This is a genomic window from Scandinavium sp. M-37, from assembly GCF_043558715.1.
Classification (GTDB): Bacteria; Pseudomonadota; Gammaproteobacteria; order Enterobacterales; family Enterobacteriaceae; genus Scandinavium; species Scandinavium vulneris_A.
On sequence record NZ_JBIGIN010000008.1, the window covers coordinates 1 to 113,438 of the forward strand.

Consider the following 113,438-nt stretch of genomic DNA (forward strand, 5'->3'; position numbering starts at 1 on the left):
CAGCACCGTCACGCCACGCACGGAAGGACAGCACGTCTTTACCGCTCAGGAAGTGAAGGACGGTAAGCTGGGTGCGGAGAGCAACAGCTGGGTGGTGAATGTGGATATTCCTAATCAAGCACCGGCTAAGGCGACGGTTGATTATATTGAAGATAATTACCAGTACAGCCAAAATATATATTCAAATGGTAATCATTTAGGGTACAAAGCCATTAATGACTCAACGCCAACATTACATGGCAGCGGTGTGGCTGGTCAGATTATTTATTTTAAGCAGTATGATGATTACAACACAGTCGGTTCAGTGAAAGTTAACAGTGGCGGCCACTGGACCTTTACTGCACATGTATCAGATCCTGATGGTCCTTATGGTGGTAGCGCTTCTGTCTACTGGGACTTATACAGCAAAAATAGTTCGGGCCAGTTACAACTCGTTGGGCAAAGTGATGTTGTTAGCTACTTCCAAGCGAGCGATTATACTTCTTCAGGGCCAGTTGTTGACAATGCTTCAGGCGTCCATGCAAGCCTCTCGTATATTACAGGCTATGGCATCTCCATTCAGGATGCCAGATCAGAACACATGCTTGAAACATTATCCCCGGTTGAAACGCATAAAAATGAGCCTGCTCAGGTCGAGCTACCTCAATCTAACTTAATTGAAACGCATGACAACTCACTACAAACCCTCACATTAAACGACATCCTCAGCGAAGCGCATGACAACCTGTTTATTCAGGATGGTCATAAGCAACTGGCGGTAACCGGTGATGCCGGTGATGTGGTAGAACTGAAGGTTGAAGACCTGGCGCATAACACCTGGCAGGATGCTGGTCAGGTCACGGCGGGCGGTGTTCAGTATGAGGTTTACCAGCATGCGGGCAGTAACGTTGAGCTTCTGGTGCAACAGGGTGTGGAGCTTCATCAGGTTTCATAATCTGTAGAATTATTCCAATCCTTAACTCATCCCCGGCTACGGCCGGGGATTTTTGTATAAGTGAATCTACATGGCTTAATAGACGCCACAGAGTCAACTTGAAATTGAATGTCGTAGTAACGTCAGCGCCTCGCTCATACCAGCCCCCAACCCTCCCCTACAACCTCCGGAAACACACTTGTTCACCTACCCCCATCGCAGTATTCTCGCCCGGCACCTGCAAAATCAGGTGCCTGGATTAGCCTCCTGATCTAAACTTGTTGGCGACACATGGCGCTTCGCGCCTTTTTTGTTTGTGTCGTGCGCACGGCTGCACTCCAATGGTGGGCCGGGCGAGGGCGTCGAAAGACGCGCCGGTTCCCAACAAGGCCGGTAAGGCTAACCTCTCCTGGTCCGCCACCCGCGAGATTAGCCTCTCCGCTGGCGGTATTTATTTACCACTTGTTGGAGTACTACCTATGACGACTATCCTTTCCCCTGACTGCGATTTACTGACACTCCCTTTTAGCGCCTCATCAGATTTTCTCGATCTGGCCGAATGCTGTGACCGTTTTGCTGAAACCCTGGTTGAATGTGGCAGTGACGAAAGCGTTTATAAGCTGGCGCTGTTAGGTCGCCTCGGCGCCTGTCTGGCCTTGCTGGCCCCGACGCTGAACGACCCTATTCCGCCGCATCTGGTTGATCGTCTGACCGTCGATAAATTCCCTGAGCCAGAATCCTATTTCGACCCGGACCACACTGCGCTGTGCGAGTATTGCCAGGCACTGACGCAGCTGCTGTGCCAGCAAACCTTGCCCCCTGAAATGGAGGTCACGCTCCGCGGCTTATTGTGTGAGCTGGTGTGGATGTTCGCGGCAGATATGAAAGCGCCGCGTTGGGAGCGTCAGTCAGCAGACCACTGATTGAATAACGTCGTGGTTGTGCCAGCGCATCGGGTTGGCACAACCCTGTTCGTTTTTATCTGCCTGACCGACGTCTGAAATTCTGCTAACATCCGTGCATCATTCACCTTGCACAGTGGCAGCGACTATGAAATTTGTTTCATTTAATATCAACGGCCTGCGCGCCCGCCCACATCAACTGGAAGCCATCGTCGAAAAGCATCAGCCGGACGTGATTGGCTTACAGGAAACCAAAGTTCACGACGATATGTTCCCGCTAGAGGATGTCGCGAAGCTCGGTTACAACGTGTTTTACCACGGGCAGAAAGGCCACTACGGCGTGGCGCTGCTCACCAAAGAGACGCCGATTGCCGTGCGTCGTGGCTTCCCGGGCGATGATGAAGAGGCCCAGCGCCGTATCATCATGGCGGAGATCCCGTCTCCCTTCGGCAATTTGACGGTAATCAACGGTTACTTCCCGCAGGGTGAAAGCCGCGACCATCCAACCAAATTCCCGGCCAAAGAAGCGTTCTACCAGAACCTGCAAAACTACCTCACCAGCGAACTGAAAAAAGAAAATCCGGTGCTGGTGATGGGTGATGTGAATATCAGCCCGACGGATCTGGATATCGGCATTGGCGAAGACAGCCGCAAGCGCTGGCTGCGCACCGGCAAATGTTCGTTCCTGCCGGAAGAGCGCGAGTGGATGGATCGCCTGATGGGCTGGGGTCTGGTGGATACCTTCCGCCACGCCAACCCGGAAACCCAGGATCGCTTCTCGTGGTTTGACTACCGCTCGAAAGGCTTTGATGACAACCGTGGCCTGCGCATTGACCTGCTGCTCGCCAGCCAGGGCCTGGCGCCGTACTGCATCGAAACCGGGATCGACTACGACATCCGCAGCATGGAAAAACCGTCCGATCACGCCCCGGTCTGGGCGACGTTTAAGGGCTGAGTCAGCTAAATAGTGATTACCCGTAAAATTGAACACACCTAAAATAGTGCTGCTGGCGTTGCTGGCAGCCTGTATGGTCGCGGGGTTCGCGTTCCTCCCCCGCGACCTGCTCACCCTGAGCACGTTGCAACACGCCCATGCTGCCGCCGTTGACGGCTATGTCCGGCATCCTCTGCTCGCCAGCCTGATCTATTTTCTGGTGTACGTCCTGATTACCGCGCTTTCCATTCCCGGTGCCACCCTGTTAACGCTGCTTGGGGCCGCGGTGCTGCCCTTCTGGCTGGCGGCGCTTCTGGTGTCGTTTGCCTCAACTTTCGGCGCTCTGTTGGCGATGCTGGTCAGCCGTTATCTGCTGGCCGATTGGGTCAGCCAGCGCTTTGCCCGCCAGATGGCGACCGTGAACGCCGGTATCGCCCGCGAAGGTGCGTTCTATCTGTTCGCCCTGCGCCTGACGCCGCTGCTGCCGTTTTTTGTGGTGAATCTGCTGGCAGGCATTACGCGCATCGGCATCTGGCGCTACTGGTGGGTGAGCCAGCTCGGGATGCTGCCCGCCACCCTGATTTACCTCAATGCCGGGCGGCAGCTGAGTCAGCTACACTCCCTACAGGATATTCTCTCTCCGGGCATGCTGCTGGCACTCACCCTGATCGGCGTCCTGCCGCTGGTGTCACGCAGGCTGTTCGGCCGCTTTCTTCACCGTTAAAGGAGTACGTATGCGCCGTGTGCGTTATGGCATCTTATTGGCTGGATTACTGGCGAGCGCCCCGCTGCTGGCGAACACCTCGTGGCAGCAAACCGAAAGCGAGGCTCGCGGGCAAACCGTGTGGTTCAACGCCTGGGGCGGCGATCCGGCGGTGAATCGCTATCTCGACTGGGTCAGCGGGGAGGTTAAACGCGACTACGACGTCACCCTCAAAATTGTCCATCTGGCTGATGCTGCCGATGCGGTGAAACGTATTCAGACCGAAGCCCGCGCCGGACGCCGCCAGGGCGGTTCGGTCGATTTACTGTGGGTCAACGGCGAGAACTTCCGCACCCTGAAGGAAGCGGGCCTGCTGCAAACCGGTTGGGCGCAGGCCCTGCCGAACTGGCGTTATGTCGACCTGCAAAAGCCGGTTCTGGAGGATTTTTCGATTCCGACCGATGGGGCGGAATCCCCGTGGGGCAGCGCGCAGTTAACCTTTATCGCCCGCCGGGAACAGACCCCGCAGCCTCCCGCCTCGCCAGCGGAACTGCTGGCATTTGCCACCGCCCATCCGGGGACGGTGACCTATCCGCGCCCGCCGGATTTCACCGCCACCGCCTTTCTGGAACAGCTGTTGCTGAACCTGACCCCGCAACCCGAAGCCTTAAAGCAGCCGCCGGATGCGCAGACCTTTGCCACCGTCACCGCGCCGCTGTGGGCGTATCTCGACCAACTGCACCCGCAGCTGTGGCGTAAAGGCAGCGATTTCCCGGCCTCTCCGGCACGGATGGACGCGATGCTGGCGAATGGCACCCTGCGCCTGTCGCTGACGTTCAACCCGATGCACGCCAGCCAGAAAGTCGCCAGCGGTGAATTGCCGACAGACAGCTACAGCTTTGGCTTCCGCGCGGGCATGCTCGGCAACGTCCATTTTGTGACTATCCCGGCCAACGCCCGTTCGCTGGCCGGTGCGCAGGTGGTGGCGAATTTCCTGCTGTCACCTGCCGCGCAGCGGCGCAAGGCTGACCCGGCGGTCTGGGGCGATCCGACGGTGCTCGACAAGACAAAATTACCTGAACCGTGGCCTGCCGCGTCCCTGCCACAAACCACCCCGCCGGTGCTGGCGGAACCGCACGCGGCCTGGGTTAATGCCCTGGAGCAGGAATGGCTGCGCCGTTACGGTACGCACTGACTGGCCTGCTGTGGGCGGCAATGGGGCTGATTTATCTCCCGCTGCTGCCCGCCGCCGTTCAGTTGCTGACCCCCGCGCTGACGGTTGCAAACTGGCAGGCGTTATTCGCCGACCCGCAGCTGCCGCAGGCCGCGCTGGCGACGCTGGTGTCCACGCTGCTGGCGGTATCAGGCGCGCTGGGGATCACCTGTGCGGTGGTCGCTGCCCTGTGGCCTTCGGTGGCCTGGCAACGGCTGGCCGGGCGTCTGCCGTTGCTGCTGGCCGTGCCGCATGTCGCCTTTGCCACCGCGGGGCTGCTGCTGTTTGCCGAAGGCGGCTGGCTGTTTCATCAGTTCCCACAATTGACGCCGTTTATCGACCGCTATGGGATAGGCCTCGGCCTGACGCTGGCGGTGAAAGAGAGCGTGTTTCTGCTGTGGGCGGTCTACGCCCTGCTCGGTGAGAAGCGGCTGGCAGAACAAAGCCTGACCTTACGCAGCCTGGGCTACGGGCGCTGGCAGTGCCTGGCGTGGATTGTCCTGCCCCGACTGCTGCCGCAGCTGCGGATTGTGCTGCTGGCCACCGCCGCCTGGACGCTCTCGGCGGTTGATGTGGGGCTGATCCTCGGCCCGGGCAATCCGCCGACGCTGGCGGTGCTGGCCTGGCAGTGGCTGTCGCAGGGCGATGCCTTGCAGCAGGCGATGGGCTCACTGGCGTGCCTTCTCCTGCTGGTCATGCTCGCGGGGCTGATGCTGGGGGCCGACCTTATCTGGCGCGGTTTTCGCGCAGGGGTGCCGAACGTGGACGGCGTCCGACGCCCGGCTCCCGTGGCATTCCCGGGTAACGTGCTGGCCTGGCTGCTGCCGCTCAGCGGTGTAGTCTGCGTCGGAACGCTATTCCTGCTGGCAGACAGCAGCCTGGCGAACCCCGACAGCATCAACAATAGTCTGTGGCTGGCGCTTGGGTCATCGTTGTTGAGCGTCGCGCTGGGCCTGCTGTGGCTCGAGTTCGGCCCGCTGCGCTTCGGGGCGTGGATTTGGCTGCCGCTGGTGCTGCCCGCCCTGCCGCTCGCCGCCGGGCAATATCAGCTGGCGCTGCTAAGCTGGCAGGACGGGGAGTGGCTCACGGTATTGTGGGGCCATCTGCTGTGGGTGGTGCCGTGGACGCTGTTTATTCTGCGCCCCGCCTGGCGACGGCTTGACCCGCGTTTACTGACCGTTGCCCGCACGTTGGGCTGGGGGCGCGGGCGCTGTTTCTGGCAGCTGAAATGCCCCCTGCTGTTGCGCCCGATCCTGGCCGCGCTGGCGGTTGGGTTTTCGGTCAGCATCGCGCAATATTTGCCGACGCTGTGGCTCGGCAGTGGCCGCATCACCACCCTGACTACCGACGCGGTGGCGCTCAGCAGCGGGGGCAGTACGCCGATGCTTGCCACCCAGGCGCTGTGGCAACTGCTGCTGCCCGGCACTTTTTTCCTGCTGGTCGTCCTGCTGCTCAGGGCGCTCGGCCATTTTCGACAAGGACTCCGTTAATGCTCAACGTGAATGCGCTGACGCTCAAACTGCGAGGTCGGACGCTGCTCAACGGCGTGGATTTTCAGGCTGAGAACGGCGAGATCCTGACGCTGATGGGTGCCTCCGGCAGCGGGAAGTCGACGCTGCTGGCCTGGATGGCGGGCGCGCTGGACCAGACCTTTCAGGCCAGCGGCCAGCTGTGGCTGAACGAACGGCGCTGCGACACCCTGCCGACCGAACGGCGGCTAATCGGCATTCTGTTCCAGGACGCGCTGCTGTTTGACCACTTTAGCGTTGGGCAAAATCTGCTGCTGGCCCTGCCCCGGGCGGTGCCGCGCGCTCGACGTCGCCCGGAGGTTGAAGCCGCGCTGGCAGAGGCCGGGCTGAGTGGATTTTATGCGCGTGACCCGGCGACGCTCTCCGGCGGCCAACGGGCCCGGGTGGCGCTGTTACGCTCCCTGCTGGCACACCCGGACGCGCTGTTGCTCGACGAACCGTTCAGCGGGCTGGATGCCACCCTGCGCGACAGTTTCCGTAGCTGGGTGTTTGCCGAAGTGCAGCGGCGCAATATTCCGGTGATTCTGGTCACTCACGACGTGGCCGATATTCCGCCCGGTGGCCGCTGTCTGCGGCTTGAAAGCTGGAGCTAAGCTGCGCCAGCGCAAGGATTTTCCTAAATCGGGAGTTCAAAATGTCGCTTCAATTTTCCTCTGACGGGCAATTCGATGAAACGTGTTTCTCAACTGACCGCGCTGGCCCTGCTGATCGGGCTTTCCTCCTCGGCTACCTTCGCCGCTGATATGCTTTCTCCTCTGACCTTTACCCAACTGCAACAGCAGAAAGGGGTCGCGATTGATACGCGTCTGAGCGCGTTTTACAACGGCTGGCCGCAGGTGCTGAACGGCAGCCAAGGCCATGAACCGGCGGCGCTAAACCTTTCCGCCACCTGGCTTGCGGCGATGAACGACGCGCAGCTTGCCGACTGGATCAAACAGCATCAGCTCCAGCCCTCCACGCCGGTCGCCTTATACGGCGTCCAGAGCGATAACCAGGCGGTAGCGGAGCGCCTGAAAAAAGCCGGACTCACCCAAATCAGCCTGCTCGGCGATGCGCTCCAGCAGCCGGATCGCCTGCAAAAACTGCCGCACTTCGAACAGCTGGTGTATCCGCAGTGGCTGCACGATCTGCAGCAGGGTAAAGCCGTTACCGCCCCGCCAAAAGGCGACTGGAAAGTGATTGAAGCCGCCTGGGGCGCGCCGAAGTTCTATCTGCTGAGCCATATTCCGGGCGCGGGTTATATCGACACTAACGACGTCGAAAGCGAGCCACTGTGGAATAAAGTCTCCGACGACAAGCTGAAAGCATTACTGGCAAAACAGGGGATCCGCCACGACACCACCGTGATTTTATATGGCCGTGACGTGTACGCCGCCGCCCGCGTGGCGCAAATTCTGCTGTATGCCGGGGTGAAAGACGTGCGCCTGTTAGACGGCGGCTGGAAAACCTGGTCCGACGCCGGTTTGCCGGTCGAGCGCGGCACGCCGGGCAAGGTCACCCCTGCGCCAGATTTTGGGGCGACGATCCCGGGTCAGCCACAGCTGATGCTGAGCACCGACCAGGCGCGTAGCCTGTTGCAGCGGAAAGATGCCTCGCTGGTGAGCATTCGTTCGTGGCCGGAGTTTATCGGCACCACCAGCGGCTACAGCTACATTAAGCCAAAAGGCGATATCGCCGGGGCGCGTTGGGGCCATGCGGGCAGCGATTCCACCCATATGGAAGATTTCCACAATCCGGACGGAACCATGCGCAGCGCCGATGATATCGCTGCGATGTGGGCTGAGTGGCACATCCTGCCATCGCAGCAGGTGTCGTTCTACTGCGGCACCGGCTGGCGCGCCTCCGAAACCTTTATGTACGCCCGGGCTATGGGCTGGCAGAACATTTCGGTGTACGACGGCGGCTGGTATGAATGGAGCCAGGACGCGAAGAACCCGGTAAGCCACGGCAGCCGTGGCCCGGACGCCTCGCTTTAAGGCCGATCTGGCCCGGCGGCATCTTTGTTTGCCGGGCCAGAGAATTGACTCAGCGTCAGATACCCACTCCACACCCGCGTAAAGGTCGTCAGCCAGCACAGGCTGCCGAACAGCCACGCCATCCATGCAAAATAGTGCGGCAACAGACAGCTCAACACGAACAGCGCCAGGGTTTCGCTGCCTTCGGTCAGGCCGCCGAGATAATAAAACGATTTATGCGCATAGCCGGGGTTATCAATCTGATGCTTCGCGGCCAGGGCGGCAAATGCCAGAAAACTGCTGCCGGTGCCGATAAACGCGAACAGCAGCCAGCCGCCCGCCAGCGCGTTAGCCTGGGGATCGGCCAGAATGAACCCGAACGGCACCAGCGCGTAAAACAGGAAATCGAGCGCGATATCCAGAAAGCCCCCGGCATCGGTCAGGCCACGCCGCCGGGCCAGCGCCCCATCTAACCCGTCGAGCAGCCGGTTGAGCACAATCGCCACCAGCGCCGGAATATACCAGCCCAGCGCCAGAAACGGCAGCGCCAGCACGCCAATCGCAAACCCCACCAGGGTAATGCCATCCGGCGAAATGCCCGGCCGGTCGAGCGTTTCGGCGAGGCGATTAAGCCCCGGTTTCAGGCGGGGATGCAGATGACGGTCAAGCATGAGGTTTCCCCTGGGTGTCGCACAGCCCTTGCGAAGGGATATCCAGCGCGGCGTTGAAACGCGCCGAAAGATTCTGAAACGCCACCAGGGCGGTCATTTCACAGATAGCGTCGTCAGCATAAAAGCGTTTGAGCGTTGCCTTTTGATCCTCGCTAATCACCGGCGGCGTGGCGGTCATCCCGTCGGCATACGCCAGCGCGGCACGCTCTGCGTCGCTGAACAGCGTCGAATCTTGCCAGTTCGCCACCGCCTGCACTTTCTCCAGCGCATTGCAGCGCTGCGCCAGCCGCAGGGTGTTAGCATCAATACAGAATGCGCAGTGGCACTGCTGCGAAACGCGGGTCATCAACAGGGCGCGCAGTTCCGGAGACAGGCGCGCCTGCTTGCGCTCCAGCCAGCCGACAAACAGCGCCACCAGCCAGAACAGGCGCGGCATCCGCCCCCACCAGCGCGTCGGATGCAGCACATCGCCGTAATGTTTCTTCTGCATCATCACGATGGGGGTCAGTGACGACGGGATGTGGTCCAGCGGCGGCACCCACGGTTGATGTTTTTTCACCCGGAAACTCCTGTAAACCCTGAATATTTCAGATAGTATGACACGCTCTGGAAAGGAACCTTGACCTCTATGCTCAAAACAATTGATGTGGTGGCGGCGATTATTGAAAAAGACGGGCTGATTTTACTGGCCCAGCGCCCGTTACAGGCTGACCAGCCCGGGCTGTGGGAATTTCCCGGCGGCAAAGTGGAACCCGGTGAAACGCAGCCCGAGGCGCTGAGGCGTGAACTGCGCGAGGAGTTGGGTATCGACGCCCTGCCCGCAGCGTATGTGGCGAGCCATCAGCGGGAAGTTTCCGGGCGTCTGATTCATCTCCACGCCTGGCATGTGCCGGAGTATCACGGCGAGCTGACCGCGCATGAGCACAGCCAGCTGGTGTGGGTCACACCGGAAGCCGCGTTCAGCTGGGATCTGGCCCCCGCCGATATTCCGCTGCTGGAAGCTTTTATGACCTTACGCGCCGCCAGACCAGCGGATTCGTGCTGATGGTTTTCTCATCGCGCTGGCACTGCAACAGAATGCCGTCCGCTTTGACCACTGCCCCTTCGCTGTAATTCTGGTCCTGATAAATGCAGCACTGGGAACAGGGCTGCGCTCGCTGGCCGCCGCTGCTGAACACTTCCGGTGGCACATTGACCTCGACGTCCGGCCCAAAACGCTGCGCCGCCTGCCCACCAAACGCAGCCAGAAGTAATAACCCTGTCATCAATACTCGTTTCATCGTCATTCCTTTTTTAAAAACGCTTCTGATAACTATATCGACACTGACGCCGTTTTCTTAAATTTTCATGGTCATCGCTTTTGGTTATGACAGACCGCTGATGATAAGTTTTCCCTCACGACGACGATTTTTTCTTGCCTGCCACGGCATCAGCGGAGATAGTCGACAGAAAGCGAACCGCAAAAAATAAACACACCAACATCATACCGTTATAACTATTAGAGGAACTTATCGTAATGGAATCTCTGGAAACGTTTCTGACCCGCGTACAGCAGCGCGATCCTAATCAACCGGAATTTGCGCAGGCGGTGCGCGAGGTGATGTCCACCCTGTGGCCCTTCCTCGATGAAAACCCACGCTATCGCCAGATGGCGCTGCTCGAGCGGCTGGTTGAACCCGAGCGCGTGATTCAGTTCCGCGTCACCTGGGTCGATGACCGTAATCAGGTACAGGTTAATCGCGCGTGGCGGGTGCAGTTCAACTCGGCAATTGGACCGTTCAAAGGTGGTATGCGTTTTCATCCGTCGGTGAATCTGTCGATCCTTAAGTTCCTCGGCTTTGAACAAACTTTCAAAAATGCCCTCACCACCCTGCCAATGGGCGGCGGCAAAGGCGGCAGTGATTTCAATCCGAAAGGCAAAAGCGAAGGCGAAGTGATGCGTTTCTGCCAGGCACTGATGAGCGAGCTATACCGCCATCTTGGGGCGGATACCGACGTGCCCGCCGGTGATATCGGCGTTGGCGGGCGTGAAGTCGGCTTTATGGCCGGGATGATGAAAAAGCTCTCCAATAACACCGCCTGCGTGTTTACCGGCAAAGGGCTGTCGTTCGGTGGGAGCCTGATCCGCCCTGAAGCCACCGGCTACGGACTGATTTACTTCACCGACGCGATGCTCAAGCGCCACGGTCTGGGCTTCGAAGGGATGCGCGTGGCGGTCTCTGGCTCCGGCAACGTGGCGCAGTATGCGATTGAGAAAGCGATGGCGCTGGGTGCACGGGTGGTTACCGCCTCGGATTCCAGCGGCACCGTGGTGGATGAAGCCGGGTTTACGCCTGAGAAATTAGCCCGGCTGGAGGCGATTAAAGCCAGCCGTGACGGTCGGGTCGCCGATTACGCCCGCGAATTTGGCCTGCAATACCTCGAAGGCCAGCAGCCGTGGGCGGTGCCGGTGGATATCGCCCTGCCGTGCGCGACGCAAAACGAACTGGACGTCGAGGCAGCGCGAACGCTGATCGCCAACGGCGTGAAGGCCGTTGCCGAAGGGGCCAATATGCCGACCACCATCGCCGCCACCGATCTGTTCCTTGAGGCGGGCGTGCTGTTTGCACCAGGCAAGGCCGCAAATGCGGGCGGCGTGGCCACCTCCGGGCTGGAAATGGCGCAAAACGCGGCGCGTATGGGCTGGAAAGCGGAGAAAGTCGATGCCCGTCTGCACCACATCATGCTCGATATTCATCAGGCGTGCGTGGAGTACGGCGGGGAAGATAAACACACCCATTACGTGCGCGGGGCGAATATCGCCGGGTTCGTCAAAGTCGCCGACGCGATGCTGGCGCAGGGTGTGATTTAAGGTTTTTGGTTTTTGATTGCCCGACGGCGCTGGCGCCATCGGGCTAAATCATGACGCTTCGGTTTTCTTTTTCCGCGCCTTGCTGAAGGTTTTCTTCTTCTGTTGTTCGCCACCCGGCGCAACCAGCCCCCGGAACTGCTTCACCGGGGTGCTTCTCGCCTGCTGGATGAGATCGAACAGCGTGCCGACCAGCGGCTGCATGAAGTCCTGATAACGGCACTGTTTCTCGCTGATTTGCGTCAGCACGGATTCCCAGTGCGCGGTCATATCCGGTCGCCCGGCCATTTCCGGCAGGGAGTGGATCAGCGCCCGTCCCGCTTCGGACGAATGAATATAACGCCCTTTCTTGGTCAGGAACCCGCGTTTGAACAGCAGTTCGATGATCCCCGCGCGCGTAGCTTCGGTGCCTAACCCGTCCGTCGCACGGAGGATTTTCTTCAGATCTTTGTCCTGCACAAAACGCGCGATACCGGTCATTGCCGACAGCAGCGTGGCATCGGTGAAATGACGCGGCGGCTGGGTCTGACGTTCAACCACTTCGCCTTTTTCGCACAGCAGTTCATCATCTTTCGCCACCACCGGCAGCGGCGTGCCGTCGTTCTCTTCGTCGCGCTCTTTGTTGCCAAACAGCGTGCGCCAGCCTGCTTCCGCGAGGAACCGCGCTTTGGCGACAAACTTGCCGTTGGCGATATCCAAATCAATCTGACATTTGCGGAACACCGCATCCGGGCAGAACTGCATCAGATACTGACGGGCAACCAGCTCGTACACTTTGGCTTCGTTGTCGGTCATGTTGACCGAGGAACTGCGCGCGGTCGGGATGATGGCGTGGTGCGCATCGACCTTTTTGTCATCCCAGCAGCGGTTACGAATTTCCGGGTCAACCACCGGCTGTGGCAACAGCCCAGAGGCATGGACGCTAATGGCGTTCAGCACCGCATGACGACCGGCAAAATGCTCTTCCGGCAGATAGCGGCTGTCGGAACGCGGATAGGTGATCAGTTTGTGGGTTTCGTACAGTTTCTGGCAGATATCGAGCACGTTCTGCGCGCTGAACCCGAAGCGTTTGGCGGCTTCAATCTGTAACGCGGAAAGCGAAAACGGCAGCGGAGCCGGTTCGGAATCCCGTTTATCGTTATAGGCCGTGACCACCGCCGGTTGTCCGGCAATCCGCCCCACGACGTGATCGGCCAGCGGACGGTGCAACAACCGCCCTTCTTCGTCCTGATAGGGTTCGCAGGCCTCGCTCGGCTGCCAGGTTGCGGTAAAACGTTCATTCGCAGGGGTGACGATATGCGCCTTCACGTCGAAGAAATCTTTGGCGACGAAGTTTTCAATTTCTTCATCACGACGCACCACCAGCCCGAGCACCGGGGTTTGCACCCGGCCAACGGAGAGCACGCCCTGATAGCCCGCGTTTCGCCCCAGCAAGGTGTAGGCGCGGGTCATGTTGATGCCGTACAGCCAGTCGGCGCGGGCACGGGCCAACGCCGACACGCACAACGGGATAAACTCATTGTTAGAGCGCAGGCGAGAAATCGCCCGCTCGACCGCCGATGGATTCAGATCGTTAATCAGACAGCGCTGAACCTCCCGGCGTTTTTCTGCGGGCATTTCGAGGTAATCCAGCACCTCATCCACCAGCAGCTGACCTTCCCTGTCCGGGTCACCGGCGTGGATCACTTCGGTGGCCTCTTTCAACAGGCGCTTGATCGCGTTTAACTGTTTGGTCACCGAGGGGCGCGGCTGCAGCTTCCATTTTTCCGGCACAATCGGCAAATCCATCAGGTTCCAGCGCGCATAGCGGCTGTCGTAGACATCCGGCTGCGCCTGTTCCAGTAAATGGCCGATACACCAGGTCACCACCTGACCGTTACCACATTCAATATAGCCATCGCCGCGACGGTGCGGCTTGGGCAGCACATCGGCGATGGCACGTGCCAGGCTCGGTTTTTCCGCGATAAACAAGCGCATCCGGTTAGCGAATCTCAATCATCGGACGCCCGCCCCGGGCGGTAACCAGTTCACCAATCGCAGTCAGGGTGATGCCATACTCCGCCGCCGTGGCTTTGGTTTCGTTTTCCGCTTCCGGCAACACCGCCAGCAGCAGACCGCCAGAGGTTTGCGGGTCGCACAGCAGGTTGCGCCACGCTTCCGGCATTTCGCCCATCAGATGACCATAGCTGGCAAAGTTACGGCTCGTGCCGCCTGGCACTGCGCCCTGGGCAATGTACTCTTCCACGCCCGGCAGTTTTGGCACGTCGGCAAAACGGATTTGCGCCTGCACGCCCGCGCCCTGGCACATTTCGCTCAGATGTCCGAGCAGGCCAAAACCGGTCACGTCGGTCATGGCTTTGATGCCGTCGATATTGGCAAACGCCGCGCCCGCGATATTCATCTGACACATCACTTCCGTCGCCAGCCCCTGATGTTCTGGCTTAAGCAGCGATTTTTTCTCCGCGGTGGTCAGCACGCCAATGCCCAGCGGCTTGGTGAGATACAGCTTGCAGCCCGCCTGGGCGGTGCTGTTTTTCTTTACGCGCTCGGTCGGCACTACGCCGGTGACCGCCAGACCAAAGATCGGTTCCGGGGCATCAATTGAATGCCCACCCGCCAGCGCAATGCCCGCCTGTTGGCAAGCAAACCGCCCGCCCTCAATCACTTCCCGGGCAATTTCCGGTGCGAGGGTGTTGATCGGCCAGCCGAGAATAGCGATCGCCATGATCGGCTTCCCGCCCATCGCGAAGATGTCGCTGATGGCGTTGGTCGCCGCGATGCGCCCGAAATCAAATGGGTTATCAACGATCGGCATGAAGAAATCGGTGGTGCTGATGACCGACGTGCCGTTACCCAAATCGTAAACGGCCGCATCATCGCGGGTTTCGTTGCCGACAAGCAGGTTCGGGTCGACAAACTTCGCCTGCTCGCTGTGGAGAATGGTCTCCAGCACTTTGGGGGAAATTTTACAACCGCAACCGGCTCCGTGGCTGTATTGCGTCAAACGAATGGCTTGCTCGCTCATGGACATCTCCTGTCATTGCAATCCTGCTATGTTAGCGCCCATTGTTGACTGTGGTAAGTCAGACAGTCTGATTTCGCGCACTGTTGCTCACTATCCGCGCAATTAGGGGGGTGGGCGCGCATCCGATGTGAAATTTAATTCATTCACGAAACTAATGTATCTGCCGTTTTGCGAGCTAACGCAACTTTTTCAGCGTCGATTTATGACAGAAATGTGACAGCCAGACCTTTGGACGATTCACATAAAAAAGGAACCACAATGAAAAAGAGTATTCTCGCGTTTTGCGTTGCCAGCCTGTTTTCCGTTAATGCCTTTGCACTGGTGCCCACAGGGAATGATGCCACCACTAAACCTGACCTCTATTTCCTGAAAAATGCCCAGGCCATCGACAGCCTGGCCCTGTTGCCGCCCCCACCGGAAGTGGGCAGCATTGCTTTCCTGAACGATCAGGCGATGTATGAACAGGGTCGTCTGCTGCGCAGCACCGAGCGCGGCAAGCAGGCGGCGGAAGATGCCAACCTGAGCAGCGGCGGCGTGGCGAACGCCTTCTCCGGCGCGTTTGGTTCACCGATCACCGCCAAAGACAGCCCGGAACTGCACAAGCTGCTGACCAACATGATTGAGGATGCCGGGGATCTGGCGACCCGTTCGGCGAAGCAGAAATACATGCGCGTGCGTCCGTTCGCCTTCTATGGCGTGCCGACCTGTAATACCAAAGAGCAGGATGAACTGGCGAAAAACGGGTCTTATCCGTCGGGCCATACGTCTATCGGCTGGGCAACCGCGCTGGTGCTGGCGGAAGTGAACCCGGCGCGTCAGAACGAGATCCTTAAACGCGGCTATGACCTGGGCCAAAGCCGGGTTATTTGTGGTTATCACTGGCAGAGCGATGTCGATGCGGCGCGTATTGTCGGCTCGGCGGTGGTCGCCACGCTGCATACTAACCCGGCCTTCCAGCAGCAGTTGCAGAAAGCCAAAGACGAGTTTGCTAAAACGCAGAAGTAAAACAGAGACTGCCCGGCATGCCGGGCAGTTTGGGTGACTTAAAAACGCACCACGAACGGCGTGGTGTCCGGCACCGAGACCGTCGTCGAGGCTTTCAGCTGCGGCGTACCCAGATAGAGGAAGCCGACGATTTTATCCTGCTCGCGGCACTGTAAGCCGTCGCGCACCACCGGGCTATCGGTCAACGCTCCGCTGCGCCAGATGCCGTTAAAGCCCTGCGCCACCGCTGCCATCTGCATCGCCATCACCGCACAACCGGCGGACATTTCCTGCTCCCACACCGGCACTTTGTGCCCGGTCTGACATTTCGCCACCACCGCGATAATCAGCGGCGCGCGGAATGGCGCATTACGCGCTTTATCAATCGCTTTTTCATCCTGCCCGGCAGCAATGGCCCCTTTTTCCAGCAGTTGGCTGAAACGATCGCGTCCTTCGCCTTCAATCACGAAGAACTGCCACGGCTGCAAGGTGCCATGATCGGGCGCACGCAGGCCCGCACGCAGAATGTTTTCCAGCTGTTCGCCTTCCGGCGCCGGATCGGCCAGACGGGAAGCGCTGCGACGATTAACGAGTAGTTCGAGTGCATCCATTGAGAGATCTCCTGACATAGGGTTTTCATAAAATTAACATGAGAGCAGATTTTGTTACAGCAGCGGAGGCGATTCCTGCTGACAACCGGCGACGGTGTCTTTAGGATAGCCACACGTCGCGCCTTTGCGGGCGGACCTCTATTCATTCAGGCAGGGAGAAAACATGCGAACCCTTTGGCGATTCATTGCCGGATTCTTTAAATGGACGTGGCGCTTACTGAACTTCATCCGTGAGCTGGTGTTGAACGTGTTCTTTATTCTGTTGGTGCTGGTGTGCGTGGGCATCTGGATGCAGCTGAGTAGCAGCAGCACGGAAAGCTCGGGCCGCGGCGCATTGCTGATGGACCTGACCGGGGTGGTGGTTGATAAGCCCTCGACCAGCAGTAAAGTGGGCGCCATTGGCCGCCAGTTGTTAGGCGCCAGCTCCGATCGTTTGCAGGAAAACTCGCTGTTCGATGTGGTGCAAACCATTCGCCAGGCGAAAGATGACCGGAATATCACCGGGATCGTCCTTGATTTGAAAAACTTTGCCGGGGCCGATCAGCCGTCGATGCAGTACATCGGGAAAGCGCTGCGCGAATTCCGCGACAGCGGCAAGCCGGTTTACGCCATTGGCGACGGTTACACCCAGGGTCAGTACTATCTGGCCAGCTTCGCCAACAAGATTTACCTCTCCCCGCAGGGCGAAGTGGATCTGCATGGCTTTGCCACCAACGGGCTGTACTACAAATCCCTGCTCGATAAGCTGAAAGTGACGACCCACGTGTTCCGCGTCGGCACCTATAAGTCTGCCGTGGAGCCGTTCATCCGGGACGATATGTCTCCGGCCGCACGTGAAGCCGACAGCCGCTGGATTGGCGAACTGTGGCAGAACTATTTGAACACCGTGGCCGCCAACCGCCAGACCACCCCGGAACAGATTTTCCCGGGCGCGCAAGGAGTGCTCGACGGCCTGCGTAAAGTCGATGGCGATACCGCGAAGTATGCCCTGGATAACAAACTGGTCGACGTGCTGGCCTCCAGTACCGAAATTGAAAAAGCGCTGACCAAGCAGTTTGGCTGGAGCAAAGCGGATAACGATTATCGCGCCGTGAGCTACTACGATTACTCGCGCAAAACGCCTTCTGATAAAGGGGCCAGCGTGGCGGTTATCTTTGCCGACGGGGCGATCATTGACGGACCGGAAACGCCGGGCAACGTTGGCGGCGATACCACCGCGTCACAGATCCGCGATGCGCGTCTTGATCCGAAAGTGAAAGCTATCGTGCTGCGTGTCAACAGCCCGGGCGGCAGCGTCAGCGCCTCTGAGGTGATCCGCTCTGAACTGGCGGCGGCACGTGCGGCCGGGAAACCGGTCGTGGTGTCGATGGGCGGCATGGCGGCCTCCGGCGGGTACTGGATTTCCACCCCGGCGGATTACATCGTGGCGAACGCCAGCACCCTCACCGGCTCGATTGGTATCTTTGGGGTTATCAATACCGTGCAGGACAGCCTGGGCTCTATCGGGGTGCATACCGATGGCGTCGCGACCTCTCCGCTGGCGGATATTTCAATGACCAAAGCCCTGCCGCAGGAAGTGCAGGAAATGATGCAACTGAGCATTGAGAACGGCTATAAGCGCTTTATCACCCTGGTGGCGCAGTCACGTCACAGCACGCCGGAACAGGTGGATAAAATTGCGCAGGGCCACGTGTGGACCGGCCAGGACGCGAAAGCCAACGGGCTGGTCGATAGCCTCGGTGATTTTGATGATGCCGTCGCCAAAGCCGCCGAACTGGCGAAGCTCAAGCAGTGGCACATTGACTATTACCAGGAAGAGCCAACGCTGTTCAACTCGGTGGTCGACAGCCTGACCGGTTCGGTTCGGGCGGCGCTGCCGGAAGCGTTGCAGGCCTATCTGCCAGCCCCGCTGGTTACCGCGGCAACGGCGATGAAGGCCGAAGGCGATAAGCTCGCAGCCTTCAATGACCCGCAGAACCGTTATGCGTTCTGCCTGACCTGCGCTAACATACGCTAATTCACATCCCCTCCACCGGAGGGGATTTTTTCATTCTGAATCCGTTACTTATCATGCAAAAGAAATCAATCTACGTCGCCTACACCGGCGGGACCATTGGGATGCAGCGCTCTGAACAGGGTTACATTCCGGTGTCCGGCCATCTGCAACGTCAGCTGGCGCTGATGCCTGAATTCCATCGCCCGGAAATGCCAGATTTCACCATCCATGAATATGCCCCGCTGATGGATTCTTCCGATATGACGCCGGAAGACTGGCAGCATATCGCCGAAGATATCCAGGCGCATTACGATGAGTACGATGGCTTTGTTATCCTGCACGGCACGGATACCATGGCGTTCACCGCCTCAGCGCTGTCGTTCATGCTGGAAAATCTCGGCAAACCGGTCATTGTGACAGGGTCACAAATCCCGCTGGCGGAGTTACGTTCCGACGGACAAATCAATCTGCTGAATTCGTTGTACGTGGCGGCGAACTACCCGATTAACGAAGTGACGCTGTTCTTCAACAATCGCCTGTATCGCGGGAATCGCACCACTAAAGCCCATGCCGACGGTTTTGACGCGTTCGCCTCGCCGAACCTGCAACCCCTGCTGGAAGCCGGGATCCATATTCGTCGGTTAGGTACGCCCCCTGCGCCGCACGGCATGGGCGAGCTTATCGTCCACCGCATTACTCCGCAGCCGATTGGCGTGGTCACCATTTACCCGGGCATTTCCGCCGACGTGGTGCGTAACTTCCTGCGTCAGCCGGTCAAAGCGCTGATCCTGCGCTCGTATGGCGTGGGTAACGCCCCACAAAACGGTGATTTCCTCAAGGAACTGGCAGAAGCCAGCCACCGCGGCATCGTGGTGGTCAACCTGACGCAGTGCATGTCCGGCAAGGTGAATATGGGCGGCTATGCCACCGGCAATGCCCTCGCCCATGCAGGCGTGGTGAGCGGGTTTGATATGACCGTGGAAGCGACGCTGACCAAGCTACACTATCTGTTAACGCAGGGGCTGGATGTCGATGCGGTGCGAACCGCGATGCAGCAGAACCTGCGCGGTGAACTGACGCCTGACGAGTAAGGAACCATGATGAACCGACGCGCGCTGTTACTGGTCGATTTGCAGAACGATTTTTGTGCCGGAGGTGCCCTGGCGGTGCCGGAAGGCGACAGCACGGTGGATGTGGCAAATGCGATGATCCACTGGTGCCTGGTACGCGGGGACGCCATTGTGGCGAGCCAGGACTGGCATCCGGCCAATCACGGCAGCTTTGCCAGCCAGCATGACGTTGAGCCGTATACGCAAGGTATGCTCGACGGCCTGCCGCAGACCTTTTGGCCCGATCACTGCGTGCAGAATAGCGAAGGGGCGGCGCTGCACCCGATGCTGAACACGCAGTTTGTCGATGTGGTGTTTCCGAAAGGGGAAGCCGTCAATATCGACAGCTACAGCGCCTTTTACGATAACGGGCATCGGCAGAAAACCGGTCTCGACGCGTGGCTGAAAGGTGAAAAAGTCACCGAGCTTGTCGTGCTCGGCTTAGCCACCGATTACTGCGTGAAGTTTACGGTGCTCGATGCGTTGGCGTTGGGTTACGAAGTGAACGTGATTACCGACGGCTGTCGCGGGGTTAATCTCACGCCACAGGACAGCGTTCAGGCGTTTATGGAGATGGCCTCCGCCGGGGCAACGCTCTACACCCTCGCTGACTGGCAGGAAACCCAAGCCTGACACCCTGCCCGGCATCCCGCCGGGCAATTCCTCTCAAATACAATAATTTGAAGCTTTCTCGCAGTTTTAGCGAAGCGGCAATGCTACTCTTTTCTGGCTGTTTTTTCGCCACGCCGTTGTGTGGCGTGCGTATTTTTTATCAGTCAAAGAGGAAACTGTATGAAGCTTATGCCTGTTCTGGCAGCCTTACCCCTGCTCTGCGCGCCCTACGTTTTTGCGGCGGATATGATGTCCGTTGGCTATTTCAACGGCGGTGGCGATGTGACTGCGGGCCCTGGCGGAGATATCGACACGCTGGATGTGCGCCAGATTACCCACCTGAACTACTCGTTCGGCCTGATTTACAACGATGAAGCGGGCGAAACCAACGAGGCGTTGAAAGACGCCACTAAACTGCACCAGATTTGGCTCTCGCCGAAGGTGATTGCCGACCTGCATAAAATCCCTGAACTGCGTAAACAAAATCCACAGCTGAAAGTTCTGCTGTCGGTCGGCGGTTGGGGGGCACGAGGATTCTCCGGGGCGGCTGACAGCCAGGAGAGCCGCGCGGTATTTATCCGCTCCGTGAATGACATCGTCAACACCTACGGTCTGGATGGCATCGACCTCGACTGGGAATTTCCGGTCAACGGTGCCTGGGGTCTGGTCGATAAGCAGCCGCAGGATAAAGACAACTTCACCGCGCTACTGAAAGAACTGCGGGAAGCCCTGCCGAAAGAGAAATTAGTCACCGTCGCGCTGGGCGCGAATGCGGAAAGTCCGAAAAGCTGGGTCGATGTGAAGGCCATTGCGCCGTATCTGAACTACATCAACCTGATGACCTACGATATGGCCTACGGCACGCAGTACTTCAACTCCAACCTGTATGACTCCAGCCACTGGCCAACGGTGGCTGCCGCCGACAAGTACAGCGTGGATTTTGTGGTCAACAACTATCTCGCCGCGGGACTGAAACCTGAGCAGATGAATCTGGGGATTGGCTTCTACGGCCGCGTGCCAAAACGCAGCGTTGAGCCGGGTATCGACTGGTCAAAACCCGATGCGGCGAAAAACCCGGTGACCCAGCCCTACTTTGGTGCGCCGGAAGTCGAGTTGTTCAAATCGCTCGGCTATGACCTGACCAAAGATACCTACGTGAAGTACAACGATATTGTCGCCAGACTGATTAACGATCCGCAGAAACGCTTTACCGAGCACTGGGACGACGAGGCGAAGGTGCCGTGGCTGTCGGTGAAATCAGCACAAGGCAAACCGCTGTTTGCGCTGTCGTATGAAAATCCACGATCCGTTGACCTGAAGGCGCAGTACATCAAAGAGAAAGGTCTGGGCGGGGCGATGTTCTGGGAGTATGGCGCCGACTCGCATAACCAGCTGGCGAAGCAGCTTGCGACATCACTGGGGATTAAACACTAACCCGATACCAACCGGGCTGACGCAATCAGCCCGGTTGGGCCGGTAAGCCCGGTAAGCGAAGCGCCACCGGGCAACAAACCACTCACTGCATTTTCAGCGTCGCAATCGGCTTCGGCGCGAGGCCAAAATCCTCTTTCAGCTGCTGTTTACTTTTCATCACCATCTGCCCTTGGGTGTCGATGGTCATGTGCTGCGCGTCGGTGTTGTAACGCGCCTGCCACAGCATCACCAGTTGCAGACTGTTCTCTTTTTGCTCCGGGGTTAACGCCACGCCATCCGGCCATTTTCCCAGCTCTACGGCGGTGGCCAGACGCTGATAAACGTCCTCGGTCATACCGTCGATAATTTGCTCAATTTCCACGTTCAGGCCCGCTCCTCAGGAATAATTTGCTGAATCGTTTCTTCAACCCTTAGTTTGGTCGCCATTTTGCTCATCGGTGAAGCTCAGTGACGCCGAGTTCACACAATAACGCTCTCCGGTCGGCTGCGGACCATCCGGGAACACATGGCCGAGATGTGCGTCACAGTTCCCGCAACGAATTTCGGTGCGCTGCATCCCGTGAGAGTAATCATTCAGGTATTTGATCGCGGCGTCGTTCACCGGCTCATAAAAGCTCGGCCAGCCGCAGCCAGAATCATACTTGCTTTCGGCGGTAAACAGCGGCGCATCGCACACCAGGCAATGGTAGATGCCGTCACGCTTGTTGTGCAGCAGGCGGCCGGTGAACGGCGGTTCAGTACCGTGATTCTGGGTCACGTAAAATTGCATTTCGCTCAAAGAGCCTTTCAGCTCTTCCGGGGAAGGTTTATTGGCCATATGCTCACTTCTCGCTGTAAAAGGGACCACTTCTGCGACGATTCTAACAAAACATTAACAATGAAGTGCGAACTTTTGTTCTAAACTTATTCGTTGCGAAAGGGCAGCCAGGTAATTGTGACCCACATCACATTATTATCTCTTATGGCCTTTAAAATTCCCGCCGCAGGCCGCATATGGAAATGAGCCCAATGGATGAGTGAGGCAGTCAGTCGCGCAAAGGTTGTGCATAGGATTGATTTGTCGCAATGATTGACACGATTCCGCTTGACGCTGCGTAAGGTTTTTGTAATTTTACAGGCAACCTTTTATTCACTAACAAATAGCTGGTGGAATATATGACTATCAAAGTAGGTATCAACGGTTTTGGCCGTATCGGTCGCATTGTTTTCCGTGCTGCTCAGGAACGTTCTGACATCGAGATCGTTGCAATCAACGATCTGTTAGACGCTGACTACATGGCATACATGCTGAAGTATGACTCCACTCACGGTCGTTTTAACGGCACCGTAGAAGTGAAAGACGGTCATCTGATCGTTAACGGTAAAAAAATCCGTGTTACCGCTGAGCGTGACCCGGCTAACCTGAAGTGGAACGAAGCAGGCGTTGACGTTGTTGCTGAAGCAACTGGTCTGTTCCTGACCGACGAAACCGCGCGTAAGCACATCACCGCTGGCGCGAAGAAAGTTGTTCTGACTGGCCCATCTAAAGATGACACCCCAATGTTTGTTAAAGGCGCTAACTTTGACAAATACCAGGGTCAGGACATCGTTTCTAACGCATCTTGCACCACCAACTGCCTGGCACCGCTGGCAAAAGTTATCAACGACAACTTCGGCATCATCGAAGGTCTGATGACGACTGTTCACGCGACCACCGCAACTCAGAAAACCGTTGATGGCCCGTCTCACAAAGACTGGCGCGGCGGCCGCGGCGCAGCACAGAACATCATCCCATCCTCTACCGGTGCTGCTAAAGCAGTAGGTAAAGTACTGCCAGAACTGAATGGCAAACTGACTGGTATGGCGTTCCGCGTTCCGACTCCAAACGTATCCGTTGTTGACCTGACCGTTCGTCTGGAAAAAGCAGCGTCTTACGAAGAAATCAAGAAAGCAATCAAAGCGGCTTCTGAAGGCGCAATGAAAGGCGTTCTGGGTTACACCGAAGACGACGTTGTTTCTACCGACTTCAACGGCGAAGTTTGCACTTCCGTGTTCGATGCTAAAGCTGGTATCGCACTGAACGACAACTTCGTGAAACTGGTTTCCTGGTACGACAACGAAACTGGCTACTCCAACAAAGTTCTGGACCTGATTGCTCACATCTCCAAATAAGTTGAGATGAGAATCTGATTCAAAACGGATCTAAAAAGGCGACCTCGGTCGCCTTTTTTATTGCTTTACGTTTACGGCTAACCTTTAGGATTGCACCATGATTAACAAAATTTTTGCTCTCCCGGTAGTTGAACAACTTACCCCTGTACTTTCTCGCCGCCAGCTTGATGACCTGGAACTGGTTGTGGTCGATCACCCACAGGCCAAAGCCTCTTTTGCTCTTCAGGGCGCACATTTGCTCTCCTGGAAACCGGCCGGAGAAGCCGAGGTCCTGTGGCTGAGCAACAACACTCCGTTCAAAAACGGCGTCGCGCTGCGCGGCGGCGTGCCGATTTGCTGGCCTTGGTTTGGCCCGGCGGCACAGCAGGGTCTTCCTGCTCACGGCTTCGCGCGTAATCTGCCGTGGACGCTGAAAGCACATAACGAAGACGACAACGGCGTGGTGCTGACGTTTGAACTGCAAAGCAATGAAGCAACGCTGAAACTGTGGCCGCATGACTTCACGCTGTACGCCCGTTTCAAAGTGGGCAAAACCTGCGAGATTGAGCTGGAAGCCCATGGCGACTTTGAAACCACTTCCGCCCTGCACAGCTACTTCAACGTGGGCGACATTAGCGCGGTGAAAGTGAGTGGCTTTGGCGATCGTTACATCGATAAAGTCAAAAATGCGGAAGAAGGTGTGTTGTCCGATGGCGTACAGACTTTCCCTGACCGTACTGACCGCGTGTACCTGAATGCAGAAGCCTGCAGCGTGATCCACGACGGTGCACTGGGTCGTAACATCGACGTGGTACACGGCCATCACAGCAACGTGGTGGGCTGGAATCCAGGCCCGGCGCTGTCCGTCAGCATGGGCGACATGCCGGATGACGGTTATAAGACCTTCGTTTGCGTGGAAACCGCGTGCGTGACCCAACCGCAGAAAGCGTCGGAAGAAAAACCTTCCCGTCTGTCTCAGTCGATTCGCGTCGCGAAACGCTAATCGCTGCCGACACCAACACGCTGCACCAACACAATGCAAAACAGGGCGTTTCCGCCCTGTTTTATTGCATCTTAGGCACTGAAAAAGTGCGCTATCAGAAGCTGTAGGTTATCCCGGTGGACAACAGCCCGGTCCAGTTTTTATCGACCATCGGGCTGTCGGTCACTTCGTCCGACAGGCGGGTATAACGCCCTACCCCATACACGCTCCAGTCTGCATTCAGCTTATAGTTCACAGAAAGCTCGACATACGGGTTCCAGCCGTCGTTAGGATCGTAGCTGCGCAGGCCACTTTTCTTCGACTCGTTTTTGGAAACACCATAGTAGTAATCGTTCTGGTTCTCGCTGTTCCACTGTAAACCGATCCCCGGGGTGACGGTCAGGTTACCGGCGTTATAACGGTACAGCCACGCCATATCCCAGGCGATGCCGTTGCTCTTATCAAGCGTGTCACCAGCAAGCGTGGTGCGCAGGAAGCCGTATTGGGTGAAGTGCATATAGGACAGGCCGGCCATCATCGTCGACTGGCGACGATCGAGCTTACGCAGTTGATTGTTGTCGCTGTCACCTGGCTTAAAGTACAGCGGCGACCAGTAGGCGGTGATGGAGAGCTTATCGGCAGTATCGTTCCACAGGTAGTACCCTGCGCCGATGCCATGGAACCAGAAGTTATCACTTTCAAAATCAATGGCCGGGAACGGGTACACATCACTGCTGTACTGTTTGTACGGATGTCCAACCACCCCCACGCCTGCGCCGAGCGTCAATTTACTGTCGGCAGCCTGCACAACGGTCGATGCTGTTGCGAAGAGCAGACCCGTTGTTAATAGTTTGATTAATTTCACGTTGCATATCCCTTTCAAATTACAAGCGGCTGAAGTTTACCCGCCCGGTCCGCTGGCCTCAAATTATTTACTTCTGCTTACGATATTTAACCGCTCAAATTGCCAACGTCAGATGACACGTCGCTTGCAGTCCGATGACAGTCCGGTGAATCCCTTGAATTATCTTCCACTTTAAGTCGCGGTATTTTTTGATGAGTTATTGATATGTCATTGAAATTGACTTTTGCCAACATGCAAGTTTTCCAAATGCCATCTACGCTTAAATTCAGAAGGTGTAATCGCGGGGCACGTTATGTTTTCAGACCCGTCAACCTGGCATAAGGGTTGCTGGAGATTGGACAAGCGCGGTTCAGTTTACCTCTTCCGGGAGCCTCTATTACTCATACGAACGGCTCTTATCCTGTGCTAAAAAACGAAAGGACGGCATGCCATGAATATATTCGATCACTATCGCCAGCGTTATGAAGCTGCCAAGGACGAAGAGTTCACACTGCAGGAATTTCTTGCAACCTGTAAGCAAGATCGCAGTGCCTATGCCAATGCGGCAGAGCGTCTGTTAATGGCCATCGGTGAACCCGTAATGGTGGACACTGCCCATGAGCCACGGCTGTCCCGTCTATTTTCGAATCGGGTGGTTGCACGCTACCCGGCGTTTGAGGAGTTTTATGGCATGGAGGATGCTATCGAACAGATAGTGTCGTACCTGAAACATGCCGCTCAGGGACTGGAAGAGAAGAAACAGATCCTCTATTTACTCGGCCCGGTGGGTGGCGGTAAATCATCGCTGGCAGAACGTCTGAAGGCGTTGATGCAACGCGTGCCGATTTATGTGCTGAGCGCCAACGGCGAGCGCAGTCCGGTCAACGACCACCCGCTGTGCCTGTTTAATCCGCAGGAAGATGCGCAGATTTTGGAAAAAGAGTACGGCATCCCGAACCGCTACCTTGGCACCATTATGTCGCCGTGGGCGGCAAAACGGCTGAATGAGTTTGGCGGTGATATCACCAAGTTCCGCGTCGTGAAAGTGTGGCCGTCGATTCTGGCGCAGATTGCGATTGCGAAAACGGAACCGGGCGATGAGAACAACCAGGATATCTCGGCGCTGGTCGGTAAAGTGGATATTCGTAAACTGGAAAACCACGCGCAGAACGATCCGGATGCGTACGGTTACTCCGGGGCGCTGTGCCGCGCCAACCAGGGTCTGATGGAATTCGTCGAGATGTTTAAAGCACCGATCAAAGTGCTGCATCCGCTGCTGACCGCAACCCAGGAAGGCAACTACAACGGTACCGAAGGGATCTCCGCCCTGCCGTTCAACGGGATTATTCTCGCGCACTCCAACGAATCGGAGTGGGTGACCTTCCGTAATAACAAGAACAATGAGGCGTTCCTTGACCGTGTGTACATCGTCAAAGTGCCTTATTGCCTGCGGATCTCCGAAGAGATCAAGATTTACGAAAAACTGCTTAACCACAGTGAGTTGACCCATGCGCCATGCGCCCCGGGTACTCTCGAAACGCTGGCGCGATTCTCTATTCTGTCGCGTCTGAAAGAGCCGGAAAACTCGAGCATCTACTCGAAAATGCGCGTGTATGACGGGGAAAGCCTGAAAGACACTGACCCGAAAGCGAAATCCTATCAGGAGTATCGCGACTATTCCGGCGTGGACGAAGGGATGAACGGTCTGTCGACGCGCTTTGCGTTTAAAATTCTCTCGCGGGTGTTCAACTTTGACCACGTAGAGGTGGCGGCCAACCCGGTCCATCTGTTCTACGTCCTGGAGCAGCAGATTGAACGTGAGCAGTTCCCACAGGAGCAGTCGGAACGCTATCTCGAGTTCCTCAAAGGCTACCTTATCCCGAAATACGCTGAGTTTATCGGCAAAGAGATCCAGACTGCGTATCTTGAATCCTATTCTGAATATGGGCAGAACATTTTCGACCGTTATGTCACCTATGCAGACTTCTGGATCCAGGACCAGGAATACCGCGACCCGGATACCGGTCAGCTGTTCGACCGCGAATCGCTGAATGCGGAACTGGAAAAAATTGAGAAGCCAGCCGGGATAAGCAACCCGAAAGACTTCCGTAACGAAATCGTCAACTTTGTGCTGCGCGCCAGAGCAAACTACAGCGGACGGAACCCGAACTGGACCAGCTACGAAAAACTGCGCACGGTTATTGAGAAGAAAATGTTCTCGAATACCGAGGAGCTGTTGCCGGTGATTTCGTTTAATGCCAAGACTTCAACTGACGAGCAGAAAAAACACGATGATTTTGTCGATCGTATGATGGAGAAAGGCTATACCCGCAAACAGGTTCGCCTGCTGTGCGAATGGTATCTGCGCGTACGTAAATCGTCGTAATGTAGAAAGTCGCCCGGCGGCGCCTCGCCTGCCGGGCCTACGTAGCAGAAGGTTGGCAAATGCAGTACGGGAGGGAATATGACCTGGTTCATAGACCGACGCCTGAACGGTAAGAATAAAAGTGCGGTGAACCGCCAGCGCTTTTTGCGCCGCTATAAGGCGCAGATAAAACAGTCGATCTCCGAGGCGATTAACAAACGTTCGGTGACCGATATCGACAGCGGCGAGTCGGTTTCTATTCCGACAGACGATATTAGCGAACCGATGTTCCATCAGGGACGCGGCGGCCTGCGCCATCGTGTACATCCAGGCAACGATCACTTCGTGCAAAACGACCGTATTGAACGCCCTCAGGGTGGAGGCGGCGGCGGAGGGAGCGGTCAGGGACAGGCGAGTCCGGACGGCGAAGGCCAGGACGAATTCGTGTTTCAGATCTCAAAAGATGAATACCTGGATCTGCTGTTCGAAGATTTGGCCCTGCCGAATCTGAAGAAAAATCAGCACCGCCAACTGACGGAGTACAAAACACATCGCGCCGGATACACCGCCAACGGCGTGCCGGCCAACATTAGCGTGGTGCGCTCCTTGCAGAACTCACTGGCGCGGCGTACGGCGATGACCGCCGGGAAACGTCGCGAACTGCGGGAACTGGAAGCCAGTCTCGACACCGTCGCCAAAAGCGAGCCGGTGCAGCTGCTGGAAGAGGAACGTCTGCGTAAGGAGATTGCCGAACTGCGGGCCAAAATCGAGCGCGTACCGTTTATCGACACCTTTGACCTGCGTTACAAGAACTACGAGAAACGCCCGGAACCCTCCAGCCAGGCAGTGATGTTCTGTCTGATGGACGTCTCCGGTTCGATGGATCAGGCAACCAAGGACATGGCGAAGCGTTTTTACATCCTGCTGTATCTGTTCCTCAGCCGGACCTATAAAAACGTCGATGTGGTGTATATCCGCCATCACACCCAGGCGAAAGAAGTGGACGAGCATGAGTTCTTTTATTCGCAGGAGACCGGCGGCACCATCGTCTCCAGCGCCCTGAAGCTGATGGATGAAGTGGTGAAAGAACGTTACGACCCGGCGCAGTGGAATATCTACGCCGCGCAGGCGTCGGATGGTGACAACTGGGCCGATGACTCACCGCTGTGTCATGAAATTCTGGCGAAGAAAATTCTGCCGGTGGTGCGGTACTACAGCTATATCGAAATCACCCGCCGGGCGCATCAAACCCTGTGGCGTGAATACGAGCACCTGCAGGCGATGTTTGAGAATTTTGCCATGCAGCATATCCGCGATCAGGAAGATATTTACCCGGTCTTCCGGGAACTGTTCCACAAACAAGGCACCACCACCAGCTAAGCCCCTCAGCCAGATAGCATTTATCTGGCTGATTTTCTTCTGCCTCCCCTATTTCTGCCACGCTTGCCCCACCGCATCTGAGCGATTATCCTGACCGTTCGGTTCTTTTGATGGAGTCACTATGTCTGACATAACGTCGTCTGAAATAGCATCCCGCGACGTTCACCAGCATTTGCTGGCCGTGCTGAATACTCAGCAGGCTCGTTTTCGGGTGATGGAACATGAAGCCATTGGTAAGTGCGAAGCGGTGTCTGAGGTGCGCGGTACGGCGCTCGGACAAGGCGCTAAGGCGCTGGTGTGCAAAGTGAAAGGTAACGGTGTCAAACAGCACGTACTGGCGATCCTGGCCGCCGATCAGCAGGCAGATTTATCCCGCCTGGCGTTGCATCTCGGCGGCCTGAAAGCCTCGCTGGCAAGCCCGGCAGAAGTGGATACCCTCACCGCCTGCGTGTTTGGCGCGATCCCGCCGTTCAGCTTTCACCCGGCCCTGAAGCTGGTCGCCGATCCGCTGCTGTTTGAGCGTTTTGATGAAATCGCCTTTAACGCGGGATTGCTGGAAAAATCGATTGTGATGGATACTCAGGATTACCTGCGGATTGCCCAACCCGAACTGGTTGATTTTCGACGCGCGCAAGACGCTGAATAACGACAGGCGCTAGTGGTGTCTTTCCAGAAACAGGACGGACGCCACCAGAATCACCCCCATCGATAAAAATGAGAGCAGGATAGTCAGCGTTTCGATAAACAGTTGATCGTGCATTATTACCCTCCCATTCTGATTTTCTCTTTTTACGCCCCCTTAATGACACTGGCATGACAGCGTGTTTTTTCTCCTGCGCAATAATTAAAGCGCAATTTGTTACCGGTATCACGAAAAGGACTTTCCATAAGTCTGATGCCAAATCTCGTAATTGTTAACTTTGCTCTGCTGGTTAACCATCAATGTCAGAACATCCTCAAATAAACCTTACACTGGCAAGGTGAATACAATGACTGACAAGGTAACCCGCAAAGAAAAAATCAGTTATGGGTTGGGCGATATGGCCAGCCATATAGGGCTGGATAACGTCATTATCTTTCTGACTTTTTATTATACCGATGTGGTCGGGCTGCCTGCTGCCTTCGTCGGCACCATGTTCCTGTTGGCGCGAACCGCTGATGCCATTATCGACCCGGCGATGGGTTATCTTGCCGACAGGACGAATTCGCGCTGGGGAAAATTCCGGCCATGGATGCTTTGGCTCGCTCTGCCCTTCGGCGCCAGCTGTCTGCTCACCTACGCAGTGCCGGAATCGCTGGATTTACACGGTAAAATGATTTTCGCCACCCTGAGCTACACCTTTATGATGCTGATGTATACGGCGATTAATATTCCCTACTGCTCAATGGGAGCGGTTATTACCCCGGATAACAACACGCGTATTTCTCTGCAATCGTATCGCTTTTTTCTGGCGACACTCGGCGGGGCGTTATCCACATTCTTTATGACGCCTTTGGCAGAATATTTAGGCGGCGCAGATAAATTACTTGGCTATCGCTGGGCGATGGGAATTATGGCCTCGGTGGCAGTGGTTATGTTCTGGGTGTGTTTCGCGAACACCCGTGAACGGATTAATGCTCCGGCGACCCATAATAATTACCTCGCTGAATTACGTGATTTATTACGCAACGATCAGTGGCGCGTTGTGGCCGTACTGGTATTAACCAACATTGGTTTTGGGGTTATTCGCCTCGGGGCGATGATGTATTTCGTCACCTATTATCTGGGCAGCGCCAGCTATTTTATGTGGATGCTCGGGGCGCATATTCTGGGTAAAGCCGCGGGTAGCGCACTGGCGAAACGACTCACTCATAATTACAGCAAAGTGCAAATGTTTGGCTACTGCGCCGTGCTGGCCGGGGTAATGAGCATTGCGCTGTTCTTCGCGCCGAAATCGGTGTTCATCCTGGTGCCGCTTACGTTTGTGATTTCAACCCTGTACCAGGCCACGACCACTCTGATGTGGGTGATGATGGCGGACGTCGCCGACTACGCCGAATGGAAGCAAGGCAAACGCATGGACGGCGTTATCTTCTCGACCTTCCTCGCGGTGCTCAAATTGGGGATGGCGATCAGCGGGGCGATCGTCGGCTGGACCCTGGGCTTGAGCGGCTATGTGCCGAACGCCGCCGCCCAAACCTCTACCGCAATGTACTGCATTATCGCCCTGTTTACCGTCGTTCCCGGTCTGTTGTCGCTGGGCGCTTTCGCCACCCTGCGCTGGTACAAACTCGACGACAGCACCATGAAATCTATCAATCTCGCCAGACACAGTATTTCGTAAAAGGACAGTTAAACCATGAGTGAACTCATTTCGCATTCCAGCAGCATTGAGTGGCGCTTCGAACGCCAAATCCTGCGCATTGAGCCGTGGGGTAAAAACAGCCTGCGCGTCAGAGCCACCTGCGCCCCCGAATTCAGCGAAAGCCTTCATGCGCTGCTTCCCGCTGAATCTTGCACTGTAGCGGTAACGGCCAGCGCCGAAAGCCTGACCCTGCGCAATGGCAATATTACCGCCGTGCTCAATCTGAAAGGACAGCTGGCCTTTTATAATCAGCGCGGTGAACTGCTGCTGGAAGAAATGTGGCGGCAGCGGTCAACCGTCGGCATTGGCGCCAGTGAAAAAAGTCAGGATAAATATGTCAGTGCCTTAAAACTCGACGGTCGCGAATTTAAGCCGCTGACGGGGGGCAAATATCAGCTCACCGTGCGCTTTGAATCGCGGCCTGGGGAGCGACTTTATGGCATGGGGCAGTACCAACAGCCGTGGCTGGATCTAAAAGGCTGTACGCTGGAACTGGCCCAGCGTAACTCCCAGGCCAGCGTGCCATTCATGCAGTCGAGCCTCGGCTACGGCCTGCTGTGGAATAATCCGGCGATTGGTGAAGTGAACTTTGCCAAAAACCAAACCGAGTGGCGGGCACGCGTCACCGGAGAGATGGACTACTGGATAACCGCCGCCGACAGCATTGTCGACATCACTCGCCAGTATGCCCACGCGACGGGAACTCCGCCGCCCGCCCCCGCATTTATCAGCGGGTTATGGCAGTGTAAATTACGTTATCGCACCCAGCAGGAAGTGCTGGACGTCGCCCGCGAATACCGTCGCCGCCAACTGCCGCTTTCCGTGATGGTGATTGATTTCTTCCATTGGCCGAATCAGGGCACGTGGTGTTTCGACCCGATTGACTGGCCCAACCCCCAAGCGATGGTCGACGAACTCAGCGCGATGGGGATTGAACTGATGGTGTCAGTCTGGCCGACGGTTGAAGCGCGTAGCCCTTTATATCCGCAGATGAAAGCCAAAGGCTGGCTGGTCAGCAGCGAGCGCGGCGTGCAGGTGAATCTCGATTTTATGGGCAACACCACCTTCTTCGATGCCACACACCCGCAGGCGCGCCAGTTTGTCTGGGAGACGGTGAAGAAAAATTACTATGATTTGGGGATCAAGCTGTTCTGGCTCGATGAAGCAGAGCCTGAGTATCGGGCCTATGATTTTGATAACTATCGCTACCACGCCGGGCCGGTGCTGGAAGTGGGCAACCGTTATCCACGCGACTTTGCTCAAGGGTTTTACGATGGCCTGCAGGCCAACGGCGAACGCGATATCGTTAACCTGGTTCGCTGCTCCTGGGCGGGAAGCCAGCGCTATGGCGTGCTGGCCTGGTCCGGGGACGTACACTCCTCATTCCATGCTTTCCGCAATCAGGTTGCCGCCGGGCTGAACATGGGTCTGGCCGGTATTCCGTGGTGGACCACCGATATTGGCGGCTTCCAGGGCGGAAACGTCAACGATCCCGCCTTCCATGAACTGCTGATCCGCTGGTTCCAGTGGGCGGTATTCTGTCCGGTCCTGCGGATGCATGGCTATCGTGAGCCGCAGATCCAACCGCCTGAACGCTATCGCGACGGCATTCCGCAGTGCAATAGCGGCTCGCCCAATGAGCTGTGGAGCTACGGTGAGGCTAATTTCGACATCATGCAGCACTGGCTTACCGTGCGCGAAAAGCTGCGGCCATACATTGATGCGCTGTATGACAACGCGCATCAGCACGGGGATCCGCTGATGCGTCCGCTGTTCTGGCATTATCCGCAACAGCAGCAGAGCTGGGAGACGGAAGATCAGTATCTGTTTGGCGAGGATTTACTGGTCGCCCCGGTCATGCATGCCGGGCAACGCCAGCGTGAGGTCTGGTTACCCGCAGGCACCCAGTGGGTCGCCTTTAACGGGGAGCGTTATCAGGGTGGGGAATGCATCACCGTGGACGCGCCGCTGGAAACCATTCCGGTCTTCATCCGCGCAGGCAGCGCGTTGGTCACCCTCCTGGTGAACTGATCTTAGCCTTCTTACAACAAGACTTTTTTTTACAAAAGCCTGTTTACTCACGTATTTATGCGTAAAGTAAGCAGGCTTACTTTTTTTTTGGCAAGGATTCCTGCATGTTTGACTCTACCCTGATGATTCTCCTCGGGCTGGCGGCGCTGGGTTTTATCAGCCATAACACCACCGTCGCGGTCTCTATTCTGGTGCTGATTATCGTGCGCGTCACCCCGCTCAGTACCTTCTTTCCCTGGATTGAAAAACAGGGTCTCAGCATTGGTATTATCGTGCTGACCATTGGCGTGATGGCCCCGATCGCCAGCGGCACCCTGCCCGCCTCGACGCTGCTGCATTCGTTCTTCAACTGGAAATCTCTGGTCGCTATCGCGGTGGGGGTGTTTGTCTCATGGCTCGGTGGCCGGGGCGTGCAGCTGATGGGCACTCAGCCACAGCTGGTTGGAGGCCTGCTAGTCGGAACGGTTCTTGGCGTGGCGCTGTTCCGCGGCGTGCCGGTGGGGCCGCTGATCGCCGCCGGGATCGTGTCACTGTTTATTGGCAAGGGCTAGTCAGACAGTCCGTTCAGGTAACGCCCCGGGGTTTGGCCTAATCCTTTGCGAAACATGGTGATGAAGGCGGTAGTGGAATCATAGCCCAACGCATGGGCGGTCTGCTGGACGGTCTGCCCACGGATAAGCCCCTGCAGGGCCAGGATCAGCTGAAGCTGATGCCGCCAGCGGCGAAAGCTGAGTCCGGTCTCTTTCACCACCAGCCGGGCCAGATTGCGCTCGCTCATCGCGAAGTGGCTGGCCCACTGGCCTAACGTTTGCCAGACCGCCGGTTCGGCGGCCATCGTCTCCACCATCGTGCGAATTTTCGGATGCGTTGACACTGGCAATTGCAGCTGTTCCTGTGGCTGCTGCGGTAGCTCGTCGAATAATACCTGAATCAGCCGCTGCATCGCCGGGGTCTGTTTCTCGCCCTGATTACGCGCGGCCATCGTCAGAATGAGCTCCCGCACCAGCGGCGAAATCTTCAGCGTGCAGCAGTGGTCCGGCATCGCCGCCACGCCAGGTTCGATAAACAGAAAACAGAGTCTGGCCCCCGGGGTGGCACGGTTGCTGTGCGGGAGTTGACCGGGGATCCACACCGCATACTGCGGCGGTACCATCCACATCGCGTTTTCGACTTCGCAGGTTATCGCCCCGTGCAGGGCCAGGATCAGCTGGCCTTTACGGTGCTGATGCACGGGAATGAACTGTTCATCTTCGACTACCTGAATGCGGAACGCTTCCGCGGCGTCATGCTGGCTGTCGGGCTCATACCCTTCCAGCCCTAATCCTGACAGCATTGCTTTGTCCGATTTGAGCGATTATTTGTCATTTTAGCTTGATTTAAACGCGGAGGAAAACCGCTATTGTAGGCGCTTCTGAGAATGACCGAGAACACCATGAGTACAGTTGCTATGACCTCCCGTCGACAGAACCTGCTGTTGATTGCCGGGATATTACTGATCGCCACCTCACTGCGGGTGATTTTTACCGGTGCCGCCCCACTGCTGGACAGTATTCGCGCCGACTTTGGCCTGTCCACCGCTCAGACTGGAATGCTGACCACCCTGCCGCTGCTGGCGTTTGGCTTCATATCCCCAATGGCGGCTGGCATCGCGCGCCGTTTTGGCATGGAACGCAGTCTGCTGGCCGCGCTGCTGTTGATGTGTATCGGGATTGGCATCCGTTCCCTGCCCTCCCCGGCGATGTTGTTCGTCGGAACCGCGATTATTGGCAGCGGCATTGCGCTGTGTAACGTCCTGCTTCCGGGGCTTATCAAGCGTGATTTTTCCGGCCATGTGGCGCGCATGACCGGGGCGTATTCCCTGACCATGGGCGTTGCCGCCGCGCTGGGTTCCGCCTTAGTGGTACCGATAGCGATGAGCGGTGCGGGCTGGCATGGGGCGCTGTTAGCGCTGATGGTGTTCCCGCTGCTCGGTCTGATCGTCTGGCTGCCGCAGCTGCGCAACCCTACGTCTGGCACCATCACCGGGCCACGCAGTCTGCACAACAAGGGCATCTGGCGTTCAGCGCTGGCCTGGCAGGTGACGCTGTTCCTGGGCATCAACTCTCTGGTGTATTACGTGATCATCGGCTGGCTGCCCGCCATTCTGATTAGCCACGGCTACAGCGAAGCGCAGGCGGGTTCATTGCACGGCTTATTACAGCTGGCGACCGCCGTGCCGGGGCTGCTCATTCCCCTGGTGCTGCATAAGCTGAAAGACCAGCGCGGAATTGCCGTCGGGGTGGCCCTGATGTGTGCCGTCAGCGCCGCGGGCTTCTGGCTGTTGCCGCAACAGGCCACCTTGTGGACGCTCGTTTTCGGCTTTGGTTGCGGGGCGACGATGATTTTGGGACTGACGTTTATCGGCCTGCGCGCAGGTTCAGCGCATCAGGCCGCGGCCCTGTCCGGGATGGCGCAATCCGTGGGTTATCTGCTGGCCGCGTGTGGGCCACCGCTGATGGGTAAAATTCATGACGCCAGCGGCGACTGGCATATTCCGTTGATTGCGGTGGCTATTCTTTCGCTGATGATGGCGGTGTTCGGCGGACTTGCCGGACGTGACCGGGAGATCGGTGAGTAACTGAATAATGCCCGGTGGCGCTGCGCTTACCGGGCCTACACTTGCGTTGTAAGCCCGCATACGGGCTTTTTTTAGTTGGCCGCCGCGCGTAAAAACGCATGAACCAACGGCGCCGGGCGACCCTCCAGGGCATTACGTTCGTGCTGGAACAGCGTGCCGACAAAGAAGGGATGAGTGATGAGTTCCACCGCCCGAATCTCACCTTCCTCATCCCAGCCGGTCACGCGCAGGGCGCCTGACTCAAGTTCTGCCGCAAACTCCGGTGAAATACCGTAGTTGCAGTGATACCCCTCTTCAATGCTCAACCGACCGTAGGCTTTGGCGATCAGCGTATTGGCCCGCAGCTCAATGGCGTCAGTTTTTTCCACCAGCGAGCAGGTCAGCGGCGCAATCACCATCCGGCCTTCGGTGTCGGTTTCGGCGTGCGCGGCATCACTCCAGCCCAGCACGTTGCGGGCATATTCAATAATCGCATGCTGGAAACCACCGCAGGTGCCGAGGAACGGCAGGCTGTTTTCACGCGCGTAGCGGATGGCGATCAACGCCCCTTCTGCATTTTTGTACGGGCTGGCCGGAACCAGCCAGATGGCGTCATAACCCACCAGGTCGTCGGCACTGCGGATATCCGTGGTCGCAATCCAGTCGTAGTCGGCGGTGAGTTCCTGAACAGCCGCAGCATCGTCAATCGCCAGCGGGATCGCCTGATGGGCAATCACGTCGGGATTAAAGTCGCCAACGAGGGCAATTCGCAGTGTCGTTTTGTTCGAAGGGTGTTCCATGAGGGGATTCCTTATGCGGTGCAGTTTACGGGCTACATAAGGAACACCAGACTACCGGGATTTTGCGTGCAGAACAATCCCCTGAATGAGCAAGTGATGCGGGTTTACTCAATCACCTTTTCAAGCTCATCGGCGGGCAGCATGTCCGGATTCAGCGGCATCAGATGTTCCGGGCGTACGAACGCAAATCCGGCCTGACCGTCTACCGACTGAATATTCCCGGTCACCAGCCACAGCGGGCGCTGTGCTTCACGCGGTAACTCTGTCACCACGCCGTTCACGGGATTGAGAATACGTTCACCGGGCTGACACAGCGCAAAAAGTGAAACCGATTTGCCGATGTTGGCACGACCTGCGGGGGTACGGGCCGCGATGATCATCGCCAGAGTGCCCGGTTTAAGCTGAAACATGCTGCTCTCACACTATCCAATTTTAAGATTTATCTTAACTCTAATTGTATCCTGGAGAGCAGCGCGCTGTCACGACTGAGAATGATCGCGACGGTACAGCGTCCACTCGTCAATCACTTCGCCATTCGGCAATTTGCAGTCGGTACGCACACCCTGTGGGCTCTGCACGGGTACTTCCGTCCCGCCCTTCTGCTGACAGTAGACCGCCGCAGGATTGGCCATCCCCATATTCGGTGGCGGCGGTGCATCGTTTTGTTTGGCCGCGGTGCAACCTACCAGTACCAGTGGGAGTAATAATCCGGCATATTTCATTGATATCGCATCCTTTAATTGGGCTGAATTGCCTTATTCTTCACTATTTCTTCATTTTAAATGCACTTTTGCAACTTAAATTAGGAGTGTTCTCGAACTAACCCGAGAACACATCATTCCATAATCAATGAGTTTTGCCCCGCCTCCCCCGGCGGGGCTTTTTTTGCTACAAAATCCGTCTTTTCTCGCCCATTCGATGTATAAAATTTGATGTATTCATGTTTTACTATTGTTAGATAGTCGATATTTTCAGCATAGCGTGCAGCCGTAGCCGTTATTGCACGGGAGCTTCCAGGTCATGTCAGATATTATTCTTGCCCGCGTCTCACAAACCCTCGCCACCGAACAAACGCTCGAAAGTTTGGTGCGCCAGCTGCTCGAAATGCTGGAACTGGTCACGCATATGGAATCGACGTATCTGACTAAAATCGACAATGCCACCCGCCTGCAGCATATTGTTTATGCCCGTAACAGCAGCCAAATGCAGATCCCCGAAGGGTTTTCCGTGCCGTGGGATGACACGCTGTGCAAACGCGCCGTCGAAGAGCAACACTATTTCAGCAATGACGTGGCCACCCGCTGGCAGGAGTGCCAGGCCGCTCAGTCTCTCGGCATCAATACCTTCTTCACCACCCCGGTTCACCTTGCCGATGGTTCACTGTATGGCACGCTTTGCGCTGCCAGCCGCGATACGCACAGCTATAGCCTCAACAGCGAACACGTATTGCATCTGTTCGCGAGCCTGATTGCGCGTTATATCGAGAAAGAGTCTTTAGTGATGCAGCTGCGCGAAGCTAATGCGGCCCTGGTCGCGCATTCCTATACCGATGCGCTGACGGGCCTCGCCAATCGCCGGGCAGTGTATGAACTTCTGGATGCGCTGTTTGAACGCGTACGCCGCAATCAAACCCGGGTGCTGGTGGCGTTTATCGATCTCGACGATTTTAAAGAGATTAACGATATTCATGGGCATCAGGCGGGAGATGATTTCTTGATTCAGGTCGGCCATCGGCTGACGTCAGTGATGAGCGATGCCGATATCGTCGGTCGTCTCGGCGGAGATGAGTTCCTGGTCGCCTGTGAAATTAGCTCCAGCGGGCAGAAACTGCCTTTTATTGAGCTGCTGCGCCGTCAAATTGGCGGCCACTATCAGCTTTGCAACCACAGTATTCACTATCCGGGTGCCAGCATTGGCGCCATCGACGTCTGCCCACAGGAGATGGACGCTGAAAGCGCTATTCAGGCCGCAGACGCCGCGATGTATATCGATAAGAAAGCCCGTCAGCGCGCCGGGGTTGCGACCTGACGACCCAACGCTTTACTTATCGCGTTCTGGCTCCAGCAATATAAATCCTAGTGGGATTGAACACAGCAACGTGAAGACGGTGCTGTAAACCAATACCATCGCGCCCTGCATGATAAACATCGACGTTGACCACGCGTCATACGGTAAATCGTACTCCTGCACTACCCCACCAAACGTCGCCTGCCCGACCAGCGTCAAGGCAATCGCAAAGATGACCATCACCGCCAGAATAAAGCGTTTACCGTTTTTCGTTTTAAATCGTTCCAGCTGCATTACAGACTTCTCTGATGGGATTTCCGGCGCATTTTTAACATTAAAATAACCTGACGGATATCTGTTTTTATGGCGATTTTGTATCTGTTCTTTTCTTGCACAAAAATTCAGCCTGACTGCCTTTTTGTGGCGCTCTTTGCGGATTTCGCGACGAATAACAGGCATAAAAAAACCGCCCAGAGGGGCGGTTATTTGGAGAAGCAGATTTACAGATACTTTTTCGCTGCTTTGAGAATATCTTCTGCAGCACGTTCTCTGTCTGCGGCAACCTGACGTCGCCTTTCCAAAAATAGATTTTACTGTTAACGACGGTGCTATTACTTTCTGATTTCAGCAGAAACAGAGGCAGGTCGATGCCAGGTAAATACATTATCGAACGTCGTCATTGCCGATTTGCAAAATATACATTTTGCGCCAAACGGATTTTTCTCAGTCACATCGAACGATGAAGTCCGATATTGTGAACCGTGGCAACATGGGCAACGGAAGTGGATTGAATCAGTAATAATCAAGCCCTCAGCGTGGTACCACGTTGACAGCGGAAGGACCTTTAGGACCTGCTTCAACGGAGAATTCAACTTCTTGATTTTCATACAGAGTACGGAAATCATTGCTCTGGATAGCAGAGAAATGTACGAAGACATCTTTGCTACCGTCTTTAGGGGTGATAAAGCCGAAACCTTTTTCAGCGTTAAACCACTTTACTAAACCAGTCATTTGATTAGACATATCATTTTACCTTTTATTTTTATTTCGCCCGCAGGCCATTTTGGTCTGAATAAACTGTTAATGCTAAGAAACGATGCTGGAAGCTTAGAAAACTGAAGAAGAGACATCAAGGAGAGAAAATGATGAGAACGACTTAAGAGAACTGTTTCAGATAACGTGTATGTTCAAACCGATGAGCCATTAACGCATGATTAACTTTTCAACGCAAGGGGTATCTCAGAAAGATTTGTCAGCGCACGGAAAAATCCGCAATGTTAAAAATAAAAAAATGAATGAGGGCTTTTCCGGGGCTATTGAGGTATTGTTTTGCGCCAACATAAAAGGAATACACATGGCTGAACGTAAAAATCGTCAACTTCGCCCTTCCCAACCCGCAGAGTGTTCTTGCCCTAAATGTGCAAAACAATCCATGCACAGTCCATCCAGAATCAAAAAAAATAGCCCTTTGCTTTGCCCCTATTGCGGGACGCTCTTTTCCGCATCGCAGCTTTCTGCCAGGTAACATCAACGCCAGCGGCCTGAACCTCGAGTTCAATGCATCCGCGAGCGAAACAAAAACGGGAACCCTTACGGTTCCCGTTTTTGTTGTGTCCTGCCCGCTATCATTACAGCGATTTATCGACGGTGGTATCCGAGCCTTTGGTCAGGATCCGAACCTTATCACCTGGGTTAAAGACGATACTACCGTTGTAATTCTGCACCACATCAATGGTTGCGCCGGAATCCGTTTTGATCAGTAAATCAACTTTCTGCGGTGCCTGCTGAGTACTCTGATGATAGCGAGAAGCCCCAGCCCCAACGGCAGCGCCCGCAACGGTCATCGCCGTTTTGCCTTTCCCGTTACCGAACTGGTGGCCAATCACGCCGCCTAACGCCCCTGCCGCCACGGTGCGCAGAGGATGATATTGCCCGTTGGCCTCGGTCATTACCTGGCTCCTCTGAACCACGCCATACTCAACTAAGGTCTTGGTGCCTGCAAAACTGGACTGGCTGGCAAGAAACAGAAAACTGATTGCGATGAATGCACTTTTTTTCATGAGATTATCTTATAGTCATTAGGAAAGTACTCAAGATTCTGCCATCCCCTGTTTATTTCCTCTAAGACATTAATGCTACCGGACGTTGGCAAACGCCTTATCAGAACATGCCTGCGCTGAACATGTGCAGGCCCCGCTTGACACTGAGTATTCATACAGTATAAAACTGCACGCCTAATCCGTACAAAGGAAGCAGTCATGTTCGTCGAACTCATCTATGACAAACGCAATGTGGAAGGTTTACCCGCAGCAAGAGAGAAAATCCTCAATGAACTCACCCGCCGTGTTCATCACATTTTCCCGGAAGCAGAAGTGCGGGTTAAGCCGATGATGACCCTGCCCGCGATCAACACCGACGCCACTAAGCACGAAAAAGAGCAGATCAGTCGTGCCGTGCAGGAAATGTTCGAGGAAGCCGACATGTGGATGGTCGACGAATAACATCGCTTTATTCAGTTCACCATCAGCCTCAGACATAAGTTTTCCGGATACGGGGCAAAGTAATTCTGCGTTTGCAGATAACGGTCCGGATATTCAGCCAGATAATGTTTTAGCAACGTCAGCGGGGCCAGGATCGGCAGTTGCCCTTCACGGTAGCCGAGGATTACATCGCGTAGTTCGCCGCGCTGACGCGTATTCAGCTGCTCACGGAAATAGCCCTGAATGTGCATCAGCACGTTGGTGTGGTTTTTGCGGGAGGCGGGCTTCTTCAGGATAGTCATCAGTTTCTCGCGATAGACCACGAAGAATGCGTCCAGGTCTTGCCATTCGTGTAGCGAAGCGACGAAGGGGCCAATCTCACGGTAGCCCGGCTGATGATGCGCCAGCAATTGAAGCTTGTAGCGGCTATGAAAATCCAGTAGCGCATGGCGGTTGAGGCCGTTGGCGCGCAGGGTATTGAGTTCATGCAGGGCAAACACCCGCTCGACAAAGTTTTCCCGCAGCACGGGATCGTGCAAGCGACCATCTTCTTCCACCGGGAGCCACGGATATGTCTCCAGTAAGGCCCGGGTAAAGACCCCCACTCCTTCTTTGCGGCCGCGATTGCCTTTTTCATCGTACAAGCGCACGCGTTCCATTCCGCAGCTCGGGGATTTGGCGCAGACGATAAAGCCCGACAGGTCGCCCAATCGTGGCAGATAATCGGCGGTGAATTCCGTCATTTTCTCCGTCACATCGTCGTGCGGGGCATGGCTAAAGCGCATACGGATATCCCCGGCCGTCGTTTGCACCAGCCGCAGCGCCGGACGGGGAACAGGCAGGCCCATCGCCATCTCCGGACAAATGGGCTTAAAGGTCACCCATTGCGCCAGACTATCCATCACAAAGCCCATTCGTTTATGGCCGCCGTCAAATCGCACGGCCGAGCCGGTTAAACATCCGCTGATCCCAATGACGGGTTGAGTGTTCATGGCGTTATCCTCTCTCTACTGCGCTTTGCGGGTGAAGAACAACGTGACGGTTGCAACGGTCACTCCGAATTTCTTCATCTCGGTTTTATTAAAAAGATGGGTGCCGTCTTGCAGATACATCCAGTCATCGAAGTGCAACAGCCAGGTGCTGCCTTTCGCTGTCACATTCATGCTGTATCGCCAGTTAAAGGCATTACCCGCCGCCCGCCCGGTGGCGACACCATCGATGTCGCCTGCGGTGCCTTCGTAGCTGTCGGCCCCGACGCGGCGGATGTGCCACACCCGTTGCTGTTTCTCGCCATCGTCATAGACAAAATGTTCATTGAGCGTCAGGGTGTCGCCTTTAACATCGCCGGTAATCTCGACGTGGAAACGACGCAGCTGTTTTCCGCTGCGGTCCTGCACCATGCCCCACGCCTCGGTGTTGCCCTGGAAATAACGGAAGATGTCCAGCGGCGGCTGTTGAGCCTGGTATTCATTGACGTCCGTACTGCAGCCTGCCAGAAGCATCATCAGCCCCAGGGCCAGTATCAGAATACGTTTCATTTGCCACCTCCGATCAGCTGCTGACGCAGTTCAGGATATTGGGTGCGGGGATCGAGCCAAATCGCCAGGAAGCGTTGGCTGAAGGCTTCCGACTGGCGCGCCCCCAAGGGAGTGAAGGCTTTTTGCGCCGCCGACGCGCGATACCAAAACTGACCTTGCTGGCCGGTAAGGACAAAGGCCAACTGCGCCCCCGGCGTCACGTCGGGCCAGAGGGATTGCAGCATACTCAGCCAGGCGTCACTCTGCGGTTCCTGCTTAAGAATGCCCAGCGCCTGCCACTGCTCGCGGGTGGCATCGACCAGTTCCTCCCGGTCGATATCACGCTGGTAAGTAATGATCAGCGCCTGGTTCTGCGCCGGGCCGTCGTATCGCCCGTCGGGCGTACGCAGCTGGGATGTATAGACGGTAAATGGCCCCCACGTCAGCGTCGCATCGCCCACTTTGCGCCAACTTAACCAGTCGGCAGCATGACTGTACTGAGGGATGACTGCCAGCCACAGCAGCATCAGTAACGCGCTTCTCATGGTCGTTTCCCCATCAAAATGTGGAAAAATAGCATCAGTACCAGCCAGCCCGGCACCATCCAACTGACGACAATAAAAGTCGGTTGTAGAAAAGCGATCGCACCCAGACGTTCACCCAACACATATGCCACCGGCCCACCGCAGGTTGCCAGCAGCGCGAGGATCCACCCGGGAAGGGTTGAGGTGCTGCTAAGCGCGGTCCAGACGGTGGCAAACATCAGCCACAGCGCCACCATCCACAACGGCAACAAGGGCCCGCCGGTAAAATCGATAAGCTTTGTCAGTGCCCAGAAGGCATCCAGCGCACAGCCCGCGACTGCCAACAGCAGGGCATAAACTCGGTGTGCAGGCGACAGCATGAGGTACGCCAGGATCGCAAGACCGAGCCACAGAAACAGCCCACGCTCGCGAAACAGCACCACCAGCGCCCAATAAAAATCAAACGCCACCGCCATCAAAAAAACCTGCACATACTGTTTCATACGCGCTCCGCCGTAAGCTGCACCACGCTTATGGTCCGGGCATTAAACCCGGCTTCACAATAGCCAAAGTAGTAGAGCCACATGCGACGGAAGCGGTCATCAAAGCCCAGTTGTTCAATCTCTTGCCAGGCCTGAACAAAACGTTGCCGCCAGTGTGCCAGGGTGCGGGCATAATCGGGCCCCATATCAAACAGATTACGTACCACAAAATCGGTATGGCGGGTCATCAGCTCGCTCATCGCGGTGATACTCGGTAAAAAACCACCGGGGAAGATATAGCGCTGGATAAAATCGACGCTTTTGCTGTAGTCCCGATAACGCTGGTCCTGAATGGTAATCGCCTGAATCGCCATTCTGCCCCCCGGACGTAGCCGGGCCTGGCAGGTGCGGAAGAACGTTGGCAGGTAGCGTTGCCCCACCGCTTCTATCATCTCGACCGACACCAGTTTGTCGAATTCTCCAGTCAGATCGCGATAGTCGCACAGCAGCACCTGCACCTTATCCTGTAACCCCGCGCGGGCAATCCGGGCTGTGGCCCAGGTGTACTGCTCCTGCGACAGCGTAGTGGTGGTGACGCGACAGCCATAGTGCCGGGCGGCATATTCCGCCATCGCGCCCCATCCGGTGCCGATCTCCAGCAAATGATCGTCCGCCGTCAGCGCCAACTGCTCGCACAAACGTGCCATTTTTGCCTGCTGCGCCTGGTTTAGCGCCTGTTCGTCGGCGGTAAACAGCGCGCTGGAGTACAGCAGGTCTTCATCAAGGAAGTGCGAGTAAAACGCGTTCCCGAGGTCATAATGCGCAGCGATGTTTTGCCGCGCCTGGTCACGAGAGTTACGCCGGGTCCAGTGCCGCAGCCGCTCGACGGGTTTGCCCAGTAGGCGGAAGCCGCTTTCCAGTCGCCCCAGCACCCGGCCATTCAACGCCAGGATCTGCAACAGCGCTGTAAGTTGATGGGTATCCCACTCCCCGTCTATCCAGGCGTCTGCCGCAGCAAGACTCCCGCCGGTTAGCACTCGCCAGTAAACGCCCGGCGTCAGGATCTGCACGTCGGCACGCAGGCTTGCGGACGCATCGCCAAAATGCGTTGCCTGGGTTCCTTCATAAACGGTGAGCGAGCCGTGCCGAATCCCACTCAGCAGGCGAAACAGCAGCCAGCGTGCGACACGGACGTTGCGCGGGATATCGCGCTCAAGCGCAAAGACGGGATCGGTCATGAGCGTTCACTCCTGCTAACGGGGTGGTTATGGATCGGCACGCGTTTGAGCCACAGCCGCAGCGCCTGCCAGTAGATAGCAAACAGGGTTTTCAACGTCATCAGTGGCAGACGGCGCAACAGCGACGACAGATTTTTTCGCGTCAGGGGCTCGCGGTTCAGCAACAGCGTGGCATCAAACACTTTCGCCGCCTGATGGTTTTCGATATGCATATGCAGCGTTTTGCCAGGGGCGTTGAATCGCCAGTGATACACCATGTCCATCGGGTTAAAAGGCGAAACGTGAAACGCTTTTTCCATCGGCCTCGGGGCCTGGCCATCGATGGCATAGTAATGGCGTTCGTTCCACGGGGTGTTGCGTACCTCGGCCAGCACCCAGCGCAGGGTATTGGTCCGGTCATAGCAGTAATAAAAGTTGACCGGGTTAAAGTGAAAGCCGAAATACCGCAGCTGGGTCAAGAGCATCACCTGCCCCAGCGGACGCTCGCCGGTCAGCGATTGCAGCCGGTCGAGGACGTTTGCTTTCAGCGGCGTGCCCAGCGGATAATCCGCATCGTGGAAGGCAGCAGCGGCGAGGCGGTTGCGGCGAATGCCCACGGACGACAGCACCTCCAGCTCATCCAGGTCGAGCCAGGCCATAAACAGGTTGTAGCGAAACTGATGGGGTGTCGGCTGGAGGCGGCGATGGCGTAACACGCCCTGATACAGGCAGCTGTTCATCTTATTTGCCCTCTCCGGCGGCAATCCCGTGCACCACATCCAGTGCGCTGCGCACCCCATCCTCATGAAAACCGTTGTACCAGTAGGCGCCGCAAAACCAGCTCCGCTGATGGCCGTTTATTTCTTGCCGACGGGCCTGCGCGCGCCAGCTTTTGGGGTTAAAGAGCGGATGTTGATACACGAAGCGCTTCCAGACGTAGCGCGCGTCGACCGGGGTATCCGGGTTCAACGTGACGCAGAACAACGGGCTCCCCTCGGGTAGCCCTTGCAAAATATTCATGTTGTAGGTGACGCAGGCGCTGGCCTGATCCTGGTCGCTCAGACGATAGTTCCAGCTGGCCCAGGCGCGCTGGCGCACCGGCAGCCAGCGTGGGTCGCTGTGTAAGACCACCTCGTTACGCTGCCAGCCAATATCCCCGAGCACTTCCGTTTCGGCCTGCGTAGGGTCGGCCAGCATGGCTAATGCCTGCGCGGAGTGGCAGGCAAATATAACCTGGTCGAAGGTATGGCTTGCGTTTTCAAGTTCTATTTTTACCCCGCCGTCGAAGCGAATCACCTGCTGCACCGGGGCGTTGAGATGCAGGCTCAGACGATCGCCCAGCTTCGCCAGCATCGCGCGGATATATTCCCGCGAACCACCGGGCACGACGTACCACTGCGGACGTTGGGTGATATCCAGCAGTCCGTGATGCTCAAAGAAGCGCAAAAACAGCGGCAGCGGAAAACGGCGCATCTCCTGGAGCGACGATGACCAGATAGCGGCCCCCATCGGCAGAATATAATGGCGTGCGAAAAAGGGGCTAAAGCGGTGCTGCTCGAGGAAGGTTTGCAGCGTGTCGTTGGCATCGACGTCGTTCAGGGCCTGTTTTGCCAGGCGGTTGAAGCGCACGACCTCTTTCAGTAGCCCCCAGAATGACGGATTCACCAGATTGCGACGCTGCGCGAACAGCGACGTCAGGGTATGACCGTTGTACTCCAGGCCACTTTGCGGATTATGCACGGAGAAGCTCATCTGCGTTTTTTGCCCGCTAATGCCCAGTTCGCTCAGCAATCCCATAAAACGCGGATAGGTGCGGTCGTTGTAAACGATAAACCCGGTATCTATGGCATAGGTGCCCAGAGGGGTGGTGACATCTACGGTAGCGGTATGTCCACCTGCGGTGGGTTCGGCTTCGAACAACGTCACCTGATGATGCCCTGCCAGCCGCCAGGCGCAGGTCAGCCCGGCGATGCCGCTGCCGATAATGGCGATTTTCATGAGCGCACCATCCTGCGCAGTAACGCGCGTTGTAAAAACGCCGGAAGGCCTGCCATCAGACGCAGGATAAGGCTGAATCCTGTCGGGAAGGCGATGTGGTTCTTTCCTTTCGCCAGACCACGCCGGATAGCGGTCACGGCCTGCTCAACGCTCACCTGACCCGGCATCGCAAAATCATTTTTACGGGTCAGCGGGGTATCGACAAAGCCCGGCGACACCACCGTGACGGCAATCCCTTTCGGTTCCCAGTCCAGACGTAGAGTTTCGGCAAACCAGGTCAGGGCGGCTTTGGAGGCGCCATACGCTTCCGCTCGCGGAAAGTGCAGCCAATGCGCCATTGAACTGACCAGCACCACGCGATTACCCGAGACCAGCTGCGGCCCAAGCACCGCCAGGCAGTTTACCGGTCCGAGGAAATTAGTGGTCATCACCCGCTCCACCAGCGCGGCATCGACCACGCCGTTATCAAGATATTCGCAGGTGCCGGCACAGAGGATAACCAGGCCAGGTGAACAGTCTGCCAGCGCCTGGCGACAGGCGTCCCTGTCTGTCATATCGAACAGGCGAATCGAGATATTGGGACTGTATTGATGCAGGGCTTCAAGCCGGGCCGGGTCTCGCCCACAGGCGATGACGTGGTAGCCGTCATCAGCCCAGGATTTGGCGAGCCCGGCCCCAATGCCGGAGCTTGCGCCGGTGATGAGGACAGTCATCATGAGCGCACTCTCCTTTTGACACTGCGAACCGCCCACCCCAACAGCGGCAGGTGTTCGTAAATCATCTCGCCCGCATCGTAGTAATCGCGCTGGAGGACGACCCGGTCGTTACCGACTTCCACCATTGAGCATCCTGGCAGGGTCAGCGTTTCACCGCCGGCAATACGTGGATGCGACCAGTTCATCGTCCAGGTCAGGGCAAAACGATGACCGTCGCAAACCGGCGCATCAATCACAAAGCGGCAGTGCTCAACGTTGGCCAACAGATGGGTGAAGTATCGCTGGATGGCAAACAATCCGCGATGCTCGCCAAACGGATCGATAAGCGCGGCCTGAGCGTCGTAAAGCTCCGCCAGCGCCGAGGGCGGTTGGTTATCCAGCTCGGCGTAATAATCAATAAATCGATTGATAACGGATGGCATTGCACTCATGACTCTCACCCTAAACCTGAACAACGTGATGTAATCGTATAATTAAACTTATACAATAACGATAATTTGTCCAAGTTTTGAATGTGCTATTTTTAATAGCTCAATATTTTCAGTGAGATGGCAACGACTCTAGAGGGAGATAATCTCGAGGGAAGCGACCTGCGGCTGCCAAAGGTCAATCTGCCTTTGGCGCGCAGCCGTCAGTTTGCCGGTACTGACCAGCAGCCATTTGCGTTGCGGGAAGATTTCCGGCGCCAGGCTGGCGGGCGGGATCGGCAGCACATCGATGCGATGCCCCTGGCCGGTGCGTTTGAGCGCTTCGAGCCAGATCTCACAGGGGTCTGTCAGATGCCAGCCGGTAATCAGGTAATTATCGCCAGGCGCTTTTTTGTCACCTTCAAGGCAAAACGAGGTGTAGGAGATGATGATCCCGTCGAGGATTTCGCGCAGGGTCATCATCGCCGGAATGGTGGCCGAAACCTGGCTGCGCAGCGGACGTAGCACTTCGGTGACCAGTTCCGGGCGCGGATATTCACGGCCTGAGTCGTAAATCAGCTGGCGCAGGGATTCTATTTTTCCTTCTTTCAGCCGTTGCAGCATGCTCTCCTGCAAGGTGAGCCAGTTGTTCGTTCGACCCGCCTCTGGACGTGCCAGCAGCGGTTTCACCTGGCTGACGGGAACCCCTTTCCTCACCCAGTCGAGGATTTTGAGCGCCTGTTGGACATCGTCATCGCTGTACAGGCGATGGCCGCCATCGGTGCGCAGCGGTTTCAGCAGACCGTAACGTCGCTGCCAGGCACGGAGCGTGGTCGCGTTAATCCCGCAAAGCCGGGCAAATTCACCGATGGAGTAAGACATGTCAGACACCTGATAACAAAGAATACTCTCAATATACTACGAATAATGGCGGTCTGAATGAAGAGCGGAATGTTTGCACTACACTTTATTTCCAACTGCCCAGATGAAAGGAGTTCTCATGAAGCTATGGCCTGTTGTGACCGGTGTCGCTATTGCACTAACCCTGGTTGCCTGTAAATCCCCTACCCCTCCTAAAGGCGTTCAGCCAATAACCGACTTTGACGCCAGCCGCTATCTTGGCAAATGGTACGAAGTTGCACGTCTGGAAAACCGCTTCGAGCGTGGGCTTGAACAGGTGACCGCCACCTACGGTAAGCGCAGCGATGGCAGCATTAGCGTGCTCAATCGCGGTTACGACCCGGAGAAAAAAGCGTGGAAGGAGAGCGAAGGCAAAGCTTTGTTTACCGGCGCGCCGACCACCGCCGCACTGAAGGTCTCGTTCTTTGGCCCCTTCTACGGGGGTTATAACGTTTTCAAGCTCGACGATAATTATCAGTACGCGCTGGTGAGTGGCCCTAATCGCGATTATCTGTGGCTCCTGTCCCGGACACCGACTCTGCCGGATGCAGTAAAACAGGATTACCTGGACACCGCACGCCGCCTGGGCTTCCAGGTCGATAAGCTTGTGTGGGTGAAGCAATAACCTGACGGTCAGGTTAGGCGATTTTTGTGTTCATAAAATAAACCTCGCCCTTAATTTATTAAGGGGGTAATCTCGCAAAAAAAACAGGGGGCCATTATGAAAAACTTGATACTCGGTGTGATTGCCAAAATTTCCAAAATGGATGCTGAAGCCAAGCAGCTTGCGGCCAAAGTAGAGGCACAGTCTCTTCTGATAGGAGCATTATTACTGACCGTGGGTAAAAATGGCGGTATGAACGAAATGCTGGAAAACGTGAGGAAAGCCATTAATGCCGCACTGGATGCCGCTGATACCCCTTTGAAAAGCGATGCCGAATTATTATTGAATGAATTCAATGAACTGCTCATGTTGACTCAGTTACTTGAAACATCCGATTCTGAAATTGATTTTGAGGCGTTGAAGTCAATGCCTGGCGAAACGACTACAGACTGAAGCACCTAAAAGTCAACATAGATCCTACGTCTATGTTGACTTTACATGGGAACTTGAAGAGTACATATTCGCGTTGCCAAATAAGGAGCGATTCAAATGACTCGCACTGTGACATTGAGAATTGGTGATAAATCGAGATACTAGGGCAATGAGAACTGGACACACTAAAGCCCACCGCAGTGGGCCTTGAAAATTTATTACTGGTTATTTTTTAACAGAGTTGTCGACCGTTGTAATAGTATTGCCCTGCTGGTCTTTGATAATATTCAAAGAAACATTATCAACTTTGCGGGTAACGAGAACGTTGATATCTTTCTCGTCATTACAGTTAAAATCGCCTTGTACTGACAAAGCTATGGGTTCCAGACCATCGTCAGTTGAGAAAGGTATATAATCGACATGTCCATCCTTACTGATTTTCTTAACAACAACAGCACCTGTTTTTACGCTTTTTTCCAAGTTATAAACTATACCATTGCGGGAATCGGTATCAATAACCTTACCACTGCCTGAAAACTTCGCGGTTGTTAAGACTACTGCGTCAATATCCGTACCTGATGAAGCAGATGATGCGTCAAAGCTGGTGTCTATCATTTTGATGTAGGGATAGCCATTAGTGCCAGCACCAAGTGAATCCAGATCATAACCATACACACTACCAGTACTATTCGATTGGGTTGATACAGGGGCTATTTTTTTCCACGTGATATTGTCTTTTGAAACATAGGTGTCCCAATGTTCAACAACATTATGCTCATAGACATAGAAATCTGGAGCATTTGTTCCGCCTGTAAACAGTGTTAAATCTCCAGTAGAGAGAACCAAGGTTCCCCCTCCCCCCAAAGAAACCGTTAGCTGGTCAGGTTCACCCAGCGCCCGGGCCGGATCGTTCTGAGGTGATATTACTTTATCAGTACCCACTTTATATAACACCACCTCAGATGCGAAGCCCACTGCTTTTACCGGGATATCAGGATATCCCGAATATACCTGTGCAAAGCTGGAGACTGATGTTGCAATAAAAGAAAATGCTATGATTTGTTTAACTATGTTTTGCATAAAAATCCCTTTTAAGATGATAGCCTATCGAATTTAACATCCAGAAAACCCACGAGAGTGGGCACGCTAAGTGCTATCAATCATTGGTTCATTCCTGCACCCAGCACGGCTTGAACACTCAACGCCATTGAAAAACAGGATATCATGCCACATTGACGATGAGTGCAGCGCTATTTTGAACCTATCCTCAATAAATAACCATTCTATTTTTACTTTTCAGATCAACAATGATTATCTATTCACTGGGAATATCAGTAAGCAATAAAATACAACAAAGGCATGTATACATTCTGAATAATATATTTATGATGAATAGTCGGAAATGTCTAAATAAATCACCAGAAAGGCGGTTTATGGATAAGTAGTTTAGATAACAGTATGAATACTATGTATAAAAACGGGAACCATTTGAGCAGTAAAGACCGCTGCAATGGCGAATAAGGTTGTTGCTCAGACCTGCGTTTTTTAAAAACCTTCGCCAATATCCACTTCCTGCGCGAATTCATAATAAACCCCTTATCATCACTTATTAATGACAAAAAAATGCCGCCACAAGGGCGGCACATCACTGGACTAGCGGACCAGATGCAGGAAGTGAAGATGTTTCTCATACTGATCGAGTATATCGTTGATTAGCTGCTCCTGATTCCAGCCCATCACATCATAATCTTGTCCACCCTCTTTGAGATAAACTTCAGCTCTGTAGTAACGATGTTGCTCAGCCTGTTGCTCATCAGCGTCCATCGCCGCCAGGGCGAACGTAGGCGAGTTATAGCCACGGAGTCTCACTTCATAGATGAAGTTGAGCTCATTGCCTAAATCCACCTCAAAACGAATTCGATCATCTGATTCATCACCAATGTGGCTTAACGTGCCCTGCTTATTCAGTTCCTCCTGAACCAGGGACATAGCAGGTTTAATCACATCATCCATGAAACGTTTTACGAGCGAGCGTTTTGGCAGGTAGGCAATTTTACGCAGCCGACGCTGCCATGGAATGGGATTACGCGCCGCAGTGGGAGCAATCGTTGCCATGCTCAGACTTTCACGCTTGGTTAAATCGCGGCGAAGCGCCTTCAGAAGTCCATATATAGAGATGAGCAGGATCACTGAGAACGGTAGCGCGCTGGCGATAGTGACAGTTTGTAGCGCACTCAGCCCTCCCGCCAGAAGTAAGGCTATGGCGACAACGCCCATCAATGATGCCCAAAATATACGCTGCCAGACAGGCGTATTCGCCTCACCACCAGAGGCTAAGGTGTCAACAACCATTGCTCCGGAGTCAGCGGAGGTGACAAAGAAGACAATAACCATCGCCATGGCAATAAACGACAATATTGAAGAGAACGGGAAATGCTCAAGAAAATTAAACAGAGCCAGGGCCACATCCTGTTGGACGGTATTTGCGAGGTCAGTTGCTCCCTGATTCATAATGAGATTAATGGCACTGTTACCAAAAACGGTCATCCACAACAACGTGAAGCCTGCTGGAACAAATAATACTCCCGTTACAAATTCACGAATTGTTCTTCCGCGGGAAACACGGGCGATAAACATGCCGACAAACGGAGACCATGATAACCACCACCCCCAGTACAATAATGTCCAGCCACCTAGCCAGTTACTTGATTTAGGTTCGTAAGCGTAGAGATTGAACGTTTTGCTCACTAATTCCGAAAGATAGCCGCCGGTATTTTCCACAAAGGATTTAAGAAGCAATACCGTGGGGCCCAACAGCATAACCAGAACAAGAAGAATAACCGCCAGTCCAAGGTTGAGCTCAGAGAGAATACGTATACCTTTATCCAGGCCGGAGACCACTGAAATGGTCGCCAACCCGGTAATAACGACGATAAGTATGACCTGCACAGTTGCATTGATAGGCACACCAAACAGGTGGTTAAGCCCGGCATTAACCTGCAGCACACCGTAACCCAACGATGTTGCGACGCCAAAAACCGTACCAATAACGGCGAAGATATCCACGGCATGGCCTATCGGGCCGTAGATTTTATCCCCGATGATGGGATAAAGCGCCGAACGAAGAGTCAACGGGAGACCGTGACGATAGCTGAAAAAAGCCAGAATCAGCGCAACTATGGCATATATAGCCCAGGCGTGGAGCCCCCAGTGGAAGAACGTCAAGCGCATCGCTTCTTTGGCTGCGGCAACAGTTTCGGGTGTACCGACCGGCGGCGACAAATAGTGCATCACCGGCTCAGCCACACCAAAGAACATTAATCCTATGCCCATGCCTGCAGAAAATAACATGGCAAACCAGGAATGATAGCTAAAGTCAGGCTGCGCATGGTCGGGCCCTAGCTTGATATCGCCATAACGCGACAATCCCAGAAACGTCACACTGAGTAAAATTAGCGCGACGGCCAGGATGTAAAACCAGCTGGCATTGGTGAAGATTTTTTGCTGTAGAAGTTTGAAATTTTTATCGGCAACGTCTGGAAAGATCGCGGCAAATGCGACAAGAAGGAATATTAACAAAGCAGAGGTGAAGAATACTGCTTTGTTAATCTGGCTTTTTGACTGCTTTGGGACTGTTTCAGTTTCACTCATATTTTTTACTTTCCATTTATCGACCCTTGTGGGAGGTGTGATCTCCTACAGGGTAGCAAAATGGGCCTAAACTTGCATTTCTGGGCAACAAGAAGCAGCAACAGTAAAAAAGACGCGACGAAGGTTACTGCGGCTACTGTCGGGCTTCAGCATCGCCTTCTGGTGCACAGCAGATTGAACGTGAACACCTGAATCTTCGCAACCGGTAAAGCGACTAAATCGCAAGCCTCCTGGATACTCAAAATCATCCGAAAAAAAACGGGAACCTATTGGCTCCCGTTATTGTTTAACCCAGCAAGTGGATTACATGTTCGCGATGATCGCGTCACCAAACTCTGAACATTTCAGCAGCTTAGCGCCTTCCATCAGACGTTCGAAGTCATAGGTCACGGTTTTGGCAGCGATTGCGCCTTCCATGCCTTTAACAATCAGGTCTGCGGCTTCGAACCATTCCATATGACGGAGCATCATTTCCGCTGACAGGATAACGGAACCTGGGTTCACTTTGTCCTGACCGGCATATTTTGGTGCAGTGCCGTGGGTGGCTTCGAACAGGGCGCATTCGTCGCCGATGTTCGCGCCTGGTGCGATACCGATACCGCCAACCTGTGCCGCCAGGGCATCAGAAATGTAGTCCCCGTTCAGGTTCATACAGGCGATAACGTCGTATTCAGCCGGACGCAGCAGGATCTGCTGCAGGAAAGCATCGGCGATCACATCTTTAATGATGATCTCTTTGCCGGTGTTCGGGTTCTTGATTTTCTGCCACGGGCCACCGTCGATCAGCTCACCGCCGAACTCTTCTTTCGCCAGCTGGTAACCCCAGTCTTTGAAAGCGCCTTCGGTGAACTTCATGATGTTGCCTTTGTGAACAATGGTCACAGAGTCACGGTCGTTGGTGATAGCGTACTCAATCGCGGCACGAACCAGGCGCTTGGTGCCTTCTTCGGAGCACGGCTTGATGCCGATCCCGCAGTGTTCAGGGAAGCGAATTTTCTTCACGCCCATCTCTTCACGCAGGAATTTGATGACTTTCTCAGCGTCGGCAGAGTCGGCTTTCCACTCGATGCCCGCGTAGATGTCTTCAGAGTTTTCACGGAAGATAACCATGTCGGTCAGTTCCGGATGTTTAACCGGGCTTGGGGTGCCCTGGTAGTAACGTACCGGGCGCAGGCAGACGTACAGGTCCAGCTCCTGGCGCAGGGCAACGTTCAGAGAACGGATACCGCCACCGACGGGTGTGGTCAGCGGGCCTTTGATGGCAACGCGGTAATCACGAATCAGATCCAGCGTCTCAGCCGGCAGCCAGACGTCCTGGCCGTACAATTTGGTGGATTTCTCCCCGGTGTAAATTTCCATCCAGGAAATTTTACGCTCGCCTTTATAGGCTTTCTCAACGGCGGCATTCACCACTTTGATCATCGGCGGAGTCACGTCGACACCGATACCATCACCTTCAATGAAAGGGATAATCGGGTTGTGAGGGACGTTCAGTTTGCCGTTTTGCAGGGTGATTTTTTGGCCTTCCGCCGGAACAACTACTTTGCTTTCCATTAACCTCTCCTTCGAGCGCTTCTGGTGACTGCTCGTGCCTTTCGTGTCCTGGGTAACGTTGCTGCCCGGCAACGCGAATCAGTGTGAGCAATATTTTTTGTTAATGATTTGTAATGAGCTAGTTGATACTACCTGAATGTTGGGTTCCATGAAAGGTCTTCGTAATTAGGCTATAATGCGGCAATTGACCCGGCCTGAAAATACCATGACGAAAACTTCTTTTAGAAATCACCGCCTTAAGCGATTCAGCTCACAACAAGCTTCCAGACAACGCAAAGAAAGCCAACCAAAACGGGTGATTTTGTTCAATAAACCCTACGATGTTTTGCCGCAGTTCACCGACGAAGCCGGACGCAGCACGCTGAAAGATTTTATCGATGTTCAGGGCGTGTATGCCGCGGGTCGTCTTGACCGCGATAGCGAAGGCCTGCTGGTGTTGACCAACGATGGCGCGCTTCAGGCGCAGCTCACCCAGCCGGGTAAACGGACCGGTAAAATCTACTATGTGCAGGTGGAAGGCGAGCCGGATGAGACAGCGCTGGATTCACTGCGCAAAGGTGTTACCCTCAATGACGGCCCGACATTGCCTGCGGGCATCGAACGGGTGGAAGAACCTGAGTGGCTCTGGCCGCGCAATCCCCCCATTCGTGAACGCAAAGCCATTCCCACTACCTGGCTGAAAGTCACGCTGTACGAAGGGCGTAATCGTCAGGTGCGGCGCATGACTGCGCATGTGGGCTACCCTACCCTGCGCCTGATCCGCTACGCGATGGGCCATTACACCCTTGATAATCTCGCTAACGGCCAGTGGCGAGATGCCTGAAAAAGGAAGCCACATGTTTAAACCCCACGTCACCGTCGCCTGCGTCGTTCACGCCAAAGGTAAGTTTCTGATTGTCGAAGAAACCGTTAACGGCAAAGCCACGTGGAACCAGCCTGCCGGGCATCTGGAAGCGGATGAAACCCTGGTTCAGGCCGCTGAGCGCGAACTATGGGAAGAGACCGGCATTCGCGCCACACCGCAGCATTTGATTCGCGTTCATCAATGGATTGCCCCGGACAATACGCCATTCCTGCGCTTTCTGTTTGCCATTGAGCTCGACACTATTTGCGCCACCGAACCGCACGATGACGACATCGACCGCTGCCTGTGGCTGAGCGCGGAAGAGATCCTCACCGCCTGTCATTTACGTTCGCCATTGGTGGCGGAAAGCATCCGCTGCTGGCAGAGCGGACAACGCCTGCCGCTGGAAATCATTGGCGAATTTAACTGGCCATTCACAAAGGGTGTCAACACCGGGGCTGCGTGATAGAATATGCCGCCTTGAAGTTCAATGTCGTGAGTATTCCAATGTCAGAAAGCCCAAAAAAAGTGATCGTCGGCATGTCCGGCGGTGTCGATTCCTCCGTTTCTGCTTACCTGCTGCAACAGCAAGGTTATAAGGTAGAAGGCCTGTTCATGAAGAACTGGGAAGAGGACGACGGCGAGGAATATTGTACTGCCGCTGCCGATCTGGCAGATGCGCAGGCCGTGTGTGACAAACTCGGCATTGAGCTACACACCGTCAACTTTGCCGCAGAATACTGGGATAACGTCTTTGAGCTGTTCCTCGAAGAGTACAAAGCTGGCCGCACGCCAAACCCGGATATTCTGTGCAACAAAGAGATCAAATTCAAAGCCTTCCTCGAGTTCGCGGCTGAAGATTTAGGTGCCGATTTCATCGCCACCGGTCACTACGTGCGCCGCGCCGACGTGAACGGCAAGAGCCAGCTCCTGCGCGGCCTCGACAGCAATAAAGACCAGAGCTATTTCCTCTATACCCTGAGCCATGAACAAATCGCACAAAGCCTGTTCCCGGTGGGTGAGTTAGAAAAGCCTGAAGTTCGCCGTATTGCGGAAGAGCTCGATCTCATTACCGCCAAGAAAAAAGACTCCACCGGTATTTGCTTCATCGGCGAGCGCAAATTCCGTGAATTCCTGGGTCGCTACCTGCCTGCTCAGCCGGGCAAAATCGTTACCGTTGACGGCGACGTGATCGGTGAGCACCAGGGTCTGATGTATCACACCCTCGGCCAGCGTAAAGGCTTAGGGATCGGCGGCACCAAAGACGGCAGCGAAGAGCCGTGGTACACCGTCGATAAAGACGTCGAAAATAATATTCTGGTGGTGGCGCAGGGGCATGACCACCCGCGCCTGATGTCCGTCGGCCTGATTGCCCAACAGCTCCATTGGGTGGATCGCGAAGTGCTGACCGGCACCCTGCGCTGCACGGTGAAAACTCGCTATCGCCAGACAGACATTCCGTGCACCGTTACCGCACTGGATGAAGACCGCATTGAGGTTCGCTTTGACGAGCCTGTTTCAGCCGTAACGCCTGGCCAGTCCGCTGTGTTCTACAGCGGTGAAGTGTGCCTTGGCGGCGGCATTATCGAACAGCGTCTGCCGCTGCCGGTTTAAGACTCAGACTGCACACAGAAAGGAGCTTTGAGTGGCGAAGAATTATTACGATATCACGCTGGCGCTGGCAGGCATTTGCCAGTCTGCCCGCCTGGTTCAGCAGCTGGCGCATCAGGGTCATTGCGATAACGATGCGCTACACGTGGCGCTGAACAGCGTTATCGATCTTAACCCGGATTCCACTCTGGGTGTGTTCGGTGGCAGTGAAGCCAATCTTCGCCTCGGTCTGGAAACGCTGCTCGGCGTGCTTAACGCCAGCAGTCGTCAGGGCCTCAACGCTGAGCTGACGCGCTACACCTTAAGCCTGATGGTGCTCGAACGTAAGCTCTCTTCCGCGAAAGGCGCAATGGATACCCTGGGCGATCGCATCGCCGGGCTTCAGCGCCAGCTCGATCATTTTGATTTGCAGTCTGAAACGCTGCTGAGCGCGATGGCGGCGATTTATGTCGATGTCATCAGCCCGCTGGGCCCACGTATCCAGGTGACGGGCTCCCCTGCCGTGCTGCAAAGCCCGCAGGTACAGGCCAAAGTTCGCGCTGGTTTACTGGCCGGGATCCGCGCTGCGGTGCTGTGGCACCAGGTTGGCGGTGGACGTCTGCAGCTTATGTTTTCCCGTAATCGCCTGACCACTCAGGCTAAACAAATTCTTGCTCATATAACTCCGGAGTTGTGATCTATGGAATTATCCTCACTGACCGCCGTTTCCCCTGTCGATGGACGCTACGGCGATAAAGTCAGCGCGCTGCGCGGCATTTTCAGCGAATTTGGTTTGCTGAAATTCCGTGTGCAGGTTGAAGTTCGTTGGCTGCAAAAGTTGGCCGCGCACACAGCTGTCAAGGAAGTTCCAGCTTTTGCTGTCGACGCAAACGGTTTCCTCGATAAAATCATCGCCGATTTTAACGAAGAAGACGCCGCGCGAATCAAAACCATCGAGCGCACCACCAATCACGACGTGAAAGCGGTTGAATACTTCCTGAAAGAGAAAGTGGCGGAGGTTCCGGCCCTGCACGCGGTGTCCGAGTTCATTCACTTCGCCTGCACCTCTGAAGATATCAACAACCTCTCCCACGCGCTGATGCTGAAAACCGCCCGTGACGAAGTGGTGCTGCCTTACTGGCGCAAGCTCATCGACGCGGTGAAAGACCTGGCGGTGCAGTATCGCGATATTCCGCTGCTCTCCCGTACCCACGGTCAGCCTGCGACGCCATCCACCATGGGTAAAGAGATGGCTAACGTCGCTTACCGTCTGGAGCGTCAATATCGTCAGCTGAACCAGGTTGAGATCCTCGGCAAAATTAACGGCGCGGTCGGCAACTATAACGCCCACATCGCCGCGTACCCGGAAGTGGACTGGCACCAGTTCAGCGAAGAGTTTGTGACGTCGCTGGGCATCCAGTGGAACCCTTACACCACTCAGATTGAACCACACGACTACATTGCCGAACTGTTCGACTGTGTCGCGCGCTTCAACACCATCCTGATCGACTTCGACCGCGACGTGTGGGGCTATGTGGCGCTGAACCACTTCAAGCAAAAAACCATCGCCGGTGAAATCGGTTCGTCCACTATGCCGCACAAAGTGAACCCGATTGACTTCGAAAACTCCGAAGGCAACCTCGGCCTGTCCAACGCCGTGCTGCAACATCTGGCGAGCAAACTGCCAGTCTCCCGCTGGCAGCGTGACCTCACCGACTCCACCGTGCTGCGTAACCTCGGCGTCGGCCTGGGCTATGCGCTGATTGCGTATCAGTCGACCCTGAAAGGTGTAAGCAAGCTGGAAGTCAACCGCGACCGTCTGCTGGAAGAGCTGGACAACAACTGGGAAGTGTTGGCGGAGCCGATTCAGACCGTGATGCGTCGCTACGGCATCGAGAAGCCTTACGAGAAGCTCAAAGAGCTGACCCGTGGTAAGCGCGTGGATGCCGAAGGCATGAAACAGTTCATCGACGGTCTGGCTCTGCCGGAACACGAGAAAGCCCGTCTGAAAGAGATGACCCCGGCGAACTACATTGGCCGTGCGACCACCATGGTCGACGAGCTGAAGTAATTCAGGGCACGGTATATCGCAGACAAAAAAAGGGCAGCTTTCGCTGCCCTTTTGCTATTCCAGATGACATTACTGGATCTGGTTTGCCTTTTGCAGCGGCAGCACCAGGTTCATGTCGTTCTTAATTTTGGTATCCAGCGTGGACGCGATTTGCTTGAGGATCTCACGGTCGCCTTCGATTTTGGCTTTACCGTTGTTCAGCAGATCGTCCATTTTTTCCTTACCGGTCACTACGCCGATCAGATCGGTTTTCGCGATGTTAACCGTGACGTCCGTTTTCTGGGCTGGCATATCGTCAGTCAGCTTCACGTAGTTCAGCACGCCGTTGTGCAGGTCCAGGACGAACTTATCGTTATCCATGTTCAATGCAATGGTGTGGTTACCCAGCTTTTCAGCCTTAATCTGATCGGAAATCATGCTGATATACGAGATAAGCATTTCCGGTGGCAGCGCGGCAATGACTTCCGGTGATGCGGTGCTCAGTTTGTTCGGTACGCTACCGCCGATACGCAGTTCGTGGGCAGCAGACAGATACAGGTTGCGGTACAGCGCGGTTTCTTCCTGGTAGCCCAACTGCTCCAGCGCATCCGCCATCAGATAGTTAGCATCTTTGTTGGCGTCATTGTAGGCAACAATGTTGTTCAGCAGGTCAGCCGTGAAGCGATAGTCACCCTCTTTGTAGCTCTGCAGAGCCAGATCAACCACTTTCTGCTCACCGCCCAGCGCTTTCACATAGCGTTCGCCGCGCGCCGCATCCGGGTATTTCGCCAGTTCGGCCGCGTTACCACTGAACCAGCCCAGATTTTTGATATAGGTGGATTTCAGGTTGTTGCGGGTGTTGCCGTAGTACGGACGGTTATCCCACTTGTTGAACACTTTCTCAGGCAGTTTGGCGTTCTCTGCAATGTCATCTGGGCGATAGCCATAGTTCGCATAACGGATGGTCGTGTTATAGATGGACTGGTAGGCGTCGCGCTGATCTTTCAGGTATTCAACAACGTTGTTATTACCCCATACCGGCCAGGTGTGCGGCCCAAACTGCACTTCCACATCGTTACCCCAGCGAGCAATCGCTGAGTTGATGTAAGACGCCCACTGGCTGGCGTCACGCGTCTGTGCGCCACGCAGGGTGTAAATGTTGTGCTGCAGGTGGTTAACTTCTTCTGCCATCGACAGTGCTTTCCACTGCGGGATATACATGACCATTTCCGCTGGTGCTTCCGCGCCAGGGGTCAGATAGAAGACAAATTCCACGCCATCAATGGTGACTTTCTCACCGTCTTTGGTGATGGTTTTGTTTGGCAACGGCAGCGTAGACGCCCCATTCGCCAGTACCGGGCCCAGCGCGGCAGTGATGCTGCCGGTGGCACTCGGTTTAAGCACGTTCCCGTACTGATAGCCTGCACGACGCGCCATGATATTACCGGCCATCACGTTCTCGCTAACCGCTTCCTGAACGAATCCTTCTGGTGCCAGGAACGGAATTTTACCGCTTTTAATATCGTCAGGCGTCGCAAGGCCGGAGGCATAAATGCCGCCAAATCCGCCAAAGTGGTCAGCATGACTGTGGGATATGATCACCCCTTTCAGCGGCTTTTTACCGCGCTCTTTCTCATACAGTTCAATCGAGCGTTTGAAGCTGTCAGTGGAATATTCCACGTCATACAACACGATACCGGTATCGGTTTCGATGATGGTCAGGTTGGCAATGTCCTGGCCACGAATCTGATAGATATGGTCGGAGACTTTGTACAGCCCACCGCGGTTAACCAACTGGGCGTGACGCCAGAGGCTTGGGTTGACGGACGGCGGCGCGTCCTTCTTCTGCATAAAGTTCATGCCGGTGATATCGATAACGCCATCAATGTCGCCGTTATTAATCAGCGGCGCGATAAAGCCTTTGTCGGTGTTTTCAAAGTCGGTTTTATTTGCAAAATCCAGCTGTTTATAGACGGCTTCGTTTTTGGTTTTGGTGGTGTCCGTCGCGGGTTTACTGTCAGCGGTGAACTGATAATCGGCTGCTAAAGCCGAACCGGAAAGCAGTAAGCCTGCGCAAAGCAGCGCTACCGGGGATTTCTTAAACATGGACGTCATTCTCCTCAGTTTTTACATTCTGTGGTCCAACGATGCCTGGCCTCGTTATGCGAACGCACAGTGTTTGATACAGCCATTAAATCGTAGTTATCTGTCTCTGTTTTGAGAAATACATTGACGTTTAAAAGTAAACATAATCAACATCATGACACATTTGGTAACGCCGCGAAGGGGGCAAAAAATGGCCTGAAATGAGGGCTATTAGCGCGGACAGCCCCCCTCAACAGTCGATAAACAGCGAGTAGAAAGCGTAAACAGGCGCGACGGGGTCGTTTATATTACCTACGTCGTGATGTGCATAAAGGCAGAGAAAAATTTTTAGTTCATTGCCCGCTAACGAAACGCATTAAACTAGTAGCATCGAAAATGAAAAGGGAGAAAAGCCATGCGGGTACTCGTCGTGGAAGACAACGCCCTGTTGCGTCACCATTTAAAAGTCCAGCTCCAGGAACTGGGCCATCAGGTTGATGCCGCAGAAGACGCAAAGGAAGCGGATTACTATTTGGGTGAACATGTGCCGGACATCGCGATTGTCGATTTGGGCCTGCCGGATGAAGATGGCCTGTCGATGATCCGTCGCTGGCGCAGCAATGACGTCTCTCTTCCGGTGCTGGTGTTGACCGCGCGTGAAGGCTGGCAGGACAAAGTCGAAGTGCTGAGCGCCGGCGCCGACGACTATGTCACCAAGCCGTTCCACATCGAAGAAGTGGTGGCTCGGATGCAGGCGCTACTGCGTCGCAACAGCGGCCTGGCCTCGCAGCTGATCTCCCTTCCTCCGTTCCAGGTCGATCTCTCGCGCCGCGAGCTGTCGGTCAATGGTGAAGTCATCAAACTGACCGCTTTTGAATACACCATTATGGAAACGCTGATTCGCAACAACGGCAAAGTCGTCAGTAAGGATTCGCTGATGCTACAACTCTACCCTGATGCGGAGCTGCGCGAGAGCCACACCATCGATGTGTTGATGGGACGCCTGCGCAAGAAAATTCAGGCGCAGCATCCGCAGGATGTGATCACCACCGTGCGCGGCCAGGGCTATCTTTTCGAACTACGTGGATGAAACGGATGCTGAGGCATTTTTTCCCTCTTTCGCTGCGGGTCCGCTTTCTGCTGGCGACCGCAGCGGTGGTGCTGGTGTTATCGTTGGCCTACGGAATGGTGGCGCTGGTCGGCTATAGCGTCAGCTTCGACAAAACCACCTTCCGTCTGCTGCGTGGTGAAAGCAATCTGTTTTATACCCTGGCGCGCTGGGAAAATAACAAAATCAGCGTTGATATCCCTGACAACCTTAATCTGCAAAGCCCGACGATGGCGCTGATCTACGATAAAAACGGCAAGCTGATGTGGATGCAGCAAGACCTGCCGTGGCTGGTGAAGCGCATTAAACCGGAATGGCTAAAAGCTAATGGTTTTCATGAAATCGAAGCGGATGTCGGCTCGTCGAGTATGCTGCTGCATAACGATCATGAAGTCATGAAACAGCTCAATGAGCTTCGCCAGCAGGATGACGACTCCGAGATGACCCATTCGGTGGCGGTGAATATTTATCCGGCACGCGAGAATTTACCGCAGATGACCATCGTGGTCGTCGATACCATCCCTATCGAGCTGAAACGATCGTATATGGTGTGGAGCTGGTTTATCTACGTGTTGGCGGCGAACCTGCTGCTGGTCATTCCGCTGCTGTGGGTGGCGGCATGGTGGAGTCTGCGCCCTATCGAGTCGCTGTCGAAAGAGGTGCGCGAACTGGAAGAACATCACCGCGACACGCTCAATCCGGAAACCACCCGCGAACTGACCAGTCTGGTGCAGAACCTTAACCGGCTGCTGAAGAGCGAGCGCGATCGTTACGATAAATACCGCACTACTCTGACTGACCTCACCCACAGCCTAAAGACCCCGCTGGCAGTGCTGCAAAGTACCCTGCGTTCACTGCGCGGTAACAAGCTCAGCGTGGAGGATGCCGAACCGGTGATGCTGGAGCAAATCAGCCGTATTTCGCAGCAAATTGGTTACTATCTGCATCGCGCCAGTATGCGCAGCGACAGCATGTTACTCAGCCGCGAGCTGCATCCGGTGGCCCCCCTGCTCGACAGTCTGACCTCGGCGTTGAACAAAGTCTATCAGCGCAAAGGCGTGAACATTACGCTCGATATTTCCCCGGAAATCAGCTTTGTCGGCGAACAGAACGACTTTATGGAAGTGTTGGGCAACGTGCTGGATAACGCCTGTAAATATTGTCTCGAATTTGTGGAGGTATCGGCCCGCCAGATGGACGATGACCTGCACATCATTGTCGAGGACGACGGCCCCGGCATTCCACAGAGCAAACGGGATCTGGTGTTCGACCGTGGCCAGCGGGCGGATACGCTGCGTCCGGGCCAGGGCGTCGGGCTTTCCGTGGCGCGTGAAATCGTCGATCAGTACGACGGTAAAATACTGCCCGGCGACAGCCCGCTTGGCGGCGCGAAGATGGAGGTGATTTTCGGTAGGCAGCATCCGGAAAGTAAAGAGTCATAATCATTTATTTGCCGCCGCCTGCATCTCCTGGCGGCGGCATCCGTTATACTGCCAACAGAAACCTGCCTGTGGAATAAAACATTATGGATTATCACTTATCGCTCAACTGGCCCGACTTTATCGAACGCTACTGGCAAAAACGCCCGGTGGTTCTCAAGCGCGGCTTTACTGACTTTGTCGATCCTATCTCTCCGGATGAACTGGCGGGACTCGCCATGGAAGATGAAGTGGACAGTCGTCTGGTCAGCCATCACGAAGGTAAATGGCAGGTCAGTCACGGGCCGTTCCAGAGCTACGATCATCTGAGTGAAAACAACTGGTCGCTGCTGGTCCAGGCGGTAAACCACTGGCATGAGCCGACCGCCGCGCTGATGCGTCCGTTCCGCGCCCTGCCCGACTGGCGCATTGACGATCTGATGATCTCGTTCTCCGTGCCTGGAGGTGGCGTCGGTCCGCATCTCGATCAGTACGACGTGTTTATCATTCAGGGTACTGGCCGCCGTCGCTGGCGGGTGGGCGATAAGGTGCCGATGAAGCAGCACTGCCCGCACCCGGATCTGCTTCAGGTCGACCCGTTCGAGGCCATTATTGATGAAGAGATGGGACCAGGCGATATCCTCTATATTCCGCCAGGCTTCCCGCATGAAGGCTACTCGCTGGAAAACTCGCTGAACTATTCAGTCGGTTTCCGCGCCCCGAGCGGCAAGGAGCTGATCAGCGGTTTCGCCGATTACGTGTTGCAGCGTGAACTTGGCACTCATCGCTATACGGACCCTGATGTGCCTGCCCGCGAACACCCGGCAGACATCGTGCCGCAGGAACTCGATAAACTGCGCGATATGATGCTGGAGATGATCGGCCAGCCAGAACACTTCAATCAGTGGTTCGGCGAGTTCATCAGCCAGACGCGTCATGAGCTGGATGTCTCCCCACCGGAGCCGCCATATCAGGCCGATGAAATCTATGATGCGCTACAACAGGGTGACAAACTGGTACGTCTCGGCGGCCTGCGCGTGCTGCGTATAAATGGGGAAGTGTTTGTGAACGGGGAGAAGATTGACTCGCCGCACCGCCCGGCACTGGAAGCGCTGGCGAGCCATATTGAGCTGAATGCTGAACATTTTGGCGATGCGCTGGAAGATCCGTCTTTCCTTGCGATGCTTTCTGCACTGGTTAACAGCGGCTACTGGTTCTTCGAAGACTAGTTGCGATTAGCCCGGCGGCACTGCGCCACCGGGCAATATACGACTATTTTTTCGCGGTTAACTCCGCAATGCGTACAATCACCTTCACCGCTTTCTCCATCCCTTCCAGCGTCACAAATTCGTGTTTGCCGTGGTAGTTATAACCGCCGGTAAAAATGTTCGGACACGGCAATCCCATGAAGGAAAGCTGCGAGCCGTCGGTGCCGCCGCGAATCGGTTTCATCAGCGGTTCGATATCGCAATCGCGCATCGCCTGCTGCGCTATCTCGATGATATGCGGATGCTCCATCACCTTTTCATGCATGTTGTAGTAGCTGTCCTCAATGATCAGCTCAATGTAGCAATCCGGGTGCAGACCTTTGCCGACCTTTTTGGCGATCTCCATCATCTTGCGCTTGCGGGCTTCGAACTGTTTACGGTCGAAATCACGGACGATGTAGTGCATCTGCGCGCTGTCGACGGTGCCTTTGATGCTGGTCAGATGGAAGAACCCTTCGTAGCCTTCGGTTTGTTCCGGACTCTCTTCGGCGGGCACTTCGGCATGAATACGGGCCGCCAGCGACAGGGCATTCACCATCACGCCTTTGGCACTGCCCGGATGCACGTTATTGCCCACGATTTTGATGGTCACCGACGCAGCATTGAAGTTTTCATACTCCAGCTCGCCCACGCCGCCGCCGTCAACGGTATACGCCCATTGGGCATCAAAAGCCGCGACGTCAAAATGCTTCGCGCCCTTGCCCACTTCTTCATCCGGGGTGAACGCCACGCGAATGTCACCGTGCGGGGTGTTATTGGCCTTCATCACCGCCAGCGCGGTCATGATTTCTGCCACACCGGCTTTATCATCAGCCCCGAGCAGGGTTTTGCCGTCGGTGGTAATCAGCGTCTGCCCAAGTAGCTGATGCAGCACCGGGAACATCACCGGGGACAGCACTTCATCACCAATACCCAGCGCGATATCGCCGCCGCGGTACTTTTCGACAATCTGCGGATTGACGTTCTTTCCGCTAAAATCCGGTGAGGTATCAACGTGAGAAATGAATCCAATGGCGGGGATCTCACCGTCAACATTGGCCGGTAACGTACCCATCACCGTCCCTTTTTCGCTCAGGGTGACGTTGACCAGCCCCAATTCTTCGAGCTGCTCTTTGAGCAAGCGTAACAATTTCCACTGTCCCTCGGTGCTCGGCACCTGACGCACGCCAGGCTTCGACTGCGTATCCAGAGAAACGTACTGCAAAAAACGCTCAAGTAATTTATCCATGTCGTCGCCCTCATTATTTGTGCCAACATTATCAGGAAGCACCGATCCCTAAATATTGCGTCAGGTCACTTTTGGCCCGGCAAATGCGCTTTTTTTTCAATCCTACCGCAGAGTGGTTTAAAGGTAGCCTACAAGGGCGCAGAATGATTGGCGATTTCAGAGGATTGCCGTAGAATGCCAGCCCTTAATTATGTGCCAGACCTCAAAGGTGGTTAACCACAAACCCCGTAATGCCTCTCTTGCATTACGTTGACATGGGACAGAGTAAAAAATTGAATACACAATCGCGTTCGCTTTCGCCGCTGGTCCGTCTGGCGGGGATTGGCAAAGGCTTTGATGGTAAAACAGTCATTTCAGATCTCAATCTCACCATTAACAATGGTGAATTCCTTACGCTGCTTGGCCCCTCAGGCTGCGGTAAAACCACCGTACTCCGCCTGATCGCCGGACTCGAAAATGTCGATACGGGCCGCATTCACCTCGAAGATATCGACATCACCGATGTCCCTGCGGAAAATCGCCACGTTAACACCGTGTTTCAAAGCTACGCCCTGTTTCCGCACATGACGGTGTTTGAAAATGTCGCCTTTGGCCTGCGGATGCAGAAAACCCCGGCAGAGCAGATTACCCCGCGCGTCACCGATGCCCTGCGTATGGTGCAGCTTGAAGAGTTTGCCCAGCGGAAACCCAGCCAGCTTTCCGGGGGCCAGCAGCAGCGCGTCGCCATTGCCCGGGCGGTGGTCAATAAACCTCGCTTACTGCTGCTCGATGAATCGCTCTCCGCGCTGGATTACAAACTCCGCAAGCAGATGCAGAACGAACTGAAAGCCCTACAGCGCAAGCTTGGCATTACCTTCGTGTTTGTTACTCACGATCAGGAAGAAGCCCTGACCATGTCCGATCGCATCGTGGTGATGCGGGACGGTAAAATTGAGCAGGACGGCACCCCGCGCGAAATTTACGAAGAGCCGAAAAACCTGTTTGTCGCCGGATTTATTGGCGAGATCAATATGTTCAACGCCACCGTTATCGAACGCCTGGACCCACAGCGCGTACGCGCCAGCGTTGAAGGTCGTGAATGTAATATCTACGTCAACTTTGCCGTTGAAAAAGGCCAGAAGCTGAATGTGCTGCTGCGTCCGGAAGATCTGCGCGTGGAAGAAATCAACGACGACAACCCTGTCGAGGGCCTGATTGGCTACGTCCGCGAGCGCAACTATAAGGGCATGACCCTTGAATCGGTGGTCGAGCTCGAAAACGGCAAAATGGTGATGGTCAGCGAATTCTTTAATGAAGATGACCCGGACTTCGACCACTCACTGGATCAAAAAATGGCCATTAATTGGGTCGAGAGCTGGGAGGTGGTGCTGGCTGATGAACAACACCAGTAAATTCCAGAAGGTGGTGATTGCCACCATCGTCGGGTGGCTGGTGGTCTTTGTTTTTCTGCCTAACCTGATGATCATCGGAACCAGCTTCCTGACCCGCGACGATGCAAACTTCGTCAAAATGGTCTTCACTCTGGATAACTACACACGTCTGTTCGACCCGCTCTATTTCGACGTCCTGTTGCATTCGCTGAACATGGCCCTCCTCGCCACCCTGGCGTGTCTGGCGCTTGGTTATCCGTTTGCCTGGTTCCTCGCTCGTTTACCCGAGAGAGTGCGCCCGCTGCTGCTGTTTCTGCTGATTGTGCCGTTCTGGACCAACTCACTGATTCGCATCTACGGCCTGAAAATATTCCTCAGCACCAAAGGCTATCTCAACGAGTTTCTGCTGTGGCTCGGGGTGATTGATACCCCGATGCGCATCATGTATACCCCGAGCGCGGTGATTATCGGCCTGGTGTATATTTTGCTGCCGTTCATGGTGATGCCGCTCTATTCAAGTATTGAGAAGCTCGATAAACCGCTGCTGGAGGCTGCCCGCGATCTGGGTGCCAACAAGTTCCAGACCTTTATGCGTATCATCGTGCCGCTAACCATGCCGGGCATTATTGCTGGCTGTCTGCTGGTGATGCTCCCGGCGATGGGGCTGTTCTATGTCTCTGACCTGATGGGTGGCGCGAAGAACCTGCTTGTCGGCAACGTGATTAAAAGCCAATTCCTGAATATTCGTGACTGGCCGTTTGGCGCAGCCACCAGCATTACCTTGACGCTGGTGATGGGCCTGATGCTGCTGGTTTACTGGCGCGCGGCGCGATTGCTCAATAAACAGGTGGAACTCGAATGATCGGTCGACTGCTTCGCGGCGGCTTTATGACCGCCATTTACGCCTACCTTTATATTCCGATCATCATTCTGATCGTGAATTCGTTTAACAGCTCGCGGTTCGGCATTAACTGGCAAGGCTTCACCACCAAGTGGTACAGCCTGCTAATGAACAACGACAGCCTGCTACAGGCGGCTCAGCACTCCCTGACGATGGCGGTGTTCTCTGCCACCTTTGCCACGCTGATTGGCTCCCTGACCGCGGTGGCGCTGTACCGCTATCGTTTCCGCGGGAAGCCGTTTGTCAGCGGGATGCTGTTTGTGGTGATGATGTCCCCGGACATCGTGATGGCGATTTCACTGCTGGTGCTGTTTATGCTGATTGGCATCCAGCTCGGCTTCTGGTCGCTGCTGTTCTCGCACATCACCTTCTGCCTGCCGTTTGTGGTGGTTACCGTGTATTCCCGACTGAAAGGCTTTGACGTCCGGATGCTGGAGGCAGCCAAAGATCTGGGTGCCAGCGAGATGACCATTCTGCGAAAAATTATTCTGCCGCTGGCGATGCCTGCGGTCGCTGCCGGATGGCTGTTAAGCTTTACCCTGTCGATGGACGATGTGGTGGTCTCTTCCTTCGTCACCGGCCCGGGCTATGAAATTTTGCCACTCAAGATTTACTCTATGGTTAAGGTTGGCGTGTCACCGGAGGTGAACGCGCTGGCGACCATTCTGTTAGTGCTTTCTCTGGTTATGGTGGTTGCCAGCCAGATTGTTGCTCGTGATAAAACGAAATCTCAGAGGACATCGAAATGAAAAAAATGCTTGCCGCAGCGGCGCTGGTGCTCGGAATGGGCGCGGCGCATGCCGATGACAGCAAAACGCTCTACTTCTATAACTGGACTGAATATGTGCCGCCGGGCCTGCTGGAACAGTTCACCAAAGAGACCGGGATCAAGGTTATCTATTCGACTTATGAGTCGAATGAAACCATGTACGCCAAGCTGAAAACCTATAAAGACGGTGCGTACGATCTGGTTGTGCCTTCGACCTACTTTGTCGACAAAATGCGCAAAGAGGGCATGATCCAGAAAATCGACAAGAGCAAGCTGACTAACTTCAGCAATCTCGATCCGGAAATGCTGAATAAGCCTTTTGACCCAAACAATGACTACTCGATTCCCTACATCTGGGGTGCGACCGCGATCGGCGTTAACAGCGATGCGATTGACCCGAAAACCGTCACCCGTTGGGCAGATTTGTGGAAACCGGAATATAAAAGCAGTCTGTTGCTGACCGATGACGCGCGCGAAGTGTTCCAGATTGCGCTGCGTAAACTGGGACTTTCCGGCAACACAACCGATCCGAAAGAGATTGAAGCGGCGTATAAAGAGCTGCAAAAACTGATGCCAAACGTCGCCGCATTCAACTCTGATAATCCGGCGAATCCGTACATGGAAGGCGAAGTCAATCTGGGTATGGTATGGAACGGTTCCGCGTTCGTCGCCCGTCAGGCCGGGACCCCGCTGGAAGTGGTATGGCCGAAAGAAGGGGGTATCTTCTGGATGGACAGCCTGTCTATCCCGGCGAATGCCAAAAACGTCGACGGGGCGCTGAAGCTGATCAATTTCCTGCTTCGCCCGGATGTCGCCAAACAGGTGGCAGAAACCATCGGTTACCCGACGCCGAACCTGGCGGCACGCAAGCTGCTGGACGCGAAAGTGGCGAACGATAAAACGTTGTACCCTGATGCCGAAACCATTAAAAACGGGGAATGGCAAAACGACGTTGGCGACGCCAGCCGCCTGTATGAAGACTATTACCAGAAGCTGAAAGCAGGTCGGTAATCGATAATAAGGCGGAGCAATGCTCCGCCTTTTTGTACGACTTAAAGCCCTTTCAGCAGTTTCTCGACAAACTCAGGTACCACAACGCTTGCCATGCCGTAGTGCTTTTCTTCAAACTCGCTGCCAACCTGGCTGGGTTCGAGGTTGAGTTCGACGGTGTGCGCGCCCTGCAGTTTCGCCTCATGGACGAAACCGGCCGCCGGATAGACATGGCCCGAAGTGCCGATGGCGATAAACACATCGGCCATCGCCAGCGCTTCATAGATTTCATCCATGCCGAGCGGCATCTCGCCAAACCACACCACGTGCGGGCGCAGCGGCTGTGGGAACTGACAGCAGTGGCACTTGTCGTCGAGAGTGACATCTCCGGTCCACTCCAGCACCTGCCCGCTCCAGGCACAGCGCACTTTGAGCAGTTCACCGTGCATGTGCAGCACACGTTGGTTGCCTGCGCGCTCATGCAGGTTATCGATGTTCTGCGTCACCAGCAGGAAACGATCGCCCAGTGCTTCTTCCAGCTGGGCGAGCGCCAGGTGCGCCGCGTTGGGCTGGATATCAGGCTGCTGAAGCTGCTGGCGACGGGCGTTGTAAAACGCCTGCACCAGCGCGGGATCGCGGGCAAAACCTTCTGGCGTCGCCACGTCTTCTACCCGATGTTCTTCCCATAAACCGTCCGCCGCGCGGAACGTGCGGATGCCGGATTCCGCTGAGATCCCGGCCCCCGTCAGCACCACAACCCGGGGTTTATCCATCTCTTCAGGTACCACTCTGTCTCTGAAGAATACCCGCTGGCGCAGGCGATCGTGCAGCCGACGTTTGGTTAGACGAAAACGACTGAGTCGATGGAAGCGACGCGACTGCATAATAACCCCTGTATCAATCCGTTAGATGCAGGAACGCGGCACCGCGCATTCCTCCGGCATCGCCGTGGCGCGCGCGTTCAATGCGAGGCACGCGAGCCACCGGCAACAGATGGCGCGGCAGGCGTGCCGCCAGTCCGTCTGTTATCGCAGTAAAGTTAGACAATCCACCGCCAATCACCAGTAAATCGGGGTCGACGATGGTCATAATATTGCCCAGACACACCGCAAGCAAATCCAGATAGCGCTCGACGTGTGCCCGGGCGTTAGCATCGCCCTGCTCCCAGAGCGCAACGATCTCCGGTGAGCTAAGCGCCTGCTGGTTGTAATGCGCGTACAACCAGGCAAAACCACGGCCGGAGAGATAGTTCTCGATACAGCCTAACTGACCGCAGCCACAGCGGGTGAGCGGGAAATCACGCCCGACCACCTCAAGAGCATCCACCGGCAGACGAATATGCCCGAACTCGCCGGTAATATAACTGTGACCGGTTATCGAATTGCCGTTTAGCACCAAGCCGCCGCCCACGCCGGTGCCAAGGATTAGTCCCATCACCAGTGGATATTGCGTGAATTCGTCATCCCAGGCTTCGGAAAGCGCAAAACAGTTGGCGTCGTTATCGAGACGCACGTCGCGGTCGAGACGGGCACTGAGATCCTGACGCAAGCGTTGACCGCTGGCGGCTGGCACGTTGGCGGCATACAGCGTGCCATCGGCGGTTTCGGGCATCCCCGGAATACCAATCCCGACGCTGCCTTTGACGCCAAAATGCGCATCAGCTTCTGCCACCAGCCCGCAGACCGCTTGCAGGAATGATTCATAGCTGTCGCGCGGCGTCGCGGTCCGTTTTTCCCACTGCAAACGCCGCTCACCGTCAAACACCCCGAGGGCAATTTTGCTGCCGCCAATGTCAAATCCGTAGAACATAGCAATTCCTCTTTACTGACCCGAGCGACAACGCCGCCGGGTCATGACGCGAAATTACTGGCCACTTAACACTCTTGCAGGATCAATTCGGCTGGCGCGACGGGCAGGATACCAGCTCGCCAACAGGCTCAGCAGCAGTGCCGTGACCAGCACATAAAAGACATCCAGCCAGTGAAGTTCAGACGGCAGGAAGTCGATAAAATAGATGTCACCGGACAGGAACTGATGGCCGATCAGTTTTTCAATGCCGTTGATGATCGACGTCAGATTCAGCGCGCACAGCACGCCAATCGCCACGCCGCACAGGCTGCCCAACAGCCCGGCCAGTAAACCATACCAGACGAAAATCGCGCGGATCAGGCCATCTTTGGCCCCCAGCGTACGCAGCACCGCAATGTCGCTGCTCTTGTCTTTCACCGCCATCACCAGGGTGGAAACGATGTTGAAACAGGCCACGCCAATCACCAGGATCATCGCCAGATACATGATCGCGCGGATCATCTGGATATCGCGATACATATAGCCGTAGGTGCCAATCCAGCTTTTGATGTAGACATAGCTGTTGGTCACTTCGCCCGCGTCGCGCACCAGTTTGTTGGCGTTAAACACGTCGTTAACCTTGACGGCAATCCCGGTTACGCTGCTGCCCATATCCAGATACTGCTGGGCATCGGGCATCGGAACCATCGCAAAGCTGTGATCGAGCTGGCCGCTCAACTGCAGAATACCGGTCACGTGCAGGCGCACACGCTTAGGCTGTAACAGCTGGTGCTCTTTGTCAGAGTTCGGGATCATGATTGAGACCCAATCCCCCTGCTTGACCTTCAGCGCATCGGCCACGCCTTTACCGAGGATAATCTGCTGATCGCCCGCTTTAAAATCCGCCCATGCGTTGTTCTGCACATATTTCGGCAGCGCGCTAAGCTCGCTTTCCTGTTTCGGGTCGACGCCTTTGATCTGAATGGCGCGCAGGTTGCTGCCGCTTTCGATAAGGCCGGTGAAATTGATATAAGGTGCCGCCGCGGCGATACCTTTCACTTTTTCGACTTTATTCAGCGCCTCGTTCCAGTTATTCCACGGTTGGTTAACCGGTTCGATTTCGCCGTGCGGCACCACCGCCAGAATGCGGTTGTTGAGTTCGCGCTCGAAGCCGTTCATTGCGCTCAGACCGACGATCAACACCGCCACACCGAGTGCAATACCCACGGTAGAAATCACCGAAATCAGCGATACCATGCCGCCGCGACGACGGCCCCGGCTAAAGCGCAGGCCAATAAGCAAGGATAACGGAGACGCCATTTACTGCGCTCCCATCAGGGTCAGTTCGGCGTTCAGGTGACCGTCACGCATTTCCAGCTGGCGACTCATACGCTTCGCCAGCTGCAGATCGTGGGTCACAACCAGGAACGCGGTGCCCTGCTGTTTATTCAGTTCACCCAGCAGCTGGAAAATGCTGTCGGCGTTGCGGGCATCGAGGTTACCCGTCGGTTCGTCCGCCATTACCAGACGCGGATTGTTGACCAGTGCCCGGGCAATCGCCACGCGCTGACGCTCACCGCCGGAGAGTTCAGACGGACGGTGTGTGCGGCGATGATCGAGACCGACCGCCGCCAGCATCGCGCGGGCGCGTTCCTGAATTTCAGCCGGTTTCTTTTTGCCAATCAGCAGCGGCATCGCCACGTTCTCTTCAGCCGTGAAATCCGGCAACAGATGGTGGAACTGGTAGATAAAGCCCAGCTCGCGGTTACGCAGCTCCGCTTTCGCCGCCAGCGACATTTTCGACAGCGGCTGACCGCTGAAAATTACGTCGCCGGAAGTCGGGGTATCCAGGCCACCGAGCAGGTGCAACAGGGTACTTTTACCGGAGCCAGAGCTGCCGACAATCGCCATCATCTCCCCTTCCCCGATGCTGAAACTGACGTTGTGCAGCACGTCGGTCTGCACAGTGCCTTCCTGATAGCGTTTGCACAGGTTGTCGCATTGCAACAGGATCTTATTCATAACGTAAAGCCTCAGCGGGTTGGGTGGCGGCAGCGCGCCAGGAAGGATAAAGCGTAGAAAGCAGCGCCAGCAGCATCGCCACCAGCGCAATGACGAACACCTGCAGCGGTTCTATGGCCACTGGCAGTGCGCCACCATCGACGAACGCACCGATAATCGGCATCAGATTATTTAACTGGCTGGCGAGCAGCAGGCCAAGCAGCGCGCCGAGCAGCGCACCAATCACCCCGGCACTGGCCCCCTGAACCATAAACACCGCCATGATCTGACGCGGCGTCAGGCCCTGCGTTTGCAGGATAGCCACCTCGCCCTGTTTCTCCATCACCATCAGGCCCAGAGAGGTAATAATGTTAAATGCCGCCACCGCGACAATCAGGCTCAACAACAGCCCCATCATATTTTTTTCCATGCGCACGGCCTGGAACAGCTCGCCTTTACGCTCACGCCAGTCCTGCCATTTGGTGCCTTCCGGTAGCTTCTGCGCGCTCAGGGTATCGACTTCCAGCGGTTTATCCAGCCACAAGCGCCAGCCGGTGATGTTCCCGAGCGGATAGCGCATCAGACGCGAAGCATCCTGAATGTTGACCAGCATCTGGTAACCGTCGACTTCACTATTGGCAGCAAAGGTGCCGATAACGTTGAATAAGCGCTGGCTCGGCACGCGCCCCATCGGGGTGAACTGACTGGCAGACGGCACCATAATACGGATCTGATCGCCACGTTTGACGCCCAGTTGCCCGGCCAGCTGTTCGCCCAGAATGACGTTGTATTGCCCGGTCGTCAGTGCGGTTTGTTTGACGTTCACCAGGTACGGCGTCAACGGATCGTTTTGATTTGGATCGATGCCCAGCATCACCCCGACCGCCACGCTGCGTGGGCTCTGGATAACGACGTCACCGGTAGTCAGTGGCGCAACGCGCGTCACGCCCTTCAGTTTGGCTTCACTCTCCGGCAGTTTCTGTGGATTAACGGAGCCCTGCGCTGCGCTGAGAACCGCCTGCGGCATCAGCCCGAGAATGTTGTTTTGCAGCTCACGCTCGAAACCGTTCATGACCGATAACACGGTCACCAGCGCCATTACGCCAAGCGTAATGCCGATAGTCGACAGCCAGGAGACAAAGCGACCGAAGCGGTCCGCTGCGCGCCCACGCATGTAACGCAGGCCAATGAATAGTGCGACAGGTTGGTACATGTAATCCGTCTGGTTGCTGTTAGCTAGAGCCCGAGTATATAAGCGAAAGACCTGAGCGTAAATGCGCGAAACCAGATACCGACACCCTGATCTTTATCTGAAAATGAATCAAATACAGAATGTTACCCATTACTCTGCGAATAAACCCCTTGAGGATGGTCCCCTATTACTGGCAATGAAAAACGTGGATCGTCATGAAAGAAAAAGCACTATGGATCAATCAAATCAAGGGGCTATGTATCTGCCTGGTGGTGTTTTACCACTCGGTTATCACCTTCTACCCGCACCTGAGCACCTTCCAGCACCCGTGGTCACCAACCCTTGCGAAGTGCTGGGTCTACTTCAATCTCTATCTGGCCCCTTTCCGTATGCCGGTGTTCTTTTTTATCTCCGGGTTTCTGATCCAACGCTATATCGACGGCGTTTCATGGCGTGACAGCCTGGGGAAACGCGTCGGAACGATCCTGTGGGTGCTGGCGCTGTGGGGCGTTTTACAGTGGCAGGCATTGAGCCATATAACGCAATGGCTGGCCCCCGACCGTGATGTGAGTACCAGCGCGAACGCGGCGTATGCCGATAGCTTCGGCGAATTCGTGCAGGCGATGCTCACCGCCAGCACCAGCCTGTGGTATCTGTACGCGCTGATTGTCTATTTCGTGCTGTGCAAACTGACCTCACGCGGCAAAACGGTGATGATTGCCGGGCTGGCGCTGCTCAGCATCGCGATTAATTTCGTGCCGACGCCATGGTGGGGCATGAACAGCGTGCTGCGTAACGTGGTGTATTACGCGCTGGGTGCCTGGTTTGGTACGCCGCTGATGGCATGGATGAAGACCTTCGACATCCGTCGTCACTGGCTGGTACTGGGCGGGGTCGCGTTCTTCGCCGTCGGGCTATGGTTTGTCCGCACGCCGCTACTGCTGTCGCTGCTGTCGATTTTTGTGATCATGAAACTGTTTTACGCTGTTGGCCGTCGCTACCCGCCGTCTGAGCGCTCCCTACTGAACGTGGTGGGTTCGAATACCATCGCCATTTACACTACCCATCGCATCCTGGTGGAAATTTTCAGCCTGGTGCTGATCGGCTGGTTCAGCGCCCAGGCACGCTCCCCGTCGGTCGAACTGGCGATTTTGTTGTGCTATCCGTTCTTCAGTTTGCTGCTGTGCGTGGCAACCGGAATGCTGGCGCGGAGCCTGTCTCAGCGCCTGGCGGGGGATATTCTTTTTTCACCGCCTTCGGTGGCGCTCAACCGTCAATAACCGCGCGGTCATTTGCTAATGTCGGTCGATCGAGGATAATAACGTTCATTGAAGAGCGGCGGTTTGCCCCCATAATTAGGGGTAAACCTTTACGGAACCCCGACATTATCTATGCCTGAAGAACAACAACGATACGCCCTACCGGCCAAAGCGGGCGAGCAGCGTCTGCTGGGAGAGTTAACCGGTGCCGCCTGTGCAACCGAAGTTGCGCAGATTGTCGAACGTCATCACGGTCCGGTGGTGCTTATCGCCCCGGACATGCAAAACGCCCTGCGTCTGCACGATGAAATCGCTCAGTTCACCGACCAGTTGGTGATGAATCTCGCCGACTGGGAAACGCTGCCGTACGACAGTTTTTCCCCGCATCAGGAGATTATCTCCTCGCGCTTGTCTACCCTGTATCAGCTCCCTACCATGCAGCGCGGGGTGCTGATCGTTCCGGTCAATACTCTGATGCAGCGCGTATGCCCGCACAATTATCTGCACGGTCATGCGCTGGTGATGAAAAAAGGTCAGCGACTGTCTCGCGATACCCTGCGTGAACAGCTCGACAGCGCCGGGTATCGTCACGTCGATCAGGTTATGGAGCACGGGGAATACGCCACCCGTGGTGCGCTGCTGGACTTGTTCCCGATGGGCAGCGATCGCCCGTATCGTCTTGATTTCTTCGATGATGAAATTGACAGCCTGCGTCTGTTTGATGCCGACACCCAGCGCACGCTGGAGGAAGTCGAGGCCATCAATCTGCTCCCGGCGCACGAATTCCCGACCGATAAAACCGCCATCGAGCTGTTCCGCAGCCAGTGGCGAGACCAGTTTGAGGTGAAGCGCGACGCCGAGCACATCTATCAACAGGTCAGCAAAGGTACTTTACCGGCAGGGATCGAATACTGGCAGCCGCTGTTCTTCAGCGAGCCGCTCCCGCCGTTGTTCAGTTATTTCCCGGCCAATACCCTGCTGGTCAACACTGGCGATCTGGAGGCCAGCGCCCAGCGTTTTGAAGCCGATGCCCGGGCCCGTTTCGAAAACCGCGGTGTGGATCCGATGCGTCCGCTGCTGCCACCCGAAACGCTGTGGCTGCGCACCGATGAACTGTTCAGCGAGCTGAAAAAATGGCCGCGCGTCCAGCTGAAAACCGAACAGCTCGCCAGCAAAGCGGCAAACGTCAATCTCGGCTATCAGAAGCTGCCGGACGTCGCCGTCCAGGCCCAGCAGAAAGCCCCGCTGGATAACCTGCGCCGCTTCCTGGAGGCCTTCGACGGCCCGGTGATTTTCTCGGTGGAAAGTGAAGGCCGTCGCGAGGCGCTGGGCGAGTTGCTGTCGCGTATCAAGCTATCGCCGAAGCGCATCCAGCGTCTGGATGAGTGTGAAGGCAACGGTCGCTATCTGATGATTGGCTCCGCCGAGCACGGCTATATCGACACCCTGCGCAGCCGGGCGCTGATTTGCGAAAGCGATTTGCTGGGCGAGCGCGTGGCGCGTCGTCGTCAGGATTCGCGGCGTACCATCAACCCGGATACGCTGATCCGTAACCTCGCGGAACTGCATCCCGGTCAGCCAGTTGTTCATCTCGAGCATGGGGTGGGCCGTTATGCGGGGATGACCACACTCGAGGCTGGCGGCATCACCGGTGAGTATCTGATGCTCACCTACGCCAACGATGCCAAACTGTACGTGCCGGTTTCCTCTTTGCATCTGATCAGCCGCTACGCGGGTGGCGCAGAAGATAACGCCCCACTGCATAAACTCGGCGGCGACGTCTGGGCGCGGGCGCGGCAAAAAGCAGCGGAAAAAGTGCGTGACGTGGCCGCCGAACTGCTGGATATCTACGCCCAGCGTGCGGCCAAATCCGGCTATGCGTTTAAACACGACAGGGAACAGTATCAGATGTTCTGCGATACCTTCCCATTTGAAACCACGCCGGATCAGGCTCAGGCCATCAACGCCGTATTAAGCGATATGTGTCAGCCGCTGGCGATGGATCGTCTGGTCTGTGGCGACGTGGGCTTTGGTAAAACCGAAGTGGCGATGCGCGCCGCCTTCCTGGCGGTGGAAAACAACAAGCAGGTGGCGGTCCTGGTGCCGACCACCCTGCTCGCCCAGCAGCATTTCGACAACTTCCGCGACCGCTTTGCCAACTGGCCGGTGCGAATCGAAATGCTCTCACGTTTTCGCAGCGGCAAAGAGCAGACGCAAATTCTGGAACAGGCCGCTGAAGGTAAAATCGACATTCTGATAGGCACCCATAAACTGCTGCAAAGCGATGTGAAATGGAAAGATTTGGGCCTGCTGATCGTCGATGAAGAACACCGCTTCGGCGTGCGGCACAAAGAGCGAATCAAAGCGATGCGCGCCGATGTTGATATTCTGACCCTGACCGCCACGCCAATCCCACGTACGCTGAACATGGCGATGAGCGGGATGCGCGACCTGTCGATTATCGCCACCCCGCCTGCCCGCCGTCTGGCGGTGAAAACCTTCGTTCGTCAGTATGATGAACTGGTGGTGCGGGAGGCTATTCTGCGTGAAGTGTTGCGCGGTGGGCAGGTTTACTACCTGTACAACGATGTCGAAAACATTCAGAAAGCGGCCGACAGGCTGGCGGCGCTGGTGCCGGAAGCGCGGGTCGCCATCGGTCACGGTCAGATGCGCGAGCGGGAGCTGGAACGGGTAATGAACGATTTCCACCACCAGCGCTTCAATGTGCTGGTGTGTACCACCATTATCGAAACCGGGATCGACATTCCGACCGCCAACACCATTATCATCGAACGGGCCGATCACTTTGGCCTCGCTCAGCTGCACCAGCTGCGCGGTCGCGTGGGGCGTTCGCATCATCAGGCCTACGCCTGGCTGCTGACGCCGCATCCGAAAGCGATGACCACCGACGCACAAAAACGTCTGGAGGCGATAGCATCGCTGGAAGATTTAGGGGCCGGTTTTGCGTTGGCCACCCACGATCTCGAGATCCGTGGGGCGGGTGAACTGCTCGGCGAAGATCAGAGTGGCTCGATGGAAACCATCGGGTTCTCGCTGTATATGGAACTGCTTGAAAACGCCGTCGATGCGTTGAAAGCCGGGCGTGAGCCGTCGCTGGAAGATTTAACCAGCCAGCAAACCGAAGTCGAACTGCGAATGCCCTCCCTACTGCCGGACGATTTCATTCCGGATGTGAACACCCGCCTGTCGTTCTATAAACGCATCGCCAGCGCCAAAGGTGAACAGGCGTTGGACGAGCTGAAAGTCGAACTGATCGACCGTTTCGGTCTGCTACCGGATGCCGCGCGTAACCTGCTGGATATTGCGCGTTTACGTCAGCAGGCGCAGAAGCTGGGCATTCGTAAGCTGGAAGGTAACGACAAAGGCGGCGTGATTGAGTTCAATGAGAAAAACCACGTTAATCCGGCGTGGCTGATTGGGTTGCTGCAAAAACAGCCGCAGCACTATCGTCTTGATGGGCCGACGCGGCTGAAATTTTTCCAGGACCTAACCGAGCGTAAAGAACGTATGGAATGGGTGCGCAACTTTATGCAGCAGTTGGAAGAGAACGCTGTCGCCTGATCCCCCTGTCCCGGCGGCGATCGTCGCCGGGCATCTTCTCCCTGCAATAATTTACACACTCTTTGCAAACCATTGAAACATCCAGACACGACCTGACGCCATAATGAGGGTTTTCCCTGCTCAATCACCGTTATGGATGTGCTGTGATGATGATTCAATCGCGTTTTATGCGTCTGCTCGGCCTGCTGGCCGTCGTCGCGACCGTCACAATGGCGCTTCCCGTTCGCGCTAATACCTGGCCCCTTCCGCCCACAGGCAGTCGTCTGGTGGGTGAAAACCGCTTTCACGTCGTGGAAAACAACGGCGGATCGCTGGAGGCTATCGCTAAAAAATATAACGTGGGATTCCTGGCGTTACTGCAGGCCAATCCCGGCGTGGACCCGTACGTGCCTCGCGCGGGCAGCGTGCTGACCATTCCGCTGCAAACCCTGCTCCCGGATGCCCCGCGTGAAGGCATGGTGATTAACCTGGCGGAACTGCGTCTCTACTACTATCCGCCGGGTAAAAACAGCGTGACCATTTACCCGATAGGTATCGGTCAACTTGGCGGCACCACCCTCACCCCAACGATGGTGACCACCGTATCCGACAAACGTGCGAACCCAACCTGGACGCCAACCGCCAATATTCGTGCGCGTTATAAAGCCATGGGAGTGGATTTGCCAGCGGTAGTTCCAGCCGGGCCGGATAACCCGATGGGTCATCATGCGATTCGTCTTTCGGCCTACGGCGGCGTGTACTTGCTGCACGGCACCAACGCCGATTTTGGCATCGGGATGCGCGTCAGCTCGGGCTGTATTCGCCTGCGCGATGGCGATATCGAAACCTTGTTCAAACAGGTCACCCCGGGCACCAAAGTGAATATTATCAATACGCCGATTAAAGCGTCAGTCGAGCCAGGCGGCGTGCATCTGGTGGAAGTTCACCAGCCGCTGTCGAAGCATATTGATGATGACCCAAAAGTGCTGCCGATTGCCCTGAATGCCAGCATGGAAGCCTTCAAAAAGTCGCCACAGACGGATGCACAAGTCATGGAGCATGTGATGGAGGTGCGCTCCGGTATGCCGGTAGATGTCACCCATCACGACGCGCCGCAGACGCTGAATCAACAATCGTTCTAATCTCATAACGAAAAAAAACACCGCGACAAATGTCGCGGTGTTTTTTTTGGCAGTGGCATTGCCGAGGATTAAATAAGGCGGGCCTTATTTATAGATTACTGCGGTCCCGTGGAGGGTGTTAGGACCCGTAACAGAGGTAATGCGGAATGATTTTGCGCCCATGGCGTCGGCCTGCTGTGCCAGCTGATCTTCAAGAGAACCCAGGTTAGTCCCGGCGCTGGCGGAAATCACACCCACTTTCTGCTGATCGACTGGGGTGGACTGGACTTCAACCGCAGCAAAGCTTGCGAATGACAGAGAACTCAGAACGGCGGCAACGACCAGGGTTTTGATGCTTTTCATGATTATTATACCTATGCAGATGAATTTGTTAGGTCGTTATGATTAACTTAACGATCGATAGGTAAAGAATAATGTGATCCAGGTCACACGTCAAATTCTTTTTATAACGATTATTATTTAATTTATTTATCCCTTATTTTTCATAACTATAGGATTATTTTATTTTACGAGATTCGGCACTGGTTATGCCGGGCGTTTGTTTTTATAATGAAGGCTTAACACAACCACAGAGGTACTACGGCGCCATGACAACTGAAGTCGTAAGTTGCGCAAAAAAAAGCCGTGGCCGACCCAAAGTGTTCGACAGGGACGTGGCGCTTGATAAGGCCATGACACTCTTCTGGCAGCACGGCTATGAAGCGACATCGCTCGCGGATTTAGTCGAAGCAACCGGTGCGAAAGCCCCGACGCTGTACGCAGAATTTGTGAATAAAGAGGGGCTGTTCCGGGCCGTTCTTGACCGTTACATTTCACGTTTTGCCGATAAGCACGAAGCCCAGCTTTTTTGCGAAGAGAAATCGGTAGAAGACGCACTGCGCGACTATTTCCGCGCGGTCGCAACCTGCTTCACCAGTAAAGAGACCCCGGCGGGCTGCTTTATGATTAATACGTCCGCGACACTTGCAGCATCGTCGAAAGAGATTGCGCGCACAATCAAGTCGCGCCATGCGATGCAGGAAAAAACGCTGTGTGAGTTTCTGACCCAGCGTCAGGTGCGGGGTGAAATACCGGCGGACAAATGCATTGGTGAGCTGGCACAATTCCTGAGCTGTATTCTGCAAGGGATGTCGATCAGCGCTCGCGAAGGGGCCAGCCTCGAGACGCTACTGCAAATTACCGACACCACCCTACGGCTGTGGCCACAGATGCTGAAAATCTGAGAGCCTTTATCGTAATCATAAAAAAAGCCCCTCAGCCTGAGCGTTTGAGGGGCCAATTCTAGCGTAGAGTACTGCTTTTTTTAGGCTTTGTTATTCAGAACCAGCTGACCGTTGTTGTCCAGTGGGATCTGAGAGCCAGGATCTTTATCCATACGGATTTTCCCCTGCTGATCGCCAATTTTGTAGGTCACGTCGTAGCCCAACATTTTGTCAGACTTATCATATACCGTTTTGCAGCGCTGCTGCGTCGTGGTGTAGGTATCGTTATTTTGCATTGAACCCTGGATCTGGTTCCCGGCGTAACCGCCACCCAGCGCGCCTGCGACTGTGGCAACATCTTTTCCACGTCCCCCACCAAACTGGTGACCAATAACCCCACCCGCTACGGCACCCAGTACCGAACCGGCAATGCGGTTTTCGTCCTGAACCGGACGACGATGGGTCACGGCAACGTTACGGCATTCCTGACGCGGCGTTTTCACACTTTCTTTAATCGGGGTGGCTGAAATGACCTGCGCGTATTGCGGGCCACGGTCAAACACATTCAGACTGGCAACCGCCGCCACGCCCAGCGCAGCAGCTACGCCAATCCCTATACCCGCCAACATAGATTTATTCACGGGAGTTCCTCCTTTGTTGCTGTTGGTAACAATTTTGCTACCTAAGAGGAAACGTGGATATAGGAATTAGGATCAAAAAAAGGGGTTATGAAGGGGAAAAACGCGGGTTTCGGAGAAGTCTGAACAAGCCCGGCAAGCGCAGCGCCGCCGGGCGTTTTAGAACTTAGTGCAGTTTAAGACGCGGGCGAATCACCCGGTTGATACTGCCCACCAGCATCATCAGGCCGGTTTTGAAGTAGCCGTGCAGTGCAATCTGGTGCATACGGTACAGCGAGATGTAGACAAAGCGTGCGATGCGCCCTTCAACCATCATTGAGCCGCGCATCAGGTTACCCATCAGGCTGCCGACCGTCGAATAGTTCGACAGTGATACCAGCGAACCGTGATCTTTATAGGTATACGCTTTCAGCGGTTTGCCTTTGATCTGCGCCAGAATATTGCTCAACGCCAGGCTTGCCATCTGGTGCGCAGCCTGCGCACGCGGTGGCACGAAACCACCTTCCGGACGCGCGCACGAAGCACAGTCGCCGATGGCGTAGATATCCGCATCGCGGGTAGTTTGCAGCGTCGGCTCAACCACCAGTTGGTTGATGCGGTTGGTCTCCAGGCCGCCGATGTCTTTCATGAAGTCTGGCGCCTTGATACCCGCCGCCCACACCATCAGATCGGCATTGATGTATTCGCCATCTTTGGTGTGCAGGCCGCCTGCATCGGCGCTGGTGACCATTGTCTGCGTCAGAACGCGGACGCCCATTTTGGTGAGCTCGCTGTGCGCAGCGCTGGAAATACGCGGCGGCAGCGCAGGCAGAATACGTTCGCCCGCTTCCACCAGCGTGACGTTCAGCGCGTCATTAGTCAGGCCTTTGTAGCCGTAGCTGTGCAGCTGTTTCACTGCGTTATGCAGTTCAGCCGACAGTTCTACGCCGGTCGCCCCACCGCCGACGATGGCGATGTTTACCTTGCCATTAGCACCCAGATTACTGGAGTGCTTCAGGAACAGGTTGAGCATTTCCTGATGGAAACGGCGCGCCTGATGCGGGTTGTCGAGGAAAATGCAGTTTTCCTTCACGCCCGGGGTGTTGAAATCGTTAGAGGTGCTGCCCAGCGCCATCACCAGCGTGTCATACGCCAGCTTGCGCTCAGGCACCAGCAGCTCGCCCTTCTCGTCGCGCAGTTCTGCGAGCGTCAGCGTTTTGGTTTCACGGTTGATATCGACCACCGATCCCAGCTGGAACTGGAAGTGATGGTTACGGGCGTGCGCCAGATAGCTCAGCGCGTCCACACCTTCGTCCAGCGAACCGGTTGCCACTTCGTGCAGCAGCGGTTTCCACAGGTGGCTATGGTTTCGGTCTACCAACGTAATTTTTGCTTTTTTGCCACGGCCAAGCTTTCTACCCAGTTGAGTAGCCAACTCCAGCCCGCCGGCACCACCACCCACAATCACAATCTTTTTCAATGGCGTAGTCAACGTGACCCCCTAAATTATTAACCAATTGTTAATTAAAAGTTATAAAAATAGCCTTTAATTAACAACAAGTTAGAGACCTAAATCCTGACAAGAGTGTGAAGAATATCACGCGAGGTGCATTGGTCATACCAAAATTGATATGAATCAAGTTTTACAGCTTAATCGTTGAGCAAGTGTAGCCAATATGGGCGGGAGTGCGCGCCTGATGAGCGGGTATTCACCAGGCGCAGAGCGGGTTTAGCCGAGGGTTTTGAAGGCTTTGATACGCTGTAAATGGGGAGAGATGTTCTTGAACTTATGCGTCTGCACCTCATCCCAGATAATTTCGTAGTAATGATGCATCAGCTCAGCCGAGCGCTGGCTGTTGAGCGCTTCGTCCTCACGGGAGAGGATCACCAGACAGCGATCGCGGTTCTTCTCACGGAAATTGCTCACGCATTTCGTGCCGATATCGGCGTACTCTTCCGGCCGGTCAATTTTGCCTTCCATGTTCTCATTTGGGAACAAATTCGGGTTGAAAATGACCTGGCGGATATCGCACAGGAAACCGATCCGCTCGGCCCAGTAGCCACCGAGGCCTACCCCGCAAATCAGCGGGCGATCGTCAGCACTGAGCTGCAGCATTTTGTCCACTTCTTTGAGTAAATGCTGCATATCATGCTTCGGGTGAAGCGTGCTGTAGCTAATCAGACGGACATCCGGATCGATGAACTGCAACTGCAGCACCTTTTCGTGATTTCCCGGACTGTTCGAGTCGAAACCGTGCAAATAAATAATCATTCCATCCTCACAACACTGCCAATCCCGTTTCGGGAGGTTAATGAGCGGCTTTATGGGCCTGCCAGCGTTCGTGCAGGTCATTCAGCTGCGCGCTGACCGTCTTCCACCGAGCGGAATCCATCAGCTCCTGACGGGTAAATGAACCTTTATGATACAATTTCGTAACACGCTCTGCTTTGATCGGCGACAGGTTATCCAACACGCTGACCGCGCCCTTACGATTATTGCAGACCAGGATCATATCGCAACCTGCGTCCAGCGATGCCTGACCGCGTTCCGCGTAGCTCCCCATGACAGCCGCGCCTTCCATGGACAAATCGTCAGAGAAAATCACTCCGTCAAAGCCCAGCTCACCGCGCAGCACGGTTTTCAGCCAATGCGGAGAACCGCTGGCCGGACGCGGGTCCACTTCGCTGTAAATCACATGCGCAGGCATGATGGCATCGAGCCGGTTCTCGGTAATCAACGTCTGGAATACCGCCATGTCTTTGGCGCGGATCTCGGCCTCTGCCCGCGGGTCCTGTGGTGTTTCTTTATGCGAATCGGCGGTTACGGCCCCGTGGCCCGGGAAGTGTTTACCGGTGGTTTTCATCCCGGCGTCATGCATGCCGTCAATGAATTGACGCGCCATTGCCAGCGCTTTATGCGGGTCAGCATGGTAGGAGCGCTCGCCAATCGCAGCGCTGATGTGCCCGACGTCCAGGACTGGCGCGAAGCTGATATCAATGTCCATCGCAATCATTTCTGACGCCATCAGCCACCCCGCGGCTTTCGCCAGTTCACCGCCCTGCTCCAGCCCTAACAATTCAGCAAATGACTGCGCGGCAGGCAAACGCGTGAACCCTTCGCGGAAACGCTGAACGCGGCCGCCTTCCTGATCCACCGCGACAACCAGATGATTTTTCGAGGCCGCGCGAATCTGGCGAACCAGTTCACGCAACTGCGCCGGATCGTGGTAGTTACGGGTGAACAGGATAAGTCCACCTACCAGCGGATGCGCCAGAATTTCCCGTTCTTCTGCATCCAACTCATACCCTTCAACGTCTAACATTACTGGGCCCACAGTGACCTCTCCTTTCCTTTATGCGTTAACGTGCGCCAGCCTTCATTCGCCAGCGCAATAAATTGTTGGTCGCCGGTCTGCTGCCAGCGATATTCATACCAGGTGGTCATCAGCAGCTGAATCCACGGCTGCCAGCGTTTAACCTGCTGCGTGAGGATGGCGTTATCCAGATGTGCCGCCTGAGCGTAGGCGGCAATCAACGCGGTTCGCTGCGCGGTGGTTTCCGTCCACACCGCCGCCAGTTCGAGGGCGATATCGCCATCGGCGGCATATTCCCAGTCAATCAGCTTCATTCCGTCTGGGGTGTGGATAATGTTGCCCGCGTGGACATCCATATGCAACGGTGCCAGACGCAGCGGCTGTGGTTCACCCTGACTGCGCAAACGCTTGAGCGAACGTAGCCAGAGCGGCGTGCGGCGCTGCGGGCTACTGAACTGCCAGTAGCGTTCGAGCAAGGGGAATAAAGCCACCCGCCAACCAAAGCGTTTTTGCCGATGCAGATGATACAGCAAGGTCGCGGTCGCGTGGGCATCCGGTAATGTCGGGCGCGTCTCACCATCGAGATAAGCCACCGCCATCCAGCCGGGAAAATAACCCAACGGCGCAGGAGCCAGCGAGGAAGGAAGCGCGTGCAGGGCGCGATGCTGGCGTAAGAAATGAAAATCAGGGGCCGACGGATCGTGATGCTTACGCAGGACAATCCGCTGCCCCTGACGTTCGATAATGCAGCTTCCTCCGCTCAGCCCCGCCGTAGCGGAGCGAACCAAAGGGTGATAGCCGGGAAAATAGCGTGACAGGCATTCGTCACGCGATAGCTTACTGTTGCGCAACCGCACCTTTACCTGACCAGAGGATCTCGCCCGACTGGACCATCATCAGCTGCATGGAGAGCGTCGGGGTGTTCACGTTACCCGTCGCGTTGGAATACAGCACGTACTGAGCGCCGACGGTGCGCGCCAGGCCCATCGCTTTATTACGCGAGCCCAGGCTGTCCTGCGGGGAAAGTCCCAGCTGCTGTTTGGCCACCGCCAGCTGCTGTGCCGACACCAGGGTGAACTTGTTGTTGCCTTGCAGCGCATTGACCAGTGCGGTGGTCGCCTCAGCGGTGTTCAGCGAACCGTTGGTCCGGTTATTAACGCTGTCGACCATCAGGACGCTGCCCGCCGTGACACCATCGGCCTGCAGCATTTTCCCAACCAGCGGCTGGGCGGCACCGTTCCAGTCATAGTGACGAACGCGTGGCGCTGGCTGTTCTGGCTGTGGAGTAATCGGGCCAGGCTGCGTTGGAATGGTGGGCACCACCGGCACCGTGGTCGGCGGCGGCGTTTGCGGTTGTTCTGGCGTCGGTTTCGCTTCTTCTACCGGCGCGGGTTTATCACGTTGACTCACACACCCGGACAGGAACAGTGCCACCGCCGCGATAAACGCATAGCGACTCAGTTTACTCATTACTTTTTACCCCTCAAAGATAAAGATAAAGCCGGACTTTATGCGCACCCAGGCTGTTTGCGCCGCCGTAAAGCGTGACCGAAGACTGTGCCGGAACGGTCACCGTTCGCGGTGCCTCCAGCGGATGCATTTCCAGTCCTCTGGCGTCATACCAGTAGAAACGATAGTGAACGGTGACCGGCGTTGTGCGCTCGTTATAGAGCTGCGACGAGGCCGTCGCCTGTATTTCAGAGGTCGTGAGTTGCGGATTTTCAGCGCTGATCCCAGCCGCCAACACATTGGCCTCCATGACCAACGTTTGCTGCTCGCCTACCGGAATCTCCGGATGCGATCCACAACCCACCAGCAACATGCCCGTAAGCAGTGCGGCAATTCGGCCACCTTTCATGTGTTTATCCTTTATGCGCGAGCATTGGGCCCAGCGGACGACCACCCAGCAGGTGCATATGAATATGATAAACCTCCTGGCCGCCGTGGCGATTACAGTTAACGATCAGGCGATAGCCCTCTTCCGCAATGCCTTCGGCTTCAGCAATTTTTGCCGCCACGGTCATCATGCGGCCTAACGCCTGCTCATGTGCCGCCGTCACGTCGTTCACCGTCGGGATAAGGATATTCGGGATAATGAGAATGTGGCTTGGTGCCTGAGGCGAGATATCACGAAAAGCAGTCACCAGCTCGTCCTGATAGACAATATCCGCTGGGATTTCACGACGAATAATTTTGCTGAAAATCGTTTCTTCTGCCATGGCTTGTTCCTTTTTATAGATTACCGTGCGGTATAGAGTCTTCATCTAATAGCGTAAGAGTATGAGCGAGTTAGTCTCTTTCTTTCAACCTGATCCCCTACTTTTGTTTTCCAATATTAATTTTGCGCTGAATGCTTAACCACTCCTTCGTTATATCGACCTGCCTCAGGGATTAAAACAAAGTTTCAAATACTGGCTTACATCCGTTTACAGAGATAACGTGAATGCGTATATTTCGCATTTGCATTTTCATGCAATAACACCGCGCATATAACAACAACCAATATAAGGGTTTGACCGATGTCTTTCACTTTTGACTCCAGGGACAAGCAGCACAGACTGCCCGCCTCGCCGTCACGTCTCGCAGCCTGTATTGCTTTCGCCTTACTGCCGGGGGCCGTTCATGCAGCGAACACTCCTCTTAACGAAGAAACCGTGGTCGTTGAGGGCTCCGTCGATAACGCGACAGATAACGCACAGGACAAGGATTACAGCGTTAAAACCACCACGACCGGCACAAAATTACTGTTGGTTCCTCGTGATATTCCGCAGTCGGTAAGCGTCATTAGCCAGCAGCGTATGCAGGATCAGAACCTGCAAACCATCGGCCAGGTGTTAACCAATACCACCGGCGTAACGGCCCAGGTGCAGGACAGCGACCGCACCGTGTTTTATTCTCGGGGTTTCTTCGTCAGCAACTATGCCTATGACGATCTGCCGACGTCCATCAGTGAAGTATGGAACTTCGGTGATACCGCCACGGATACCGCCATCTATGACCGCATCGAAGTGGTTCGTGGGGCCACCGGCCTGATGAGTGGCACCGGCAACCCGGCCGCCTACGTCAACATGGTGCGTAAACACGCTGACAGCCGTGAGTTTCAGGGCAACGCCTCTGTGAGCTACGGCAGCTGGGACAAACAGCGCTATGTTCTCGATTTACAGGCTCCGTTGGTGGAATCCGGTAAGGTGCGTGGGCGCGTGATTGCGGGCTATCAGGACAACGATTCGTGGGTGGATAACTATCACTACCGTAAAAAATTCCTCTACGGCGTGGTTGATGCCGACCTCACCGACAGCACCACCCTGTCACTCGGCTATGAATATCAGGAAAGTAACACCGAAGACCCAACCTGGGGCGGCCTGCCGACGTGGTACGCCGACGGCAGTAAAACCCATTACAACCGCAGCGATACCGTGGCACCTGACTGGGCCTACTCCGATAAAGACAGCACTAAAGTGTTCGCCAACTTTACCCAGCGCTTTGATAACGGCTGGGAAGCACATGTTAATGGTATGCACGCGGAAACTAACTTCGATACCAAACTGATGTACATGTCGGGCTATCCGGATAAAGAAACCGGCAACGGGATGGTTGGCTACGGTGGCTGGAACCGCGGCGAGCGTAAACAGGATGCAGTCGATGCGTTCCTGCGCGGCGGCTTTGAGCTGTTCGGTCGTCAGCATGAGATGATGGTCGGCGGTAGCCTCAGCCATCAGCGTAACCATTACGATAACTCGATGCCGGATGCCCTGTATGGCATGGTCGATATTGGCAGTTTCAAAAACTGGAAAAGCAATATTCCCGACCCGCAATGGACCGCGTGGAAGCTCTACAGCAAAGACGACATTAATCAGTCATCAGCCTACACCTCTGCGCGTTTCTCACTGGCCGATCCGCTGCATCTGATCCTCGGTGCGCGTTACACCAACTACAACATCAAGTACAACCCGGCGGGCGCACCGGATACGCGTCTGGAAAGCACCAAAGACGACGTTACCCCGTACGCAGGTTTGGTGTATGACATCAACGAAGACTGGTCGGCATACGCCAGCTACACCAACATCTTCCAGCCGCAGGACAAGCGCGACGCCAATGGACGGTATCTTGATCCGACCACCGGCAAGAGCTACGAAGCCGGGGTGAAAGCCGACTGGTTTAATACCCGTCTGACGACGTCGCTGGCGGTGTTCCGCATCGAACAGGATAATGTAGCGAACAACACCTATACCTACCTGCCCAGCGGTGAGTCAGTCTATGAATCGCTGGATGGCGTAGTCAGTAAAGGCGTAGAGTTTGAGCTGAATGGCGCGTTGACCGACAACTGGCAGCTGACCTTCGGCGCGACACGCTACGTGGCAGAAGATAAAGACGGTAAGGCGGTAAGTTCCGATCAGCCACGCATCACCCTGAAACTGTTCACCCGTTATCAGTTGCCCATGCTACCGGAACTGGCAGTGGGCGGGGGTGTGAACTGGCAGAATAAAACCTGGACTGATGTCAGCGGCGGGCCAAACGGTCGCGACTACGTCGACCAGGGCAGCTACGGGCTGGTCAATCTGTTCAGTCGCTACCAGGTTACGAAAAACTTTGCCCTGCAGGCGAACGTGAACAACCTGTTCGACAAAGAGTATTACGACTACGTCGGGTCTTATCTCGTGTATGGGGCACCGTTGAATTTCTCGGTATCTGCCAGCTACGATTTCTAAACCCACGCCCGGCGGCGTTTCGTTTGCACGGGCCGTCGGTTTATCACCGTAAAATGACATTAAAAAAGGCAGCCAATCGGCTGCCTTAGTTTTCTCCCCACTCACTGCTTAGTTGTTGCGGATGTACTCATCCATCTCGGTTTTCAGGTTATCGGACTTGGTGCCGAAAATTGCCTGAACGCCGGAGCCTGCAACAACCACACCTGCCGCACCCAATTTCTTGAGGCCAGCCTGGTCAACTTTTGCCACATCGGCAACGCTGACACGCAGACGGGTAATACATGCGTCGAGGTTAGTGATGTTTTCTTTACCGCCGAAAGCTGCGACCAGAGCCGGAGCCATTTCGCCGCCAGCTGCGCCAGCTTTGCTATCTTCGGTTGCATCTTCACGACCTGGCGTCTTCAGATCCAGTGCTTTAATCAGCACACGGAACACGGTGTAGTACACCGCGGCATAGCACAGACCCACAATCGGGAACAGCCACAGGTTGCTGCTGTTACCAGACAGTACCACGAAGTCGATCAGACCATGAGAGAAGGACGTCCCGTCACGCATACCCAGCAGGATACAGATTGGGAATGCCAGACCAGCCAGTACCGCATGAATGATGTACAGGATCGGCGCAACGAACATGAAGGAGAACTCGATCGGCTCGGTGATACCGGTCAGGAACGAGGTCAGCGCTGCGGAGATCATGATACCGCCCACTTTCGCACGGTTCTCAGGTTTTGCTGAGTGCCAGATGGCAATGGCAGCAGCCGGCAGACCGTACATTTTGAACAGGAAGCCGCCAGACAGTTTGCCTGCAGTTGGGTCACCTGCCATGTAACGTGGGATATCACCGTGGAACACCTGGCCTGCGGCATTGGTGTATTCACCAATCTGCATCTGGAAAGGAACGTTCCAGATGTGGTGCAGACCGAATGGTACCAGGCAACGTTCAATGAAGCCGTAGATACCGAACGCGACTACCGGGTTCTGGTATGCAGCCCACTGAGAGAAGGTCTGGATAGCCGTACCAATCGGTGGCCAGATGAAGGACAGCACCACGCCGGTGAAGATGGCAGCCAGACCAGAGATGATCGGAACAAAGCGCTTACCAGCGAAGAAGCCCAGATACTCAGGCAGCTTGATACGGTAGAAGCGGTTGAACATGTACGCCGCGATGGCACCCGAGATGATACCGCCGAGAACACCGGTATCGGCCAGGTGTTTCGCTGCAATCTCTTCCGCAGGTAAATGCAGAACCAGAGGCGCAACCACTGCCATGGTTTTCACCATGATGCCGTAGGCGACAACGGAAGCCAGCGCCGAAACGCCATCGTTGTTGGTGAAGCCGAGGGCCACACCGATTGCGAAGATAAGCGGCATGTTTGCAAAAACAGAACCGCCTGCTTCAGCCATAACATGAGAGACGACGGCTGGCAGCCAGCTGAAGTTTGCAGAACCGACGCCCAGCAGGATACCTGCGATGGGCAGTACGGATACCGGCAGCATCAGCGATTTACCGACCTTCTGCAGGTTAGCAAATGCATTCTTGAACATATTGAGAGTGCTCCTGAGTATTTGTGCTTTTTTTACGCTTTCACGCATTGGCGAGGGGGGGAGAACCTCGCCGTGTACAGGACATCTAAGCGTCCTTTTATTTATTACGCAGAGTAAAATAAATCGGTTTATTTTTGTTTGACAGCCATCACGTTTCAGCCAGCAATCCACTTAAAACTTGCATTATTTTACAAAAGTTGTTTCTACTCATTACAAAGAGAGGGTTCGCCGCCCTTTTTGAGGCGGTGAACTTTACTCGCTTTGGGTATTAATTACGAGCTTTAAAATAAGCTGACGAATCAGGCAGATCGCAGGCGGGAGGGGTCGATATGGAACAGCGTGGCGAAGTTTTCAGTGGTCTGTTGCGCCAGCTGTTCAAGGGATACCCCTTTCAGTACGGCCATGTATTCTGCGACATCGCGGGTCATCGCCGGCTGGTTCTCTTTTCCCCGATGCGGAACCGGGGCCAGGTACGGTGAATCGGTTTCAACCAGCATTCGGTCAACCGGCACGTATCGCGCCGCATCGCGTAGCTGTTCGGCGTTGCGGAAGGTGACGATGCCGGAAAACGAGATATAGAACCCCAGATCGAGCAATTTCCCCGCGGTCTCCCTGTCCTCTGTGAAACAGTGTAGTACGCCCCCGCAATCCGTCACCTTTTCATCGCGCAGAATAGCGAGCGTATCTTCCCGTGCATCACGGGTATGGACGATAACCGGCTTGTTCAGCTCGCGACCAATGCGGATGTGCTCGGCAAAAGAGGCCTGCTGGCGGGCTTTCGTTTCCGGGGTGTAATAATAGTCGAGGCCGGTTTCGCCCATCGCGACTACACCCTCTTCTGCTGCCATCCGCCGCAATTCGGCGAAGTCATAATCCTCATCCTGATTAAGCGGGTGAACGCCGCAGGAGAAGACCACGTTATCGCGCTCGCCGACCAGCTCACGCATGCTGCGATAACCCGGCAGCGTAGTCGCCACCGCCAGGCAAAACTTCACGTCACGGGCGGCGGCTTTCGCCAGCACGTCGTCCACGTCCTTATGCAGTGATTGATAATCCAGGCCATCAAGATGGCAGTGCGAGTCGACTAAAAACATAATGTCTCTCTCTTAAGATTTCTTATGACAGGTGAATGGCTTACAGATGAGCGTTCTACAAGTGAGCCAGGGGCAACATGCTGGCGGGTTGCTGCCAGTGTTCCCAGCGTAATAAGCGGTCGTTGAGCATCAGCTCGCGGTTCAGTCCGGTGACATTTAACAGCTGTTCACGGCATTCACAGGCGTCATGGGTCATCGCCTGCAGTCGCGCCGGTGAAAGGTGATTCGCCACACGCTGCACCAGAGTCCATACATCGACGTTGGTCAACAGGGAGATGCCCTGCTGCATCTTCTGGGCATCCAGCAGGAGGGAGGTGAGCCAGTACAGGCGCTCCGCCACGCTGTCGTGATTGAGTACGGGCAGCAGCGACAACCAGTCACCGCTTTGCAACGCGCCGTCCAGCGCCGTACAAAGTTGTTGCCGAGGGGCAAAACGCGACTCGTCCAGCAGTTCCAGCGCCGCTGCGGGCGCGCCGGCCGTCAGGCGTAAGGCGGTGAGTAAACCTTCTTGTGACGTTGTCACCTCCCTGCCCAGCCATGCCAGACCGTAGTTTTCAGCCGGGGGTGCCAGATGGAAATGACGGCAGCGACTGCGCAGTGTCGCCAGCAGGCGGGCAGGTTCTTCACATTGCAGGAAGAACCAGGTGTTTTCCGGCGGCTCTTCCAGGGTTTTTAACAGCGCATTCGCTGCGGCTTCCGTCAACTGTGCCGCATCGCTGACCCACACCACTTTCGCCCCGCCGAGGCGGGCACGTTCGTAGAGTTTTTCGGTGATGGCACGTACCGCGTCGATCCCCAGGGTGTTTTTGCCCTTTTCCGGCGCTAAGTGATAATAATCCGGATGGGTGCCCGCCTGCATCAGCTGACAGCTATGGCATTTTCCGCAGCTTTTCTGTCCGTCCGGCGTGTGGCACATCTGGAATCGTACCAGGGCGTACACCAGCGCATCCGCGCCCAGACCGGGCAGCGCCTGCACTAACAGGGCGTGATGGCCGCGTCCGGACTGGTAGCTAGCAACCAGCTGCTCGAACGGCGGGCGCAGCCACGGATACCATTTCATGCGCCCTGCTCCTCAATCCAGGCAATCAGGGTCGTGCGAATGTTCTGCCTCACGGTCTGCAGCGGCTGAGTGGCGTCGATAGTGCGAATGGATGGATCGTTCGCCGCCAGTTCAAGATAACGGGCGCGCGTGCGATGGAAGAAATTGAAGGATTCCTGCTCGATACGGTCCAGGTCACCGCGCGCGCGGGCGCGTTTGAGACCCACTTCCGGAGTGACATCCAGATACAGCGTAAGGTCCGGACGGAAATCCCCCAGCACCGCGTCGCGCAGCGTAGCCAACAGATGCTGATCGATACCCCGACCGCCGCCCTGATACGCCTGAGTCGAGAGGTCATGGCGATCGCCAATCACCCACTTACCTTCTGCCAGCGCCGGCTTAATGACCGTTTCGACCAACTGTACGCGGGCAGCATAGAACATCAGCACTTCCGCTTTGTCGGTGATCACTTCGTCGCCGACGGATTTGATATCCAGCACCAGACTGCGCAGTTTTTCCGCGAGAATTGTGCCGCCCGGCTCGCGGGTAAACACCAAATCACGGACGCCCATCTGCTCGAGGGTTTCGACCACCAGATTACGTGCGGTGGTTTTACCTGCGCCTTCCAGGCCTTCGATGACGATATACTTACTGCGCATTTTTTTCCTTAAGTGCTTTCAGATAATCCTGTACCGAGCGGTTGTGGCTCGCCAGATTGGTATTAAACGTGTGGCCACCTTTACCGTCGGCGACAAAATAGAGATAGGGCGTTTTCGCCGGATGTGCCGCAGCGTTGAGCGAGGCTTCCCCCGGCGTGGCAATCGGGCCCGGCGGCATCCCGGCAATCACATAGGTATTATACGCCGTTGGGGTCTCGAGATCTTTGCGGCTTAGCTTGCCATTATAGCGCTCGCCCATGCCATAAATAACCGTTGGATCGGTTTGCAGACGCATACCGACCCGCAGCCGGTTGATAAACACCGACGCCACTTTGTCGCGCTCCGCGGCTACGGCGGTCTCTTTTTCGATAATCGAGGCCATGGTCACCAGTTGGTTTTGATCCTGATACGGCAGATTGTCCGCCCGGCCTTTCCAGGCGCTCTCAACGGCATTGACCATTTTCAGGTGCGCACGTTTGAGGATCTGCAAATCGGTGGTATGGGCGGTATACATCCAGGTATCAGGCCAGAACCAGCCTTCCACCCAGTCAGGATGTTCAAGCTTCAGCGCTTCAGCCAGGGTGGCATAGCTGTCATCCTTCAGCGTGTGCTTCACGTAGGGCGCTTCACGCAGCTGTTTGAGGTAATCACTGACGCGCATCCCTTCCACGAAGCGCAACGGGAACTGTGCCTCTTTGCCGCTGGCCAGCAGCTGCAGCATGTCACGCACGCTCATACCCGGCGTAAAACGGTAGGTCCCGGCTTTAAAGTGCGACAGTTGAGGCTCAACGCGCAGCAGCCACTGGAACACGCGAGGTCGATTAATCACTTTTTCCGCATACAGCGCGTCGCCCAGCGCCATGCGCCCGGTCCCGGCTTTAAGGGTAAAGATAGTCTCATCTTTAATCAGAATTTTACTGTTCGCCAACTGGCGAACTTTCCACATCCCAACGCCTGCAGCAATCGCAAACATCACCAACAGCAGGAGGACAAACCGAAACATTTTCTTCATGACTTAGTCGATTGCTCACAAAGTGGGGCCAAAAATTCGAACAGCTCGCGTGAAAGATAGCGAGCGTCAGCAAACTGATTCACAGGAATAACGGGCATCAGCGTATTACAAATCAGCACTTCATCCGCCTGACGCACGGCGTCTTCCCGGGCATTAATTTCGACAACGCGATAACGGCTTTGTGCCAGCAACGCCAGACAGTGCTGGCGCATAATGCCCCTGACACCCGCATGGTCGAGGCGCGGAGTGAAAACGGTATCGCCCGCACGCCAGAATAAATTAGCCGCACAGCATTCCGTAACCCACCCTTCACTGTCAAGAACCAGGGCCTCATCAGCGTCTGTCTGTTCAAGATGCGCGCGGATCAGCACCTGCTCGAGGCGGTTCAGGTGTTTCAAGCCTGCCAATGCGGGATTGCGCCCGAGATGAACGGGACTTAACGCGAGGGTAATACCCTGCTGTTGCCAGCGCGGATAATGAGCAGGAGCAGGCGAAACAGAGAGAATGCGCACAGGCGTCTGACAGGCTGAAGGACTGTAACCTCGCCCTCCGCTACCGCGGGTAATGATGACTTTAAGCACGCCGTCACAGTGTTTCTGCGCCAGGGACTGCATCTCGTGTGCGAGCATTGTGGTGTCTACAAACGGGATCATCAGCGCGCGACAGGTATCCTGCAAGCGACGGAGATGCTGCTCAAAAAACAGGAGGTTGCCGTTGCGGATGCGGGCGGTGGTAAAGCAGCCGTCGCCAAACTGGATACTGCGATCGTTGGCGGCGAGAGAATCCTGTTCCACACCGTTTATCAAGAACATAGCGGCTCCTTATCAGTGACCCGTTAGCCTGGCAGGGGGAACACGCTTTCTCAAGCGGAGAAAGCTTAAAGAAAAGGCCTGCATCGCAGGCCTTTTTCATCGCTAACGGAAGATCAGACCTTTTTGAAGATCAGAGATCCGTTGGTACCACCAAAGCCGAAGGAGTTACACAGCGTGTATTCCATGCCGCTGACCTGACGCGCTTCGTGTGGCACGAAGTCGAGGTCACAACCCTCTTCTGGGTTATCCAGGTTGATGGTTGGCGGAACAGCCTGATCGCGCAGGGCCAGAATCGAGTAGATTGATTCAACCGCGCCCGCAGCGCCCAGCAGGTGACCAGTCATTGACTTGGTGGAGCTGACCATAATACGGCTTGCTGCCTCACCAAACACCGATTTCACCGCCTGTGCTTCGGCGATATCGCCAGCTGGCGTTGATGTACCGTGCGCATTGACGTAGCCAATCTGGCCAGGTTCGATACCCGCGTCGCGGATTGCGTTCACCATTGCCAGGGCGGCACCTGCACCGTTTTCTGGTGGAGACGTCATGTGGTACGCATCGCTACTCATGCCGAAACCGACGATTTCAGCATAGATTTTCGCGCCACGTTTCTTCGCGTGTTCGTACTCTTCGAGCATGATGATGCCCGCACCGTCGCCCAGCACGAAGCCATCACGGTCTTTGTCCCACGGACGGCTTGCCGCCTGCGGGTTGTCATTGCGGGTCGACAGCGCACGCGCTGCACCGAAACCGCCAACACCCAGAGGCGTACTCGCTTTTTCAGCACCACCGGCCAGCATGGCATCAGCATCGTTATAGGCAATCATTCGTGCCGCATGACCGATGTTGTGTACACCTGAGGTGCACGCCGTGGCAATGGAAATACTTGGGCCGCGCAGCCCGAACATGATGGTCAGGTGACCTGCCACCATGTTAACAATCGTGGACGGTACGAAGAATGGACTGATCTTACGTGGACCACCCTTAACCAGTGAACTGTGGTTCTCTTCGATCAAGCCGAGTCCGCCGATGCCGGAGCCAATAGCAGCACCGATACGCGAGGCGTTCTCTTCCGTCACTTCAAGGCCAGAATCCTGCATGGCCTGTACGCCAGCGACAATTCCATATTGAATAAAGGCATCCATCTTGCGCTGTTCTTTACGCGAGATAATGTCTTCACAGTTAAAATCCTTTACTAAGCCAGCAAATTTCGTTGCATAGGCGGTAGTATCGAAATGGTCGATTAGGCTGATGCCGCTCTGACCGGCAAGAAGAGATTTCCAGGTGGACTCTACGGTATTGCCGACAGGAGACAACATGCCAAGTCCGGTCACAACTACACGACGCTTAGACACGCTTGTCCTCCAGGGAGGGATAAAAAAGAGAAATGTGGGACAAAAAGATAAAACTCAGGCGGTCGAATGACCGCCTGGAGATGTTCACTTACGCCTGGTGACCGTTGATGTAATCAATGGCAGCCTGAACGGTGGTGATTTTCTCAGCTTCTTCGTCCGGAATCTCAGTATCAAACTCTTCTTCCAGAGCCATTACCAGCTCAACGGTGTCAAGAGAATCAGCGCCCAAGTCTTCAACGAAGGAAGCTGCGTTGGTAACTTCTTCCTGCTTAACGCCCAGCTGTTCGCCGATAATTTTCTTAACGCGTTCTTCGATAGTGCTCATACTCTTAAATTTCCTATCAAAACTCGCTTTCGCGATGGTTTTCGTAGTGTATAAAATGTTGAAAAATTTGCAACTAAATCCCGGCAGGTCGTACCACGATTTTACGCTATTTTGCGGGTGTTTGCCCCAATAACGCAAATCATTTTGCACGTAATCTTACTCAGAAGCGCACAGAGTGTGCGGATCCTGAGCATTTTGTGCAAACTACGGTCAGACCATATACATCCCGCCGTTGACGTGCAGAGTTTCACCAGAGATGTAACCTGCTTCGTCAGACGCTAAGAATGCAACCGCACTGGCGATTTCTTTTGCATCGCCAAGGCGACCCGCTGGAACTTGCGCCAGAATACCCGCACGCTGATCGTCTGACAGCGCACGCGTCATGTCCGTTTCAATAAAGCCCGGAGCAACAACGTTTACAGTAATACCGCGAGACGCGACTTCACGCGCCAGCGACTTACTGAAACCAATCAAACCCGCTTTCGCCGCAGCGTAGTTGGCCTGACCAGCATTTCCCATGGTACCAACCACAGAACCGATAGTGATAATACGACCATGACGCTTTTTCATCATAGCTCGCATTACCGCTTTTGACAGACGGAAAACTGATGACAGATTGGTTTCGAGGATATCGTTCCACTCATCATCTTTCATTCGCATTAACAGGTTATCACGAGTGATCCCGGCATTATTGACCAGAATGTCCACTTCGCCAAATTCTGCACGAATATTTCCCAGTACAGATTCAATAGATGCCGGGTCGGTCACATTCAACATCAGACCTTTACCGTTTGCACCTAAATAATCGCTGATGGCCTGAGCACCGCTTTCGCTGGTGGCAGTACCGACAACTTTCGCGCCACGGGCAACGAGCGTCTCAGCGATAGCCCGGCCAATGCCGCGGCTTGCACCGGTAACCAGTGCAACTTTTCCTTCAAAACTCATGGTTTTGCTTTTCCTCTTCTTATTGCTCAAGCGCCGCAGACATCGCCGCCGGCTCGTTAATGGCCGACGCAGTCAGGGTGTCAACAATACGTTTAGTCAGACCGGTGAGGACTTTACCTGGGCCCACTTCATACAGGTGCTCAACGCCCTGTGAAGCCATAAACTCAACGGTTTTGGTCCACTGTACCGGGCTGTAGAGCTGACGAACCAACGCATCGCGAATCGCATCAGCATTGGTTTCGCACTTCACATCCACGTTATTAATAACCTGAATCTGCGGTGCATTAAAGGTGATGTTTGCCAGTTCTGCGGCCAGTTTCTCTGCGGCAGGCTTCATCAACGCACAGTGAGACGGAACGCTCACCGGCAGCGGCAGCGCACGTTTGGCGCCAGCAGCTTTACATGCCGCACCCGCCCGTTCTACGGCTTCTTTATGCCCGGCGATAACCACCTGACCCGGTGAGTTAAAGTTCACCGGAGACACCACCTGCCCTTCGGCAGCTTCTTCACAGGCTTTCGCGATAGACGCGTCGTCCAGGCCAATGATAGCAGACATGCCACCGGTGCCTTCCGGAACCGCTTCCTGCATGAACTTGCCACGCAGTTCGACCAAACGTACCGCATCGGCAAAGGCAATCACACCGGCACACACCAGCGCAGAGTACTCACCCAGGCTGTGACCGGCCATCAGTGCAGGCGCTTTACCGCCCTGCTGCTGCCAGACGCGATACAGCGCGACAGACGCGGTCAGCAGCGCTGGCTGAGTCTGCCAGGTTTTGTTCAGTTCTTCCGCCGGGCCCTGTTGCGTTAACGCCCACAGATCGTAGCCCAGCGCCGCAGAAGCTTCTGCGAAGGTTTCTTCAATAATCGGATAAGTCGCAGCCAGCTCAGCCAACATGCCTACTGCCTGAGAACCCTGTCCCGGAAACACAAATGCAAATTGCGTCATCTTATAATCCTTAATTAGAAACGAACCAGTGCGGAGCCCCAGGTGAATCCGCCGCCGAAGGCTTCAAGCAGCACCAGCTGACCGGCTTTAATACGCCCGTCGCGTACGGCTTCATCCAGTGCGCAAGGCACGGACGCCGCGGAGGTGTTGCCGTGGCGGTCAAGGGTGACCACAACGTTATCCATCGACATGCCAAGCTTTTTCGCCGTCGCGCTGATAATGCGCAGGTTCGCCTGATGCGGCACCAACCAGTCCAGCTCTGAACGGTCAAGATTGTTCGCCGCCAGCGTCTCTTCAACGATGTTGGCCAGTTCCTTCACCGCGACTTTGAACACTTCATTCCCTGCCATGGTCAGGTGAATAGAGTTTTCCGGGTGAACGCGATCGGCATTCGGCAGGGTGAGCAGTTCACCGTAGTTGCCATCAGCATGCAGATGGGTAGAAATGATGCCCGGCTGCTCAGAAGCGCCCAGCACGACGGCACCTGCGCCATCGCCAAAAATAATAATCGTGCCGCGATCGGTCGGATCGCAGGTACGGGCCAGCACGTCCGCGCCGATCACCAGGGCGTGTTTAACCGCACCGGATTTAACGTACATATCAGCCACGCTCAGCGCGTAGGTGAAGCCCGCACAGGCCGCAGCGACGTCGAACGCCGGGCAGCCTTTAATGCCGAGCATCGACTGGATCTGGCACGCCGCGCTTGGGAAAGCGTGAGTTGCAGAGGTCGTCGCAACGACGATTAAACCAATTTGTTCAGCGTCAATGTTAGCCATTTCCAGCGCGCGTTTCGCGGCTTCAAAGCCCATCGTTGACACGGATTCATCTGGCGCGGCAATACGGCGCTCACGGATACCTGTGCGTGTGACAATCCACTCGTCAGACGTATCTACCATTTTTTCGAGGTCGGCGTTGGTACGCACTTGTTCAGGCAGATAGCTGCCGGTACCTATAATCTTCGTATACATGTACGCTCAGTCTTTTGGTGGTAATACAGATTCGAGGCGAGCGGCGATCCGCTGTGGGACCTGCCGCTGCACCGCCTGCACTGCCTGTTCAATCGCCACGCAAAACGCGCGCTGATTGGCTGCACCATGACTCTTAATCACCGTGCCGCGCAATCCTAACAGACAGGCGCCATTATACTGGTCGGGGTTGAGGTGACTGAATCGCCGGGAGAGGCTTTTTTGTAACCAATGTTTCAAAATTTTCAGCCACCACGGACGCTTTTTACCCTCTCCCTGCGATTTCAGCAAAGAAAGAAACATTCTGACAACGCCTTCCATGGTTTTTAATGTGACGTTCCCCGTAAAACCGTCACATACCAGCACATCCGTCTTACCGGTCAATAATTCGTTGGCTTCGAGATAACCAATATAGTTGATGGAAGAGACTGTTTTCAGCATCGCCGAGGCATCCTGGATGCTCTCGTGACCTTTGCTCTCTTCTTCACCGATATTAAGCAGCGCGACCCGTGGGTTGGTAATGCCCACCACTTCTTCGGCCATCACCGCGCCCATCACCGCAAATTGCACCAGCATCGTACTGTCACAATCCACGTTAGCCCCTAAATCGAGCACCACAGTTTTGCCCTTTTGCTGATGTGGCAGAACCGTCATCAACGCCGGACGCTCAATCCCTTCGAGAGGTTTGAGCAATAATTTTGCGAGCCCCATCAACGCACCGGTATTTCCGGCACTGACACAGGCTTCTGCGCGCCCTTCTTTAACCAACTCCAGCGCGATGCGCATGGACGTTCCCCGGCTATTACGTATCGCCTGAGCCGGGCGTGCATCACTGGCAATAACTGACTGGGCAGGGATTATCTGCAGACGTGAACGTTGTTCGAAGTCAGCTTTGGCGAGTAATGGCGTTATGGTGTCGGCGTCACCGACGAGAAGAAGCGAGAGTTGTGGGTTAGCGTGCAGTGCCTGCAATGCTGCAGGCACCGTCACGGAAGGGCCAAAATCGCCCCCCATGACATCCAACGCTAAGGTCAGACGTGTCAAGGTTTCGTCGCCGCCCGGTTTGGTGTATCCCCGTTAACACGGGGATATCCTCACTAAGCTTCACCACGCTTATACTCTTCGTCTTTCACGTTGCAGGACAACACGAAAAACGGCGAGTATCGCGTGATTACTTAGCGATTACCTTGCGACCGCGGTAGAAACCGTCGGCAGTGATGTGGTGACGCAGGTGTTGTTCACCAGAAGTCTTGTCTACAGACAGGCTGGTAACTGCGGTCAGCGCGTCATGGGAACGACGCATGCCACGTTTGGAACGGGTTGGTTTATTCTGTTGTACGGCCATGGACCTTACTCCTCAATTACTTACGCTTTAAGCTGGCTAATACGGCAAATGGATTTGGCTTTTGCGCATCTTCAGGCAATTCACCAAAAACCATGTCCGCGTCGGACACTTCACAGTGTTCAGAATCATGCACCGGAACTACTGGCAAGGAGAGAATGATTTCATCCTCAACCAAAGCCCGCAGATCGATTTCACCGAATTCGTTAACTTCAATCGGCTCATACGCTTCCGGGAGTGCTTCCGCCTGTTCAATATTTTTGATCGGGCTGAAACAATACGTTGTGTGAACGGCATGTGGGAACGGTTTCCCGCAGCGCTGGCACTCGAGAGTCACCGCAACCTTCGCATCACCTTTAATAACGGCGAGGCGCTGATTGTCGATGGCGAATGTCATATCGCATTCCACATCACTGTCCACACTGACCACAGACTCGGCAAGACGCTCCACCTGTTCCGGGGTGTAGACACCCTGGTAATCGAGGCGTTTTTGAGCCGTACGAACCGGATCAAGAGTCAGGGGTAATTTTACCTTTTGCATAGGGCGCGCATATTAACTTTGTAACGTCATAGAGTCAAAGAAAAAGGCACCCTCAGGCGCCTTTTGCCAATTATTCGCACACATTGCGGCCTGTAGTTTAAAATGTCGCAATCCGAATCACCAGAGTCTGATAAAAAAATATGTCGCAACTTGTGCTTGCCTCCACTTCACCCTATCGCCGCGAGCTGCTAAAAAAGCTCGAAGTCCCTTTTGAATGTGCCGCACCTGAGGTTGATGAACTTGCCCTGCCCGGTGAATCTCCGCGCCAGCTGGTGCTACGATTAGCGCAGGCTAAAGCGAGAGCGCTAGCAGAACGCTTCCCTCAGCATCTGATTATTGGTTCCGATCAGGTGTGTGTCCTGGGCGGGAAAATCACGGGTAAACCGCATACTGAAGAAAATGCCCGCCTGCAGCTGCGCGAAGCGAGCGGACACGTCGTCACCTTCTATACCGGCCTTGCCCTGTATAACAGCGCTAACGGTCATCTGCAGACCGAATGCGAACCGTTCGACGTTCACTTCCGTCATCTTACCGACGCGGAGATCAAACATTACGTCCAAAAAGAGCAGCCGCTGAACTGCGCAGGCAGTTTTAAAAGCGAGGGGATGGGGATTTCACTGTTTGAACGGCTGGAAGGACGTGACCCGAACACCCTGGTCGGCCTACCGTTGATTGCGCTGTGTAAGATGCTCCGACACGAGCAGTACAACCCGCTGCTGCGCTAAAACGCAAAACGCCCCAAGCGGGGCGTTTCTTTACGTTAGTCGTTTTACTTCTGGCTACGCAGCACCTGCAAACAGCGTTTTAGCTGGTTATCCATTGGGGCTTCGATGCGCAACGTCTCCCCGGTACCCGGATGGGTAAATTTCAGCGCCGCCGCGTGCAGGAACAGACGATTAAGTCCGGTCCCCGCCAGCTGTTTGTCGAACTCACGATCGCCATAACGGTCATCAAACGCAATCGGATGACCCGCATGGAGGGTATGCACACGGATCTGATGGGTACGACCAGTCACCGGGCTACAGCGCACCAGCGTGGCGTGAGTGAAACGCTCTTCAACTTTGAAGCGAGTTTCAGACGGTTTACCCTCACTGCTCACCCGCACAATGCGCTCGCCGCTTTGCAGAATATTTTTCAGCAACGGGGCCTGCACCACTTTGGTATGGGATTGCCACTGCCCGCGCACCAGCGCCAGATAGTCTTTTTGCATCCCTTTTTCACGCAGTTGCTCATGCAGAGAGCGCAGGGCAGAACGCTTCTTGGCAACCAGCAGCACGCCCGACGTATCTCGGTCAAGGCGATGCACTAATTCCAGAAAACGCGCTTCCGGACGCAGTGCGCGCAGGCCTTCAATCACCCCGAAGCTCAATCCGCTTCCGCCATGAACCGCAGTGCCTGATGGCTTATTCAGCACCAGAATGTGGTCATCTTCATAGAGGATAACGTCGCTCAGCGCGGCCACTTTCTGCAGATGTGGCGACACAGCGTCTTCTTCACGCTCGGCCACGCGCACCGGTGGGATACGAATTTCATCGCCCGCTTCCAGCTTATATTCTGGCTTGACGCGTTTTTTATTCACCCGCACTTCGCCTTTACGCAGGATGCGGTAAATCATGCTTTTCGGCACGCCCTTCAGCTGGGTGCGCAAAAAGTTATCTATTCGTTGCCCTGCTTCATCGTCGGCAATGGCAACCATTTTTACGGTCGGTGTCTCAGTTTTCATGGGGGGCGATTCTAAAGAGGCACAGGCATTCGCGCCACTCCTTTTTCTGTGCTTATATTAACTTCGCCACGGCGCTCATTTTTATTCTCACTGACTGAATTGATGCTTATTAGAGCAATCGGTTCCGGAAAGTGAAAAAACTGTGAGTAAGCGGGTGATAAATGGTAAAAGTCATCTTGCTATAACAAGGTTAGCAGGGAATAATGATGCTGTTTTCCGTGTCGAGTCTTGTTTATACAAGCATGTTAGTAAACGGAATGACCCATTTTGTCTGAACGATTTTTTATGCAGCAATGGCGTAAGACGTATTTATCTTTCAGACAGTTAGCGGGCTGCGGGTTGCAGTCCTTACCGGTTGATACTCAACATTTCAAGCCGCAGAAAAGGCGGCAAACCTGGGGATCCAGGCGCTACTCCAGTAGATGGCTGGAGTAAGCAGGTGAAGCCAACGCATCTGCGACTTGAAAGACAATGAGTATAGAAGGAACCCTCCCTGGAGAATGATTCCCAGGCTGTTCCCCTGAATAATTGCGCTGCGGTTCCGTTAGAAACGCAGGCTACCGACACTCTGCGCCTCTTAAGCGAGCGACAACCGTGAGGTTGGCGACGTGAACAGACACGAGGCCATCGGTTTACCCCCGGCAAGGAAAACTCTGCCCGTAGCTTAGTCGTCAATGTAAGAATAATGAGTAAGTTACGATGAAAAGAATGTTAATCAACGCAACTCAGCAAGAAGAGTTGCGTGTCGCCCTCGTTGATGGGCAGCGTCTGTACGATCTGGATATCGAAAGCCCAGGACACGAACAGAAAAAAGCGAACATCTACAAAGGCAAAATTACCCGTATTGAACCTAGCCTTGAAGCCGCATTCGTCGATTACGGTGCCGAGCGTCATGGTTTCCTCCCTCTTAAAGAAATCGCCCGCGAATATTTCCCTGCTAATTACAATGCGCATGGCCGCCCAAACATCAAAGATGTTCTGCGCGAAGGCCAGGAAGTCATTGTTCAGATCGATAAAGAAGAGCGCGGCAACAAAGGCGCGGCTCTGACCACCTTTATCAGCCTCGCAGGCAGCTACCTGGTACTGATGCCGAACAACCCGCGTGCCGGTGGTATTTCTCGCCGCATCGAAGGTGACGACCGTACCGAGCTGAAAGAAGCACTTTCCAGCCTGCAACTGCCAGACGGCATGGGCCTGATTGTGCGTACCGCTGGCGTCGGCAAATCTGCCGAAGCGCTGCAGTGGGACCTGAGCTTCCGTCTGAAACACTGGGAAGCCATTCAGAAAGCCTCCGAAAGCCGCCCTGCTCCGTTCCTGATCCATCAGGAAAGCAACGTCATCGTGCGTGCCTTCCGCGATTACCTGCGCCAGGATATCGGCGAAATCCTGATTGATAACCCAAAAGTGCTTGAGCTGGCTCGCCAGCACATCTCTGCGCTGGGGCGTCCGGATTTCAGCAGCAAAATTAAGCTCTACACCGGTGAAATCCCGCTGTTCAGCCACTATCAAATTGAATCGCAGATTGAATCTGCGTTCCAGCGCGAAGTGCGCCTGCCGTCTGGCGGCTCTATCGTTATCGATAGCACCGAAGCCCTGACCGCCATTGATATCAACTCCGCGCGTGCAACCCGCGGCGGCGACATCGAAGAAACCGCCTTCAACACCAACCTTGAAGCGGCAGACGAAATTGCCCGTCAGCTGCGTTTGCGCGACCTCGGCGGTCTGATCGTTATCGACTTCATCGATATGACTCCAGTACGCCACCAGCGCGCGGTTGAAAACCGTCTGCGTGAAGCGGTTCGTCAGGATCGGGCGCGCATTCAAATCAGCCACATCTCACGCTTCGGTCTGCTGGAAATGTCGCGTCAGCGTCTCAGCCCGTCGCTGGGTGAATCCAGCCATCACGTCTGCCCACGCTGTAGCGGTACCGGCACCATCCGTGATAACGAATCGCTGGCACTCTCCATTCTGCGTCTGATTGAAGAAGAAGCGCTGAAAGAGAATACCCAAGAAGTACACGCGATTGTTCCGGTTCAGGTGGCCTCTTACCTGCTGAACGAAAAGCGTGCCGCGATCAGCGCCATCGAAACCCGTCAGGGTGGCGTCCGCTGCATCGTTGTTCCGAACGATCAGATGGAAACCCCGCATTACTCTGTGCTGCGTGTGCGTAAAGGTGAAGAGACTCAGATTCTGAGCTACCTGCTGCCGAAACTGCACGAAGAAGAAATGGCCCTGCCATCAGAAGACGAGCCAGCAGAACGTAAACGTCCTGAGCAGCCTGCTCTGGCGACCTTCGTGATGCCGGATGCGCCACCTGCTCCGCTGGAAGATACCGCGAAAGCGGCTGCGCCAGAAGCGAAGAAAGCCACACCGGCTGCCACCGTTGCGGCGCCTGGCCTGCTGTCCCGTTTCGTCTCAGCACTGAAATCCCTGTTCAGCAGTGAAGCGCCAGTCGTTGCCACCGAACCTGAGCCGGTGAAGAAAGAAGAGAAATCAGAGCGTCCACAGGATCGCCGTCGTTCTCGTCAGTCTAACCGTCGTGACCGCAATGATCGTGGCGATCGTAATGACCGCGGTGAGCGTAACGATCGCCGTGGCGAACGTAATGACCGCGATAATCGTGACCGGGGTGATAACACCGAAGGCCGCGAAGATAACCGCCGCAACCGTCGCGAGAAGCCGCAGCAGAACGCTGAAACCCGTGAAGCGCGTCCGCTGAACGTGGTGGAAGACGCTGATAAAGCGAAATCCCGTGACGAACAGCAGCCGCGCCGCGAGCGTAACCGTCGTCGTAACGATGACAAACGCCAACCGCAGCAGGACGTTAAAGTTCAGCCACGCGAAGAAGCCCCTGTGCAGGTTCAGGAAGTTGAGCAGGAAGAACGCGTTCAGTCTATGCCGCGTCGTAAGCCGCGCAATCTGTCGCAGAAAATCCGTATCGAAACGGCCGCTGAAACCGCAGTACGTACTGCCGTCATCGCGCCAGCGGAACCTGCGCCGGTGAAACACACTGAACTGGCAAAAGTTGACCTGCCAGCGGTGGTTGAAGCCCCTGCGGAAGAAGAAAACACCGAAAACCGTGAGTCTGCGGGTATGCCGCGTCGCTCCCGTCGTTCGCCTCGCCACCTGCGCGTGAGCGGTCAGCGTCGTCGTCGTTACCGTGACGAGCGTTATCCAGCCCAGTCGCCAATGCCACTGGCGATTGCCTGTGCCTCTCCGGAAATGGCGTCAGGTAAAGTGTGGATCTCCTACCCGGTTTCTCGCCCGCACGATGCGCAGGTTGAAGAAGTCCGCGAGCAGGAAGCCGCTCCGTCGGTAATTGAAATCGCACCGGTTGAAGCCGTGGCTCAGGCACCTGTTGCAGAACAGGTTGTTGAGAAGGCGGTTGAACAGGCTCCGGTTGTGCCAGCAGTAGAAGAAGTTACAGTGGCTGAACCGGTGGTGGTTGACGCCCCACAGAACGTTCAGGCTGAACCTCAGGCACCCGTGGTTGAAACCTCACATCCGGAAGTGATTGCCGCCCCGGTGAACGAACAACCGCAGGTGATTGCCGAAGCAGACACCGCTGTAGCGGAAGCTACCGCAGAAGAAGCGACTCCGGCAATTGCCGAAGAGGTGGAAACTGCTGTAGTTGCCGAGAACGTGGTTGCTGAACCGGCGATGGCCGAACAGCCAGCTGCCGTAGAACCTGCTCCGGTTGCACCTGCGGTTGAAGCCGTCGCCAAGCCGGTTATTGCTCAGAAGCCAGCTGTGGTGGCCACCAAGCACGCTACCGCGCCAATGACGCGTGCGCCAGCGCCGGAATATGTTCCAGAAGCGCCGCGCCAGAGTGACTGGGTTCGCCCGGAATTCGGTTTCGAAGGTAAAGGTTCTGCCGGTGGACACAGCGCCACACATACGGCAACCGCCGGTCCGACCCGTCCTCAGTCTGTGGACTAAGCTGCAAAGCACGAAAATAAACGACTAAACCGCCTTCGGGCGGTTTTTTTTATTCTGACATCGGTAAACGCATCCCCGATAGCTTAGGCATCACCTCGCGCATTAAATCAAGAAACTTGCGCAGCCGAGCCGGGTAATAACGCGCCCACGGATACACCAGATGCACCGGCAGCGCCGCCGCTTGCCACTCAGGCAGCAGTTCAATCAGCCTCCCTTGGGCAATATCTTCCTCAACCGTCCAGCTTGAAATCAGCGCCACACCCAACCCCGCCAGAGCCGTATTACGCGCCACGTACACGCTGTCGGTACTCAGACGCGGCACGATGGGGAACGTTACGCTCTCACGGCTCTGCGCGTGCCTTAACGTCACGTCATGCTGATAAAAGGTGTTGATCGCCACCCACGGCAGTTCGGACAATGCTGATGGATGAACGACCTGGGCGGTGGTTGCCAGCAAATCAGGAGAGATAACCAGACTGCGCGGCACTTCGGCCAGCAGAACCGACACCGTGGCCGGGTCAACCTCGGCCCCTACGCGAATCGCACAATCGATATTGTCACTCATGAAATCGACGTTCTTATCGTTGAGCATCCACTCCACCGAGAGCTGCGGATAGCGCTGCAAAAAATCCACCAGCGGCGTCAACAGCTGCTGTTGCCCAAAGGCATGCGGGGCCCTGACGCGCAATATGCCCACCGGGTTATCGTCCGCAAGCTGTAAGTCGTCTTCCAGTGCCAGCCAGCTATCCACCAGCTGGCGTGCATGCTGGTAGCACCGTTCACCATCGTCGGTGAGTTTCATCGCATGGGTCGACCGCAGGATCAGCTTCGCCCCGAGCAGTGACTCCAGCGACTGTAAGCGTCGGCTCACCGTGGCCTGCGTGGTGCCAAGCTGCACCGCCGCCGCCGACAGCGACCCCGCTTCGATAATGCGAATAAAGGTTCGCATCAGTTCCAGCCGGTCTATACGCTCTGTTCTTATCATGGTTATTTGCTCATACGCCTGACGTATAGCTGTTTTACCACTGCGCCCGCTACCGCGCCAGTGTGATTCACATCACAATGCGTTCCATACCTTAATGAGGAATAAAGATGAACATCACACCGGCAACATCCCCCGCCCCCGCAGCGTGGATTATTTTGATTCTGGCCATTGGGGCCGGGTTTAGCGTGGCCTCCATTTATTATGCTCAGCCGCTGCTGCCATTGATTGGCAGCGATTTGCATCTGAGCATTGAGCAGATGGGCTTAGTCCCTACCCTGACCCAAACGGGTTACGCATTGGGCATTCTGTTTCTGCTCCCGCTCGGCGATCGCCACGACCGCCGTCGGCTGATCCTCGGTAAAAGTGCGTTGCTGGCAGCGCTATTGTTGATATGCAGTTTCACCAGCCAGCTGCACGCCCTGCTGGTCGTCAGCCTGCTGATTGGGATGACGGCTACCATGGCGCAGGATATCGTTCCGGCCGCCGCCATTCTTGCCCCCGCCGGGAAACAAGGTAAAACGGTCGGGACGGTAATGACCGGCCTGCTGCTGGGGATTTTGCTCTCACGTACCGTGAGCGGTATCGTGGGCGCGACGTACGGCTGGCGGATAATGTACCAGGCGGCAGCGGTAAGCATTGCCCTGATTGGGCTGGTGATGTGGCGCGTATTGCCAAAATTCAGTACCCACTCCAGCCTGAGCTATCCGGCGCTAATGGGATCGCTGGTGCAATTATGGCAGCGCTTTCCGGCACTGCGTCGGGCCGCGCTGGCACAGGGTTTTCTCTCGGTGGCCTTCAGCGCCTTCTGGTCCACGCTGGCGGTGATGCTGGCTGAACATTATCAGCTCGGGAGCGCCGTCGCCGGGGGCTACGGTATCGCCGGTGCGGCCGGGGCATTGGCTGCCCCGCTGGCGGGTGGACTGGCCGATAAACTCGGTGCCGCCAAAGTGACACAACTGGGTGCAGGTCTGGTGACCCTTTCCTTCGCGCTGATGTTTTTCCTGCCGTACCTGCCGGTACACGGGCAGCTGGCGCTGATTGCGCTGTCTGCCATCGGCTTTGATTTAGGCTTACAGTCGAGCCTGGTCGCGCACCAGAATCTGGTCTACAGCCTTGAGCCGCAGGCACGTGGCCGACTGAATGCCCTATTGTTCACGGTGGTGTTTATCGGCATGGCCTTAGGTTCAGCGCTGGGGACCAAACTGTACGCGATGGCGGGCTGGCCTGCGGTCGTCAGCCTGGCGGTCATGACCGGGGCTATCGCGTTGGTGATTCGACTGTTCGGTAACGCAAAGTCGGCTACCTGCCCGCAAAACTAAAAAAAAGCCCGCGCCGGGGTGAGTGGCGCGGGCACAGAGAACATGGCCAGTTTCAAGACATGTTCTAAACCGTTAAAACTTACTTATTCAACTGGAACAGCAACATGCCCTGCATATCGCTGAACGCTTTGTAGGAGGCCTGAAGCGCCGCCTGCTGCATGGTGTAGTTGGAGATGGTCGAGTTCCAGTCCACGTTCACCAGGTCGCTCATCTGCTGGGTCTGGCTCAGTTTACGGTCATCGCCCAGCGCATCCAGTTTATCCAGTTCATTCAACTGGGTGCCCACTTCTGCCCGCACGCTCAGCACGTTGTTTAGCGAGTTACGCAATCCACGGTTGGTTTTATCAATCGCCGCCTGTGCCGTTTCCTGGGCCGCATCGTCGCCTGCTACCGGAGTTTTCAGGGCCGCAATTGCGGTATCCAGCATGGTAAACAGGTTGGTTTCCGACGGTTTTCCGTCCGGCTCTTTCACCGCGTTATTGGTGATGGTGTCAAAAATCTTGTCGCCAGTGTGGCCGATAACCATGGTCCGCGAGGAATCCACCTGCTGCTCGACGTTGCTGGCGCCGCCCGCGTAAGTCCCGGTCGATGCATCAAACGGGGCGGTAGACGTTTTGTACCCGGCGAACATATAACGCCCATTGCCGTCCTGGCTGTTGGCCAGGTTCATCAACTGGTCGCGGATCCCTTGTAAATCGGTGGCCAAGGACGACCGGTCATCGTCACTCAGGGTGCCGTTTCCGGCGTAGACGATTTTTTCCTGCGCAGCCTGAATCGCACTGGTCACCGAGGAGAGCGTATTTTCTTCCTGAGAAATACGCTGCGTCGCGAAGCTGCGCGCCGAGGCAAACTGGGCAGTCTGCGACTGCGCCTGCGACAATACGACTGCCTGAGACGCGGAAATCGGGTCATCGGAAGGACGGTTTACCCGCAGGCCGGTGGACAACTGCTCACCGTATTTCAACCAGGAAGACTGGGAGTTGGTAATGCCGCCCATGGTCTGCTGGTACATCATTAAGGTGCTAATACGCATCCGTCACGTCTCCTTAGCGAATATTGATCAGCGCGTCGAACAGCGTGCT

At 55.4% G+C, this 113,438-nt stretch carries 112 protein-coding genes and 2 pseudogenes (1 of these 114 running past the window's edge); 49 read left to right on the forward strand and 65 right to left on the reverse strand.

All coding sequences use genetic code 11. The features are described 5' to 3' along the window. The 8 genes and pseudogenes from ACG0Z5_RS08030 to ACG0Z5_RS08065 form a co-directional block, all read left to right on the forward strand. A pseudogene (locus ACG0Z5_RS08030) lies at positions 1–934 on the forward strand (hypothetical protein); the annotation flags it as partial. 293 nt (positions 935–1,227) lie between these two features. Beyond that, complete coding sequence (locus ACG0Z5_RS08035; protein WP_394446543.1) at positions 1,228–1,836, forward strand: hypothetical protein; 609 nt, start codon at positions 1,228–1,230, stop codon at positions 1,834–1,836. Positions 1,837–1,963: 127 nt separating this feature from the next. Continuing rightward, a complete protein-coding gene (gene xthA, locus ACG0Z5_RS08040) occupies positions 1,964–2,770 on the forward strand; it encodes an exodeoxyribonuclease III (protein ID WP_394446436.1) in 807 nt (268 codons plus the stop codon). A gap of 28 nt (positions 2,771–2,798) precedes the next feature. After that, positions 2,799–3,473, forward strand: a complete 675-nt coding sequence (locus tag ACG0Z5_RS08045; protein WP_394446437.1) for a TVP38/TMEM64 family protein — start codon at positions 2,799–2,801, stop codon at positions 3,471–3,473. A gap of 10 nt (positions 3,474–3,483) precedes the next feature. Then, a complete protein-coding gene (locus tag ACG0Z5_RS08050; protein WP_394446438.1) occupies positions 3,484–4,647 on the forward strand; it encodes an ABC transporter substrate-binding protein in 1,164 nt (387 codons plus the stop codon). Then, entirely contained in the window at positions 4,620–6,155 is a 1,536-nt protein-coding gene (locus ACG0Z5_RS08055) for an ABC transporter permease subunit (RefSeq protein ID WP_394446439.1), read from the forward strand. The genes ACG0Z5_RS08050 and ACG0Z5_RS08055 overlap by 28 nt, the downstream gene beginning before the upstream one ends. Then, complete coding sequence (locus ACG0Z5_RS08060) at positions 6,155–6,787, forward strand: ATP-binding cassette domain-containing protein (protein ID WP_394446440.1); 633 nt, start codon at positions 6,155–6,157, stop codon at positions 6,785–6,787. The genes ACG0Z5_RS08055 and ACG0Z5_RS08060 overlap by 1 nt, the downstream gene beginning before the upstream one ends. A 75-nt stretch (positions 6,788–6,862) precedes the next feature. Next, positions 6,863–8,170, forward strand: a complete 1,308-nt coding sequence (locus tag ACG0Z5_RS08065; RefSeq protein ID WP_394446441.1) for a sulfurtransferase — start codon at positions 6,863–6,865, stop codon at positions 8,168–8,170. Here the strand turns inward: ACG0Z5_RS08065 and ACG0Z5_RS08070 are convergent. Continuing rightward, positions 8,167–8,820: a CDP-alcohol phosphatidyltransferase family protein gene (locus tag ACG0Z5_RS08070; RefSeq protein WP_394446442.1), complete on the reverse strand. Its 654-nt coding sequence runs from the start codon at positions 8,818–8,820 to the stop codon at positions 8,167–8,169. The genes ACG0Z5_RS08065 and ACG0Z5_RS08070 overlap by 4 nt on opposite strands. Further along, positions 8,813–9,379 (reverse strand): carboxymuconolactone decarboxylase family protein, encoded by a 567-nt coding sequence (locus ACG0Z5_RS08075; protein ID WP_394446443.1) that lies wholly within the window; start codon positions 9,377–9,379, stop codon positions 8,813–8,815. The genes ACG0Z5_RS08070 and ACG0Z5_RS08075 overlap by 8 nt, the downstream gene beginning before the upstream one ends. 69 nt (positions 9,380–9,448) lie before the next feature. Here ACG0Z5_RS08075 and ACG0Z5_RS08080 point away from each other — a divergent pair, with 69 nt between their 5' ends. Then, on the forward strand, positions 9,449–9,865 hold the full coding sequence (locus ACG0Z5_RS08080; RefSeq protein ID WP_394446444.1) for a pyrimidine (deoxy)nucleoside triphosphate diphosphatase: 417 nt from the start codon (positions 9,449–9,451) through the stop codon (positions 9,863–9,865). Here ACG0Z5_RS08080 and ACG0Z5_RS08085 read toward each other — a convergent pair. Further along, positions 9,825–10,100: a YnjH family protein gene (locus ACG0Z5_RS08085; protein WP_394446445.1), complete on the reverse strand. Its 276-nt coding sequence runs from the start codon at positions 10,098–10,100 to the stop codon at positions 9,825–9,827. The genes ACG0Z5_RS08080 and ACG0Z5_RS08085 overlap by 41 nt on opposite strands. Positions 10,101–10,336: 236 nt before the next feature. Between ACG0Z5_RS08085 and gdhA the strand changes: the two genes are divergently transcribed. Then, positions 10,337–11,671, forward strand: a complete 1,335-nt coding sequence (gene gdhA, locus ACG0Z5_RS08090; protein ID WP_394446446.1) for an NADP-specific glutamate dehydrogenase — start codon at positions 10,337–10,339, stop codon at positions 11,669–11,671. A gap of 48 nt (positions 11,672–11,719) precedes the next feature. On the opposite strand, the gene ACG0Z5_RS08095 is transcribed toward gdhA, so the two are convergent. Both ACG0Z5_RS08095 and selD read right to left on the reverse strand, forming a co-directional pair. After that, a complete protein-coding gene (locus tag ACG0Z5_RS08095; RefSeq protein ID WP_394446544.1) occupies positions 11,720–13,645 on the reverse strand; it encodes a DNA topoisomerase III in 1,926 nt (641 codons plus the stop codon). 4 nt (positions 13,646–13,649) lie between these two features. Beyond that, positions 13,650–14,693, reverse strand: coding sequence for a selenide, water dikinase SelD (selD, locus tag ACG0Z5_RS08100; protein WP_394446447.1), 1,044 nt, complete (start codon positions 14,691–14,693; stop codon positions 13,650–13,652). A gap of 258 nt (positions 14,694–14,951) precedes the next feature. Between selD and phoC the strand changes: the two genes are divergently transcribed. Further along, positions 14,952–15,698 carry an acid phosphatase PhoC gene (gene phoC / locus ACG0Z5_RS08105; protein WP_394446448.1) on the forward strand — a complete coding sequence of 249 codons (747 nt, stop codon included), beginning with the start codon at positions 14,952–14,954 and terminating at the stop codon, positions 15,696–15,698. 38 nt (positions 15,699–15,736) lie between these two features. Here phoC and ACG0Z5_RS08110 read toward each other — a convergent pair whose 3' ends face one another. Then, entirely contained in the window at positions 15,737–16,288 is a 552-nt protein-coding gene (locus ACG0Z5_RS08110; protein ID WP_394446449.1) for an NAD(P)H nitroreductase, read from the reverse strand. A 163-nt stretch (positions 16,289–16,451) separates the two neighbouring features. Between ACG0Z5_RS08110 and sppA the strand changes: the two genes are divergently transcribed. From sppA to ACG0Z5_RS08130, 4 genes are all read left to right on the forward strand, one after another. Next, positions 16,452–18,305 (forward strand): signal peptide peptidase SppA, encoded by a 1,854-nt coding sequence (gene sppA, locus ACG0Z5_RS08115; RefSeq protein ID WP_394446450.1) that lies wholly within the window; start codon positions 16,452–16,454, stop codon positions 18,303–18,305. A 53-nt stretch (positions 18,306–18,358) separates the two neighbouring features. After that, complete coding sequence (ansA, locus tag ACG0Z5_RS08120) at positions 18,359–19,375, forward strand: asparaginase (RefSeq protein ID WP_319630047.1); 1,017 nt, start codon at positions 18,359–18,361, stop codon at positions 19,373–19,375. A 9-nt stretch (positions 19,376–19,384) separates the two neighbouring features. Then, entirely contained in the window at positions 19,385–20,026 is a 642-nt protein-coding gene (gene pncA, locus ACG0Z5_RS08125) for a bifunctional nicotinamidase/pyrazinamidase (RefSeq protein ID WP_394446545.1), read from the forward strand. A 159-nt stretch (positions 20,027–20,185) separates the two neighbouring features. Next, positions 20,186–21,439 (forward strand): glycoside hydrolase family 18 protein, encoded by a 1,254-nt coding sequence (locus tag ACG0Z5_RS08130; RefSeq protein WP_394446451.1) that lies wholly within the window; start codon positions 20,186–20,188, stop codon positions 21,437–21,439. Between the two features lie 82 nt (positions 21,440–21,521). On the opposite strand, the gene ACG0Z5_RS08135 is transcribed toward ACG0Z5_RS08130, so the two are convergent. Beyond that, positions 21,522–21,800, reverse strand: coding sequence for a YeaC family protein (locus tag ACG0Z5_RS08135; RefSeq protein ID WP_319630042.1), 279 nt, complete (start codon positions 21,798–21,800; stop codon positions 21,522–21,524). A 42-nt stretch (positions 21,801–21,842) separates the two neighbouring features. Next, the gene (gene msrB, locus ACG0Z5_RS08140; RefSeq protein WP_394446452.1) at positions 21,843–22,256 is read right to left on the reverse strand and encodes a peptide-methionine (R)-S-oxide reductase MsrB; all 414 of its coding nucleotides are present in this window, start codon (positions 22,254–22,256) and stop codon (positions 21,843–21,845) included. Between the two features lie 338 nt (positions 22,257–22,594). Between msrB and gapA the strand changes: the two genes are divergently transcribed. Both gapA and ACG0Z5_RS08150 read left to right on the forward strand, forming a co-directional pair. Further along, positions 22,595–23,590: a glyceraldehyde-3-phosphate dehydrogenase gene (gene gapA, locus ACG0Z5_RS08145; protein ID WP_319630040.1), complete on the forward strand. Its 996-nt coding sequence runs from the start codon at positions 22,595–22,597 to the stop codon at positions 23,588–23,590. 97 nt (positions 23,591–23,687) lie between these two features. Then, positions 23,688–24,572, forward strand: a complete 885-nt coding sequence (locus tag ACG0Z5_RS08150) for a D-hexose-6-phosphate mutarotase (RefSeq protein WP_394446453.1) — start codon at positions 23,688–23,690, stop codon at positions 24,570–24,572. A 94-nt stretch (positions 24,573–24,666) separates the two neighbouring features. On the opposite strand, the gene ACG0Z5_RS08155 is transcribed toward ACG0Z5_RS08150, so the two are convergent. After that, positions 24,667–25,416: a MipA/OmpV family protein gene (locus ACG0Z5_RS08155; RefSeq protein ID WP_394446454.1), complete on the reverse strand. Its 750-nt coding sequence runs from the start codon at positions 25,414–25,416 to the stop codon at positions 24,667–24,669. Positions 25,417–25,846: 430 nt separating this feature from the next. On the opposite strand from ACG0Z5_RS08155, the gene yeaG reads away from it, so the two are divergent. From yeaG to ACG0Z5_RS08170, 3 genes are all read left to right on the forward strand, one after another. Further along, a complete protein-coding gene (yeaG, locus tag ACG0Z5_RS08160; protein ID WP_394446455.1) occupies positions 25,847–27,781 on the forward strand; it encodes a protein kinase YeaG in 1,935 nt (644 codons plus the stop codon). 78 nt (positions 27,782–27,859) lie between these two features. Further along, positions 27,860–29,140 (forward strand): YeaH/YhbH family protein, encoded by a 1,281-nt coding sequence (locus ACG0Z5_RS08165; RefSeq protein ID WP_319630036.1) that lies wholly within the window; start codon positions 27,860–27,862, stop codon positions 29,138–29,140. Positions 29,141–29,261: 121 nt separating this feature from the next. After that, the gene (locus tag ACG0Z5_RS08170) at positions 29,262–29,786 is read left to right on the forward strand and encodes a YbaK/prolyl-tRNA synthetase associated domain-containing protein (RefSeq protein WP_394446456.1); all 525 of its coding nucleotides are present in this window, start codon (positions 29,262–29,264) and stop codon (positions 29,784–29,786) included. Positions 29,787–29,795: 9 nt separating this feature from the next. Here the strand turns inward: ACG0Z5_RS08170 and yoaI are convergent, their stop codons facing one another. Next, positions 29,796–29,900: a small membrane protein YoaI gene (yoaI, locus tag ACG0Z5_RS08175; RefSeq protein ID WP_394446457.1), complete on the reverse strand. Its 105-nt coding sequence runs from the start codon at positions 29,898–29,900 to the stop codon at positions 29,796–29,798. Positions 29,901–30,129: 229 nt separating this feature from the next. On the opposite strand from yoaI, the gene ACG0Z5_RS08180 reads away from it, so the two are divergent. The 3 genes from ACG0Z5_RS08180 (at position 30,130) to ACG0Z5_RS08190 (ending at position 34,067) form a co-directional block, all read left to right on the forward strand. Then, positions 30,130–31,464 (forward strand): glycoside-pentoside-hexuronide (GPH):cation symporter, encoded by a 1,335-nt coding sequence (locus tag ACG0Z5_RS08180; protein WP_394446458.1) that lies wholly within the window; start codon positions 30,130–30,132, stop codon positions 31,462–31,464. Positions 31,465–31,479: 15 nt separating this feature from the next. Beyond that, positions 31,480–33,516: a TIM-barrel domain-containing protein gene (locus tag ACG0Z5_RS08185; RefSeq protein ID WP_394446459.1), complete on the forward strand. Its 2,037-nt coding sequence runs from the start codon at positions 31,480–31,482 to the stop codon at positions 33,514–33,516. Positions 33,517–33,620: 104 nt separating this feature from the next. Further along, positions 33,621–34,067 (forward strand): DUF441 domain-containing protein, encoded by a 447-nt coding sequence (locus ACG0Z5_RS08190; RefSeq protein WP_394446460.1) that lies wholly within the window; start codon positions 33,621–33,623, stop codon positions 34,065–34,067. Here ACG0Z5_RS08190 and ACG0Z5_RS08195 read toward each other — a convergent pair. Beyond that, on the reverse strand, positions 34,064–34,849 hold the full coding sequence (locus tag ACG0Z5_RS08195) for an AraC family transcriptional regulator (protein ID WP_394446461.1): 786 nt from the start codon (positions 34,847–34,849) through the stop codon (positions 34,064–34,066). The two genes, ACG0Z5_RS08190 and ACG0Z5_RS08195, sit on opposite strands and share 4 nt — an antisense overlap. 99 nt (positions 34,850–34,948) lie before the next feature. Here ACG0Z5_RS08195 and ACG0Z5_RS08200 point away from each other — a divergent pair, with 99 nt between their 5' ends. After that, the gene (locus ACG0Z5_RS08200) at positions 34,949–36,133 is read left to right on the forward strand and encodes a CynX/NimT family MFS transporter (protein ID WP_394446462.1); all 1,185 of its coding nucleotides are present in this window, start codon (positions 34,949–34,951) and stop codon (positions 36,131–36,133) included. A gap of 71 nt (positions 36,134–36,204) precedes the next feature. On the opposite strand, the gene ACG0Z5_RS08205 is transcribed toward ACG0Z5_RS08200, so the two are convergent. The 3 genes from ACG0Z5_RS08205 to ACG0Z5_RS08215 form a co-directional block, all read right to left on the reverse strand. Continuing rightward, on the reverse strand, positions 36,205–36,912 hold the full coding sequence (locus tag ACG0Z5_RS08205; RefSeq protein ID WP_394446463.1) for a CTP synthase: 708 nt from the start codon (positions 36,910–36,912) through the stop codon (positions 36,205–36,207). 104 nt (positions 36,913–37,016) lie between these two features. Beyond that, positions 37,017–37,322, reverse strand: coding sequence for a hypothetical protein (locus ACG0Z5_RS08210; RefSeq protein WP_394446464.1), 306 nt, complete (start codon positions 37,320–37,322; stop codon positions 37,017–37,019). 69 nt (positions 37,323–37,391) lie between these two features. After that, positions 37,392–37,634 (reverse strand): DUF333 domain-containing protein, encoded by a 243-nt coding sequence (locus tag ACG0Z5_RS08215; RefSeq protein ID WP_394446465.1) that lies wholly within the window; start codon positions 37,632–37,634, stop codon positions 37,392–37,394. A 298-nt stretch (positions 37,635–37,932) separates the two neighbouring features. Between ACG0Z5_RS08215 and ACG0Z5_RS08220 the strand changes: the two genes are divergently transcribed. Continuing rightward, positions 37,933–38,940 carry a sensor domain-containing diguanylate cyclase gene (locus tag ACG0Z5_RS08220; RefSeq protein ID WP_394446466.1) on the forward strand — a complete coding sequence of 336 codons (1,008 nt, stop codon included), beginning with the start codon at positions 37,933–37,935 and terminating at the stop codon, positions 38,938–38,940. A gap of 12 nt (positions 38,941–38,952) precedes the next feature. Here the strand turns inward: ACG0Z5_RS08220 and ACG0Z5_RS08225 are convergent, their stop codons facing one another. From ACG0Z5_RS08225 to ACG0Z5_RS08235, 3 genes are all read right to left on the reverse strand, one after another. Continuing rightward, positions 38,953–39,213 carry a DUF2534 family protein gene (locus ACG0Z5_RS08225; protein ID WP_394446467.1) on the reverse strand — a complete coding sequence of 87 codons (261 nt, stop codon included), beginning with the start codon at positions 39,211–39,213 and terminating at the stop codon, positions 38,953–38,955. Between the two features lie 317 nt (positions 39,214–39,530). Then, the gene (locus tag ACG0Z5_RS08230) at positions 39,531–39,719 is read right to left on the reverse strand and encodes a cold-shock protein (protein ID WP_319630571.1); all 189 of its coding nucleotides are present in this window, start codon (positions 39,717–39,719) and stop codon (positions 39,531–39,533) included. 10 nt (positions 39,720–39,729) lie between these two features. Further along, entirely contained in the window at positions 39,730–39,942 is a 213-nt protein-coding gene (locus ACG0Z5_RS08235) for a cold shock domain-containing protein (protein WP_319630023.1), read from the reverse strand. A 187-nt stretch (positions 39,943–40,129) separates the two neighbouring features. On the opposite strand from ACG0Z5_RS08235, the gene ACG0Z5_RS08240 reads away from it, so the two are divergent. Beyond that, positions 40,130–40,444, forward strand: a complete 315-nt coding sequence (locus ACG0Z5_RS08240) for a YnfU family zinc-binding protein (protein ID WP_394446468.1) — start codon at positions 40,130–40,132, stop codon at positions 40,442–40,444. Between the two features lie 103 nt (positions 40,445–40,547). Here ACG0Z5_RS08240 and ACG0Z5_RS08245 read toward each other — a convergent pair whose 3' ends face one another. Beyond that, a complete protein-coding gene (locus ACG0Z5_RS08245; protein WP_394446469.1) occupies positions 40,548–40,979 on the reverse strand; it encodes a glycine zipper 2TM domain-containing protein in 432 nt (143 codons plus the stop codon). 198 nt (positions 40,980–41,177) lie between these two features. Here ACG0Z5_RS08245 and ACG0Z5_RS08250 point away from each other — a divergent pair, with 198 nt between their 5' ends. Beyond that, positions 41,178–41,420 carry a DinI family protein gene (locus ACG0Z5_RS08250; RefSeq protein ID WP_319630020.1) on the forward strand — a complete coding sequence of 81 codons (243 nt, stop codon included), beginning with the start codon at positions 41,178–41,180 and terminating at the stop codon, positions 41,418–41,420. Positions 41,421–41,431: 11 nt separating this feature from the next. Here the strand turns inward: ACG0Z5_RS08250 and ACG0Z5_RS08255 are convergent, their stop codons facing one another. The 10 genes from ACG0Z5_RS08255 to ACG0Z5_RS08300 form a co-directional block, all read right to left on the reverse strand. Next, a complete protein-coding gene (locus ACG0Z5_RS08255; protein WP_394446470.1) occupies positions 41,432–42,391 on the reverse strand; it encodes a YbgA family protein in 960 nt (319 codons plus the stop codon). A gap of 15 nt (positions 42,392–42,406) precedes the next feature. Next, positions 42,407–42,937 (reverse strand): DUF3833 domain-containing protein, encoded by a 531-nt coding sequence (locus ACG0Z5_RS08260; protein ID WP_394446471.1) that lies wholly within the window; start codon positions 42,935–42,937, stop codon positions 42,407–42,409. Continuing rightward, positions 42,934–43,461 carry a hypothetical protein gene (locus tag ACG0Z5_RS08265; RefSeq protein WP_394446472.1) on the reverse strand — a complete coding sequence of 176 codons (528 nt, stop codon included), beginning with the start codon at positions 43,459–43,461 and terminating at the stop codon, positions 42,934–42,936. The genes ACG0Z5_RS08260 and ACG0Z5_RS08265 overlap by 4 nt, the downstream gene beginning before the upstream one ends. Next, positions 43,458–43,943, reverse strand: a complete 486-nt coding sequence (locus ACG0Z5_RS08270; protein ID WP_394446473.1) for a DUF2878 domain-containing protein — start codon at positions 43,941–43,943, stop codon at positions 43,458–43,460. Before ACG0Z5_RS08270 ends, ACG0Z5_RS08265 begins: the two co-directional genes overlap by 4 nt. Next, a complete protein-coding gene (locus ACG0Z5_RS08275) occupies positions 43,940–45,160 on the reverse strand; it encodes a class I SAM-dependent methyltransferase (RefSeq protein WP_394446474.1) in 1,221 nt (406 codons plus the stop codon). Before ACG0Z5_RS08275 ends, ACG0Z5_RS08270 begins: the two co-directional genes overlap by 4 nt. Continuing rightward, on the reverse strand, positions 45,157–45,879 hold the full coding sequence (locus tag ACG0Z5_RS08280) for a DUF1365 domain-containing protein (protein ID WP_394446475.1): 723 nt from the start codon (positions 45,877–45,879) through the stop codon (positions 45,157–45,159). Before ACG0Z5_RS08280 ends, ACG0Z5_RS08275 begins: the two co-directional genes overlap by 4 nt. Position 45,880: 1 nt before the next feature. Beyond that, the gene (locus tag ACG0Z5_RS08285; RefSeq protein WP_394446476.1) at positions 45,881–47,137 is read right to left on the reverse strand and encodes an NAD(P)/FAD-dependent oxidoreductase; all 1,257 of its coding nucleotides are present in this window, start codon (positions 47,135–47,137) and stop codon (positions 45,881–45,883) included. Continuing rightward, positions 47,134–47,853 carry an SDR family NAD(P)-dependent oxidoreductase gene (locus tag ACG0Z5_RS08290; RefSeq protein ID WP_394446477.1) on the reverse strand — a complete coding sequence of 240 codons (720 nt, stop codon included), beginning with the start codon at positions 47,851–47,853 and terminating at the stop codon, positions 47,134–47,136. Before ACG0Z5_RS08290 ends, ACG0Z5_RS08285 begins: the two co-directional genes overlap by 4 nt. Beyond that, on the reverse strand, positions 47,850–48,284 hold the full coding sequence (locus tag ACG0Z5_RS08295; protein ID WP_394446478.1) for a nuclear transport factor 2 family protein: 435 nt from the start codon (positions 48,282–48,284) through the stop codon (positions 47,850–47,852). Before ACG0Z5_RS08295 ends, ACG0Z5_RS08290 begins: the two co-directional genes overlap by 4 nt. A 129-nt stretch (positions 48,285–48,413) precedes the next feature. Continuing rightward, on the reverse strand, positions 48,414–49,142 hold the full coding sequence (locus ACG0Z5_RS08300; protein WP_394446479.1) for a MerR family transcriptional regulator: 729 nt from the start codon (positions 49,140–49,142) through the stop codon (positions 48,414–48,416). Positions 49,143–49,260: 118 nt separating this feature from the next. Here ACG0Z5_RS08300 and ACG0Z5_RS08305 point away from each other — a divergent pair, with 118 nt between their 5' ends. Further along, positions 49,261–49,785, forward strand: coding sequence for a lipocalin family protein (locus ACG0Z5_RS08305; RefSeq protein WP_394446480.1), 525 nt, complete (start codon positions 49,261–49,263; stop codon positions 49,783–49,785). A 96-nt stretch (positions 49,786–49,881) separates the two neighbouring features. Further along, a complete protein-coding gene (iraP, locus tag ACG0Z5_RS08310) occupies positions 49,882–50,217 on the forward strand; it encodes an anti-adapter protein IraP (protein ID WP_394446481.1) in 336 nt (111 codons plus the stop codon). 204 nt (positions 50,218–50,421) lie between these two features. On the opposite strand, the gene ACG0Z5_RS08315 is transcribed toward iraP, so the two are convergent. The 3 genes from ACG0Z5_RS08315 to icd form a co-directional block, all read right to left on the reverse strand. Beyond that, complete coding sequence (locus ACG0Z5_RS08315) at positions 50,422–51,276, reverse strand: cell envelope biogenesis protein OmpA (protein ID WP_394446482.1); 855 nt, start codon at positions 51,274–51,276, stop codon at positions 50,422–50,424. Between the two features lie 573 nt (positions 51,277–51,849). Next, positions 51,850–53,847, reverse strand: a complete 1,998-nt coding sequence (locus ACG0Z5_RS08320; protein ID WP_394446483.1) for a BCCT family transporter — start codon at positions 53,845–53,847, stop codon at positions 51,850–51,852. Positions 53,848–54,150: 303 nt separating this feature from the next. After that, the gene (gene icd, locus ACG0Z5_RS08325) at positions 54,151–55,401 is read right to left on the reverse strand and encodes an NADP-dependent isocitrate dehydrogenase (protein WP_319630007.1); all 1,251 of its coding nucleotides are present in this window, start codon (positions 55,399–55,401) and stop codon (positions 54,151–54,153) included. Positions 55,402–55,576: 175 nt separating this feature from the next. Between icd and rluE the strand changes: the two genes are divergently transcribed. The 5 genes from rluE to purB are packed head-to-tail and all read left to right on the forward strand — an operon-like array spanning position 55,577 to position 59,906. After that, positions 55,577–56,224: a 23S rRNA pseudouridine(2457) synthase RluE gene (gene rluE, locus ACG0Z5_RS08330; protein ID WP_394446484.1), complete on the forward strand. Its 648-nt coding sequence runs from the start codon at positions 55,577–55,579 to the stop codon at positions 56,222–56,224. Between the two features lie 13 nt (positions 56,225–56,237). Then, entirely contained in the window at positions 56,238–56,711 is a 474-nt protein-coding gene (locus tag ACG0Z5_RS08335; protein WP_394446485.1) for an NUDIX hydrolase, read from the forward strand. A 41-nt stretch (positions 56,712–56,752) separates the two neighbouring features. Next, positions 56,753–57,859, forward strand: coding sequence for a tRNA 2-thiouridine(34) synthase MnmA (mnmA, locus tag ACG0Z5_RS08340; protein ID WP_394446486.1), 1,107 nt, complete (start codon positions 56,753–56,755; stop codon positions 57,857–57,859). Between the two features lie 31 nt (positions 57,860–57,890). Then, positions 57,891–58,532 (forward strand): high frequency lysogenization protein HflD, encoded by a 642-nt coding sequence (gene hflD / locus ACG0Z5_RS08345; protein ID WP_319787004.1) that lies wholly within the window; start codon positions 57,891–57,893, stop codon positions 58,530–58,532. 3 nt (positions 58,533–58,535) lie between these two features. After that, positions 58,536–59,906, forward strand: a complete 1,371-nt coding sequence (gene purB / locus ACG0Z5_RS08350) for an adenylosuccinate lyase (protein ID WP_394446487.1) — start codon at positions 58,536–58,538, stop codon at positions 59,904–59,906. 69 nt (positions 59,907–59,975) lie between these two features. Here purB and ACG0Z5_RS08355 read toward each other — a convergent pair whose 3' ends face one another. Further along, positions 59,976–61,991, reverse strand: a complete 2,016-nt coding sequence (locus ACG0Z5_RS08355) for an alkyl/aryl-sulfatase (RefSeq protein WP_394446488.1) — start codon at positions 61,989–61,991, stop codon at positions 59,976–59,978. 394 nt (positions 61,992–62,385) lie between these two features. On the opposite strand from ACG0Z5_RS08355, the gene phoP reads away from it, so the two are divergent. The 3 genes from phoP (at position 62,386) to ACG0Z5_RS08370 (ending at position 65,725) form a co-directional block, all read left to right on the forward strand. Continuing rightward, complete coding sequence (gene phoP / locus ACG0Z5_RS08360) at positions 62,386–63,060, forward strand: two-component system response regulator PhoP (RefSeq protein ID WP_319630001.1); 675 nt, start codon at positions 62,386–62,388, stop codon at positions 63,058–63,060. Beyond that, positions 63,057–64,520 carry a two-component system sensor histidine kinase PhoQ gene (phoQ, locus tag ACG0Z5_RS08365; protein ID WP_394446489.1) on the forward strand — a complete coding sequence of 488 codons (1,464 nt, stop codon included), beginning with the start codon at positions 63,057–63,059 and terminating at the stop codon, positions 64,518–64,520. The genes phoP and phoQ overlap by 4 nt, the downstream gene beginning before the upstream one ends. An 83-nt stretch (positions 64,521–64,603) precedes the next feature. Beyond that, positions 64,604–65,725: a JmjC domain-containing protein gene (locus ACG0Z5_RS08370; RefSeq protein ID WP_394446490.1), complete on the forward strand. Its 1,122-nt coding sequence runs from the start codon at positions 64,604–64,606 to the stop codon at positions 65,723–65,725. Between the two features lie 43 nt (positions 65,726–65,768). On the opposite strand, the gene pepT is transcribed toward ACG0Z5_RS08370, so the two are convergent. Then, entirely contained in the window at positions 65,769–66,992 is a 1,224-nt protein-coding gene (gene pepT, locus ACG0Z5_RS08375; RefSeq protein WP_394446491.1) for a peptidase T, read from the reverse strand. Positions 66,993–67,246: 254 nt separating this feature from the next. Here pepT and potA point away from each other — a divergent pair, with 254 nt between their 5' ends. Genes potA through potD form a run of 4 tightly spaced genes read left to right on the forward strand, consistent with a single transcriptional unit; the run spans position 67,247 to position 71,043 of the window. Continuing rightward, positions 67,247–68,383 carry a spermidine/putrescine ABC transporter ATP-binding protein PotA gene (potA, locus tag ACG0Z5_RS08380; protein ID WP_394446492.1) on the forward strand — a complete coding sequence of 379 codons (1,137 nt, stop codon included), beginning with the start codon at positions 67,247–67,249 and terminating at the stop codon, positions 68,381–68,383. Next, on the forward strand, positions 68,367–69,224 hold the full coding sequence (potB, locus tag ACG0Z5_RS08385) for a spermidine/putrescine ABC transporter permease PotB (RefSeq protein WP_394446493.1): 858 nt from the start codon (positions 68,367–68,369) through the stop codon (positions 69,222–69,224). Before potA ends, potB begins: the two co-directional genes overlap by 17 nt. Then, on the forward strand, positions 69,221–70,012 hold the full coding sequence (gene potC / locus ACG0Z5_RS08390; protein WP_319629995.1) for a spermidine/putrescine ABC transporter permease PotC: 792 nt from the start codon (positions 69,221–69,223) through the stop codon (positions 70,010–70,012). Before potB ends, potC begins: the two co-directional genes overlap by 4 nt. Beyond that, positions 70,009–71,043 carry a spermidine/putrescine ABC transporter substrate-binding protein PotD gene (gene potD, locus ACG0Z5_RS08395; RefSeq protein WP_394446494.1) on the forward strand — a complete coding sequence of 345 codons (1,035 nt, stop codon included), beginning with the start codon at positions 70,009–70,011 and terminating at the stop codon, positions 71,041–71,043. The genes potC and potD overlap by 4 nt, the downstream gene beginning before the upstream one ends. A 41-nt stretch (positions 71,044–71,084) precedes the next feature. Here the strand turns inward: potD and cobB are convergent, their stop codons facing one another. The 5 genes from cobB to lolC are packed head-to-tail and all read right to left on the reverse strand — an operon-like array spanning position 71,085 to position 76,024. Next, complete coding sequence (gene cobB / locus ACG0Z5_RS08400) at positions 71,085–71,906, reverse strand: Sir2 family NAD+-dependent deacetylase (protein ID WP_394446495.1); 822 nt, start codon at positions 71,904–71,906, stop codon at positions 71,085–71,087. A 13-nt stretch (positions 71,907–71,919) separates the two neighbouring features. Continuing rightward, positions 71,920–72,831: an N-acetylglucosamine kinase gene (nagK, locus tag ACG0Z5_RS08405; protein WP_394446496.1), complete on the reverse strand. Its 912-nt coding sequence runs from the start codon at positions 72,829–72,831 to the stop codon at positions 71,920–71,922. A 54-nt stretch (positions 72,832–72,885) separates the two neighbouring features. Next, positions 72,886–74,130 carry a lipoprotein-releasing ABC transporter permease subunit LolE gene (gene lolE / locus ACG0Z5_RS08410; RefSeq protein ID WP_394446497.1) on the reverse strand — a complete coding sequence of 415 codons (1,245 nt, stop codon included), beginning with the start codon at positions 74,128–74,130 and terminating at the stop codon, positions 72,886–72,888. Beyond that, positions 74,131–74,832: a lipoprotein-releasing ABC transporter ATP-binding protein LolD gene (gene lolD / locus ACG0Z5_RS08415; RefSeq protein WP_319629990.1), complete on the reverse strand. Its 702-nt coding sequence runs from the start codon at positions 74,830–74,832 to the stop codon at positions 74,131–74,133. Next, positions 74,825–76,024 carry a lipoprotein-releasing ABC transporter permease subunit LolC gene (gene lolC, locus ACG0Z5_RS08420; RefSeq protein WP_394446498.1) on the reverse strand — a complete coding sequence of 400 codons (1,200 nt, stop codon included), beginning with the start codon at positions 76,022–76,024 and terminating at the stop codon, positions 74,825–74,827. Before lolC ends, lolD begins: the two co-directional genes overlap by 8 nt. A 194-nt stretch (positions 76,025–76,218) precedes the next feature. Between lolC and ACG0Z5_RS08425 the strand changes: the two genes are divergently transcribed. From ACG0Z5_RS08425 to ACG0Z5_RS08435, 3 genes are all read left to right on the forward strand, one after another. Beyond that, positions 76,219–77,283, forward strand: coding sequence for an acyltransferase family protein (locus ACG0Z5_RS08425; RefSeq protein ID WP_394446499.1), 1,065 nt, complete (start codon positions 76,219–76,221; stop codon positions 77,281–77,283). A 111-nt stretch (positions 77,284–77,394) separates the two neighbouring features. Further along, positions 77,395–80,844 carry a transcription-repair coupling factor gene (gene mfd, locus ACG0Z5_RS08430; protein ID WP_394446500.1) on the forward strand — a complete coding sequence of 1,150 codons (3,450 nt, stop codon included), beginning with the start codon at positions 77,395–77,397 and terminating at the stop codon, positions 80,842–80,844. A 146-nt stretch (positions 80,845–80,990) separates the two neighbouring features. Then, positions 80,991–81,965: a L,D-transpeptidase family protein gene (locus ACG0Z5_RS08435; protein WP_394446501.1), complete on the forward strand. Its 975-nt coding sequence runs from the start codon at positions 80,991–80,993 to the stop codon at positions 81,963–81,965. Positions 81,966–82,049: 84 nt separating this feature from the next. Here the strand turns inward: ACG0Z5_RS08435 and bhsA are convergent, their stop codons facing one another. Continuing rightward, on the reverse strand, positions 82,050–82,307 hold the full coding sequence (bhsA, locus tag ACG0Z5_RS08440; protein WP_394446502.1) for a multiple stress resistance protein BhsA: 258 nt from the start codon (positions 82,305–82,307) through the stop codon (positions 82,050–82,052). A gap of 245 nt (positions 82,308–82,552) precedes the next feature. Here bhsA and ACG0Z5_RS08445 point away from each other — a divergent pair, with 245 nt between their 5' ends. After that, positions 82,553–83,188: a TetR/AcrR family transcriptional regulator gene (locus tag ACG0Z5_RS08445; protein ID WP_394446503.1), complete on the forward strand. Its 636-nt coding sequence runs from the start codon at positions 82,553–82,555 to the stop codon at positions 83,186–83,188. Between the two features lie 80 nt (positions 83,189–83,268). Here the strand turns inward: ACG0Z5_RS08445 and ACG0Z5_RS08450 are convergent, their stop codons facing one another. The 8 genes from ACG0Z5_RS08450 to hinT form a co-directional block, all read right to left on the reverse strand. Then, positions 83,269–83,808, reverse strand: coding sequence for a glycine zipper 2TM domain-containing protein (locus ACG0Z5_RS08450; protein WP_319629983.1), 540 nt, complete (start codon positions 83,806–83,808; stop codon positions 83,269–83,271). Positions 83,809–83,971: 163 nt separating this feature from the next. Continuing rightward, positions 83,972–85,276, reverse strand: coding sequence for an NAD(P)/FAD-dependent oxidoreductase (locus ACG0Z5_RS08455; RefSeq protein ID WP_319629982.1), 1,305 nt, complete (start codon positions 85,274–85,276; stop codon positions 83,972–83,974). A gap of 237 nt (positions 85,277–85,513) precedes the next feature. Beyond that, positions 85,514–86,056, reverse strand: a complete 543-nt coding sequence (gene ycfP, locus ACG0Z5_RS08460) for an alpha/beta hydrolase YcfP (protein ID WP_394446504.1) — start codon at positions 86,054–86,056, stop codon at positions 85,514–85,516. Between the two features lie 37 nt (positions 86,057–86,093). After that, a complete protein-coding gene (gene nagZ / locus ACG0Z5_RS08465) occupies positions 86,094–87,119 on the reverse strand; it encodes a beta-N-acetylhexosaminidase (protein WP_394446505.1) in 1,026 nt (341 codons plus the stop codon). Further along, a complete protein-coding gene (gene thiK / locus ACG0Z5_RS08470) occupies positions 87,107–87,955 on the reverse strand; it encodes a thiamine kinase (protein WP_394446506.1) in 849 nt (282 codons plus the stop codon). Before thiK ends, nagZ begins: the two co-directional genes overlap by 13 nt. After that, entirely contained in the window at positions 87,936–88,559 is a 624-nt protein-coding gene (gene lpoB / locus ACG0Z5_RS08475; protein ID WP_394446546.1) for a penicillin-binding protein activator LpoB, read from the reverse strand. The genes thiK and lpoB overlap by 20 nt, the downstream gene beginning before the upstream one ends. 22 nt (positions 88,560–88,581) lie before the next feature. Then, positions 88,582–88,956, reverse strand: coding sequence for a YcfL family protein (locus tag ACG0Z5_RS08480; protein ID WP_394446507.1), 375 nt, complete (start codon positions 88,954–88,956; stop codon positions 88,582–88,584). A gap of 4 nt (positions 88,957–88,960) precedes the next feature. Beyond that, entirely contained in the window at positions 88,961–89,317 is a 357-nt protein-coding gene (gene hinT / locus ACG0Z5_RS08485) for a purine nucleoside phosphoramidase (protein WP_319629977.1), read from the reverse strand. 300 nt (positions 89,318–89,617) lie between these two features. On the opposite strand from hinT, the gene fhuE reads away from it, so the two are divergent. Beyond that, the gene (gene fhuE / locus ACG0Z5_RS08490) at positions 89,618–91,807 is read left to right on the forward strand and encodes a ferric-rhodotorulic acid/ferric-coprogen receptor FhuE (protein ID WP_394446508.1); all 2,190 of its coding nucleotides are present in this window, start codon (positions 89,618–89,620) and stop codon (positions 91,805–91,807) included. Positions 91,808–91,915: 108 nt separating this feature from the next. On the opposite strand, the gene ptsG is transcribed toward fhuE, so the two are convergent. The 14 genes from ptsG to yceD all read right to left on the reverse strand — a co-directional run bounded on the left by ptsG (position 91,916) and on the right by yceD (position 104,390). After that, positions 91,916–93,352, reverse strand: coding sequence for a PTS glucose transporter subunit IIBC (gene ptsG, locus ACG0Z5_RS08495; RefSeq protein ID WP_394446509.1), 1,437 nt, complete (start codon positions 93,350–93,352; stop codon positions 91,916–91,918). Positions 93,353–93,651: 299 nt separating this feature from the next. Continuing rightward, positions 93,652–94,446 carry a metal-dependent hydrolase gene (locus tag ACG0Z5_RS08500; protein WP_394446510.1) on the reverse strand — a complete coding sequence of 265 codons (795 nt, stop codon included), beginning with the start codon at positions 94,444–94,446 and terminating at the stop codon, positions 93,652–93,654. A 55-nt stretch (positions 94,447–94,501) separates the two neighbouring features. After that, the gene (gene holB, locus ACG0Z5_RS08505; RefSeq protein ID WP_394446511.1) at positions 94,502–95,506 is read right to left on the reverse strand and encodes a DNA polymerase III subunit delta'; all 1,005 of its coding nucleotides are present in this window, start codon (positions 95,504–95,506) and stop codon (positions 94,502–94,504) included. After that, on the reverse strand, positions 95,503–96,144 hold the full coding sequence (gene tmk, locus ACG0Z5_RS08510) for a dTMP kinase (protein ID WP_394446512.1): 642 nt from the start codon (positions 96,142–96,144) through the stop codon (positions 95,503–95,505). The genes holB and tmk overlap by 4 nt, the downstream gene beginning before the upstream one ends. Beyond that, positions 96,134–97,156: a cell division protein YceG gene (gene yceG, locus ACG0Z5_RS08515; protein ID WP_394446513.1), complete on the reverse strand. Its 1,023-nt coding sequence runs from the start codon at positions 97,154–97,156 to the stop codon at positions 96,134–96,136. Before yceG ends, tmk begins: the two co-directional genes overlap by 11 nt. Next, positions 97,153–97,968: an aminodeoxychorismate lyase gene (gene pabC, locus ACG0Z5_RS08520; protein ID WP_394446514.1), complete on the reverse strand. Its 816-nt coding sequence runs from the start codon at positions 97,966–97,968 to the stop codon at positions 97,153–97,155. Before pabC ends, yceG begins: the two co-directional genes overlap by 4 nt. 113 nt (positions 97,969–98,081) lie before the next feature. Beyond that, on the reverse strand, positions 98,082–99,323 hold the full coding sequence (gene fabF / locus ACG0Z5_RS08525) for a beta-ketoacyl-ACP synthase II (RefSeq protein WP_394446515.1): 1,242 nt from the start codon (positions 99,321–99,323) through the stop codon (positions 98,082–98,084). Positions 99,324–99,411: 88 nt separating this feature from the next. Beyond that, entirely contained in the window at positions 99,412–99,648 is a 237-nt protein-coding gene (gene acpP, locus ACG0Z5_RS08530; protein WP_319629968.1) for an acyl carrier protein, read from the reverse strand. Positions 99,649–99,858: 210 nt separating this feature from the next. Further along, entirely contained in the window at positions 99,859–100,593 is a 735-nt protein-coding gene (gene fabG / locus ACG0Z5_RS08535; protein WP_329702012.1) for a 3-oxoacyl-ACP reductase FabG, read from the reverse strand. 19 nt (positions 100,594–100,612) lie between these two features. Next, on the reverse strand, positions 100,613–101,542 hold the full coding sequence (gene fabD, locus ACG0Z5_RS08540) for an ACP S-malonyltransferase (RefSeq protein ID WP_394446516.1): 930 nt from the start codon (positions 101,540–101,542) through the stop codon (positions 100,613–100,615). A 14-nt stretch (positions 101,543–101,556) separates the two neighbouring features. Then, the gene (locus ACG0Z5_RS08545; protein ID WP_394446517.1) at positions 101,557–102,510 is read right to left on the reverse strand and encodes a beta-ketoacyl-ACP synthase III; all 954 of its coding nucleotides are present in this window, start codon (positions 102,508–102,510) and stop codon (positions 101,557–101,559) included. A 6-nt stretch (positions 102,511–102,516) separates the two neighbouring features. Further along, complete coding sequence (plsX, locus tag ACG0Z5_RS08550; RefSeq protein ID WP_394446518.1) at positions 102,517–103,551, reverse strand: phosphate acyltransferase PlsX; 1,035 nt, start codon at positions 103,549–103,551, stop codon at positions 102,517–102,519. Between the two features lie 127 nt (positions 103,552–103,678). Next, positions 103,679–103,852, reverse strand: a complete 174-nt coding sequence (rpmF, locus tag ACG0Z5_RS08555; protein WP_003036242.1) for a 50S ribosomal protein L32 — start codon at positions 103,850–103,852, stop codon at positions 103,679–103,681. A 16-nt stretch (positions 103,853–103,868) separates the two neighbouring features. Beyond that, on the reverse strand, positions 103,869–104,390 hold the full coding sequence (yceD, locus tag ACG0Z5_RS08560) for a 23S rRNA accumulation protein YceD (protein ID WP_319629963.1): 522 nt from the start codon (positions 104,388–104,390) through the stop codon (positions 103,869–103,871). 140 nt (positions 104,391–104,530) lie between these two features. On the opposite strand from yceD, the gene ACG0Z5_RS08565 reads away from it, so the two are divergent. Further along, positions 104,531–105,115, forward strand: a complete 585-nt coding sequence (locus ACG0Z5_RS08565) for a Maf family protein (RefSeq protein ID WP_394446519.1) — start codon at positions 104,531–104,533, stop codon at positions 105,113–105,115. Between the two features lie 44 nt (positions 105,116–105,159). Here ACG0Z5_RS08565 and rluC read toward each other — a convergent pair whose 3' ends face one another. Further along, positions 105,160–106,113: a 23S rRNA pseudouridine(955/2504/2580) synthase RluC gene (gene rluC, locus ACG0Z5_RS08570; RefSeq protein WP_319629961.1), complete on the reverse strand. Its 954-nt coding sequence runs from the start codon at positions 106,111–106,113 to the stop codon at positions 105,160–105,162. 699 nt (positions 106,114–106,812) lie between these two features. On the opposite strand from rluC, the gene rne reads away from it, so the two are divergent. Next, complete coding sequence (gene rne, locus ACG0Z5_RS08575) at positions 106,813–110,052, forward strand: ribonuclease E (protein WP_394446520.1); 3,240 nt, start codon at positions 106,813–106,815, stop codon at positions 110,050–110,052. 49 nt (positions 110,053–110,101) lie between these two features. Here rne and ACG0Z5_RS08580 read toward each other — a convergent pair. Next, a pseudogene (locus ACG0Z5_RS08580) lies at positions 110,102–111,051 on the reverse strand (LysR family transcriptional regulator). A 93-nt stretch (positions 111,052–111,144) separates the two neighbouring features. Between ACG0Z5_RS08580 and ACG0Z5_RS08585 the strand changes: the two are divergent. Next, positions 111,145–112,356 (forward strand): MFS transporter, encoded by a 1,212-nt coding sequence (locus tag ACG0Z5_RS08585; protein ID WP_394446521.1) that lies wholly within the window; start codon positions 111,145–111,147, stop codon positions 112,354–112,356. A 79-nt stretch (positions 112,357–112,435) separates the two neighbouring features. On the opposite strand, the gene flgL is transcribed toward ACG0Z5_RS08585, so the two are convergent. Together flgL and flgK are read right to left on the reverse strand one after the other, a co-directional pair. Next, positions 112,436–113,389: a flagellar hook-associated protein FlgL gene (flgL, locus tag ACG0Z5_RS08590; protein ID WP_394446522.1), complete on the reverse strand. Its 954-nt coding sequence runs from the start codon at positions 113,387–113,389 to the stop codon at positions 112,436–112,438. 13 nt (positions 113,390–113,402) lie between these two features. Further along, positions 113,403–113,438 carry the 3' end of a flagellar hook-associated protein FlgK gene (gene flgK, locus ACG0Z5_RS08595; RefSeq protein ID WP_394446523.1) on the reverse strand. The gene runs 1,608 nt beyond the window's last position, so the window shows 36 of its 1,644 coding nt (coding positions 1,609–1,644); the start codon falls outside the window, past its right edge — the gene reads right to left on this strand; the stop codon is at positions 113,403–113,405.

Coding starts and splice junctions, on each gene's coding strand:
- gdhA (WP_394446446.1), top strand. CDS start 10,337: ATGGAATCTCTGGAAACGTTTCTGACCCGCGTACAGCAGCGCGATCCT.
- potD (WP_394446494.1), top strand. CDS start 70,009: ATGAAAAAAATGCTTGCCGCAGCGGCGCTGGTGCTCGGAATGGGCGCG.
- ACG0Z5_RS08240 (WP_394446468.1), top strand. CDS start 40,130: ATGATTAACTTTTCAACGCAAGGGGTATCTCAGAAAGATTTGTCAGCG.
- selD (WP_394446447.1), bottom strand. CDS start 14,693: ATGAGCGAGCAAGCCATTCGTTTGACGCAATACAGCCACGGAGCCGGT.
- ACG0Z5_RS08185 (WP_394446459.1), top strand. CDS start 31,480: ATGAGTGAACTCATTTCGCATTCCAGCAGCATTGAGTGGCGCTTCGAA.
- ACG0Z5_RS08355 (WP_394446488.1), bottom strand. CDS start 61,991: ATGTTTAAGAAATCCCCGGTAGCGCTGCTTTGCGCAGGCTTACTGCTT.
- ACG0Z5_RS08260 (WP_394446471.1), bottom strand. CDS start 42,937: ATGAAACGTATTCTGATACTGGCCCTGGGGCTGATGATGCTTCTGGCA.
- hinT (WP_319629977.1), bottom strand. CDS start 89,317: ATGGCAGAAGAAACGATTTTCAGCAAAATTATTCGTCGTGAAATCCCA.
- ACG0Z5_RS08205 (WP_394446463.1), bottom strand. CDS start 36,912: ATGGAACACCCTTCGAACAAAACGACACTGCGAATTGCCCTCGTTGGC.
- ACG0Z5_RS08480 (WP_394446507.1), bottom strand. CDS start 88,956: ATGAAAGGTGGCCGAATTGCCGCACTGCTTACGGGCATGTTGCTGGTG.
- ACG0Z5_RS08085 (WP_394446445.1), bottom strand. CDS start 10,100: ATGAAACGAGTATTGATGACAGGGTTATTACTTCTGGCTGCGTTTGGT.
- acpP (WP_319629968.1), bottom strand. CDS start 99,648: ATGAGCACTATCGAAGAACGCGTTAAGAAAATTATCGGCGAACAGCTG.
- yeaG (WP_394446455.1), top strand. CDS start 25,847: ATGAATATATTCGATCACTATCGCCAGCGTTATGAAGCTGCCAAGGAC.
- ACG0Z5_RS08280 (WP_394446475.1), bottom strand. CDS start 45,879: ATGAACAGCTGCCTGTATCAGGGCGTGTTACGCCATCGCCGCCTCCAG.
- phoP (WP_319630001.1), top strand. CDS start 62,386: ATGCGGGTACTCGTCGTGGAAGACAACGCCCTGTTGCGTCACCATTTA.
- ACG0Z5_RS08370 (WP_394446490.1), top strand. CDS start 64,604: ATGGATTATCACTTATCGCTCAACTGGCCCGACTTTATCGAACGCTAC.
- yoaI (WP_394446457.1), bottom strand. CDS start 29,900: ATGCACGATCAACTGTTTATCGAAACGCTGACTATCCTGCTCTCATTT.
- ACG0Z5_RS08130 (WP_394446451.1), top strand. CDS start 20,186: ATGAAGCTTATGCCTGTTCTGGCAGCCTTACCCCTGCTCTGCGCGCCC.
- ACG0Z5_RS08220 (WP_394446466.1), top strand. CDS start 37,933: ATGTCAGATATTATTCTTGCCCGCGTCTCACAAACCCTCGCCACCGAA.
- ACG0Z5_RS08055 (WP_394446439.1), top strand. CDS start 4,620: ATGGCTGCGCCGTTACGGTACGCACTGACTGGCCTGCTGTGGGCGGCA.
- ACG0Z5_RS08445 (WP_394446503.1), top strand. CDS start 82,553: ATGACAACTGAAGTCGTAAGTTGCGCAAAAAAAAGCCGTGGCCGACCC.
- mnmA (WP_394446486.1), top strand. CDS start 56,753: ATGTCAGAAAGCCCAAAAAAAGTGATCGTCGGCATGTCCGGCGGTGTC.
- ACG0Z5_RS08050 (WP_394446438.1), top strand. CDS start 3,484: ATGCGCCGTGTGCGTTATGGCATCTTATTGGCTGGATTACTGGCGAGC.
- rpmF (WP_003036242.1), bottom strand. CDS start 103,852: ATGGCCGTACAACAGAATAAACCAACCCGTTCCAAACGTGGCATGCGT.
- ACG0Z5_RS08290 (WP_394446477.1), bottom strand. CDS start 47,853: ATGATGACTGTCCTCATCACCGGCGCAAGCTCCGGCATTGGGGCCGGG.
- ACG0Z5_RS08225 (WP_394446467.1), bottom strand. CDS start 39,213: ATGCAGCTGGAACGATTTAAAACGAAAAACGGTAAACGCTTTATTCTG.
- ACG0Z5_RS08190 (WP_394446460.1), top strand. CDS start 33,621: ATGTTTGACTCTACCCTGATGATTCTCCTCGGGCTGGCGGCGCTGGGT.
- pncA (WP_394446545.1), top strand. CDS start 19,385: ATGAACCGACGCGCGCTGTTACTGGTCGATTTGCAGAACGATTTTTGT.
- lolE (WP_394446497.1), bottom strand. CDS start 74,130: ATGGCGTCTCCGTTATCCTTGCTTATTGGCCTGCGCTTTAGCCGGGGC.
- ACG0Z5_RS08435 (WP_394446501.1), top strand. CDS start 80,991: ATGATGATTCAATCGCGTTTTATGCGTCTGCTCGGCCTGCTGGCCGTC.
- xthA (WP_394446436.1), top strand. CDS start 1,964: ATGAAATTTGTTTCATTTAATATCAACGGCCTGCGCGCCCGCCCACAT.
- potA (WP_394446492.1), top strand. CDS start 67,247: ATGGGACAGAGTAAAAAATTGAATACACAATCGCGTTCGCTTTCGCCG.
- ACG0Z5_RS08245 (WP_394446469.1), bottom strand. CDS start 40,979: ATGAAAAAAAGTGCATTCATCGCAATCAGTTTTCTGTTTCTTGCCAGC.
- iraP (WP_394446481.1), top strand. CDS start 49,882: ATGAAAAACTTGATACTCGGTGTGATTGCCAAAATTTCCAAAATGGAT.
- ACG0Z5_RS08255 (WP_394446470.1), bottom strand. CDS start 42,391: ATGAACACTCAACCCGTCATTGGGATCAGCGGATGTTTAACCGGCTCG.
- sppA (WP_394446450.1), top strand. CDS start 16,452: ATGCGAACCCTTTGGCGATTCATTGCCGGATTCTTTAAATGGACGTGG.
- flgL (WP_394446522.1), bottom strand. CDS start 113,389: ATGCGTATTAGCACCTTAATGATGTACCAGCAGACCATGGGCGGCATT.
- ACG0Z5_RS08200 (WP_394446462.1), top strand. CDS start 34,949: ATGAGTACAGTTGCTATGACCTCCCGTCGACAGAACCTGCTGTTGATT.
- cobB (WP_394446495.1), bottom strand. CDS start 71,906: ATGCAGTCGCGTCGCTTCCATCGACTCAGTCGTTTTCGTCTAACCAAA.
- msrB (WP_394446452.1), bottom strand. CDS start 22,256: ATGGCCAATAAACCTTCCCCGGAAGAGCTGAAAGGCTCTTTGAGCGAA.
- ACG0Z5_RS08270 (WP_394446473.1), bottom strand. CDS start 43,943: ATGAAACAGTATGTGCAGGTTTTTTTGATGGCGGTGGCGTTTGATTTT.
- ACG0Z5_RS08080 (WP_394446444.1), top strand. CDS start 9,449: ATGCTCAAAACAATTGATGTGGTGGCGGCGATTATTGAAAAAGACGGG.
- nagK (WP_394446496.1), bottom strand. CDS start 72,831: ATGTTCTACGGATTTGACATTGGCGGCAGCAAAATTGCCCTCGGGGTG.
- ACG0Z5_RS08275 (WP_394446474.1), bottom strand. CDS start 45,160: ATGACCGATCCCGTCTTTGCGCTTGAGCGCGATATCCCGCGCAACGTC.
- mfd (WP_394446500.1), top strand. CDS start 77,395: ATGCCTGAAGAACAACAACGATACGCCCTACCGGCCAAAGCGGGCGAG.
- potB (WP_394446493.1), top strand. CDS start 68,367: ATGAACAACACCAGTAAATTCCAGAAGGTGGTGATTGCCACCATCGTC.
- ACG0Z5_RS08070 (WP_394446442.1), bottom strand. CDS start 8,820: ATGCTTGACCGTCATCTGCATCCCCGCCTGAAACCGGGGCTTAATCGC.
- rne (WP_394446520.1), top strand. CDS start 106,813: ATGAAAAGAATGTTAATCAACGCAACTCAGCAAGAAGAGTTGCGTGTC.
- bhsA (WP_394446502.1), bottom strand. CDS start 82,307: ATGAAAAGCATCAAAACCCTGGTCGTTGCCGCCGTTCTGAGTTCTCTG.
- ACG0Z5_RS08335 (WP_394446485.1), top strand. CDS start 56,238: ATGTTTAAACCCCACGTCACCGTCGCCTGCGTCGTTCACGCCAAAGGT.
- ACG0Z5_RS08210 (WP_394446464.1), bottom strand. CDS start 37,322: ATGTTTCAGCTTAAACCGGGCACTCTGGCGATGATCATCGCGGCCCGT.
- ACG0Z5_RS08565 (WP_394446519.1), top strand. CDS start 104,531: ATGTCGCAACTTGTGCTTGCCTCCACTTCACCCTATCGCCGCGAGCTG.
- ACG0Z5_RS08285 (WP_394446476.1), bottom strand. CDS start 47,137: ATGAAAATCGCCATTATCGGCAGCGGCATCGCCGGGCTGACCTGCGCC.
- gapA (WP_319630040.1), top strand. CDS start 22,595: ATGACTATCAAAGTAGGTATCAACGGTTTTGGCCGTATCGGTCGCATT.
- ACG0Z5_RS08315 (WP_394446482.1), bottom strand. CDS start 51,276: ATGCAAAACATAGTTAAACAAATCATAGCATTTTCTTTTATTGCAACA.
- ACG0Z5_RS08235 (WP_319630023.1), bottom strand. CDS start 39,942: ATGTCTAATCAAATGACTGGTTTAGTAAAGTGGTTTAACGCTGAAAAA.
- fhuE (WP_394446508.1), top strand. CDS start 89,618: ATGTCTTTCACTTTTGACTCCAGGGACAAGCAGCACAGACTGCCCGCC.
- ACG0Z5_RS08150 (WP_394446453.1), top strand. CDS start 23,688: ATGATTAACAAAATTTTTGCTCTCCCGGTAGTTGAACAACTTACCCCT.
- tmk (WP_394446512.1), bottom strand. CDS start 96,144: ATGCGCAGTAAGTATATCGTCATCGAAGGCCTGGAAGGCGCAGGTAAA.
- ACG0Z5_RS08320 (WP_394446483.1), bottom strand. CDS start 53,847: ATGAGTGAAACTGAAACAGTCCCAAAGCAGTCAAAAAGCCAGATTAAC.
- ACG0Z5_RS08195 (WP_394446461.1), bottom strand. CDS start 34,849: ATGCTGTCAGGATTAGGGCTGGAAGGGTATGAGCCCGACAGCCAGCAT.
- lolD (WP_319629990.1), bottom strand. CDS start 74,832: ATGAATAAGATCCTGTTGCAATGCGACAACCTGTGCAAACGCTATCAG.
- ACG0Z5_RS08305 (WP_394446480.1), top strand. CDS start 49,261: ATGAAGCTATGGCCTGTTGTGACCGGTGTCGCTATTGCACTAACCCTG.
- ACG0Z5_RS08265 (WP_394446472.1), bottom strand. CDS start 43,461: ATGAGAAGCGCGTTACTGATGCTGCTGTGGCTGGCAGTCATCCCTCAG.
- ACG0Z5_RS08065 (WP_394446441.1), top strand. CDS start 6,863: ATGAAACGTGTTTCTCAACTGACCGCGCTGGCCCTGCTGATCGGGCTT.
- ansA (WP_319630047.1), top strand. CDS start 18,359: ATGCAAAAGAAATCAATCTACGTCGCCTACACCGGCGGGACCATTGGG.
- pabC (WP_394446514.1), bottom strand. CDS start 97,968: ATGTTCTTGATAAACGGTGTGGAACAGGATTCTCTCGCCGCCAACGAT.
- ACG0Z5_RS08250 (WP_319630020.1), top strand. CDS start 41,178: ATGTTCGTCGAACTCATCTATGACAAACGCAATGTGGAAGGTTTACCC.
- ACG0Z5_RS08165 (WP_319630036.1), top strand. CDS start 27,860: ATGACCTGGTTCATAGACCGACGCCTGAACGGTAAGAATAAAAGTGCG.
- potC (WP_319629995.1), top strand. CDS start 69,221: ATGATCGGTCGACTGCTTCGCGGCGGCTTTATGACCGCCATTTACGCC.
- fabD (WP_394446516.1), bottom strand. CDS start 101,542: ATGACGCAATTTGCATTTGTGTTTCCGGGACAGGGTTCTCAGGCAGTA.
- ACG0Z5_RS08295 (WP_394446478.1), bottom strand. CDS start 48,284: ATGAGTGCAATGCCATCCGTTATCAATCGATTTATTGATTATTACGCC.
- fabG (WP_329702012.1), bottom strand. CDS start 100,593: ATGAGTTTTGAAGGAAAAGTTGCACTGGTTACCGGTGCAAGCCGCGGC.
- yceG (WP_394446513.1), bottom strand. CDS start 97,156: ATGAAGAAAATGTTTCGGTTTGTCCTCCTGCTGTTGGTGATGTTTGCG.
- ycfP (WP_394446504.1), bottom strand. CDS start 86,056: ATGATTATTTATTTGCACGGTTTCGACTCGAACAGTCCGGGAAATCAC.
- ACG0Z5_RS08180 (WP_394446458.1), top strand. CDS start 30,130: ATGACTGACAAGGTAACCCGCAAAGAAAAAATCAGTTATGGGTTGGGC.
- rluE (WP_394446484.1), top strand. CDS start 55,577: ATGCGGCAATTGACCCGGCCTGAAAATACCATGACGAAAACTTCTTTT.
- ACG0Z5_RS08500 (WP_394446510.1), bottom strand. CDS start 94,446: ATGTTTTTAGTCGACTCGCACTGCCATCTTGATGGCCTGGATTATCAA.
- ACG0Z5_RS08060 (WP_394446440.1), top strand. CDS start 6,155: ATGCTCAACGTGAATGCGCTGACGCTCAAACTGCGAGGTCGGACGCTG.
- ACG0Z5_RS08545 (WP_394446517.1), bottom strand. CDS start 102,510: ATGTATACGAAGATTATAGGTACCGGCAGCTATCTGCCTGAACAAGTG.
- ACG0Z5_RS08215 (WP_394446465.1), bottom strand. CDS start 37,634: ATGAAATATGCCGGATTATTACTCCCACTGGTACTGGTAGGTTGCACC.
- phoQ (WP_394446489.1), top strand. CDS start 63,057: ATGAAACGGATGCTGAGGCATTTTTTCCCTCTTTCGCTGCGGGTCCGC.
- purB (WP_394446487.1), top strand. CDS start 58,536: ATGGAATTATCCTCACTGACCGCCGTTTCCCCTGTCGATGGACGCTAC.
- rluC (WP_319629961.1), bottom strand. CDS start 106,113: ATGAAAACTGAGACACCGACCGTAAAAATGGTTGCCATTGCCGACGAT.
- ACG0Z5_RS08170 (WP_394446456.1), top strand. CDS start 29,262: ATGTCTGACATAACGTCGTCTGAAATAGCATCCCGCGACGTTCACCAG.
- yceD (WP_319629963.1), bottom strand. CDS start 104,390: ATGCAAAAGGTAAAATTACCCCTGACTCTTGATCCGGTTCGTACGGCT.
- ACG0Z5_RS08110 (WP_394446449.1), bottom strand. CDS start 16,288: ATGGATGCACTCGAACTACTCGTTAATCGTCGCAGCGCTTCCCGTCTG.
- ptsG (WP_394446509.1), bottom strand. CDS start 93,352: ATGTTCAAGAATGCATTTGCTAACCTGCAGAAGGTCGGTAAATCGCTG.
- ACG0Z5_RS08095 (WP_394446544.1), bottom strand. CDS start 13,645: ATGCGCTTGTTTATCGCGGAAAAACCGAGCCTGGCACGTGCCATCGCC.
- lolC (WP_394446498.1), bottom strand. CDS start 76,024: ATGTACCAACCTGTCGCACTATTCATTGGCCTGCGTTACATGCGTGGG.
- ACG0Z5_RS08425 (WP_394446499.1), top strand. CDS start 76,219: ATGAAAGAAAAAGCACTATGGATCAATCAAATCAAGGGGCTATGTATC.
- holB (WP_394446511.1), bottom strand. CDS start 95,506: ATGAAATGGTATCCGTGGCTGCGCCCGCCGTTCGAGCAGCTGGTTGCT.
- pepT (WP_394446491.1), bottom strand. CDS start 66,992: ATGGATAAATTACTTGAGCGTTTTTTGCAGTACGTTTCTCTGGATACG.
- phoC (WP_394446448.1), top strand. CDS start 14,952: ATGAAAAAGAGTATTCTCGCGTTTTGCGTTGCCAGCCTGTTTTCCGTT.
- ACG0Z5_RS08585 (WP_394446521.1), top strand. CDS start 111,145: ATGAACATCACACCGGCAACATCCCCCGCCCCCGCAGCGTGGATTATT.
- ACG0Z5_RS08300 (WP_394446479.1), bottom strand. CDS start 49,142: ATGTCTTACTCCATCGGTGAATTTGCCCGGCTTTGCGGGATTAACGCG.
- icd (WP_319630007.1), bottom strand. CDS start 55,401: ATGGAAAGCAAAGTAGTTGTTCCGGCGGAAGGCCAAAAAATCACCCTG.